Origin of the sequence: Amorphus sp. 3PC139-8 (assembly GCF_040750475.1) — a bacterium.
Lineage (GTDB): Bacteria > Pseudomonadota > Alphaproteobacteria > Rhizobiales > Amorphaceae > Amorphus.
Window position 1 is genome coordinate 1 of sequence record NZ_JABJVY010000009.1, and the last position, 115343, is coordinate 115343.

General features: G+C 65.4%; 101 protein-coding genes, 2 tRNA genes and 1 pseudogene. 45 read left to right on the forward strand and 59 right to left on the reverse strand.

Annotated elements, in window-relative coordinates:
• Window positions 1–350: 350 nt before the first annotated feature.
• The 3 genes from HNS03_RS10260 (at window position 351) to HNS03_RS10270 (ending at window position 2377) form a co-directional block, all read left to right on the forward strand.
• Window positions 351–920: a helix-turn-helix domain-containing protein gene (locus HNS03_RS10260; protein WP_367195073.1), complete on the forward strand. Its 570-nt coding sequence runs from the start codon at window positions 351–353 to the stop codon at window positions 918–920.
• Window positions 921–929: 9 nt separating this feature from the next.
• Window positions 930–1463, forward strand: a complete 534-nt coding sequence (locus HNS03_RS10265) for an N-acetyltransferase family protein (RefSeq protein WP_367195075.1) — start codon at window positions 930–932, stop codon at window positions 1461–1463.
• A 209-nt stretch (window positions 1464–1672) separates the two neighbouring features.
• Window positions 1673–2377: a glutathione S-transferase N-terminal domain-containing protein gene (locus HNS03_RS10270; RefSeq protein WP_367195077.1), complete on the forward strand. Its 705-nt coding sequence runs from the start codon at window positions 1673–1675 to the stop codon at window positions 2375–2377.
• 99 nt (window positions 2378–2476) lie between these two features.
• Here HNS03_RS10270 and HNS03_RS10275 read toward each other — a convergent pair whose 3' ends face one another.
• The 3 genes from HNS03_RS10275 to HNS03_RS10285 all read right to left on the reverse strand — a co-directional run bounded on the left by HNS03_RS10275 (window position 2477) and on the right by HNS03_RS10285 (window position 4772).
• Window positions 2477–3229 (reverse strand): carbonic anhydrase, encoded by a 753-nt coding sequence (locus tag HNS03_RS10275; protein WP_367195078.1) that lies wholly within the window; start codon window positions 3227–3229, stop codon window positions 2477–2479.
• 74 nt (window positions 3230–3303) lie between these two features.
• Window positions 3304–3924, reverse strand: coding sequence for a glutathione S-transferase family protein (locus HNS03_RS10280; protein ID WP_367195080.1), 621 nt, complete (start codon window positions 3922–3924; stop codon window positions 3304–3306).
• Between the two features lie 68 nt (window positions 3925–3992).
• Entirely contained in the window at window positions 3993–4772 is a 780-nt protein-coding gene (locus HNS03_RS10285) for a glucose 1-dehydrogenase (protein WP_367195082.1), read from the reverse strand.
• A gap of 166 nt (window positions 4773–4938) precedes the next feature.
• On the opposite strand from HNS03_RS10285, the gene HNS03_RS10290 reads away from it, so the two are divergent.
• Complete coding sequence (locus HNS03_RS10290) at window positions 4939–5775, forward strand: DUF3108 domain-containing protein (RefSeq protein ID WP_367195084.1); 837 nt, start codon at window positions 4939–4941, stop codon at window positions 5773–5775.
• Window positions 5776–5790: 15 nt separating this feature from the next.
• On the opposite strand, the gene HNS03_RS10295 is transcribed toward HNS03_RS10290, so the two are convergent.
• Window positions 5791–6561: a TSUP family transporter gene (locus HNS03_RS10295; RefSeq protein ID WP_367195086.1), complete on the reverse strand. Its 771-nt coding sequence runs from the start codon at window positions 6559–6561 to the stop codon at window positions 5791–5793.
• Between the two features lie 277 nt (window positions 6562–6838).
• On the opposite strand from HNS03_RS10295, the gene pheT reads away from it, so the two are divergent.
• From pheT to folD, 4 genes are all read left to right on the forward strand, one after another.
• Window positions 6839–9253, forward strand: a complete 2415-nt coding sequence (gene pheT, locus HNS03_RS10300; protein ID WP_367195088.1) for a phenylalanine--tRNA ligase subunit beta — start codon at window positions 6839–6841, stop codon at window positions 9251–9253.
• Between the two features lie 116 nt (window positions 9254–9369).
• A complete protein-coding gene (locus tag HNS03_RS10305) occupies window positions 9370–9660 on the forward strand; it encodes a YggT family protein (RefSeq protein ID WP_367195089.1) in 291 nt (96 codons plus the stop codon).
• On the forward strand, window positions 9657–10022 hold the full coding sequence (locus HNS03_RS10310; protein ID WP_367195090.1) for a DUF167 family protein: 366 nt from the start codon (window positions 9657–9659) through the stop codon (window positions 10020–10022). Before HNS03_RS10305 ends, HNS03_RS10310 begins: the two co-directional genes overlap by 4 nt.
• A gap of 91 nt (window positions 10023–10113) precedes the next feature.
• Window positions 10114–11013, forward strand: coding sequence for a bifunctional methylenetetrahydrofolate dehydrogenase/methenyltetrahydrofolate cyclohydrolase FolD (folD, locus tag HNS03_RS10315; protein ID WP_367195092.1), 900 nt, complete (start codon window positions 10114–10116; stop codon window positions 11011–11013).
• 363 nt (window positions 11014–11376) lie between these two features.
• Here folD and egtD read toward each other — a convergent pair whose 3' ends face one another.
• The 6 genes from egtD to HNS03_RS10345 all read right to left on the reverse strand — a co-directional run bounded on the left by egtD (window position 11377) and on the right by HNS03_RS10345 (window position 16557).
• Complete coding sequence (gene egtD, locus HNS03_RS10320; RefSeq protein ID WP_367195094.1) at window positions 11377–12360, reverse strand: L-histidine N(alpha)-methyltransferase; 984 nt, start codon at window positions 12358–12360, stop codon at window positions 11377–11379.
• A gap of 63 nt (window positions 12361–12423) precedes the next feature.
• Window positions 12424–13704, reverse strand: coding sequence for an ergothioneine biosynthesis protein EgtB (gene egtB, locus HNS03_RS10325; RefSeq protein WP_367195096.1), 1281 nt, complete (start codon window positions 13702–13704; stop codon window positions 12424–12426).
• Between the two features lie 171 nt (window positions 13705–13875).
• Window positions 13876–14064 (reverse strand): Trm112 family protein, encoded by a 189-nt coding sequence (locus HNS03_RS10330; protein ID WP_367195097.1) that lies wholly within the window; start codon window positions 14062–14064, stop codon window positions 13876–13878.
• A 41-nt stretch (window positions 14065–14105) separates the two neighbouring features.
• Window positions 14106–14783 (reverse strand): LON peptidase substrate-binding domain-containing protein, encoded by a 678-nt coding sequence (locus HNS03_RS10335; protein WP_367195099.1) that lies wholly within the window; start codon window positions 14781–14783, stop codon window positions 14106–14108.
• A gap of 138 nt (window positions 14784–14921) precedes the next feature.
• The gene (gene trxA, locus HNS03_RS10340) at window positions 14922–15878 is read right to left on the reverse strand and encodes a thioredoxin (protein WP_367195101.1); all 957 of its coding nucleotides are present in this window, start codon (window positions 15876–15878) and stop codon (window positions 14922–14924) included.
• A 160-nt stretch (window positions 15879–16038) separates the two neighbouring features.
• On the reverse strand, window positions 16039–16557 hold the full coding sequence (locus tag HNS03_RS10345; RefSeq protein WP_367195102.1) for a prolyl-tRNA synthetase associated domain-containing protein: 519 nt from the start codon (window positions 16555–16557) through the stop codon (window positions 16039–16041).
• A 431-nt stretch (window positions 16558–16988) separates the two neighbouring features.
• Between HNS03_RS10345 and HNS03_RS10350 the strand changes: the two genes are divergently transcribed.
• From HNS03_RS10350 to HNS03_RS10360, 3 genes are all read left to right on the forward strand, one after another.
• On the forward strand, window positions 16989–17870 hold the full coding sequence (locus tag HNS03_RS10350; RefSeq protein WP_367195103.1) for a hypothetical protein: 882 nt from the start codon (window positions 16989–16991) through the stop codon (window positions 17868–17870).
• Window positions 17870–18286, forward strand: a complete 417-nt coding sequence (locus tag HNS03_RS10355) for a hypothetical protein (RefSeq protein ID WP_367195105.1) — start codon at window positions 17870–17872, stop codon at window positions 18284–18286. Before HNS03_RS10350 ends, HNS03_RS10355 begins: the two co-directional genes overlap by 1 nt.
• Before the next feature lie 75 nt (window positions 18287–18361).
• Entirely contained in the window at window positions 18362–19243 is an 882-nt protein-coding gene (locus tag HNS03_RS10360; RefSeq protein ID WP_367195107.1) for a hypothetical protein, read from the forward strand.
• A 406-nt stretch (window positions 19244–19649) separates the two neighbouring features.
• Here HNS03_RS10360 and HNS03_RS10365 read toward each other — a convergent pair whose 3' ends face one another.
• From HNS03_RS10365 to HNS03_RS10375, 3 genes are all read right to left on the reverse strand, one after another.
• Complete coding sequence (locus tag HNS03_RS10365) at window positions 19650–20078, reverse strand: (deoxy)nucleoside triphosphate pyrophosphohydrolase (RefSeq protein WP_367195314.1); 429 nt, start codon at window positions 20076–20078, stop codon at window positions 19650–19652.
• Between the two features lie 278 nt (window positions 20079–20356).
• A complete protein-coding gene (argJ, locus tag HNS03_RS10370) occupies window positions 20357–21589 on the reverse strand; it encodes a bifunctional glutamate N-acetyltransferase/amino-acid acetyltransferase ArgJ (RefSeq protein ID WP_367195108.1) in 1233 nt (410 codons plus the stop codon).
• A 14-nt stretch (window positions 21590–21603) separates the two neighbouring features.
• Window positions 21604–22482 (reverse strand): peptidylprolyl isomerase, encoded by an 879-nt coding sequence (locus tag HNS03_RS10375; protein WP_367195110.1) that lies wholly within the window; start codon window positions 22480–22482, stop codon window positions 21604–21606.
• Window positions 22483–22753: 271 nt separating this feature from the next.
• On the opposite strand from HNS03_RS10375, the gene secA reads away from it, so the two are divergent.
• The 3 genes from secA to HNS03_RS10390 all read left to right on the forward strand — a co-directional run bounded on the left by secA (window position 22754) and on the right by HNS03_RS10390 (window position 28200).
• Entirely contained in the window at window positions 22754–25573 is a 2820-nt protein-coding gene (gene secA, locus HNS03_RS10380) for a preprotein translocase subunit SecA (RefSeq protein ID WP_367195111.1), read from the forward strand.
• Between the two features lie 102 nt (window positions 25574–25675).
• Entirely contained in the window at window positions 25676–26365 is a 690-nt protein-coding gene (locus HNS03_RS10385; protein ID WP_367195112.1) for a sulfotransferase family 2 domain-containing protein, read from the forward strand.
• Between the two features lie 65 nt (window positions 26366–26430).
• Window positions 26431–28200 carry an SLC13 family permease gene (locus tag HNS03_RS10390; RefSeq protein WP_367195114.1) on the forward strand — a complete coding sequence of 590 codons (1770 nt, stop codon included), beginning with the start codon at window positions 26431–26433 and terminating at the stop codon, window positions 28198–28200.
• 108 nt (window positions 28201–28308) lie between these two features.
• Here the strand turns inward: HNS03_RS10390 and HNS03_RS10395 are convergent, their stop codons facing one another.
• The 3 genes from HNS03_RS10395 to gloB form a co-directional block, all read right to left on the reverse strand.
• Complete coding sequence (locus tag HNS03_RS10395) at window positions 28309–29271, reverse strand: calcium/sodium antiporter (protein ID WP_367195116.1); 963 nt, start codon at window positions 29269–29271, stop codon at window positions 28309–28311.
• Between the two features lie 143 nt (window positions 29272–29414).
• Complete coding sequence (locus tag HNS03_RS10400) at window positions 29415–29855, reverse strand: cupin domain-containing protein (RefSeq protein WP_367195117.1); 441 nt, start codon at window positions 29853–29855, stop codon at window positions 29415–29417.
• 63 nt (window positions 29856–29918) lie between these two features.
• Complete coding sequence (gloB, locus tag HNS03_RS10405; protein ID WP_367195119.1) at window positions 29919–30692, reverse strand: hydroxyacylglutathione hydrolase; 774 nt, start codon at window positions 30690–30692, stop codon at window positions 29919–29921.
• Window positions 30693–30784: 92 nt separating this feature from the next.
• Here gloB and HNS03_RS10410 point away from each other — a divergent pair, with 92 nt between their 5' ends.
• Complete coding sequence (locus HNS03_RS10410) at window positions 30785–31540, forward strand: class I SAM-dependent methyltransferase (protein WP_367195120.1); 756 nt, start codon at window positions 30785–30787, stop codon at window positions 31538–31540.
• A gap of 33 nt (window positions 31541–31573) precedes the next feature.
• On the opposite strand, the gene metW is transcribed toward HNS03_RS10410, so the two are convergent.
• A complete protein-coding gene (gene metW, locus HNS03_RS10415) occupies window positions 31574–32194 on the reverse strand; it encodes a methionine biosynthesis protein MetW (protein WP_367195122.1) in 621 nt (206 codons plus the stop codon).
• Complete coding sequence (locus HNS03_RS10420; RefSeq protein WP_367195123.1) at window positions 32191–33399, reverse strand: homoserine O-acetyltransferase; 1209 nt, start codon at window positions 33397–33399, stop codon at window positions 32191–32193. Before HNS03_RS10420 ends, metW begins: the two co-directional genes overlap by 4 nt.
• A gap of 328 nt (window positions 33400–33727) precedes the next feature.
• Here HNS03_RS10420 and HNS03_RS10425 point away from each other — a divergent pair, with 328 nt between their 5' ends.
• From HNS03_RS10425 to HNS03_RS10435, 3 genes are read left to right on the forward strand one after another with little or no spacing between them, the layout of a single operon-like run.
• Window positions 33728–34564 carry a chorismate mutase gene (locus HNS03_RS10425; protein WP_367195125.1) on the forward strand — a complete coding sequence of 279 codons (837 nt, stop codon included), beginning with the start codon at window positions 33728–33730 and terminating at the stop codon, window positions 34562–34564.
• A 5-nt stretch (window positions 34565–34569) separates the two neighbouring features.
• Entirely contained in the window at window positions 34570–35703 is a 1134-nt protein-coding gene (hisC, locus tag HNS03_RS10430; protein WP_367195127.1) for a histidinol-phosphate transaminase, read from the forward strand.
• Window positions 35696–36628, forward strand: a complete 933-nt coding sequence (locus HNS03_RS10435) for a prephenate/arogenate dehydrogenase family protein (RefSeq protein ID WP_367195129.1) — start codon at window positions 35696–35698, stop codon at window positions 36626–36628. The genes hisC and HNS03_RS10435 overlap by 8 nt, the downstream gene beginning before the upstream one ends.
• A gap of 54 nt (window positions 36629–36682) precedes the next feature.
• Here HNS03_RS10435 and HNS03_RS10440 read toward each other — a convergent pair whose 3' ends face one another.
• Window positions 36683–37732, reverse strand: coding sequence for a DUF2125 domain-containing protein (locus HNS03_RS10440; protein ID WP_367195131.1), 1050 nt, complete (start codon window positions 37730–37732; stop codon window positions 36683–36685).
• A 175-nt stretch (window positions 37733–37907) separates the two neighbouring features.
• On the opposite strand from HNS03_RS10440, the gene HNS03_RS10445 reads away from it, so the two are divergent.
• On the forward strand, window positions 37908–38459 hold the full coding sequence (locus HNS03_RS10445; RefSeq protein WP_367195315.1) for a gamma-glutamylcyclotransferase: 552 nt from the start codon (window positions 37908–37910) through the stop codon (window positions 38457–38459).
• 7 nt (window positions 38460–38466) lie between these two features.
• Here the strand turns inward: HNS03_RS10445 and HNS03_RS10450 are convergent, their stop codons facing one another.
• On the reverse strand, window positions 38467–39237 hold the full coding sequence (locus tag HNS03_RS10450; RefSeq protein WP_367195132.1) for a lysophospholipid acyltransferase family protein: 771 nt from the start codon (window positions 39235–39237) through the stop codon (window positions 38467–38469).
• Between the two features lie 144 nt (window positions 39238–39381).
• On the reverse strand, window positions 39382–40086 hold the full coding sequence (locus HNS03_RS10455; protein WP_367195134.1) for a YdcF family protein: 705 nt from the start codon (window positions 40084–40086) through the stop codon (window positions 39382–39384).
• Window positions 40087–40431: 345 nt separating this feature from the next.
• On the opposite strand from HNS03_RS10455, the gene HNS03_RS10460 reads away from it, so the two are divergent.
• Complete coding sequence (locus HNS03_RS10460) at window positions 40432–42375, forward strand: multiheme c-type cytochrome (RefSeq protein ID WP_367195136.1); 1944 nt, start codon at window positions 40432–40434, stop codon at window positions 42373–42375.
• A gap of 112 nt (window positions 42376–42487) precedes the next feature.
• On the opposite strand, the gene HNS03_RS10465 is transcribed toward HNS03_RS10460, so the two are convergent.
• Window positions 42488–43504, reverse strand: a complete 1017-nt coding sequence (locus HNS03_RS10465; RefSeq protein WP_367195137.1) for a helix-turn-helix domain-containing protein — start codon at window positions 43502–43504, stop codon at window positions 42488–42490.
• 552 nt (window positions 43505–44056) lie between these two features.
• Between HNS03_RS10465 and HNS03_RS10470 the strand changes: the two genes are divergently transcribed.
• Together HNS03_RS10470 and HNS03_RS10475 are read left to right on the forward strand one after the other, a co-directional pair.
• The gene (locus HNS03_RS10470) at window positions 44057–45802 is read left to right on the forward strand and encodes a sulfatase-like hydrolase/transferase (RefSeq protein WP_367195139.1); all 1746 of its coding nucleotides are present in this window, start codon (window positions 44057–44059) and stop codon (window positions 45800–45802) included.
• A 246-nt stretch (window positions 45803–46048) separates the two neighbouring features.
• Window positions 46049–47422: an MFS transporter gene (locus HNS03_RS10475; protein ID WP_367195140.1), complete on the forward strand. Its 1374-nt coding sequence runs from the start codon at window positions 46049–46051 to the stop codon at window positions 47420–47422.
• 174 nt (window positions 47423–47596) lie between these two features.
• Here HNS03_RS10475 and HNS03_RS10480 read toward each other — a convergent pair whose 3' ends face one another.
• The 3 genes from HNS03_RS10480 to HNS03_RS10490 form a co-directional block, all read right to left on the reverse strand.
• Window positions 47597–48154: a superoxide dismutase family protein gene (locus HNS03_RS10480; protein ID WP_367195141.1), complete on the reverse strand. Its 558-nt coding sequence runs from the start codon at window positions 48152–48154 to the stop codon at window positions 47597–47599.
• A gap of 238 nt (window positions 48155–48392) precedes the next feature.
• A complete protein-coding gene (locus HNS03_RS10485) occupies window positions 48393–48638 on the reverse strand; it encodes a hypothetical protein (RefSeq protein ID WP_367195143.1) in 246 nt (81 codons plus the stop codon).
• Window positions 48639–48720: 82 nt separating this feature from the next.
• Window positions 48721–49311 (reverse strand): hypothetical protein, encoded by a 591-nt coding sequence (locus tag HNS03_RS10490; RefSeq protein ID WP_367195144.1) that lies wholly within the window; start codon window positions 49309–49311, stop codon window positions 48721–48723.
• 185 nt (window positions 49312–49496) lie between these two features.
• Here HNS03_RS10490 and HNS03_RS10495 point away from each other — a divergent pair, with 185 nt between their 5' ends.
• Both HNS03_RS10495 and HNS03_RS10500 read left to right on the forward strand, forming a co-directional pair.
• Entirely contained in the window at window positions 49497–50060 is a 564-nt protein-coding gene (locus tag HNS03_RS10495; protein WP_367195145.1) for a response regulator transcription factor, read from the forward strand.
• Between the two features lie 106 nt (window positions 50061–50166).
• Window positions 50167–50952, forward strand: coding sequence for a LuxR C-terminal-related transcriptional regulator (locus HNS03_RS10500; RefSeq protein ID WP_367195147.1), 786 nt, complete (start codon window positions 50167–50169; stop codon window positions 50950–50952).
• 120 nt (window positions 50953–51072) lie between these two features.
• Here the strand turns inward: HNS03_RS10500 and HNS03_RS10505 are convergent, their stop codons facing one another.
• Window positions 51073–51648 carry a hypothetical protein gene (locus HNS03_RS10505; protein WP_367195148.1) on the reverse strand — a complete coding sequence of 192 codons (576 nt, stop codon included), beginning with the start codon at window positions 51646–51648 and terminating at the stop codon, window positions 51073–51075.
• A 2-nt stretch (window positions 51649–51650) separates the two neighbouring features.
• Complete coding sequence (locus HNS03_RS10510; protein WP_367195150.1) at window positions 51651–52139, reverse strand: hypothetical protein; 489 nt, start codon at window positions 52137–52139, stop codon at window positions 51651–51653.
• A 92-nt stretch (window positions 52140–52231) separates the two neighbouring features.
• Here HNS03_RS10510 and HNS03_RS10515 point away from each other — a divergent pair, with 92 nt between their 5' ends.
• The gene (locus HNS03_RS10515) at window positions 52232–53008 is read left to right on the forward strand and encodes a hypothetical protein (RefSeq protein WP_367195151.1); all 777 of its coding nucleotides are present in this window, start codon (window positions 52232–52234) and stop codon (window positions 53006–53008) included.
• Window positions 53009–53051: 43 nt separating this feature from the next.
• Here HNS03_RS10515 and HNS03_RS10520 read toward each other — a convergent pair whose 3' ends face one another.
• The 12 genes from HNS03_RS10520 to HNS03_RS10575 form a co-directional block, all read right to left on the reverse strand.
• Complete coding sequence (locus HNS03_RS10520; RefSeq protein WP_367195153.1) at window positions 53052–54218, reverse strand: hypothetical protein; 1167 nt, start codon at window positions 54216–54218, stop codon at window positions 53052–53054.
• On the reverse strand, window positions 54211–54714 hold the full coding sequence (locus tag HNS03_RS10525; protein WP_367195154.1) for a hypothetical protein: 504 nt from the start codon (window positions 54712–54714) through the stop codon (window positions 54211–54213). Before HNS03_RS10525 ends, HNS03_RS10520 begins: the two co-directional genes overlap by 8 nt.
• Window positions 54715–54790: 76 nt before the next feature.
• Window positions 54791–55285 (reverse strand): hypothetical protein, encoded by a 495-nt coding sequence (locus HNS03_RS10530; RefSeq protein WP_367195156.1) that lies wholly within the window; start codon window positions 55283–55285, stop codon window positions 54791–54793.
• Window positions 55282–55740 carry a hypothetical protein gene (locus tag HNS03_RS10535; RefSeq protein ID WP_367195158.1) on the reverse strand — a complete coding sequence of 153 codons (459 nt, stop codon included), beginning with the start codon at window positions 55738–55740 and terminating at the stop codon, window positions 55282–55284. Before HNS03_RS10535 ends, HNS03_RS10530 begins: the two co-directional genes overlap by 4 nt.
• A 652-nt stretch (window positions 55741–56392) precedes the next feature.
• Window positions 56393–57139: a siderophore-iron reductase FhuF gene (gene fhuF, locus HNS03_RS10540; RefSeq protein WP_367195160.1), complete on the reverse strand. Its 747-nt coding sequence runs from the start codon at window positions 57137–57139 to the stop codon at window positions 56393–56395.
• A complete protein-coding gene (fhuB, locus tag HNS03_RS10545; RefSeq protein ID WP_367195161.1) occupies window positions 57136–59148 on the reverse strand; it encodes a Fe(3+)-hydroxamate ABC transporter permease FhuB in 2013 nt (670 codons plus the stop codon). Before fhuB ends, fhuF begins: the two co-directional genes overlap by 4 nt.
• Window positions 59141–59950, reverse strand: coding sequence for an ABC transporter substrate-binding protein (locus tag HNS03_RS10550; RefSeq protein WP_367195163.1), 810 nt, complete (start codon window positions 59948–59950; stop codon window positions 59141–59143). The genes fhuB and HNS03_RS10550 overlap by 8 nt, the downstream gene beginning before the upstream one ends.
• 86 nt (window positions 59951–60036) lie before the next feature.
• Window positions 60037–62457: a TonB-dependent siderophore receptor gene (locus HNS03_RS10555; protein WP_367195165.1), complete on the reverse strand. Its 2421-nt coding sequence runs from the start codon at window positions 62455–62457 to the stop codon at window positions 60037–60039.
• Window positions 62458–62755: 298 nt separating this feature from the next.
• Window positions 62756–63715 (reverse strand): FecR domain-containing protein, encoded by a 960-nt coding sequence (locus HNS03_RS10560; RefSeq protein ID WP_367195167.1) that lies wholly within the window; start codon window positions 63713–63715, stop codon window positions 62756–62758.
• Window positions 63716–63839: 124 nt separating this feature from the next.
• The gene (locus tag HNS03_RS10565) at window positions 63840–64373 is read right to left on the reverse strand and encodes an RNA polymerase sigma factor (protein WP_367195168.1); all 534 of its coding nucleotides are present in this window, start codon (window positions 64371–64373) and stop codon (window positions 63840–63842) included.
• Between the two features lie 430 nt (window positions 64374–64803).
• Window positions 64804–64894: transfer RNA gene (locus tag HNS03_RS10570), tRNA-Ser, on the reverse strand.
• A gap of 238 nt (window positions 64895–65132) precedes the next feature.
• Window positions 65133–65255: a hypothetical protein gene (locus tag HNS03_RS10575; RefSeq protein ID WP_367195170.1), complete on the reverse strand. Its 123-nt coding sequence runs from the start codon at window positions 65253–65255 to the stop codon at window positions 65133–65135.
• A gap of 43 nt (window positions 65256–65298) precedes the next feature.
• Between HNS03_RS10575 and HNS03_RS10580 the strand changes: the two genes are divergently transcribed.
• Window positions 65299–65373, forward strand: a tRNA-Gly gene (locus HNS03_RS10580).
• A 339-nt stretch (window positions 65374–65712) separates the two neighbouring features.
• On the opposite strand, the gene HNS03_RS10585 is transcribed toward HNS03_RS10580, so the two are convergent.
• From HNS03_RS10585 to argH, 7 genes are all read right to left on the reverse strand, one after another.
• Entirely contained in the window at window positions 65713–66714 is a 1002-nt protein-coding gene (locus tag HNS03_RS10585; RefSeq protein WP_367195172.1) for a cell division protein FtsX, read from the reverse strand.
• 2 nt (window positions 66715–66716) lie between these two features.
• Window positions 66717–67376, reverse strand: coding sequence for a cell division ATP-binding protein FtsE (gene ftsE, locus HNS03_RS10590; protein ID WP_367195173.1), 660 nt, complete (start codon window positions 67374–67376; stop codon window positions 66717–66719).
• Window positions 67377–67608: 232 nt separating this feature from the next.
• Window positions 67609–70155, reverse strand: a complete 2547-nt coding sequence (locus tag HNS03_RS10595; protein ID WP_367195174.1) for a TIGR02302 family protein — start codon at window positions 70153–70155, stop codon at window positions 67609–67611.
• 184 nt (window positions 70156–70339) lie between these two features.
• Window positions 70340–71608 carry a diaminopimelate decarboxylase gene (lysA, locus tag HNS03_RS10600; RefSeq protein WP_367195176.1) on the reverse strand — a complete coding sequence of 423 codons (1269 nt, stop codon included), beginning with the start codon at window positions 71606–71608 and terminating at the stop codon, window positions 70340–70342.
• A gap of 148 nt (window positions 71609–71756) precedes the next feature.
• Window positions 71757–72191: a type II toxin-antitoxin system HicB family antitoxin gene (locus HNS03_RS10605; protein ID WP_367195178.1), complete on the reverse strand. Its 435-nt coding sequence runs from the start codon at window positions 72189–72191 to the stop codon at window positions 71757–71759.
• A 259-nt stretch (window positions 72192–72450) separates the two neighbouring features.
• Window positions 72451–72636 carry a hypothetical protein gene (locus tag HNS03_RS10610; RefSeq protein ID WP_367195180.1) on the reverse strand — a complete coding sequence of 62 codons (186 nt, stop codon included), beginning with the start codon at window positions 72634–72636 and terminating at the stop codon, window positions 72451–72453.
• A 52-nt stretch (window positions 72637–72688) separates the two neighbouring features.
• Entirely contained in the window at window positions 72689–74086 is a 1398-nt protein-coding gene (gene argH / locus HNS03_RS10615) for an argininosuccinate lyase (protein WP_367195181.1), read from the reverse strand.
• Between the two features lie 57 nt (window positions 74087–74143).
• Between argH and HNS03_RS10620 the strand changes: the two genes are divergently transcribed.
• Both HNS03_RS10620 and HNS03_RS10625 read left to right on the forward strand, forming a co-directional pair.
• Window positions 74144–74803, forward strand: a complete 660-nt coding sequence (locus tag HNS03_RS10620; RefSeq protein WP_367195182.1) for a redoxin family protein — start codon at window positions 74144–74146, stop codon at window positions 74801–74803.
• A gap of 107 nt (window positions 74804–74910) precedes the next feature.
• Window positions 74911–75141, forward strand: a complete 231-nt coding sequence (locus HNS03_RS10625) for a hypothetical protein (protein WP_367195184.1) — start codon at window positions 74911–74913, stop codon at window positions 75139–75141.
• A 38-nt stretch (window positions 75142–75179) separates the two neighbouring features.
• On the opposite strand, the gene HNS03_RS10630 is transcribed toward HNS03_RS10625, so the two are convergent.
• The gene (locus HNS03_RS10630; protein WP_367195185.1) at window positions 75180–76025 is read right to left on the reverse strand and encodes an ion channel; all 846 of its coding nucleotides are present in this window, start codon (window positions 76023–76025) and stop codon (window positions 75180–75182) included.
• A gap of 205 nt (window positions 76026–76230) precedes the next feature.
• Between HNS03_RS10630 and HNS03_RS10635 the strand changes: the two genes are divergently transcribed.
• Together HNS03_RS10635 and pbpC are read left to right on the forward strand one after the other, a co-directional pair.
• Complete coding sequence (locus HNS03_RS10635; protein ID WP_367195186.1) at window positions 76231–81663, forward strand: alpha-2-macroglobulin family protein; 5433 nt, start codon at window positions 76231–76233, stop codon at window positions 81661–81663.
• Complete coding sequence (gene pbpC / locus HNS03_RS10640; protein ID WP_367195188.1) at window positions 81660–83792, forward strand: penicillin-binding protein 1C; 2133 nt, start codon at window positions 81660–81662, stop codon at window positions 83790–83792. Before HNS03_RS10635 ends, pbpC begins: the two co-directional genes overlap by 4 nt.
• 84 nt (window positions 83793–83876) lie before the next feature.
• Here the strand turns inward: pbpC and recA are convergent, their stop codons facing one another.
• Entirely contained in the window at window positions 83877–84959 is a 1083-nt protein-coding gene (recA, locus tag HNS03_RS10645; RefSeq protein WP_367195189.1) for a recombinase RecA, read from the reverse strand.
• Between the two features lie 314 nt (window positions 84960–85273).
• Between recA and HNS03_RS10650 the strand changes: the two genes are divergently transcribed.
• On the forward strand, window positions 85274–86524 hold the full coding sequence (locus HNS03_RS10650; RefSeq protein ID WP_367195191.1) for a DUF2254 domain-containing protein: 1251 nt from the start codon (window positions 85274–85276) through the stop codon (window positions 86522–86524).
• Window positions 86525–86642: 118 nt separating this feature from the next.
• Here the strand turns inward: HNS03_RS10650 and HNS03_RS10655 are convergent.
• Window positions 86643–88274, reverse strand: a pseudogene (locus HNS03_RS10655) (ATP-binding protein); the annotation flags it as partial.
• 951 nt (window positions 88275–89225) lie between these two features.
• Here HNS03_RS10655 and HNS03_RS10660 point away from each other — a divergent pair.
• Window positions 89226–90398, forward strand: coding sequence for a hypothetical protein (locus tag HNS03_RS10660; protein ID WP_367195192.1), 1173 nt, complete (start codon window positions 89226–89228; stop codon window positions 90396–90398).
• A gap of 204 nt (window positions 90399–90602) precedes the next feature.
• Here the strand turns inward: HNS03_RS10660 and dksA are convergent, their stop codons facing one another.
• Window positions 90603–91019: an RNA polymerase-binding protein DksA gene (gene dksA, locus HNS03_RS10665; RefSeq protein ID WP_367195193.1), complete on the reverse strand. Its 417-nt coding sequence runs from the start codon at window positions 91017–91019 to the stop codon at window positions 90603–90605.
• A gap of 203 nt (window positions 91020–91222) precedes the next feature.
• Here dksA and HNS03_RS10670 point away from each other — a divergent pair, with 203 nt between their 5' ends.
• The 7 genes from HNS03_RS10670 to HNS03_RS10700 all read left to right on the forward strand — a co-directional run bounded on the left by HNS03_RS10670 (window position 91223) and on the right by HNS03_RS10700 (window position 97927).
• Window positions 91223–92068 (forward strand): AAA family ATPase, encoded by an 846-nt coding sequence (locus HNS03_RS10670; RefSeq protein ID WP_367195194.1) that lies wholly within the window; start codon window positions 91223–91225, stop codon window positions 92066–92068.
• Window positions 92069–92123: 55 nt separating this feature from the next.
• The gene (locus HNS03_RS10675) at window positions 92124–92804 is read left to right on the forward strand and encodes a YiiX/YebB-like N1pC/P60 family cysteine hydrolase (RefSeq protein ID WP_367195196.1); all 681 of its coding nucleotides are present in this window, start codon (window positions 92124–92126) and stop codon (window positions 92802–92804) included.
• A 191-nt stretch (window positions 92805–92995) separates the two neighbouring features.
• On the forward strand, window positions 92996–93520 hold the full coding sequence (locus HNS03_RS10680) for a histidine phosphatase family protein (RefSeq protein WP_367195197.1): 525 nt from the start codon (window positions 92996–92998) through the stop codon (window positions 93518–93520).
• A 100-nt stretch (window positions 93521–93620) separates the two neighbouring features.
• Complete coding sequence (locus HNS03_RS10685) at window positions 93621–95075, forward strand: YcjX family protein (RefSeq protein WP_367195198.1); 1455 nt, start codon at window positions 93621–93623, stop codon at window positions 95073–95075.
• Window positions 95072–96091 carry a YcjF family protein gene (locus tag HNS03_RS10690; RefSeq protein WP_367195199.1) on the forward strand — a complete coding sequence of 340 codons (1020 nt, stop codon included), beginning with the start codon at window positions 95072–95074 and terminating at the stop codon, window positions 96089–96091. Before HNS03_RS10685 ends, HNS03_RS10690 begins: the two co-directional genes overlap by 4 nt.
• A 135-nt stretch (window positions 96092–96226) precedes the next feature.
• Window positions 96227–96688 carry an N-acetyltransferase family protein gene (locus HNS03_RS10695; protein WP_367195201.1) on the forward strand — a complete coding sequence of 154 codons (462 nt, stop codon included), beginning with the start codon at window positions 96227–96229 and terminating at the stop codon, window positions 96686–96688.
• Between the two features lie 63 nt (window positions 96689–96751).
• A complete protein-coding gene (locus HNS03_RS10700) occupies window positions 96752–97927 on the forward strand; it encodes a VWA domain-containing protein (protein ID WP_367195203.1) in 1176 nt (391 codons plus the stop codon).
• A gap of 412 nt (window positions 97928–98339) precedes the next feature.
• On the opposite strand, the gene HNS03_RS10705 is transcribed toward HNS03_RS10700, so the two are convergent.
• Together HNS03_RS10705 and HNS03_RS10710 are read right to left on the reverse strand one after the other, a co-directional pair.
• On the reverse strand, window positions 98340–99230 hold the full coding sequence (locus HNS03_RS10705) for a hypothetical protein (protein ID WP_367195204.1): 891 nt from the start codon (window positions 99228–99230) through the stop codon (window positions 98340–98342).
• Window positions 99231–99235: 5 nt separating this feature from the next.
• Window positions 99236–100546 (reverse strand): hypothetical protein, encoded by a 1311-nt coding sequence (locus HNS03_RS10710; RefSeq protein WP_367195205.1) that lies wholly within the window; start codon window positions 100544–100546, stop codon window positions 99236–99238.
• 334 nt (window positions 100547–100880) lie between these two features.
• Here HNS03_RS10710 and HNS03_RS10715 point away from each other — a divergent pair, with 334 nt between their 5' ends.
• Both HNS03_RS10715 and HNS03_RS10720 read left to right on the forward strand, forming a co-directional pair.
• Window positions 100881–101324, forward strand: coding sequence for an ATP-binding protein (locus HNS03_RS10715; protein WP_367195206.1), 444 nt, complete (start codon window positions 100881–100883; stop codon window positions 101322–101324).
• Window positions 101321–101668, forward strand: coding sequence for an STAS domain-containing protein (locus HNS03_RS10720; protein WP_367195207.1), 348 nt, complete (start codon window positions 101321–101323; stop codon window positions 101666–101668). Before HNS03_RS10715 ends, HNS03_RS10720 begins: the two co-directional genes overlap by 4 nt.
• Window positions 101669–101870: 202 nt before the next feature.
• Here the strand turns inward: HNS03_RS10720 and HNS03_RS10725 are convergent, their stop codons facing one another.
• The 4 genes from HNS03_RS10725 to HNS03_RS10740 form a co-directional block, all read right to left on the reverse strand.
• Window positions 101871–102548: an N-acetyltransferase family protein gene (locus HNS03_RS10725; RefSeq protein ID WP_367195209.1), complete on the reverse strand. Its 678-nt coding sequence runs from the start codon at window positions 102546–102548 to the stop codon at window positions 101871–101873.
• Between the two features lie 11 nt (window positions 102549–102559).
• The gene (locus tag HNS03_RS10730) at window positions 102560–103582 is read right to left on the reverse strand and encodes an ABC transporter substrate-binding protein (protein ID WP_367195211.1); all 1023 of its coding nucleotides are present in this window, start codon (window positions 103580–103582) and stop codon (window positions 102560–102562) included.
• Window positions 103583–103646: 64 nt separating this feature from the next.
• Window positions 103647–105641, reverse strand: a complete 1995-nt coding sequence (locus HNS03_RS10735; RefSeq protein ID WP_367195212.1) for an MFS transporter — start codon at window positions 105639–105641, stop codon at window positions 103647–103649.
• A gap of 2 nt (window positions 105642–105643) precedes the next feature.
• Complete coding sequence (locus tag HNS03_RS10740) at window positions 105644–106315, reverse strand: hypothetical protein (RefSeq protein WP_367195214.1); 672 nt, start codon at window positions 106313–106315, stop codon at window positions 105644–105646.
• A gap of 257 nt (window positions 106316–106572) precedes the next feature.
• On the opposite strand from HNS03_RS10740, the gene HNS03_RS10745 reads away from it, so the two are divergent.
• Genes HNS03_RS10745 through HNS03_RS10755 form a run of 3 tightly spaced genes read left to right on the forward strand, consistent with a single transcriptional unit; the run spans window position 106573 to window position 111317 of the window.
• Window positions 106573–107328: a hypothetical protein gene (locus HNS03_RS10745; protein WP_367195216.1), complete on the forward strand. Its 756-nt coding sequence runs from the start codon at window positions 106573–106575 to the stop codon at window positions 107326–107328.
• 35 nt (window positions 107329–107363) lie between these two features.
• A complete protein-coding gene (locus HNS03_RS10750) occupies window positions 107364–109190 on the forward strand; it encodes a hypothetical protein (protein ID WP_367195218.1) in 1827 nt (608 codons plus the stop codon).
• 6 nt (window positions 109191–109196) lie between these two features.
• Entirely contained in the window at window positions 109197–111317 is a 2121-nt protein-coding gene (locus tag HNS03_RS10755) for a SpoIIE family protein phosphatase (protein WP_367195219.1), read from the forward strand.
• On the opposite strand, the gene HNS03_RS10760 is transcribed toward HNS03_RS10755, so the two are convergent.
• Window positions 111245–112546, reverse strand: a complete 1302-nt coding sequence (locus HNS03_RS10760; RefSeq protein ID WP_367195221.1) for an adenylate/guanylate cyclase domain-containing protein — start codon at window positions 112544–112546, stop codon at window positions 111245–111247. The genes HNS03_RS10755 and HNS03_RS10760 overlap by 73 nt on opposite strands.
• Window positions 112547–112660: 114 nt before the next feature.
• Between HNS03_RS10760 and HNS03_RS10765 the strand changes: the two genes are divergently transcribed.
• Complete coding sequence (locus tag HNS03_RS10765; protein WP_367195223.1) at window positions 112661–113716, forward strand: hypothetical protein; 1056 nt, start codon at window positions 112661–112663, stop codon at window positions 113714–113716.
• 12 nt (window positions 113717–113728) lie between these two features.
• On the opposite strand, the gene HNS03_RS10770 is transcribed toward HNS03_RS10765, so the two are convergent.
• Together HNS03_RS10770 and HNS03_RS10775 are read right to left on the reverse strand one after the other, a co-directional pair.
• Window positions 113729–114130, reverse strand: coding sequence for a hypothetical protein (locus tag HNS03_RS10770; protein WP_367195224.1), 402 nt, complete (start codon window positions 114128–114130; stop codon window positions 113729–113731).
• Between the two features lie 96 nt (window positions 114131–114226).
• Entirely contained in the window at window positions 114227–115228 is a 1002-nt protein-coding gene (locus tag HNS03_RS10775; protein WP_367195226.1) for a GlxA family transcriptional regulator, read from the reverse strand.
• Window positions 115229–115343: the final 115 nt, after the last annotated feature.

Consider the following 115343-nt stretch of genomic DNA (forward strand, 5'->3'; position numbering starts at 1 on the left):
CAGACGGAAAACCGGTTCCCACTTTTCCTGAAATTCGCGAAGCCAGCGCGCGACCGCGCGCCGGCCGGAGGCCGCCCAGTCCGGAGCGAAGCGGCGAAGCCGCGACAGCGTGAGGACATATCTTTCAACGCAATTTAAGACGGAAAACCGGTTCCCACTTTTCCTGAAATTCGCGAAGCCAGCGCGCGACCGCGCGCCGGCCGGAGGCCGCCCAGTCCGGAGCGAAGCGGCGGAGCCGCGACAGCGTGAGGACATATCTTTCAACGCAATTTAAGACGGAAAACCGGTTCCCACTTTTCCTGAAATTGCTCTTATTGACAGCGCCCGCCAATTGCCCGAATTTCCCATATATGGGAAATTCTCTCGAGATTGAACCCACTGATCGCCGGATTGCCGACAGCCTGCGGACACTGCGCGCCGAGCGCGGCTGGTCGCTGGACGCGCTCGCCCGGCAAACCGGCGTCAGCCGAGCCACGCTGTCCCGCCTGGAAAACGCGGAAGTGAGTCCGACAGCGGCGGTGCTCGGCAAGCTCTGCGCTGCCTACGGCCTCACGCTGTCCCGGCTGATGCTTCTGGCCGAGGGCGATTTCACCCCACTGATTGCGCGCGACGAGCAGACCGTCTGGCTGGATCCGGAAACCGGCTTTCGCCGCCGCCTGGTTTCCCCACCAGCGCAGATGCTCGCCGGCGAGGCGATCGAAGGCGAAATCCCGCCGGCGACCCGACTTAGCTACGACGCGCCACCGCGACCGAGCCTGGAACACCATCTGGTGATGCTGGACGGCCGGCTGACTCTGACCGTGGACGGCGCGACCTACGCCCTCAGCCCGGGCGACTGCCTGCGCTATCGGCTTCTCGGTCCGAGCAGCTTCGAAACGCCCGCCGAGACCGGCGCCCGCTATCTCCTTTTCCTGGTGTGAGATCGTGCGATGACCGAACCTGCCACTGTCTTGTCCATCGTCTCGCCGGAGCTGTTCGACGCCAAGCTCCCCGGCCTTGCCGCGCTGTTGCATGCTTGCGTGATGGCGGGCGCCAGCGTGAACTTCGTGCTGCCGTTCTCCGAAATCGAGGCGGAGACCTTTTTTGAAAACAAGGTGCGCGGCCCGGTCGTCACCGGCACCCGAATCCTCTGGATCGCCGAGCTTGAGGGCCGGATCGTCGGCACCGTGCAACTGGACACCGACACGCCGCCGAACCAGCCACACCGGGCGGAGGTCACCAAGCTGCTGGTTCATCCCGATGTGCGCCGGCGCGGCATCGCCCGCGAATTGATGGCCGCGCTGATAGACCATGCGAGCCCTCTCGGGCGCACGCTCCTCACTCTGGACACGCGCACCGGGGACGCCGCCGAACCGCTCTACACCTCGTTAGGTTTCGTGACCGTCGGCACCATTCCCGGCTATTGCCGCGATCCATTCGAAAACCGCCTGGACGCGACGACGCTGATGTACAAACAGCTTTGACGGATCGCGACCGGGCCGGGACGAAACCAATTCCCCCGCAAATTCGTGGCGAAAGCCGCCTTCCACTTTTCCCGGATTTGCACGGACCCGGGATCTCGCCTCGCGCCGCGATCTCTGATCTAACGGAACCAAGCCCGCGACGGTCCCGTTTCGCGTCGTCCCCTCCCCGGCGACCGCGGGCCGACCTTCACGCGATTGGAGCCTCCCCCATGACCGATCTTTCCGCCTTTCCGATCACCGGCCGCTGGCCAGCCGCGCATCCCGATCGCCTGCAGCTTTATTCCTTCCCGACACCGAACGGCGTGAAAGTCTCGATCGCGCTGGAAGAAACCGGTGTTCCCTACGAGGCGCACACCGTCGCGATCACCAAGAACGAGACCTGGACGCCGGAATTCCTCGCGCTCAATCCGAACGGCAAGATCCCCGCGATTATCGATCCGGACGGACCCGGCGGAAAGCCGCTCGCTTTGTTCGAGTCCGGTGCGATCCTGGTCTATCTCGCCGACAAGACCGGCAAGCTGGTGCCGAGCGATCCGGCCTTGCGCTACGAGACCATCCAGTGGGTGTTCTTCCAGATGGGCCACATCGGACCGATGTTCGGCCAGCTCGGCTTCTTCTACAAATTCGCCGGCAAGGACATTGAGGACAAGCGACCGCTGGAGCGCTACGTCAACGAGGTGAAGCGGCTTCTCGGCGTGCTGGAAACCCGTCTGGACGGCCGGGACTGGATCATGGGCGACGACTACACCATCGCCGACATCTCGATGATGGGCTGGGTCCGCGGCCTGGTGCAGTTCTATGAGGCCGGCGACATCGTCGGCTACGACGAGCTCAGCAGAGTGCCGGCCTGGCTGGAGCGCTGCCTCGCACGCCCGGCGGTCGAGCGTGGGTTGCAGATCCCGCCGCGCGGATAGCGGCCTGAAAAGCTGCCAGCCAATCCGGAAAAGGATCGATCACGGTGATTTCGGCACAATCCAATCCGCGCTCACCGTGATCCCATCTTCATAGGCCGCTCAGATCAGCTCGACCTTGCCGGTCGCGATGTCGTAGATGCCGCCGACGACCTTGACCTTGCCGGTCGAGACCGCCTCTTCCACGATCGGCGTTGCCTTCTCCAGCTTTTGCACATTGTAGACGACGTTCGCCTTTGTCGCCGCCGCCAGCGGATCGGCGGGCTTTTCGGCAAGCGCCTTCTGCACGCCCGGCTTCAGGTTGGCGATCAGCTCCGGCAGATGACCCGGCAGTTCAGTGCCGTCCTGGACGACCTTGATGGTGGCATCGACCGCGCCGCAGCCGGAGTGGCCGAGCACCATCAAAAGCGGGATGCCGAGCACGGCCACACCATATTCGATGCTGGCGAGGCCGCTGACATCCACGAAATTGCCCGCGACCCGGACCACGAACAGCTCCCCCGGCCCCTGATCGAAGGCGAGTTCCGGCGCCACACGGGAATCGGCGCAGGAGATCAGGCCCGCGAACGGATACTGAGCCTGGGCCCGCGCGGCCCGGCCGGCGGAAAGGTCGCGGTTCATGGCGGTGTTGGCCACGTAGCGGCCGTTTCCATCCATGAGCTGCTTCAGCGCCTCGTCGGGGCTGATATCGTTCGGACGGGCCGCAGGCGCCTCGGTGGAGGACTGGGCGGCCGCCGGGATCACCTGCCCGGCAAGAAACGCAGTCGATGCGGCGCCGAGGCCGAGACCAAACAACCCGCGCCGCGTATAAGCCAGTTCGTGATCGTTGCACATAATGGCGATGTCCTCCTGCATCGCCCCGGTTCGGGGCGAGAGAAAGATACACCATTAAATGTGACGGGTTGCCGAGATTCGGAGGCGGACGCCCGTCAACCCTGCTGGCCGGCAAGCGCCCGTTGCACGGCCGGACGTTCGCCCATCCGCCGGAAATGATCGGCGACCTTTGGATAGTCGGCGATGTCGACGTTGTCGTCCCCGAGCCAACTTGAAATCGTATACAGATAAGGATCGCAGATCGAATAGCGCTCGCCCATGACCCACGGGCCCTGCAGGAAGCTCTCCTCGATCAGCGCATAACAGGCAGCCATGGTCTCCGGCACCTTCGCCTGCAGAGCCTCGATCGCCGCCGGATCGTCGGTCCAGCGGATCGCGCGGCGACCGTGCGCGTGCGCCACATGCACCGTGGAGCACAGATAGCTGTTGAAGGACTGCGCGCGGGCAAAGGCGGACGGATCGTCGAGCGGCGCCAGCTCGGCTTCGGGATGGGTCTGGGCCACCCAGGCAAGCAGCGCCGGCGTTTCGGTCAATACGGCGTCTTCGGTGACGAGCGAAGGAACCCGGCCCTTGGGATTGATCGCGAGATAGTCCGGCGAGCGCTGCTCGGTGTTGGCAAAATCCACCCGCCGCAACGTGTAGTCGGCGCCCGCTTCCTCCAGCGCGATGTGGGTCGCCAGCGCACACGTACCCGGCGAATAAAACAGCGTCACCATTTGATCGAAGCTCCTTGCGCAAGCGGGGGCGACGGGCCGATCCCGCCGCCACCGGATCTCGCGGGAGACTATTGCGCGGTGTAGCCGCCGTCGATGACGAGTTCCGCGCCAGTGACGAATTTCGACTCGTCGGAGGCGAGATAGAGCACCCCGTAGGCGATGTCGTTGGGCTCGCCGACATGGCCGATCGGATGCAGCGCGTCGAGCGCCTTGCGGCCTTCCTCCACGCCGCCGTTGTCGCGCAGATAGTTCTCCACCATCGGCGTCCAGATATAGCCCGGATGCACCGAGTTGACCCGGATGCCGAGCCGGTTGTTGGCGCAATAGAGCGCGACTGACTTAGTATAGATCCGCACGCCGCCCTTGGAGGCGTTGTAGGCGCCGAGATTGGGATCGCCGACCAGACCTTCGATCGAAGACAGGTTGACGATCGAGCCCATGGTCTGCGGCTTGTTGGCCTTCATGGCGCGAATGGCGTGCTTGGTGCCGAGGAAAACGCCGTCGAGGTTGATGGACATCAGCCGGCGCCAGTCCTCAAGCGTCTGTTCCTCCGGCGCGCAGCCAACGCCGATGCCGGCATTGTTGACCACCACGTCGAGCCGGCCGAAGCGGTCCACGGCCTTGGCGACCACGTTTTCCCACTGAGCCTCGTCGGCGACGTCGTGGTGCAGATAGATCGCCTCGCCGCCGGCGTCGGTGATCGCCTTGGCGACGGCCTCGCCCGGCTGGTCCTGGATGTCGGTGATGACGATCTTGGCGCCTTCGGCCGCCATCAGGCGCACCATCGCCTCCCCCAGGCCGACCGAGCCGCCCGTCACCAGCGCCACCTTGTCCTGCACGCGTCCCATACCGATTCTCCTATCTGCCTTCGGCGCCCTCGAAGCGCCCATCCCTGTTGGCGAACGATCCCAAAGCCGGCGCCGTTCCACCTTGAAACGGATCAATCACGCCCTCGATTTGGCCAAGTTGAGACATTTACTCCGCTTCGTGCACCTGAAAGGATTTCCGCTGACGATGACGCCCCTTTCTCGCCGGCTGCGCGCGCCGCGTACCCTGGCCAACGCCGCCGTCCTGCTCCTTGTCTGCGGGCTGGCGCATCCAGCCGCAGCCGCGACCTTCGACAGCCATTTCGACATTTCCATCGCCGGCTTCCTGATCGGCGAATCGCGTGTCCATGCCGAAATCACCGACGGCACCTACAAGTTGACCGGCGAGGGCAAGGCGAGCGGGCTGAGCCGCATCATCACCGATGCGCGCGGCACCGCCCGCGGGTCCGGCCGTCTTGCCGGCGAGCGTGTCGTCCCGGCCTCCTACGGCTACGTTTGGGAGGAGAGCGACGACCGCCAGACCCTTGCCATGGAGCTCAACGGCAACAGGGTGACCAAGCTGACCGTCGATCCGCCGGAGGAGGACAAGCCGCCGGAACCCGATCGGGTGGTGCTGACGGACGCCGACAAGCGCGGCATCACCGATCCCGTCTCCGCGTTGGTCTGGAAGGCGCAAGCCCCTGTCGACAACGCGGTCTGCGATCGCACCGTGCCGATCTTCGACGGCGAGCAGCGCTACGACGTCAAGCTCTCTTTCAAGCGCCGAGACAGCTACGACGGCGGTCGCAAGGCCTATGACGGTGTCGTGTTCGTCTGCCGGATCGACTACACGCCGATCGCCGGCCACCGAAAGAACAAGCGCGAAATTCGCGAACTCCGGGACAATGACGGCATGGAGGTCTGGCTCGCGCCGCTTCCCGAGCCGGGTGGCGACGCCGTCTACATGGTGCCTGTGCGCATCAAGATCCCGACGCGGTTCGGGCTCCTGGACATCGCAATGGACCGCCTCGCCGTTGCGCCGTGACGGCCGGCGAAGGTCTCAGACGAGGCCGGCCTCCAACGCTCGCAGGACCAGGGAGATCCCGACCGCCGCGAGCACGACGTTGATCACCAACCGAAGCCGGGCGACCGACAGCCGGTTGCGCAGCCGCACCCCGATCTGCTGGCCCAGGAGCGACGGCAGGCAGCACAAAATGCCGACCAAAAGCTCGCCGCGCCCGAACAGGCCGAGCAGGAACAGGCCGCCGCTGATCAGCGACATGGTGATGAAGAACATCACCGATGTGATCAGCGCGAACGCCGCCCGCTCGACGCGGTAGGCGATCAGCACCGGCAGCGAGGGAAAGCCGACGAAGGAGGTGGTTCCGGCCGCAAGGCCCGACACCAGCCCCGTGAGCGCCAGCACGCTCTGGTGCGGCGGCGGCTTCAACGGCGGATGAAAGCCGGCGATCTGGGTGACGGCGAACACCGCTAGGAAGACGCCGATCACCGCCTGCAGAGTGTCCTGATCGAGCGCGGCAAAGACGTTCAAGCCCGCCACGAGCCCGAGCGCCAATAGCAGATAGAACAGCCGGTAGGTCTTCAGCTCGCCAACCGCCTGCCGGCTCGTCCAAGCCTGGAAGATGTTGGAGGCGAACGCCGGGATCGTCGCGACCGCGATGGCGCTCGGTACCGGGAGCAGCAAGGCGCCGAGCGAGACCGTGACCATCGGCTGGCCGAACGAGGCGGCCCCTTTCACGAAGCCTCCCGCCACGTAGAGGACGCAGAGCACGGCTACGACCGTGAGCGTGTAGGGGCTGTCGGTGGGCATGAGACGCTTGACCTGGAAACGGTCGTGGCCGGCGACCGGGAAACACTGTCGCAACCGGCGACCTGAAACGGCACTGAAGGAGAATTGAGCCGCAGTGTCCTTGTCGCGCGTCGCCAGGTCCGGATCAATGCCACACACACAATCCAGCAATGCGCGAGGTGCGTGGCACCGCGATTGACGACGGCAATTCCGATCGTCGGGTGACAGAGGGAACGAAAATGATCTAGATCAGGCTCGCGTACGCACTGCTCCGCCCTCACGCTCAAGTGTTTCCACGATGAAGTTCACTCTGTCCTGGCTGAAGGACCACCTCGAAACCGACGCCTCGCTCGAGACGATCGTGTCCACGCTGACCATGATCGGCCTGGAGGTCGAAGAGGTCACCGACACGGCGACGGCGCTCGCCCCGTTCGTGATCGCCAAGGTGATCTCCGCCGACCAGCATCCGAACGCCGACCGGCTTCGGGTCTGCATGGTCGACACCGGCGCCGGCGATCCGGTCCAGGTGGTCTGCGGCGCCCCCAACGCACGCGCCGGCATGACCGGCGTGTTCGCCGCGCCGGGCACCCACGTGCCGGGCACCGGCGTCGACCTGAAGATCGGCGCGATCCGCGGCGTGGAAAGCCGGGGCATGCTCCTGTCGGAGCGCGAGCTCGGGCTGTCGGACGAACACTCTGGCATCATCGACCTTCCCGATGACGCCCCCAAGGGCACGCCTTACGCAGCCTGGGCCGGGCTCGACGATCCGGTGATCGAAATCGCGATCACGCCGAATCGCGCCGACTGCCTGGGGGTATCCGGCGTCGCGCGCGATCTCGCCGCCGCCGGTCTCGGCACCTTCAAGGACGCGCCCGTACCGGCCGTTCCCGGCACCGGCCCCTGCCCGGTCGGCGTGACGCTGTCCTTCCCCGAGGGCGATCCGCTCTGCCCGGCGTTCGCGCTGCGCAAGGTCACGGGCGTGAAGAACGGCCCCTCCCCGGAATGGCTGCGCAACCGGCTGACGGCGATCGGGCTTCGGCCGATCAACGCCCTGGTCGATATCACCAACCTGTTGACCTACGACCGCAACCGACCGCTGCACGTGTTCGACGCCGCCAAGGTAAAGGGCGACCTCACCGTGCGCCGCGCCAAGGCCGGAGAGACCGTGCTCGCGCTAGACGGGCGCACTTACACCCTCGACGAGACCATGTGCGTCATCGCCGACGAACAGGGCGTGGAATCGGTTGCCGGCGTGATGGGCGGCGAAGAGACCGGCTGTTCGGAAGACACCACCGAGGTGCTGATCGAATCGGCGCTGTGGGATCCGCTGTCGATTGCCCGCACCGGACGGGCGCTGAACCTGGTCTCAGATGCCCGCTTCCGGTTCGAGCGCGGCATCGACCCGGCCTTCACGCTGCCGGGGATCGAGCTTGCCACGGCGCTGGTCATGGAGCTGTGCGGCGGCACGCCGTCGGAGGTGGTGCTCGCTGGTGAGGTCCCGGTCGCGCAACACACCGTCGCCTTCCCCGTCGCCGAGGTCGAGCGGCTGTCCGGGCTTGCCGTGCCCAGCGAGCGTATCGTTGCGATCCTGACCGCGCTCGGTTTCGAGGTCGCCGGCTCGGGCGATACGCTCGATGTGACGGTGCCAAGCTGGCGTGCCGACGTCGAAGGCAAGGCCGACCTGGTGGAAGAGGTTGTCCGCATCGTGGGCGTCGACGAGATCCCGACCCAGCCGATGCCGCGGCTCTATCCCGTTGCCCGGAAAGTGCTGACGCCGCTTCAAGTGCGCACCCGCCAGGCCCGGCGCACGCTTGCTGCGCGCGGCTTCGTGGAGGCGATCACGTGGTCGTTCGTCTCCAAGCCGGAAGCGGACGCCTTCGGCGGCGGCGCGGCGGAGCTCGCGCTGGCCAATCCGATCGCCAGCGATCTCTCCGATATGCGGCCGAGCCAGGTGCCCGGCCTGGTGCGCGCGCTGCAGAAGAATGCCGATCGCGGCATGGCCGATCAGCCGCTGTTCGAGGTGGGCCAGGTGTTCCTGGGCGATCGACCGGAGGACCAGAAGACCGCGGCAACCGGTGTGCGCCGGGGCACCACGCGTCCCGGCGGAACCGGCCGCCACTGGTCGGGCAATTCCGGCCCCGTCGACGCCTTCGACGCCAAGGCCGATGCGCTGGCCGTGCTGGCTGCCGCCGGCGCCCCGGTGGAGCGGGTGCAGGTGACTCGCGACGCGCCGGACTGGATGCATCCCGGACGTTCCGGCACGCTGCGCCTCGGTCCGATCGTACTCGGCCACTTCGGCGAGCTGCACCCGACCGCGCTCGGCGTGCTGGACGCGGACGGGCCTGTGGTTGCCTTCGAGATCCATCTGGAGGCGGTGCCGGCGGCCAAGGCCAAGCCTACCAAGGCGAAACCGGCCCTCACCGTCAGCGACTTGATGCCCGTGCGACGCGATTTCGCGTTCGTGGTCGACGAGACGGCGGAGGCAGCCGACCTCCTGCGGGCGGCCCGCGGGGCGGAGAAAAACCTGATCACCGACGTGGACGTGTTCGACGTCTATCGCGGTACGGGAATCGAGAACGGCAAGAAATCGGTCGCCATCGAGATCACGCTGCAGCCGCGCGACCACACGCTGACCGACGAGGAGATCGACGCCGTCGGCGAGAAGGTGGTTGCGGCCGTCTCCAAGGCCACCGGCGGCATTTTGCGCGGCTAACCTCAAGTGGGCTAGCCTTGCGGCCGGCCCATACGACCGCTATGTGACGCCTGTTCAACCCGGCGCCGCCTCAAGCCGTGGCGGCGCTTCAGACTGATCCCGGTCGTGGAGCCCCCATGCTGTCGCTCATTCAGGTCCTTCTGCTCGCTATCAAGCTCTACACCTGGGTGATCATCGCAGCCGCGATCTTCTCCTGGCTCTACGCCTTCAACGTCGTCAATCCGCGCAACCAGTTCATCTCCATGATCGGCGATGCGCTCTATCGGATGACGGAGCCGGCGTTGCGACCGATCCGCTCGCTACTGCCGGATCTCGGCGGCATCGACATTTCGCCCATCATCCTGCTTCTGATCCTGTTCTTCCTGCAGCAGCTGATCGTGAACAACCTGGTGCCGCTGGTGCTGTGAGCCAGTCAGGCACTGGAGATCAGACCGACACGCAAGGGACCTGCTACGAGGCGAGCGCGGACGCCGTTACCGTTCGCGTGCGGCTGACGCCGAAGGCGGGCCGCGACGACATCGACGGCATCAAGTCACTCTCCGACGGATCGGTGGTCATGGCCGCGCGCGTGCGCGCCGTACCGGACAAGAACGCCGCCAACAAGGCGCTCGAAGCGTTGCTCGCCAAGCGGTTCGGTCTGGCGAAGACGGCGGTCGAGATACGCTCCGGCCACACCGCCCGGCTGAAGATCGTCCGTTTGTCCGGCGATCCGAGCGCCATCGTCGCGGCCATCGAACGGTTCGATTGCGAGACTTCCGGGTCGAAATGACCCGTCGTCATTGCGATCCGGCGATTCCCTACGAGGGGAAAACGGTCTAGGAAGATTGTATCCAATCTGTATCCATGGGAGAACGTCCGGCATGAGCGCCATGATCATCGACGGCAAGAGTCGCGCTGCCGCCCTCGACGCCAAGGTGGCTGAGGTGGTCGCAGGCCTGAAATCCGCGCACGGCCTCACCCCCGGCCTCGCGGTCGTCCTCGTCGGCGACGATCCGGCGAGCGACATCTATGTGACCAACAAGGTGAAACGCACGGAAGCCGCCGGAATGCGGTCGATCGAGCATCGGCTGCCGGCCGAGACCGGCGAGGCCGATCTGATCGCGCTGGTGGAGAGCCTGAACGCCGATCCGGAGGTCGACGGCATCCTGGTGCAGATGCCGCTTCCCAAGCACATCGATTCCGACCGGGTGGTGATGACCATTGATCCCGCCAAGGATGTCGACGGATTGCATCCAATGAACGCCGGTCTCCTGGTCCTTGGCCAGCCGGCGCTCGTCGCGTGCACGCCCCAGGGCTGCGTCGACCTCGCCAAGCAGGCGCGCGACGGCGATCTCTCCGGTCTCGACGCGGTGGTGATCGGCCGCTCGATCCTGGTCGGAAAGCCGGTGTCGCTGCTCTTGCAGAACGCCAACGCCACCGTGACGATGGCGCATTCACGCACCCGCAACCTGCCCGAGATCTGCCGGCGCGCCGACATCCTGGTCGCCGCCATCGGCCGACCGCACTACGTCAAGGGTGATTGGGTGAAGCCCGGCGCCACCGTCATCGACGTCGGCATCAACCGCATCCCGGCGCCCGAGCGCGGCGAAGGCAAGACCCGGATCGTCGGCGATGTGGACACCGAGGCCGCCAAGGCGGTCGCCGGCGCCATCACACCAGTGCCGGGCGGTGTCGGCCCGATGACCATCGGCTTCCTTTTGGTGAATACGGTCGTCGCCGCCTGCCGCCGGCGCGGCATCCCGGAGCCGAAAATCGCCTGATCGCCTGATCGAAGGGTGGGTTTTTGGTCCTGCGTGCGCACATGGAAAGAGCGGGGAATTGAGCTCCACAGCTCCCTCATCCTCCGCTCATTCCCGCGAAAGCGGGAATCCATAGGGCCTTTCGATTGCGCGCGGACTTGAGGGATAGGACGATTGTTTGACGGTGCCGAAGGCGTTCTAGAGCCTGTCAGCGTTTCACGGAAACGCTGACAGGCTCTAACCCTTTGTTTTGACGCATGTCCGGACGGCCAACCGGTTTCCACTTGGCGTGGACGTGCTCCAACGCGCCGCAGCCGAAGACTTCGGACTCACCACGGATGCCCGCTTTCGCGGGAATGAGCGGAGTGAAAAGCGAATTACGCCTCAGTCCGCCCGCAACAAATGCAGGCTGAACAGGCCGTCGGTGTCGCTCCAGACGGCCTCGCCCCGCCACCCGGCCCCGGCGGCGAGCGCCCGGAATTCCTCCGGCGCGTATTTGTGCGAACTCTCGGTGTGGATCGTCTCGCCCTTGGCAAAGGCGAACGGAACGCCGGCGACCTCGACGGTCTGCTCGCGGTCGGACACCAGATGCATCTCCACCCGGCTCTTTTCCGGCACGACGCGTGCCTCATGGTGGAAGGCGGACAGGTCGAACGTGCCGCCAAGTTCGCGGTTGATGCGGTTGAGGATGTTCTTGTCGAACGCAGCCGTCACACCGACCGGATCGTCATAGGCGGCGACCAGCCGGTTCGCATCCTTGCAGGAATCGACCCCAATCAAGAGCGCCTCCGCCCGGCTTTCCACCCGGAGGCGGGCCAGCAGCTCCTGGGCGGTCTGCGGATCGAAATTGCCGACGGTGGACCCAGGAAAGAACAGGACGCGCGGGCCGTCCGGCAGGTCCGACGGCATGGTGAAGGCGCCGGTGAAGTCAGCCACGACCGGCGCGACCAGGATCTCCGGATAGGCCGCACTGATGGTTTGGCCCAGGAAGATGAGCTGATCGGCGGCGATATCGACCGGCACATAGACCGCAACCCGCTCGCCGAGAGCGTCGAGGAGGAGGCGCACCTTGACCCCTTCCCCGCTTCCCGGCTCCACCAGGATCAAATTGTCGCCGAGACTGGCCGCGATCTCGTCGGCGCGGTTGGCCAGGACCTGCATCTCCATCCGGGTCGGATAGTAGGTGTCGACCTCGCAGATCGCCTCAAACAGCTTGGCGCCCAACGCGTCATAGAGCCATTTCGGCTCAAGCTGCTTCTGCGGCACCGAAAGACCGGCGATCACGGAGCGGGCGAAGTCGGCGTCGATATCAACATCGACGACGGCCTCCGCATCGCCTCCGAAGTCCTGGCTCGTGGCAAGCGTCATCGGCGTTTCCCTTGAAATCGATTGTGGTGTGGAGCGAGGGCCCTCGGTCGGTCGGAGGCCCGCTCAGGCATCCTTCGCCAGGCGCAGGCCGGAGAACTGCCAGCGCTGCTGGGGATGGAAGAAGTTGCGATAGCTTGCGCGCGCATGCGCACGCGGCGTTGCGCACGAGGCCCCGCGCAGGACCCACTGGTTCACCATGAATTTGCCGTTGTACTCGCCGATCGCCCCTTCCGGCGGCTTGAAGCCGGGATAGGGGCTGTAGGCGCTCTCGGTCCACTGCCAGACGTCGCCGAACATCTGGGTCAGTCCGTTCGCAAGCGCCGGCCGCGGTCGGAAATGGCCCCCCTCGACGAAGTTGCCATCGATCGGAACGGTGCTTGCGGCATGCTCCCATTCCGCCTCGCGCGGCAACCGCGCACCGGCCCAGCGCGCAAACGCGTCGGCCTCATAGTAGCTGATGTGCGCAACCGGTGCGTCAGGATCGACAGGCTGCGCACCGCGCAGGCCGAAACTCCACCAGGTGCCGTCCCGCTCGAACCAGTAAAGCGGCGCGGTCCAGCCTTCCCGCTCCCGGCAGGCCCAGCCATCCGAAAGCCACAGCGTCTGGGTGGCGTAACCGCCATCGTCCATGAAGGCGGACCATTCGCGGTTCGTCACCAGACGATCAGCAAGCGCGTAGGGCTCCAGATAGACCTTGTGGCGTGGACCTTCGTTGTCGAAGGCGAAACCGTCCCCGTCGTGGCCGATTTCGCACAGCCCGCCGTCAAAGCCGATCCATTCCGCCTCCGTCGCCGCGGCGGCCACCGGCAACGGCTCCGGCGCGTGGTAGGCGGGCTGCGTCGGATTGAACGAAAAGGCGTGCAGCAGGTCCGTCAGCAACAGTTCCTGGTGCTGCATCTCATGATGGCAGCCAAGCTCGACACGTGCAGAGATCGTGCCGGCGTGCTCGGCCGGCGGCGCGGCGAGAAGATCCGCGATCGCGCGATCGACGGCCTGGCGATAATCCCAGACGTCACCGACGGTCGGTCGCGAGATCAGGCCGCGATGCGGCCGGGAAAACCGCGATCCGGCCTGCACGTAGTAGGAATTGAAAAGATAAAGATAGCGCTCGTCGAAGAAGCGATAGCCGGGCACGAACGGTGCCAGCACGAACTGCTCGAAGAACCAGGTCGTGTGAGCAAGGTGCCATTTCGCCGGACTGGCGTCCTCCATGGATTGGAGAACCAGGTCTTCCGGGCCGAGCCCTTCGACCAGGAAAAGCGAACGCTCGCGGGTGCGCGAAAACAGCGCCGCAGCGTCCGAAACGGTCGCAACGGCGACGGGATGGGCTCTCGATCCGGCCACGATGGGTCTCCGTTGCCGTTGGTGCGTCTCAACCGTCGTCCCCTACATGGGGTCGAAGACCGATGTGTCGAGAGTGCAGATACGGGAAAAAAGTTCCCTGCTTTGCCGAATTATACGTCGCGCCCCGAAAATGCAGGCGGAAATTCGGCACATTTTTTTCGGACGTCGCCCTCAATCTTCCAGCGCACGGGCCTCGTCGGGGAGCATGATCGGAATGCCGTCGCGGATCGGATAGGCAAGTTTCGCCGCCCGCGAAATCAGCTCCTGATGCTCCGCATCATATTCCAGCGTGGTCTTGGTGAGCGGGCAGACCAGCATCTCTAGGAGCTTGGGATCCACTTTCCGCATTTCGCTGTTCATCGTCGTCTCCGAACCAATCCCCCCATGCAGGGGGCATATCGCTAGTTAAATGTGGGCACGTCGTCGCCGCCGCCGCGAGCAAGCTCGATCTCGGTCAGCGCGACCAGGGTCTCCGCGCGCGCCTTCAGATCGCTCGCCTCCAAAAGCGCCTGCTTCTCCGCCGGGCCGAAAGGGCTCATGGTGGCGAGCGTGTTCACCAACGCTTCGTTGGAGGCCTCGCGCACGCTGCTCCAGTCCGCCTCAAGGTCGTGCGCGGTGAGATAGTCCTGAAACGCCTTTAACACCGCATCGCGATCGACCTCGCCGTCCCCGCTCTCGGCAACGAGATCGGATGCAAACGGATCAATCGCAATCCGGCACATGCGGTAGGGCGTCGCCGTCTCCATCTCCTCCTCGATCCGGAAACGGGCGATGCCGGAAAGGGTGATCAGGTAGCGTCCGTCGCCGCTTTCCTGGAACGCCGTCAGACGCCCCAGGCAGCCGACCTCGCACAAGTCGGGATTCTCGTCGGATTCCTCGCTCGTATCGAAACGCGGCTGCACCATGCCGATCACCCGATCGGTCCTGAGCGCCGCGTCCACCATCGCGACATAGCGCGGCTCGAAGATGTTCAGCGGCAGCTGTACCCGTGGAAGCAACAGCGCTCCCGACAGCGGAAACACCGGCACGACGCTCGGCACGTCCGCCGCTCGCTCGTAGAGATGATTGCCGACTTGCATCGAAAAGAACCTTTTTCTGACGTCTTGCCGCCCCGACGGTCTTGCCGCCAAAGGCAGTACGACCGTCGTCGGATACCCGATCACCTACGGCGATTTCGGCCCGTTTCGAGCGATATCGCCAAGGTCGACCCGATCCGTTCAAGCGAACAAAATCGACGACATGCGCCGGCGGCCGGCAATGGTGGCCGGATCCTTCGGGCCCCAGGCCTCGAAGAAGGACAGAAGCCGCTGTTGGGCCGCCCCCTCGTTCCACTCCCGATCTGCCCGCATGATGGCGATGAGCTCGTTGACCGCCTCTTCGCGACGGCCGCGCCCGGCGAGCGCGACGGCAAGATCAAGCCTGGCCTGGTGGTTCGACGGATCCGCCGCGACGGCGGCTTCCAGGCTCGCCACGTCACCGGCTTCCTCCGCCTCGTCGATCAGCGCAAGGGCAGAATGGACCGGCGCCAACGCCGGATCGTCCACCAGCTCCGGCGGAATCATGCCCAAGGTTTCCCGCGCGCCGTCGATCTCGCCGGCATCGATCTGGCAAAGGGCGAGCCCGGCAACGGCGGCAATGGAATCCTGCTCGGCCTGCAGTGCAGCCATGTAAAGCTGGGCCGCGCCGCCCGGATCGCCGCTGGCGCGCAGCGCGTCGGCCTCGGCGATCATGTCGGCGGCCCCGGAACCCCCGCCGACCGGACCGGCGATCTGCTCGATGAACTGCTTGATCTGACCTTCCGGCAACGCGCCCATGAAGCCGTCCACCGGCTGGCCGTCCTTGAAGGCGATCACCGCCGGAATCGAGCGAATGCCGAGCTGCTGGGCGATCTGCGGCTCGTTGTCGATGTTCATCTTGACGAGCTTGACCGCGCCGCCAGCCTCCTGGACCACCTTCTCCAGCACCGGCGTGAGCTGCTTGCAGGGGCCGCACCACGGCGCCCAGAAATCGACCAGGACGGGGACCTGCTGCGAGGCTTCCAAAACCTCGGCGGCAAACGTGCTGGTGGTGGCGTCCACGATGGCGGCACTCATCGCGCCGCCGGCAGGTGCCGTCGTCCCCTTGTTCGCGATCTGCTGCCCGTCGCTTCCCAGAATGATCGGCGTGTCGCTCATGTGTCGATCCTATGTGTCGGCCGTTCGACGTCGCGTACTCATATATCGAAGACGGGGTTAGATCATGTTCGCGCCATGAATGCCATGGCGGCGTCCGACACGGTGGTCGACGCCCGCTACCCCCTCCGTTTCCTGGTCAGATAAGGGGTAGCCGCCCGCTTTACAAACCCGCGGCCAGGGCTTCCTGGGTCACAGCGATGATCTGAGGTGGGTGGCCGGCGTCGGTGAGGACCCGCACGAGGTCGTCGCGTTTGATGGACGTGGTGGCGGTATTTTCGAGCGGGTGGAAGTTCAGCACCTCATGAGCCATCAGCCCGGCGTCCAGCACCACCGTTACCCGGCCCTCAGCGTCGTTCACGATCCCGAACGGGGTCACGGAGCCCGGCGCGACACCCAAGAGCTCCATCAAGAGTTCCGGTTTGCCGAAGCTGACCCGGCCCTGGGCACCGATCCGGGTGTGGATGGTCTTCAGGTCGACGGTGGCGTCGGCGAGCACGGAGACCAGGAACACCCGATCCTTCTTGTCTTTCAAGAACAAGTTCTTGGAGTGCGCACCCGGAATGCGCTGGTGCAGGTCCTCTGATTCCTCGACGGTAAAGACGGCCTGATGGTCGAAGGTGGGCGCTTCGATACCGAAGGCGGACAGACGCGCGAGTAGGTCGGCGCGGGTAAGCGGCATAGCAATCCTCTAAGGCAGACCACGATCGTCAGCAGTCCTTCTTAGACCCGCACGGATGGGCTTCGCCAGAGACGCCATCTGTCATATTTGCGAGTGTTTCGCCGCATTGACCGACCTTCTCTCGCGCCGACCCTTCTGGCCGGACGGCCCGGCCCTGTCCGGAGTCCGGAACAGCCGCTAGCGCGACAGTCCCGACAAAGACAACGCCCCCCAGGACTGCGTCTCCGAGGGGCGTCACGATAGCAATGTCTCGTTGCATCTTAATAAGGGCGGAAGCAGACGCGCCGCTTGGTCCAGACCCGGCGGCCGATGTACGGATCGTAGACCTTGACCCGCTCGACCCGGCAGCGACGCGGCGGGTAGAAGCCGACATAGCCGGGGCCGAAACCGTAGTAGCCCGGGCCATGGCGGTGGCGGCCAGGGTACTTGCCATGACCATGGCCATGACCGCGATGCTTCTTCTTGACCTGGACGATCCGGCTCTCCGCCGAGCTTTCCAGGCTGGCGGCGCCGCTGAACGCGGGCGCGGCGTTGGCGGTGAGCGATCCCCCGCCCACGGCCAGGGCGTGGCCCCGTTCACGCCTGGCGCGCTCTTTGGTCCTTCCGATCCCGGCGGGTGGTACGACCCATCGGACATATCGACCCTTTGGCGCGACACATCCGGCACGGTCCCGGTGACGGCTGCGGGGCATACGGTGGGGCTGTATCTCGACAAACGGCTGTACGCGGGTCGCAGCACGGCCGAGATGACCGCGTTGTATGGCAGCGTCGCGTCCATCCCCGGCAACCATCGAACGCAAGCAACGTCTGGCTTCCGGCCTGCGTATGACACTACCTCGCTGCCCACGCCGACCCTCAACCACGACGGGACGGACGACTATATGTACGGCCCCTTGCCTATACCTCCGTCCATTGCGATGACCCACTTTTGGGTGGTGAACGTGCGGACGGGACGGGTTGCGTGGAACAACGCCAGGAGTCTCGTAACTCATGTGGGAAATTCCGGTGACGGGAGCGCGTCAATCGTCGGCTACTCGTCGGGCTCCATTTACCGAAACAACAACGGCGTGCCGCTCGCCACGCGGGGCGACGTTTACACTGCCATGATCGGCACCAACTACGGGATCGTAGAAGCGCGCGGATTGGTGCATGCCTCTGCCGCGACAACGATGGACTTCGGCTATCGGGCCAGCTTTTTGACTGGCATTGCCGCCAATATCGCCGAGGAAATCTACTGCCGCGAAGACGTAGCAGCCGCCTACCGCGCCAAAATCTATGCCTACCTGGCCGAGAAATGGGGAGTTACCATCTGATGCCGAATGCACTCATCATGTTTGTGTCCGCCGCCAACCGTGACACGGCGAACGCCGCCCTGGAGAATGTTGGCCTAGGGCCGAACAACATCAGCACGCCATATGCCTTGGCGGTCGCCCCGACTGTCGCGACCCACTACGCCAGTCACTGGGGCTCCATCTCGGCGGAGCAACAGGCCCTCATGGCAACGATGCTGAGTGGCGTGATGCCGACCGAGTATCTCGATGAGTTCGGGCGGCCAGCGGAGGCGACCTGGGACAACCCTACGGCGTCGGAAGCTTCCGCAGCCATGCTGTCGATTGTCAGCGACATGGTGACCTATCCCGACATCAACGCGTACTCGGCTCAGGTGCAGATGGTGGCGCTCGCGGAAGGCCAAGGCCTGGTCGCGATCGAACCCGACCAGATGACCTAGACGTTGTGGCCTGAACTTTGCCCTGCGAGCAATATTGCGTATATCGTGCGAATTGAACGAGAGGGGGAGTGCACAGTGGCTCGAGATATCAGGCTGGTCGCTCACAAAAAGAGCCTGCCCTTTGTGCGCAACGCGCTGAAGTTCATAGAGCGGCAGGCCGTCGAGTTGGTAGGCGATGCAGCATCGATACAGGAGCTGGAGCAGATAGACCAGATGCAGAGCGATGTCGGGTCAGCTGTCATTGTAGTGGGAGACCCATTCGGGCCGCCTCAGCGGCTGCCAGGGCGGAGGTACCTCTTCCTAAACCTTTCGGTGGTGAGTTTCGCTGGCGCTCCGTGGGACTACAGTTTGTCCGGAGCTAGAGTGATTGCTGCGAAACGGCGCGCATACATCCGGAAAATGGCAAGCTATGACATGCTCTTGGATTACCTGCCGCACCAAGCTGCATCCTTAGCTAGGAAGTTGCGCCGGAACGTCTCAGCGCTGCCCATTGCTGTGGACACCATCGAGACATTCCCACCTGAGTTCGATGTGTGTTTCGTCGGCTCGCGCAGCCCCAGACGAGAGCGAGTGCTATCTCGTCTGGGCAACATGGGGGTGCAAATGTCGCCAAGGAGCGGCGTGACTCTCGAGGATGTAACGCGGCGCTCGCGCTTGACGCTCAACGTTCATGCCCATCGCTCGAACCATCTCGAGACCCCTAGGATTGTAGGAGCGATTTCGTCCGGATCGGTGGTCGCGACAGAGCCGTGTTACGGCATGGCCGAAGCGTTTCCGCGGGAGATGTACCTAGAGGCCAGCATTGCCGACCTCCCAGCGACGGTCGCAAGTGCGCTCTCCACAGGTACGTATGACGAAATAGCTAACCGGGCCTCTGACTGGTACAGGTCGACCTACTATCCGGAGGCAGTGGCGGCTTGGCGGTCCGTGCTCTCCGGCTTGCTATCTAGTGCGTAGAAGACCAGGCGTCCCCACACCCGCACACAGAATGGGGGCGGCCTGCGCGCGCCTAAGTGACCGCCGTCACGACCCGCTTCAGATGGACAGGAAAACCTGTCCGGAGGTGATCGAGATCACTCCGGACAGGCCTTTTGTCCATTTTCGAAGCGAACACCGCTCGGTTTTGGCGCAAATTCGAAATGCCTCAAGTCTTTAGAGCGGGCCGCGGGCGGAAAACCGGTGCCCACTTTTCCTCATCCCGCTCAAGATCAACCCCTTCGGGCTCTTGTCCGAAGGGACGAGTTGATCGCTCTTTATGCGAGAGCGGGATGCGGGCGGAAAACCGGTGCCCACTTTTCCTCATCCCGCTCTAGCGACAAATCCGGCGCTCGCTCCAGACCCGCCGGCCGAGCGGCGGCGCGGATCACCCCAGAAGATCGATCAGGTGAGAGACCAGCGGCTCGTCCGCCGGCGGCATCGCCACGTCGCGCAGGGCCTTGGGGCGTACCCACCGCAAGGGCTGGCCCTCCATGCTCTGGGGCACACCTTCCCAGCGCCGGCACACATAGAGCGGCATCAAGAGATGGAAGTCGTCATAAGCGTGGCTGGCAAAGGTGAGCGGAGCCAGGCAGGGCTGGCGCACGGTAATGCCAAGTTCCTCGGCAAGCTCGCGCACCAGCGTCTCTTCCGGACGCTCTCCCGCCTCGACCTTGCCGCCGGGAAACTCCCAGAGGCCGGCGAGCGCTTTGCCCTCCGGACGCTGAGCGATCAGGATGCGCCCGTCGACATCGACGAGCGCACAGGCGACGACGAGCACCAGGCGAACCGGATCAGCGGCGCCATCCAAGTTCATCGGCACCGCATTTTTCTCCGAAGCGGGATGCGGGCGGAAAACCGGTGCCCACTTTTCCTCATCCCGCTCAAGATCAACCCCTTCGGACCCGATCCGAAGGGACAAGTTGATCGCTCTTTAAGCGGGAGCGGGATGCGGGCGGAAAACCGGTGCCCACTTTTCCTCATCCCGCTCAAGATCAACCCCTTCGGACCCGATCCGAAGGGACAAGTTGATCGCTCTTTAAGCGGGAGCGGGATGCGGGCGGAAAACCGGTGCCCACTTTTCCTCATCCCGCTCTAGCTCCGGTAATCGCCATTGATGGCGACATATTCCTTGGTGAGATCGCAAGTCCACACCGTCGCTTTCCCACGCCCAAGGCCGAGATCCACACGGACCGCGATTTCCGGCTCTTTCATCACGGCAGAGGCCGCCGCTTCGGAATAGTCCGGATCGCGTTCGCCCTCGACGGCCACGCGCACATCGCCGAACCAGATCGCCAGCCGGTCGCGCTCCGCCGGCTCGCCGGCCTTGCCGACCGCCATCACGATGCGGCCCCAGTTGGCGTCCTCTCCGGCGATCGCCGTCTTGACCAGCGGAGAGTCGGCAATGGAGCGAGCGATCACGCGGGCCGAGCCATCGGATTCCGCCCCCTCGACGGTGATGGAGACGAACTTGCGCGCGCCTTCCCCGTCCTTGACCACCTGATGGGCCAGATCGAGCAGCAGCTCGTCCAGGACGGTCCGAAAGTGCTTGGCGTCCTCGCTCGCATCCGCCTCGATCGGCGGATTGCCGGCCTTGCCGGTCGCAAACAGGAGCACCGTGTCGGAGGTGGAAGTATCGGAATCGATGGTGATGGCGTTGAAGCTGTGGTTCACGCCCTCCTTCAACATCCGTTCCAGCACCTGCGGCGCGATCGCCGCATCCGTCGCGATGAAGGAAAGCATGGTCGCCATGTCCGGGGCGATCATGCCGGCCCCTTTGGCAATGCCGTTGATGGTCACCGAGACGCCGCCGATCTCCACCCTGCGAGTGGCGACCTTCGGATAGGTGTCGGTGGTCATAATGGCACGACCGGCATCCAGCCAGGCGTCGCCGGTGAACCGCTCCACACAGCCGCCCAGCACCGCTTCGAACTTGGAAGGATCGAGCGGCTCGCCGATCACGCCCGTGGAGGCGAGGAAGACCGATCCGGTCGGCACGCCGAGCGCCTGGGAGACCAGGTCGGCGGAGATGGAAACGGCGTGCTCGCCCTTCTTGCCGGTGAACGCATTGGCGTTGCCGGAATTGACCAGAAGCGCGCGCGCGCGCGCGCCAGGAAGCTGGGCACGGCACCAATCGACAGCGGCCGACGGGCAGCGGGACCGCGTGAGGACACCGGCGACCGCCGTCCCCTCATCAAAGGCCATCAGGAGAACGTCGGTGCGGCCGGCATATTTGATGCCGGCCTCCGCCGTCGCCATGCGTACGCCCGCGATCGCGGGCATCGCGGGATAGGTCGCCGGTGCGAACGGCGAAACGGCGTCGCTCATCCGCCTCTCCGTCGCTACTGCTGATCGGCGCCGGACGCCGGCGCATCGGCGGACGTGTCTGACGCAGGCGCTTCCGCAGCCGCATCCTCGCCCAGCATTTCGATCTGAGTGTCGGCCTTGAGCGCCTCGAGCTCTTCCGTCAGCCGCTCGCGCACCATCGCCTGGCGGAGCTGGGGAGCAACCTCCTCATAGGCCGGCGGCTCCTGCTGGCGGCGGTCTTCCACCTCGATCACATGATAGCCGAACTGGGTCTTGACCGGATCTTCGGTGTAGGAGCCCGGCTCCAGGGCGAATGCGGCCTCTTCGAATTCAGGCACCATCTGGCCTTCGGAGAAATAGCCGAGATCGCCACCCTTGGGCGCGGACGGGCCGGTCGAATGCTCTTTCGCGAGCTCCTGGAAGTCGGCGCCGTTGTCAAGCTCCTTGATCAGCTCCTTCGCCTCGTCCTCACTTTCGACCAGGATGTGACGAGCGTGGATCTCTTCCTGAGGCTCCAGCTTGCCGACTTCCTCGTCGTAGCGCGCGCGGACGTCGGCATCGGTGATCGCCGCGTCGATCTTCTGTTCGAAATAGGCATCGCGCAGCGCCTGAGCCTCGAGGAAGGCGAGCTCCGTCTTGTAGGCTTCGGTCTGATCGAGACCGGCCTCACGCGCCGCATTCGCCACCACCTGCAGGTCGATCAGCGCCTGAATCAGAACCTGCTTGCGCTGGCTCTGCGGCACCTGGGCGAGGCGGTCGCCGAGCATCTCGCCGGCGCGGTCGATGTCGGCCTGCGTGATGACGGTGTCACCGACCTTCGCGACGGCGTCGTCCTGGGCCAGGCTGGGGCTTGCCGCCGGAAGGGCGAGCGCCGCGGCCAGCGCGAGCGCGCGCATGAGAGAGCATTGCTGCATGGATCTGCCTTTCCATTCTCGGATGGTGCCACCCGAAGCGGGGCGCACACTGTCGGAAAGCGGTCACGTTGACAACCACCAGGGGCCCTCTTATGTCTCGGCTGCCGCCTCGGATCCGCGCGCTGTCGCGCCCGGTCCGCCCCGTCCGGCGGGACCCTTTCTTTGATCGGTCGTCCTTTTCGAGATCGGTCTCAGAGATCGAGCCCGGGTCTACCGGTGGGGCACCCGACCGGCACAGTTATCAGAAGACCCCTCGGAGGTTAGAGCGGCCATGATCGGGCTCGGCGGACTCACCCGCAAGATCTTCGGCACCGCGAACGACCGCAAGCTCAAGGGCTATAGCGGCCAGGTCCAGGCGATCGGCGCCCTCGAAGACGAACTGAAAGCGCTCGACGACGCGGCGCTGAAGGCGAAGACCGAAGAATTCCGCAGCAAGATCGAGGCCGGCACATCGGTCGATGATCTCCTGGTTCCAGCATTCGCCACCGTCCGCGAAGCGGCGCGGCGCGTGCTCGGCCAGCGGCATTTCGATGTTCAGCTCATCGGCGGCATGGTGCTGCACGACGGCAACATCGCCGAAATGAAGACCGGCGAAGGCAAGACCCTGGTGGCCACGCTGCCGGTCTACCTGAACGCCCTCACCGGCAAGGGCGTCCACGTCGTCACCGTGAACGACTATCTGGCTTCGCGCGACGCCGACTGGATGGGCCAGGTCTATCGCTTCCTCGGCCTCTCGGTCGGCAAGATCGTGCACGGCCTCGACGATGCCGAACGCCGGGCCGCCTATGCCTGCGACATCACCTACGGCACCAACAACGAATTCGGCTTCGATTATCTGCGCGACAATCTGAAGTACGACATTTCGACCATGACCCAGCGCGGCCATGCCTTCGCGATCGTGGACGAGGTCGATTCGATCCTGATCGACGAGGCGCGCACGCCGCTGATCATCTCCGGTCCGCTAGAGGACCGGTCTGAATTCTACAACTCGATCGACACCTTCATTCCGCAGATCTCCGAGGAGGACTACGAGCTCGACGAGAAGCTGCGCTCGGCGACCTTCACCGAAGCGGGCAACGAGAAGCTGGAGCAGCTCCTCGGCCAGGCCGGGCTTTTGAAGGGCGATTCGCTCTACGACGTGGAGAATGTCTCGGTCGTTCACCATCTGCAGCAGGCTCTGCGCGCCCACAAGCTGTTCCAGCGCGACCGCGACTACATCGTGAAGTCGGACGAGGTGATCATCATCGACGAGTTCACCGGCCGCATGATGCCGGGCCGGCGCTACGGCGACGGACTGCATCAAGCGCTGGAGGCCAAGGAGCAGGTGCCGATCCAGCCGGAAAACCAGACGATCGCGTCGATCACCTTCCAGAACTATTTCCGCATGTACGACAAGCTCGCCGGCATGACCGGCACGGCGTCGACCGAGGCGGAAGAGTTCCTCGACATCTACGGGCTGGAAGTCGCCGAGATCCCGACCAACGTGCCGGTCGCCCGCATCGACGACGACGACGAGGTCTACCGCACGGCGGACGAGAAATATCAGGCGATCATCGCGCTGGTGAACGACTGCCACGAGCGGAACCAGCCGATCCTGGTCGGCACCACGTCGATCGAGAAGTCGGAAATCCTGGCCGACAAGCTGAAGAAGGCCGGCTATCGCCAGAAGGACTTCTCCGCCCTTTACGATCCCGAGCGCGGCAAAAACGCCAAGGTGTTCCAGGTCCTGAACGCCCGCTACCACGAGCAGGAAGCCCACATCATCGCCCAGGCCGGTATCCCCGGCGCGGTGACGATCGCGACCAACATGGCCGGCCGCGGCACCGACATCCAGCTCGGCGGCAACGCCGATCTCAGGATCGCCCAGGAGCTCGCCGACATGCCGGAAGGGCCGGAGCGCGAGGAGCGCGAGGCGCAGATCCGGGCCGATATCGCGACCCTGAAGGAGCGCGCGCTCGCCGCCGGCGGTCTCTACGTGGTCGGTACCGAGCGCCACGAGAGCCGGCGCATCGACAACCAGCTGCGCGGCCGCTCCGGCCGTCAGGGCGACCCGGGTCATTCCCGCTTCTATCTGTCGCTGCAGGACGATCTGATGCGGATCTTCGGGTCGGACCGGATGGAGGGCATGCTGACCCGCCTCGGCCTGCAGGAAGGCGAGGCGATCGTCCATCCCTGGATCAACAAGGCGCTGGAAAAGGCCCAGTCCAAGGTCGAGGCGCGCAACTTCGACCAGCGCAAGAACGTCCTCAAATACGACGACGTCATGAACGACCAGCGCAAGGTCGTGTTCGAGCAGCGCCTGGAGCTGATGGCCGGCGAGACCGTTCAGGAGACGGTCTCCGACATGCGCTTCGACGTGGTCGAGCAGCTGGTCGCCAAGCACATTCCGGAAAAAGCCTATCCGGAGCAGTGGGACAGCGCCGGCCTGAAAGAGGCCGTCCTGAACGTCCTGAACCTCGACCTGCCCGTCGACGAGTGGGCCAAGGAAGAGGGCATCGCCGACCAGGAGGTGAAGGAGCGCCTGCTCGCCGCCGCCGATGAGGCTGCCGCCCGCAAGGTCGCCAAATACGGCGCCAACATCTGGCGTCAGGTCGAGAAGTCGGTGATCCTGCAGACGCTCGATCATCTCTGGCGGGAGCATCTGGCGACGCTCGACCATCTGCGCTCCGTGATCGGCTTCCGCGGCTACGCCCAGCGCGACCCGCTGAACGAGTACAAGACCGAGGCGTTCTCACTGTTCGAGGCGATGCTCCAGAGCCTGCGCGAGATGACGACGGCTCAACTCGCCCGCATCGAGCTGCAGCAGGCCCCGCCGACGCCCACCGACGCCGACCTGCCGGAAATGCACGCCCATCACGCCGACCCCACGACCGGGGAAGACGAGATGGAGCTGGCGGATGCTGAGCTCGCCTATGCCGGCGGCAATGGCGCCGCGGCTCCGGCCGCTGCACGGCGCCCGGCCTCAGCCGAGGCCACCCCGGAGGCCCGCAACCCGGGCGATCCGCGCAGCTGGGGCAAAGTCGGCCGCAACGAGCCCTGCCCCTGCGGCTCCGGCAAGAAGTTCAAGCACTGCCACGGCAAATACGGGTGAGCGAGGCTATGGATTGCAGGCGTCCAGCAAGCTGGCTCCGATAACAATATTTTTATTAGCACTATCTTTTCCTATAAATCCTTCCTTAAGAGAAATTAGAGAATGCCGTTCGTAAAAATTGGAAGTAAGTTAATATATTTTGCCCACGTACCAAAATGCGGAGGAACCACCATCGAATCTGCCATTCGCTCCGCCGGACATAATCTGAATTTTTACGACAAAAGCTGGTGGTCTGAAGAAAGAAAATGGAGCAGATCCTCTCCTCAGCATATAACCACGAAAGATCTTACCCGAATAATTGATATTGATATATTTGACTACACCTTTACCGTCATCAGAGACCCTGTAGATAGATTCATTAGTGCATTCAACCACAACAGATTAGACCGAAGAATCGCCTGGTATGAGAGCCTTCCGAAATTCCTCAATAAGCTCGAAAAGTCAGGCGATTATTTTTTATACCGATTTGATAATCATTTCCTACCCGCAAGCTATTTCATACCCGAAAAGTGTGAAATATTTTATCTAGAGGATGGAATGGAGCCAATTCGCGCAAGGTTATCGAACATCACAGGAGGAACACTGAATTCTTCAGAGTACGAAAGAAAAAATGTTAGACAATACAATAATACTAAATCAAAAAACATTATAAAATCATTCATTAAAAATAATTTTCAACCAATAATCCCAAAAAAATCTGAGTTAAATCAAGAAATAGAGCTTAGAATTAGGGAGGCTTACAAGGTCGACTATGATTTATTTTATGCCACACGCTATCTGAGCGAAAAATAGGTCTGCGCGCCGAGTCATTGTTCAAAATTAACCAAAAATGAAATAAATTCAGAAAGGCGCAGAACATGACCTACCAGCAGGGCGCGCTGTTTGCGCTGTTCGGCGTCGTGTTCGCCCTCCTGATCTGGGGGCGGTTCCGCTACGATCTCGTCGCCTTCGCCGCGCTGGTCGTCGGTGTGATCATCGGCGCCGTCCCTTACGATCTTGCTTTCACCGGGTTCGGACATCCGGCGACCCTCATCGTGGCGCTGGTGCTGGTGGTTTCCCGCGGCCTGGTCAATGCCGGCGCCGTCGCGGTGATCGCGCGTGCCGTGCGGAAGACCGGTGACAACGTTCCGCGCCATGTGACGGTCATCGGCGGCATCGGAGCGGTGCTCTCCGCTTTCATCAACAATGTCGCCGCGCTTGCCCTCCTGATGCCCGTGGACATCGAGGCGGCGAAGCGCGCAGGCCGGTCGGCCAGCGACACCCTGATGGCTCTCGCCTTCGCTACCATCCTCGGCGGCATGGTGACCATGATCGGAACGCCGCCGAACATCATCGTCGCCCAATATCGGGCGAGCGTCGCCGGCGCCCCCTTCTCCATGTTCGATTTCACACCCGTAGGGCTTGTTTGCGCAAGCGCCGGACTCGTCTTCATCGCGTTCGTGGGATGGCGGCTGATCCCACGCCGGGAAGGCGCAAGCTCCGACCCGCTGTCGGCGATCAACGACTATGTCGGCGAACTGGAAGTTCCGGAAAAATCCAAATCGATCGGCCGCCAGGTCGCCGAGGTCGGCCGCGAGGCGCGCGAAGGCGACGTGGCGATCCTCGGGCTGGTGCGCGACGGCAAGCATCTGCCCGGCCGCGCGGAGGCGGCGGTGATCCGGGAAGGCGACCTCCTGGTCGTGGAGGGCGCGCCGGAGTCCCTCGACCGCATCCGCAGCGAGCATGAGCTCTCCGTGGTCGGCAGTAACGTGATCGAGGATTTGGGCGGCAGCGACATGTCGCTTACGGAAGCCGTCGTCACCCGGGAAGGCCGTGCCGACGGACGCTCGGTCGGCCAGATCGGCCTGCTGCATTACCACGGCGTGAGCCTGTTGGGCGTCTCGCGCCAGGGCAAGCGGATCTACGGCCGCGTGCCCGGCCTCACCTTGCGTGCCGGCGATATTCTGCTGCTCTACGGTCCGGCGGAACGCATGGACGACGTGGTTGCGTGGCTGGGCGCGCTGCCGCTTGCCGCTCGGGGCCTCACCGTCACCCAAGGTCACCGCACCTGGCTCGCCGCCGGCTTGTTCGCGATTGCCGTCGGGGTGGCGAGCTTCGGCGTCATCGAGCTCGCAATCGCGCTCGCCGCGGTGGCCGCGCTCTATGTCGCTCTCGACATCGTGCCGATCCGCGAAGTCTACGACCACATCGAATGGCCGGTCGTCGTGCTGTTGGGCTCGATGATCCCGCTCGGCGGTGCACTGGAGGAGGCCGGCGGGACCGCGCTCATCGCCTCCTGGATCGTGTCTGCGACCGAAGGGCTTCCCGCAGCGGCAATCCTGGCGGTCGTCATGATCGTGACGATGACGCTGTCGGACGTCTTGAACAACACCGCGACTGCCGTCGTCGCCGCGCCGACAGGCTACGAGATCGCCTCCAAACTCGGCGTCTCGCCCGATCCGTTCCTGATGGCGGTGGCCGTGGCGGCGTCCTGCGCCTTCCTCACCCCGATCGGCCACAAGAACAACACGCTGGTGCTCGGCCCCGGCGGCTATCGCTTCGGCGACTACTGGCGGATGGGACTGCCGCTGGAAATTCTGATCGTCGCGGTAGGAGTACCCGCAATCCTAGTATTCTGGCCGTTGTAGAGCAAACCCAGGAAATGTGGGAACCAGTTTTCCGTCAGGATTTGCGTCAAAAATAGGAGACAGACAGGCCCTGCAATTCCGCGGAAGGCGAAGCAACCGACCCTATGGCTACGCAGCGCCAACGCCATAATAAAGAAGGCCGATATAGCCGGCATAGGCGGCCAACAGCACGCCGCCTTCGACCCGCGACAGCCGGGCGCCGCTGCGCACCATCAGCACCATGGCGACCGACACGCCCACCATCACCGGGAAGTCGAAGGCGAGCATCGAGGCCGAGACCGGAATCGGATGCACCAATGCCGTGATACCGCCAATGCCCAAGACGTTGTAGACGTTCGAGCCGAGCACGTTGCCGAGCGCGATTTCCGATTGCTTGCGGACAGCGGCGACGATCGAGGTCGCGAGTTCCGGCAGCGAAGTGCCCACCGCCACCAGCGACAGGCCGATCACGTCCTCGGAAACGTGGAACATCCGGGCGAGCTCGACGGCACCATCCACCAGGAAATTCGCCCCGAGCACGACCAGCGCACAACCGCCGACAACCAGAACGAGATCGAGAAGCCAGGAGCCCGTCAGTTCCGACGGGGTGGGAACCGGCTCGCCCTCGACCGGGATCTTCTCCCCGGAGGGCTGCTTTTCGCTGAAGTAAAGCCAGACCAGATAGGCACACAGCCCGGCCACGAAGACCGCGCCCATCCAGCGCTCCAGCATGCCGGTAAGCGCGGCGAAGGTGAAGGCGAGGCTCGTCGCGATTACAAGGCCGCCGTCACGGACCACTGCCTGGCGCGAGACCGCGAACGGCCGCATCAAGGCCGCCACGCCCAGAATGAGCATGATGTTGGCGATGTTGGAGCCGACGATATTGCCGATCGCAATCCCAGGAGCGCCGCGCCACGCCGCTTCCAGACACGTAACCAGTTCCGGCACCGACGTTCCGAACCCGACCACCGTCACCCCGACCACCAGGGGTGACATCCCAAGCCGCACCGCGAGCTTCGATGCGCCACGCACGAGGATCTCCCCGCCGGCAAGAAGTCCAACCACGCCGACGAGAATCTCAAGAGCGATCATTCAGGGGTCCAGGGACGACACGGATCAGGGCGGGAGGCGCGGCCGCCTGCACGGAAAGCAGACGTCCGACGCTGTCCTCCTAGATCGGTGTCGCCGACCCGATTCGCTAGACTGCGAGCAGGAAAAAGACGGCTGAATTGGCCTTAACCGGACCGGAGACCCGGCCGCCAATCCGGCGGCGCGAGCTCGAACCCCTCGAACACGAAGCCCGGAGAGACGGTGCAACCGATTAGCGTCCACGCTCCGAGGCTTTCCGCCGCCTGCCAGGCATGGGCAGGCACGATGGCCTGAGGCCGCTCGCCCGCCAACAGGTTCGGGCCGAGACGATAATTCTCTGCGTCGTGCCCGTTGGGCGAGATCGAGAGGGTCAGCGGGGCACCGGCATACCAGTGCCAAACCTCGACGGCGTCCACCTTGTGCCAGTGAGACACCTCGCCGGCGGCGAGCAGAAAATAGATCGCAGTGGAATGGTCGCGGCCACCGTCGGGATGCGGATCGCGGAAGGTCTCGCGGAAGTGCCCGCCTTCCGGATGCGGCATCAGTCCGAGTTCGCGAATGATCGCGGCTGCGGTGGTCTGCTCCATTCCGATCTCACTCCCGTGTGGTTTTGGCAGCGTTCGAGATGACTCGCGCCGGCAGGCCCAGGTTCAGGCCACGTCGCGACGAGCGCGCAGCTCGGCAAACACCTCTTCGGGCGCGGCCCCCTCGAGCCCGATCGCGGCTGCGAGCGCCGGATCGTCGGCCCGCAGGAACGGATTGGTCGCCTTTTCCTCCGCCATGGTGGAGGGTACCGTCGGCTCGCCGCGGGCACGCTTGGCTTTCACGTCCGCGACCCGCGCCTTCAGCACCTCGTTTTCCGGATCCACCCCGATGGAGAACTCGGCGTTCTTCAAGGTGTACTCATGGCCGCAATAGATTCGCGTGTCGTCGGGAAGCACCTGGCGCAGCGTCTTCAAGGACGCCCACATGGTTGCCGCGTCCCCCTCAAACAGCCGACCGCAGCCCATGGCGAACAGGGTGTCGCCGGTAAATGCTATGCCGAGATCGGGGAACCAGTAGGACAGCGGCCCCGCCGTGTGACCCGGAGTCGCAATCGCGCGCACCGCCCACGGCCCCATCGTCGCCGATGCGCCGTCGTCCAAGAGCTCGTCGAGCCCATCGATGCGGCTCGCCTCCTGCTTGGGCCCGGTCACGACGGCGCCGTTGCGCGCCTTGAGTTCGCCGATACCGGCGACATGATCGGGATGGTGATGGGTGATCAGAATGTGATCGAGCGACCAACCGGTCTCGTCGAGCACGGCGGCGATCGGGGCCACTTCGGGCGCATCGACCAAAAGGGTGGTGCCGGTCTCGGAATCGTGAACGAGCACGGCGTAGTTGTCCGAGCGGCACGGAACGAGCCGAATGTCGGCGGTTGCCATAGCGGCCTCCCCAAAGTCCTGTTGCGGAATTGTCCTATCATCCCGACCTGTCCCACGCCACAGTGGCGCCGGAGCGACGGAGCGTTTCGACAATGCATCTCGACGCCATCGAGATCCGCAATTTCTATCTTTCGCCGCGCGGGCGCATCGTGCGCCAGCTCTTGTCCGCGCGCATCCGCGAGATCTGGCCCAACGTCACCGGCGAGCAGGTGGTCGGGCTCGGCCACGCCACCCCGTTCCTGCGGCTCTTCCAGCCGGAGGCCGAGCGGGTGATGGGCTTTATGCCGGCGCAGCAGGGTGTGGTCGCCTGGCCGATGGAAGGCCGCGTCGCGACCTGTCTCGTCCAGGACGACTGTCTCCCGCTCCCCGATGCGTCGGTGACGCGCGTGCTTCTGGTGCATGCGCTCGAAGGCAGCCGGTCGCCCCAGGCGGTGCTGCGCGAGGTCTGGCGGGTGCTTGCGCCGGGCGGGCGCGTGATGGTGGTGGTCTCCAACCGGACCGGCCTTTGGGCGAGGGTGGAGACGACCCCGTTCGGCGTCGGCCGTCCCTACAGTCGCGGACAGATCGCCCGGCTGATGGAGGAGCTGTCGTTCACCCCGTCCCACATCGAAAGCGCGCTGTTCGTGCCGCCGTCGACCACCCGATTCGTGCTCGGCTCGGCCCGCGGCTGGGACAGGGCCGGCCGGCGTCTGTGGACCGGCGCGGCGGGCGTCGTCATCGTGGAGGCGGAAAAGCGCATGGTGCAGCCGATCGGCGGGCGAAAGCGCCGGGTGCCCGCGTTCGTGCCGACGCTCAACCCCGCGCCCAGGCCGAGCGGCGCCGTCGGGGCGCGCGTCCGATCGTACTGATCCAGCGACGCCTGGACGCGCAAGCCATGTCGGTCAGCGCCGCAGGAGGAACACCGCCTGCTCGCCGAACAGGTTCCAGAACCACCACGGCGCATTGATCGGCATCCGTCCGCCGGTGGCGTTGAGCGCGATCGCCTCCATCACCGTGGCATCGAGCTCGGCGCACAGCAGCATGAAGTCGCGGATCGTGCAGAAATGGATGTTCGCCGTGGCGTACCAGGGCTCCGGCAAATGCGGCGTCACCGGCATGCGCCCCTGGAACAGAAGCTGCAGCCGCATCCGCCAATGCCCGAAATTCGGAAACGAGACGATCGCGTAGCGGCCGATCCGCAGCAGGTTCTGGAGCACCGTTTTCGGGTCGCGGGTGGCCTGCAGGGTCTGGCTCAGGATCACATAGTCGAAAGAATCGTCCAGATAGCCGGAGAGATCGGCATCGGCGTCGCCCTGGATCACCGACAGCCCGCGTGCCACGCACTCGTTCACTCCAGCCTGGGAGAGCTCGATACCGCGCGCATCGGCGGACTTGCGGCTCGCCAGGAGCTCCAACAAGGCGCCATCGCCGCAGCCCACGTCGAGCACGCGCGAACCCGGCTCCACCAGGCTCGCCACCACATCGAGGTCGAACCGGCTGCGATTGGGAGAAATGTCACTCATGCGTTGGGATCCGGCGCGGGTGGCTCGATCCCGCGAACGTGGGCGGCTCCGGTCAAAAAGCCGCGGGTGACGCGGAACAGCTCCGGCTCATTGAGCAGGAAGGAATCGTGACCGCGATCGCTCTCGATCTCCACGAACGAGACGTTGGCGCCGGCGGCGTTGAGCGCATGCACCACGGCCCGGCTCTCCTTGGTCGGAAACAGCCAGTCGCTGGTGAACGAAATCACGCAGAAGCGCGTCGGCGAGCCCCGGAAGGCGTTGGCGAGAACGCCGCCATGGTCGATGGCGAGGTCGAAATAGTCCATCGCCCGGGTGACGTAGAGATAGGAGTTCGCGTCGAACCGGTCGACGAAGGTCGAGCCTTGGTGGCGCAGATAGCTCTCGATCTGGAAGTCGGCGTCGAAGCCGAAGGTCACCTGCTCGCGGTCCTGAAGCGCGCGGCCGAACTTGCGATGCAGCGCTTCCTCCGAAACGTAGGTGATGTGGGCCGCCATGCGAGCGACCGAGAGCCCCTTTTTGGGGATCACGCCCTCTTCCAGATAGCGCCCGCCGCGCCAGTTCGGATCGGCCATGATCGCCTGGCGACCGACCTCATGGAAGGCAATGTTCTGGGAAGAGTGGCGCGCGCCGCCGGCGATCGGAAGCGCCGCGAACACCCGGTCGGGATAGCTTGCCGCCCACTCCAACACCTGCATGCCGCCCATCGATCCGCCGGCGACGGCGAACAGCGTGTCGATCCCAAGGCGATCGACCAGCATGGCCTGAGCCCGGACGATATCGGCGATCGTCACGATCGGAAGCTTCAGACCGTAGCGGCCGCCCTCGTTCGGATCCAGTGAGGCGGGACCGGTCGTACCTGCGCAGCCGCCAACCACGTTGGCGCAAATCACGAAGAAGCGATCGGTGTCGATGGGGCGGCCCGGCCCGACCATCAGGCTCCACCAGCCCGGCTTCCCGGTGATCGGATGGGTGGAGGCGACATACTGGTCGCCGGTCAGCGCATGGCACACCAGGATCGCGTTGGAGCGATCGGCGTTCAGCGTGCCGTGGGTCGTGTAGGCGATCTGCCAGGGCGCAAGCGCACGGCCGGAATCGAGCGCGAGCGGCTCGTCCGGGCCGAAGCGTTCCACCAGGCTCGAAGGAGAATCGACCTCTCTGAGCCGCGCCTGGGCCACGGCGTCGTCATGGTCGGGAAGTTGGGTCATCGAGGTTCCGGACACGTTTCAGCGTACCGCGCCGACGTCCCGATTCCAAAGCTCGCCAGACCTCTCAGCAGGTTCTGCACGAGTGTCGAAATCGTTGCGGGCACCGGCAAGTCAACGGTTTCAAGCCGGTTTTCGAACAAGACGGGGGCGTGCGAACGCGTCGCGGGCACTCGCGCAGCCGTCGAAATCCGAAAGCCGGACCAAGGCGCGTAGCTAGGAACCGGCACCGATGGGTGTCAATGTTTTCTTTGATTTTGCCGCGCTGCTCTTCTAAGGGTGTCGGCTCGCGTGCCGGCCCGTTCGCTGCCGGTGGCCAATGGTGCCCTTCATGTCCAAGACCGTTTCCCGAGGGTCGTCGGCCCCGCCCCCGGCGACGCTTGACGCTCTCCGGAGCCGGATCGACACGCTCGATCAAGAGATCCACGCCCTCTTGATGGAGCGCGCGCGCACGGTCTCCGAGATCGCGCGGGCCAAAGGCCCGACGGCGGGCGCCACGATCATTCATCCAGGACGGGAGGTGCGCGTGCTCATGCGGCGCCTCGAAGCGCACGAGGGCCCGCTTCCCGCCTCTCTGGTCGCGCACATCTGGCGCGCGGTGATCGCCGCGGCCTGCCACCTGCAGCGGCCGTTCGATGTTCACGCCGTCGGGCTTGCCGCACCGGACGGTGCGCTGCGCGATCTCGCCCGGTTCTGGTTCGGCTTCGAGGTCGGCCTGATTGACAGCGCCGATGGCGCCGCGGCCATCGCCGCCCTCGAAGCCGCGCCCGGCGATCTCGCGCTGGTGCCAGTTTCGGCACCCGGCGACTGGTGGTCCGCACTGTCGGAAGACGGCGTGCACGTCATCGGCCGGTTTGGCGCAAACGATGAGCCACTCGGCGACATCCTGCTTCTCGGTGGCGCGCTGGTCGGTCCCGGCCCCGAAGCCGTCAATGTCTATCGCCTGATCTTCGACGGCGATGCTCTGCTGCCGGAAGACGTTGAGCCGATCGCCCGCCGGACGAACCCAGCGGGTTCGGCGATCCTCGCCGTCTCGCCCCTTTCGCCCGATGCGCTCGCCGCAGCATGGGGACCGGCGGACGGCCCCGTATCGATTGCGCACGCGGGGCGCTACGACCCGGATTTGATGTCGGCCGTCGGCAATCCGCCAGCGGTCTGCAAGGAGTGAGTGATATGAGCAACGACACCCAGGCCTCCCGTCCCGCCGCCCGGTCCGGCGTCATGACGATTGCCCCATACGTTCCGGGCAAGTCCAAGGGAAGCCGCGTCCGCGCCTATCATAAGCTCTCGTCCAACGAGACGCCGCTGGGCCCGAGCCCGAAGGCGATCGAAGCCTATCAGGCGGTGGGCGCCTCGCTCGAACTCTATCCCGACGGGGCGGCGACCGCGCTGCGCGAGGCGATCGGCGACTCCATCGGAATCAATCCCGCCCAGATCCTATGCGGCAATGGCTCCGACGACCTGCTCGGCATGATCGCCCACGCCTATATCGATCCCGGCGACGAGGCGATCTTCACCGAACACGGTTTCCTGGTGTACCGGATCGTCACATTGGCCGCCGGCGGCGTGCCCGTGGTAATCGCGGAGACCAATAAGACCGCCGATGTGGACGCCATCCTGGCCGCCGTCACCGAGCGCACCAAGGTCGTATTCCTGGCCAACCCGAACAACCCGACCGGCACCTACCTGCCCCAGTCCGAAGTGCGCCGCCTGCACGCCGGCCTGCCGCCGCACGTGCTCCTGGTGCTGGACGCGGCCTATGCCGAATATGTCCGCCGCAACGACTACGAAGCGGGGATCGAGCTCGTCGGCGGATCGCAGAACGTCGTGATGACACGCACCTTCTCCAAGGTGCACGGCCTTGCCGCCCTGCGCGTGGGCTGGCTCTACGGGCCGGATCACGTGATCGATGCGCTCAATCGCATTCGCGGACCGTTCAACGTCAACGCGCCGGGGCTCGCCGCCGCGGCGGCATCGATCCGCGATCGCGCCTTCATCGAAGCGTCCATCGACCACAACGCGACCTGGCTACCGTGGCTGACGGCGGCCTTCACCGACCTCGGGATCGACGTCACCCCGAGCGTGGCCAACTTCCTGCTCCTCAACTTCCCCGATCGTCCGGGTGTCTCGGCGGAAGCGGCCGACCAATATCTGCTCGACGAGGGGATCGTGCTGCGCCGGCTGGAGCCCTACGGGCTACCGAATGCGCTGCGCATGTCGGTGGGATCGGAAGAGGCCAACAAGGCCACGGTGGACGCGCTTGCCCGCTTCATGGCGGAGCGCGGAGGACAGGCCCCCCATGGATGAACCGCTGTTTCGTCGACTGACGATCATCGGCATCGGTCTGATCGGCTCCTCCATCGCGCGCAAAGTGCGCGCAGAAAGGCTCGCGCAGGAAATCGCGATTGCGGACCGCAACCCGGCCGCCCTTTCCGAGGCGGCCGAGCTCGGGCTCGGCGACTTCTACAGCGAGCATGCCTCGGAAGCGGCGACGGGCGCCGACATCGTGGTCTCCTGCGTCCCGGTCGGGGCGGCGGGCAATGTCGCGCAGGAAATCGCGCCGGTTCTGCTACCCGATACGCTCGTCTCCGACACCGGTTCGGTGAAGGCCAGCGTGATCCGGCAGATGCAGCCGCTGCTGCCCTATCCGGCGCGGCTGGTGCCGGCTCATCCGATCGCGGGCACGGAAAATTCCGGTCCGTCGGCGGGCTTTGCGGATCTGTTCGAAAACCGGTGGTGCATCCTCACGCCCACCCGGGAAACGGACCTTCGCGCGCTCGACCGGGTAGCGGAGCTCTGGCGCGGGCTCGGCGCCGACATCGAGACCATGACGGCGGAGCATCACGACCTGGTGCTCGCGATCACGAGCCACCTGCCGCACCTGATCGCGTACAATATCGTGGGCACCGCCGACGATCTGGAGGAGGTCACCCAGTCGGAGGTGATCAAGTTCTCCGCCGGCGGTTTTCGCGACTTCACCCGCCTGGCGGCCTCCGACCCGACCATGTGGCGCGACGTGTTCCTGCACAATCGCGATGCGGTGATCGAGGCCCTCGGCCGCTTCTCGGAGGACTTGGCGGCACTCCAGCGGGCGATCCGCTGGGGCGACGGTGACATGCTCTATGAGACCTTCACCCGGACCCGGGCGATCCGTCGCAACATCATCGATGCCGGCCAGGAAATCGCTGCTCCCGACTTTGGTCGTCGAGGGCCGGGTTCCGGCTCCAACTAGATCCGGTTGCGGGCGGAGAGCGGTTTCTCCTTCTCCGCCCCCATCTCTTTCCAGTTAGCCGCCCACGGCAAGCAAGCCGATCGGCAGCGGTGGGAGCTTGCCGAGCGGAATGATCCCGGCGGAAACTCGCCCGCTCGAGATCTTCAGCGGAAAGGCGCGCGCCGCTTCGCCATCGATTTGGGTCGCCTGACCGAAGGACAGCACGGTCGTCACGATATTGCGCAGGGTGTCGGCCTGGCTCGGGGCAAGCTCGTCCAGATAGGGTAGGCTCGCGCCATCGCCGCTGACGGCGACGTTCAACTGGCCGTCGAGCATTCCGTTCGGCCGCACGACCAGATTTCCCGCCGCCGACACCGCAGCCTGTCCGGCCTTGACCGACACTCGCGTCAGTTTGATCGGCACGCCTTCGCTGGTCAGAAGACGGCGGACCGCCGACGCGGTGTCTCCCGACATCAAGGAGCGCGCGCCGTCGACGGTGGCGACGAGCATCAGGTCCGCCTTGGGCGCGGCGGCGATCGGCTCCAATCCATCCAGCCGGACCGCGACATTCACCGCCTCGTTGCTGTTGGGGTCTGAGCGCAGATGGATCTCGGCCAGATCCGCCACCAAGGGCGGCAGCTCCGACGGCTCGGCGCGCGGCTGCTCGATGGAGATGGACAGCCGCTCCAGCGCCCCGTCCGAGATCGCCACGCTCGCGTGGGCGAGCGACCAGGTAATCGTGGTGGGGTCGAACGGCCCTTCGCTCACCACCGCCGGCGCGCTCAGTTCGGTGATGGCGTGCCAGGGATCGTAGATCAGCGCGACGGCGGTCAATCCGCCGAGCTCGATCGTGGCATCCGGCGTGGTCAGGCTGGTCCCCTCGCCACAGCGCAGCTCGATGCGAAAGGGATAGCCTTCGATGCGCCGATCGACACAGTCGAACGCCACGTCCTGTTCGATGCCCTGGTCGACGATTTGAAGATAGAGCCGCTCGCTATAGGCGGCCGCGACGAACCAGAACACCGACCAGGCAACCGCAATGACCAACACCACGGCGAGCATGATGAGCATCCGGCGCCGCATCCGGGACGGTTTGCGCTGAACGGTCTGCTCGTCAGTTGCCACGTACGGCACTCCCTGTTTGCGCGCACCCTCCCATGAGACAGGGGCAGTGCTGCTTGGTTCTCTGTTTTCCTATCGGCGCCCGGAGGTTCGCCAGAGCCGGTTCCGGAAAGACCAAAACATGTTAGGGCTCCTCCCGGCGAGAGAGAGGCCAGAAAGGTGCGACCGATTGACCGAGATCAATGACTTGTGGGTTTTCGGGTACGGATCGCTGATGTGGCGACCCGGCTTTCCCTTTCTCGAAGCCGCGCCCGCGCGAATCAAGGGCCGACATCGCCGCCTGTGCGTCTATTCCTGGGTGCACCGGGGAACCGAGGCGGAGCCCGGCCTCGTGCTGGGGCTCGACCGTGGCGGATCGTGCCTCGGACGCGTCTTCCGGGTCGCGGCGGAGGAGCGCGAGGCGACCATCGACTACCTGCGCGCCCGCGAGCAGGTGACCATGGTCTACCTGGAGCGCACCGTGCGCGCCGCCCTCGCCGACGGCAGCGATCGGGAGGTCTCCGCCCTCACCTACGTGGTCGACCGCAGCCACGCCCAATATGCCGGGCCGTTGCCCCGCGAGCGCCAGCTTGAGATCGTCCGCACGGCCTCGGGCCAATCGGGGCCGAACCCCGATTACGTGCTGGCCACCGCCGATCACCTGGAAGAGCTCGGGGTGCACGACGACAACCTGCACTGGATCGCCGACGCTTTACGCGGGCGCGTCAAAGCCGACGCCACGTCGGCTTGACCTCAGGTCATTCTTCTTCGGCCGCTTGAACCCTATCGCCGGCCGGCAGCGGCCGCTTCAGCTCCGCCAACCCCTCCCGGTAAAGCCGGTCGGATGCGGTCTCGATCTCGTCCTTCAGGCGTTCGCGAAAGACTTTCAGCGGCAGGCCGGGCGGGATTTCCGGCAGGAACTCCACCACGATCGTTCCGGGATAACGCACCAGCGAATCGCGCGGCCAGTAGAGGCCGGAATTCAGCGCGACCGGCACCACGGATCGCTTCATGCGGTGGTAAAGATGGGCCGTACCGTTCTTGTAGTCCGGCGGCGCGCCCGGCCGGGTTCGGGTGCCCTCAGGAAAGATGATCACCTGGCGACCCTTGTCGATCGCCGCGCGTGCCTTGTCGGCGATCTCGTTGAGCGCCTTCACCCCCGAACTGCGATCGATCCCGATCATGCCGAACTTGCGCGCGTACCAGCCGAAAAAGGGCAGCAGGAACAATTCGCGCTTCAGCACATAGATCGGGTCCGGCAGGATCGGCATGAGCGCGAACGTCTCCCACGCCGCCTGGTGCTTGGCCGCGATCAGCGCGCCATCGCGCGGCAGGTGCTCCAGGCCTCGAAAAGCCACCTTCACCCCGCAGATCCAGCGCAGCAGAACCAGCACACCCCGCGCCCAGAATTTCATCGGCCAGACGCCCACCTTGTGCGGCAGCACAAAGCACGGCAACGCGAGGAGCGAGACCACCGCGAGGAACAGATAGAAAGCGATGAGAAAGACGATCGAGCGGACGTAGAGCATGGCGCACGGCTGAGGGAGGGATCTTGACCGGCCGACGAAAGCGACGACGCCCGAGACATGCCGCACCGAGCGCCAAAAGAGAAGCCCGGGAGTCTCGATCCCCCGAGAGAGGGAAAACCGGCGCCCTTTTTCTCGAAAAGCGCTTTAGAAATCACGCCGGAGCTGAGCGATGCGCACGAGTTCGCGCCCCGGCTCGTTTTCCTCCAGACTGAGGCGAAGCCGCGCCAGCGCATATTTGACATATTCGCGCAACACCACGTGCAGCGCCGCCCGGTCGCGGTACCAGTGGTTCAGCTCCAGCTCCTCGTGGAACACCGGAAACGGAACGAGCTCCCGGTCCGGCACTTCCCGCTTCAGCTCCGCAAGCGTGCGCGGCATGTGATAGGCGCTGGTGACGACGATCAGGCGTTTGAAGTCGTTCGCCGCGGCCCATTCGCGCGTCTGGCGTGCGTTCTCGATGGTGTCGAGCGCCTTGCGGTCGATATCGATGCAGCAATCGAAGATGTCCCGCCCGGCGGAAATCGCCGAAGCGATCTGGCTTTCCGTCGTCTCCGGATTGACCCCGGTGATGAGAAGCCGCTGGGCCCGCCCCTCCTCCAACAGCGCAACGGCACCGTTGATGCGCATGGCCCCGCCGGTCAGGACAACGATCCCGTCGGCATGGGGATCGAGCGGCGCTTTGGCGGCAGCGACCTGATCGGCGAACCACAAAAAGCCGGCGACCAGGAAGGCGGCGAGACACCCGACGGCGAACACGACAAAACGCGGCACGGTCGCGGCGGACCCGTGCCGGCGGCTTTCGATCACATCTGCGGGACCCGCGCTGATCTGTCCGACGTCGTTCATCATCGCGGACAAGAGTATCGCCGAATACGGCGAGCGAAAGGCAAATCTTTTCCGAGGCCTACCAGCTTTCCACGGCCGATTTTCGCGGCGCGGAGATCCGAGATCCGCAGCTCCCATCTCGCCCTGCGCCGCCCACGGATAATCCAGCGAACTGCCATGTTATGATAAGCGGGCCAACGCGTCGCTCGCGTAGGATGCACTGTCGCGTTGGTGGCCGAGGCCGGCTGCGCGGAGACAATATGTCGCCTCTTCCTGCTCAGCCTGCCCTGCCTCTCGCGAGGCGAAGCGAGGTCGTATCCGTCGTGCGCGGCGACTGGATCAGAGGAGCGGCCCAAAAATAGAGGGTCCATGTTCCGTTCGGTCGTCGGTCTGCTTCTCGCCCTATTGGCGCTCACGAGCCCAGTACGCGGAGAGGAAGCCACCCCCCTGCAAAGCCCGGACTATGTGGGCTCGGCCACCTGCGCCGGTTGCCACCAGGATGTGACGGCGCGTTGGCAGACCTCCGATCACGCCAAGGCGTGGACCGAAGCGACTGCGGAGAACATCGTCGCCGACTTCAACGATACGACCTTCGCTCATGATGGTATGACGGCAGCCTTCCACATCGATGGCGACGGAACCTACCGGATCACGGTCACCGAGAAAGACGGAACCACGCGCGACTATCCGGTCCACTCCGTCGCGGGAATCGAACCGCTGCAGCAATATTTGCTGGAGACCGAGCCCGGCCGGCTGCAAAGCTTCGACGTGGTCTGGGACACGAAGAAGCAGCGCTGGTTCCACCTCTACCCCGACCAGGACCTGCCGCCAAACGATGGGCTGCACTGGACCGGTCCCTACAAGAATTGGAACGGTCGCTGCGCGGTCTGCCATTCCACCGGCTACGAAAAGAACTACGACCCGCAGACGAAGCGCTACGCTTCCACCGAAGTGGAGATCGGGGTGGGCTGCGAAGCCTGCCACGGCCCCGGCAGTGCCCATGTCGCGTCGGCAAAGGAGTGGGACGCGAAAGGCTCAGCCCCTCTGCCGAACGCCGGCTTCGCCGTCGACTTCTCAGATCCTGAAACGACCATTCAGCAGTGTGCCGGCTGCCATTCCAGGCGGGAGCCGCTTCAAGCCGGCAGCCCGGCGCCCGGCACGCCCTACCACGACGCCTACAATCTCTCCCTGCTCATGCCCGGCCTCTACCATGCCGATGGGCAGGTGCAGGACGAGGTCTATGTCTACGGCTCGTTCCTGCAGTCGAAGATGTATGAAAAGGGCGTGAGCTGTACCGACTGTCACGAACCTCACACGATGCAGCTGGTGGCCGAGGGCAACGCGGTCTGCACCCAGTGCCACAGCCCTGCCGGCAATCCGGCCTTCCCAAGCTTGCGGCAGGCCGAGTACGACAGTCCCGACCACCATTTCCATGAGCCCGGCAACAGTGGCGCAGCGTGCAAGAATTGCCACATGGTCGAGCACGTCTACATGGGCAACGATTGGCGCGCGGACCATTCGTTCCGGATCCCGCGGCCCGACCTCTCGGCAAAGACCGGCTCGCCCGACGCCTGCACCACCTGCCACAGCGATCGCCCGCCCGCGTGGGCGGCATCGGTGATCGCCGAGCACTACCCCGACAGCGACCATCGCGGCCCGCACTACGGCGAGATCTTTGCGGAAAGCCGCTCGGACCCCGCTGGTACGACGAGCGATCTCAGCGCGCTCGCTGCCGATCCGAAAACGGCGGGCATCGTCCGCGCGACGGCTCTTGCCTATTTGGGACAGTCCGGAAATCCGGCCCTTGCGGACCAAGCTTCACCGCTTCTCGCCGATGAGGATCCGCTGGTGCGGGCCTCTGCGGTTGACCTACAGCGACTGCTCCCCCCGCAAGAGCGGGCCGACCGGCTTGTGCCCCTCCTTTCCGACCCGGCGCGCACCGTGCGTATTGCGGCGGCGCGCGCCATGCTCGACGTACCGATGCAGGCGCTGGCGAGCGATGCCTCGGACGACCTCAGGCGCGCCATGGACGACTGGCAGACCTCCATGGCAAGTCGTCTGGACTATCCTGAAACCCACCTTCAACTCGCCGGTATAGCGTTGACCCGGCGCGACTGGCCGGCCGCAACGGCGGCGTTCCGGGAGGTGGTCGATATGGACCCGCAACGCGTGGAGGCTTGGGTGATGCTGACGCGGATCGCCGCCGCGCTTCAGGGCCCGACGAACGCTCGCACCGTGCTCGACGAAGCGCTCCAGGCCAACCCGACCGACCCGACCTTGAACGCCCTCAAGCACCAGATGGGGCCGCGTTAGAGCATTTCCGGGCGAAGTGGGAACCGGTTCTCCGCCCGGAAATGCGTCAAAATAAAGGGTTAGAGCCCGTCGTCGATTCCGTGAAAAGCTGACCGGCTTCAGGTCATGGACCCTAAGTGAGATCCACCCTACTCAGCTCCCGATATCGGGCGGGGGAGAGCCCCGTCCATCGATTGAAGGCGCGCGTGAAGTTGGAGTGCTCTTCGTAGCCGAGGGCCATGGCAATCTCCGAGATGGAAAGCGGCGTCTTGAGCAGAAGCGACATCGCCCTCGCCCGACGTGCGGCGTCGAGGACCTCCCGATAGGTATAACCGTCCTGCCGAAGCCGGCGCTGCAATCCCTGCAGGCTCAGCCCGGCCAGTTGCGCCGCTCCGTCGAGGTCGCTCTCGCCGTCGAGAAGGCGAAGCGCGACGATCGCGGAGACCGAGCGCACCGATTCCGGAGCCTCGCGAAGGGCCGTCTCGGACAAAAGATCCCGGAGTTCGACGCTGCCCCCACCGGCGTTCAGAGGCATCGGCGAGGCGCGCAAGGTGTCTTCGGGGAGGATGGCGAGTGCCACCCCCTGCCCGTCGAAGCGCATGGGCGCCTGGATCCGATCCTCCACCTGGGCGGCCCCCGGATCGCGCGGATAATTCACCTCGACCCAAACCGGTCGCCAGCTTCTGCCGAGATAATGCTGGACGAACGTCATCATCGGGGGAATCAGGTGGTCGATATATTGCGCCTGTTTCCCCTCATTGAAGAGCGGCGTGGCGCGCCAGACCCAGACCGGCCCGGAGCGCCCAAAGCCGAACTCGAACCCGCGCTGATGCGCCCAGCTCGTCGCGCAAAGCCGGACGATGCCGTCCCTCACGCTCGGCGCCCGGAGGCTGAACCGCATCCAGTCACCGTAGCCGAGGTGCGTCATCCGCTCCCCGATTTCGAGACCCAGCGTGCGCGATCCCAACTCCCGCTGGCTGCGAGCGAATAGATCGACCATCGCGCGCAAAGGGATCGGCATGTCCAGTTCGGTCTCGAGCGCCAGCGGAAGTCTGGCTGAGCGAAACACCTTGAGGAGCGCCGCTTCGCCGGCCCGTTCCTCCAAAAACGACGGCAACGGCCCGAACCCACGCGCGCGTGCCAGAGGCACCAATCCCGATTTCTTCACCATCGTGCCGGCGAATGACGGGAAATGACAAACTGAAACGCGGAAAGCTGGGTCATAAAGCGATGATCTGTTGCTTGGAATTGGAGCGGCGATCTCGGGGACAGCTAAGAGGGAAACGTATCTCGGAATACCATCTCATATCTCCTTTCAGTATTTAATATGAGAAACGGCGTTTCCAAAAACGTTTCGACGCGAATTGAGGTGAATTCATCTTGAGGCAACGTCCCATTCCCTCTTTTGACGCCTGAATTCGAAGAAAACCGTGCACTTCGCACGGCCTCCGTAAATCCGACAACGGACGGACGAACGCGGAAGGGGCCACGTGCCCGTTTCGTGTCGTGCGAGCCGCGAAAATTCGGACGCCGGGGCGCCAACCACATCCCCCCAATCCAATCCCGGACCCGAGCGACAGACTTTTGGAACGACAACCTGAGACTGAGAAAACGGGGAGTTGGTATGGTATTGCAAAATGCTCGGAAAGACCGGGCAACGGGTGGGCTGTCCTTGTCTGCCGCAACCCGGCGGGCGGGTGCGATGGCCGTCGCACTTGCGTTTGCCGCGCTGGTGCCCGGCGTCGCGCACGCCCAGGAGTCGTCCAATCCGCGTGGCTCGACCACCGGACCGACCTCGGCGAAAGGCTACGACTATCCCGGCTTCTCGCTCCACATGAAGGACGTGAAGCCGGCCGACAACATGTACCCGGCCCTCCAGCGGCCGGAACAGGACAAGGCGGCCGAGGAAAAGCTCGCTGCCCTGGAAGCCAAGACCGGCAAGAAGCCGAACGTCCTCATCTTCCTGCTCGATGACGTGGGCTGGATGGATCCCGGCTTCAACGGCGGCGGTGTCGCCGTCGGCAACGCCACGCCGAACATGGACGAGCTCGCCCAGGACGGCCTGCTTTTGACGTCGGCCTACTCCACGCCGTCGTGTTCGCCGAGCCGCGCGACCATCCACACCGGCCAGAACCCGCTCCATCACGGCATCCTGCGCCCCCCGATGTACGGCGAACCCGGCGGCCTGGACGGCGCGCTCACACTGCCGAAGCTCCTGAAGGAGAAGGGCTACGTTACCCAGGGTGTCGGCAAGTGGCACATGGGCGAGAACAAGGGCTCGCTGCCGCAGAACGTCGGCTACGACGACTATGTCGGCTTCCTCGGCGTGTCGGACATGTACACCGAGTGGCGCGACATCTACCTGAACCCGGAATTTGCGCTCTCGCCCTCCCGCTTCAAGATGATGCAGGAAGACGAATTCAACCACACCGAGGTGCATTGCACGCCCACTGACACGGACAAGTGCGAAAGCGGCAAGCTGATTGATCTGGACTACATCAAGGATCTCGACCAGCACTGGAAGGACGTGAGCCTCGATTTCATCGAGAAGCAGAAGGACAGCGACAAGCCGTTCTTCCTGTATCACGCCACGCGCGGCTGCCATTTCGACAACTACCCGAACGACGACTATTCGGGTAAGTCGGCGGCGCACACCGTGTACAGCGACTGCATGGTGGAGATGGACGACATCTTCGGCTCGCTGGTCCAGAAGCTGAAAGAGACGGACCAGCTCGACAACACGCTGATCCTGCTCACCTCCGACAACGGCCCGGAATGCGAGATCCCGCCGCATGGCCGCACGCCGTTCCGCGGCTGCAAAGGCACGAACTGGGAAGGCGGCGTGCGGGTCCCGACGTTTGCCTACTGGAAGGGCATGATCCCGGCCCGGCGCTCCGACGGCCTGTTCGACTTCGCCGACATCCTTCCGACGCTGATGTCGATGACCGGCGTCAAGGGTGCCGACATCGGCAAGTTGTTCGACGACAAGACCTACATCGACGGCGTCGACCAGCTGTCGTTCCTGCTAGCCGACAACGGCGAATCCAACCGCCGCAGCCGGCCCTACACCATCAACCAGTACTTCGGTGCCATGCGCATCGACGAGTTCAAGTACATGTTCACCGGCGAGATCGAGAACTCGATCGTTCAGAAGGGAAGCTGGGGCGGGTTCTCCGGCAGCCTGTTCCACGACACCGGCGGCGTGGTCCTGTTCAACCTCTATGAGAATCCACAGGAAGACGTGAATGTCGGCGTTCGCCATATCCCGGCCACCGTGCCGCTGATCGGCGCGACCGGCGACTACATGACCGAGCTGATGAAGTATCCGCCGGAGTTCAAGATCGGCTTCGTGGGCAACAACCCGGCCCTTTACAATCTTGCGCCTCAAGTGCGCGAGGGCGTGCAGCAGATGCTGGAACAGAACGGCGTTGGGCGTCCGACCCCGTAGCGAGACAGGTCCGGATCGCTAAAAGGATCTCCGTTCCCGAGGCAAAGCCCTGGCGAACGCTCCGAAAGATCCGCGATCGCGACCCTGGTCGAATATCTGAAGACCTGAGGCTGCACCAAACCACGGAGAAGGGCGACGGCAACACCGTCGCCCTTTTCATTGCGGGTCGACCGTATTGCCGAAGCCATTTTGATCTGAAACCGTCTGTCGGGTCGTCAATCCGCAACAGGCTCTCGGTTTCCGACAATGCTTCAGGTCCTGGCACACCGCACCTATCGACACCTCTTTGCCGCCCAGGCGCTGTCTCTTATCGGCACGGGGCTGACGACGGTCGCGCTCGGCCTGCTCGCCTATGACATCGCCGGACCGGATGCCGGCGCCGTGCTGGGCACCGCTCTGGCGCTCAAGATGATCGCCTATGTCGGGATCGCGCCGATCGCGGGCGCCTTCGCCGACCGCCTGCCCCGACGGACATTTCTCGTCACGCTGGACCTTTGTCGAGCGGCTCTGGTGCTGCTGCTGCCGTTCGTGACGGAGGTCTGGCAGATCTACGTCCTCGTCTTCGCCTTCCAATCCTTTTCGGCCGCCTTCACGCCGACCTTCCAGGCGACGATCCCCGACGTCCTTCCCGACGAGCGCGACTACACCAACGCGCTCTCGCTGTCCCGGCTCGCCTACGATCTGGAATCGTTGATCAGCCCGATGCTGGCCGGCCTGTTGTTGAGCCTCATCAGCTTTCATTGGCTGTTCGCCGGAACGACCCTCGGGTTCCTCGCATCGGCCGCGCTGGTGGTCTCAGTCGCGCTGCCGGCGGCGAAGGCGCTCGCGCACGAAGGCGGTATCTACACGCGGATCACGCGCGGCATGCGCATCTATCTGAAGACGCCCCGGCTGCGCGGGCTCCTGGCACTCAGCTTCGCCGTCTCGTCCGCCGGCGCGATGGTGATCGTCAACACCGTCGTCTATGTCCGCGAGGTGCTCGGCGGCAGCGACCAAGACGTGGCGCTCTATCTCGCCGCCTACGGGCTCGGCTCGATGGTGGTGGCGCTGGCACTGCCGCAACTCCTGGATCGGCTCGTGCCGCGCACGGTGATGCTCGTTGGCGGCGGCCTGCTCGGCGCCACGCTGCTGTTCGCGACAGCCAATCCCTATCCGGGCGTGGCCTACGGCCTCTGGGCCGTACTCGGGGCCGGAGCCTCGCTGGTGCTGACCCCGTCGGGCCTGCTCCTACGCCGTTCCTCCCACGCCGAGGACCGGCCGGCGATCTTCTCCGCCCAGTTCGCCCTGTCCCATGCCGGCTGGCTTGTCGCCTATCCGGCTGCGGGCTGGATCGGCGCCCGGCTCGGTCTAGAGACGGCGTTCATCGTCATGGCAATCGGCGCGCTGGCTGGAACGATGGTCGCAACGCTGGTCTGGCCGCAGCACGACCCGGAAGTGATCGAGCACGAACACCCGGAACTCTGGCACACGCATCCCCATGTGCACGACGATCACCACCAACACGCGCACGAGACGACGGAAGATGCCGAACCGCACCGCCATGCCCACCGCCACGGCCCCTTGCGCCATGCTCATCCGTTCGTGATCGACGATCACCACCCGCACTGGCCGAGGGCCTGAAATAGGTGCGCATTGGGCTTTGCCGTAAATCGCCGACTTTTTGAAGCAGAATGAGGATCAGCGAACACCGCTTTCCTCATCCCGCTCCGAATGGCCCTCGGCATCCATGGTCAACAGGTTGAGCCATTTCTTTTCGTTCGGACTGGCTCAATCCGAACGGGAAAGGCTCTCCGGTCAGGTTTCGCCTTCGATCACCGCACAGGCGACCCGGTCTCCGGCATCGCCCGACGGCTGGCTCTTATAGTCGTCCCGACCGCCATGGATCACCAGGGCGAGCCCCATGACGTTGCTATCGCCCTGACCGAGGCTGACGGCCGGGTTCAGGACCTCCGCCCGCAAAATGCCGTCCTGGGCGACATATTGGTTCGGCATATCGCCCGCGTGCGGACCGTTTTCCGAGAGATAGCCGTGCTTGCGCTCGGTAGGATTGAAGTGGCCGCCGGCCGATTTGAACCCGCTTTCCGGATCGCATGTGCCGGTCTCGTGGATATGGAAAGCTACCCAGCTCCCGGCCGGGAGCGTTTCGACCTCGGCACGGATCAAAACGCCGTCTGCGGTCTGAAGAAGATCGGCGGAGCCAATATCGTTGCCGTCGGTGTCGACGAACGTCGCCGTCGCGCTCGGGACGGACGAGGCCGGCCCGTTGCCCGATCCGGTTTGCGCGGCAACCGGCAACGGAAGGGCGAGCGCACCCGCCAGCGAGAGCGCCATCGCGGTGGTGTTCGAGATCATCACAGTCCACCTTTGGGTTTCTTTCGGTCCTTGCCGAACCCGCAGTGCCCCGTGAATGTTCCGCTCTTTCCGCACAGAAAGATGGCCGTCTTTCAGGGGCGCTGTGTACCATAGTCGACCATCCCCTTCCCGCTCCTCGGCCGTATCGCGACGATTCTTTCGGCGATGATCGCAATCCTCATCACCATTGCTTGCTGCCCCAATCCGCGCGGTGGCGCCGGTTCCGGAAACCTTCAAACTAGTCCAGGGTCACGCGGTCATCCTCCTCGCTAACATGGACCTGATAGCCGGATAGGCCCGGACACCTCAGATGCACCCAAGACCCCGGTTCGCCGGCCGGCGTGGCGTCGAGAACCGGGCAAGCCTGAAAATCCAACCGGGAGTAGACGCTGTCGCCGCCAGGATTGTCGGCCTCGTCGGGCTCGCCCGAAAGAGCGGCGGCAGGCGCGAGCATCAACACCCCAAAGACGAGATGACGGATCACGGTCGCTCCTCCAATCATCGAGCCTCATCGGGTCGTCGGGTGAGCTCCGGACTTGGAGCTCCTACCTCCCGCCCCGACCGGACTATTCGGCCGCCCGGATCTCGATCCGGTCGAACTCCACGACGGTCTGCTTGTCGCCCCATGTGCCGCCGAACAGCGCCGGATGGCCGGACGCGCGTAGCACCTGGACCGGCTCCGTCTCGATCACCTCCGGTCCATCTTTCGTCATCGCCCATCCGTTCATCTCCAGCCGGGCGCGGTACTCACGGCCCTGCTTCGACAGCACCAGTCGAGCGCCCTTCTCCTCGAAGTCGGTCAGGATCTGCGCGAGGTCGTAGCCCCGGATGTCCCCGGCGATCTCCACGGAATCGCTCGTCGCATTTCCGCCGGTGGTGCTGGTCACCTGCAGATGCATGTCGTCGTTGGAATTGCCCTGCCGGTAGATCCGCGCGACCACGTTGTTCTCCGGGTCGGAAAACAGCGCCACCTCGACCACCGCCTTGCGGCCGCCAAGCGTCTGCACCGTGCCCAGTTCGGCGGTGAAGTCGGCCGCGATCTCCCAGTCTCTTTCGGGGAGCTCGACCTCGCGCCACAGGAAGACGTTGGGCTGCTCCGGATCGTCGATGTTGCCGGACTGGGCCGTCAGCGTGACGAGCTTGCCCCCATCGAGCACATAGCTCTGCGACCACGGCGGGCGTCGACCGCGAAGGCAACCTGCGCTCCCATGATCCGGACCTGGACAAGCTCAACCGAATCCGTCGCGGTCTCGGAACCGGCGTCTTTCACGAGCAGGCCTTTGCTTCGCGCGATGTAATCGCCAATGCGGCCTACCACCGCGAGGCGTTCGCACCAGCGGGCATGAACCACGTCATGGGCATGACGAGCCGGCTTTCGGTCGGCGAAGCCATCTTCGCTTTCGGTTACGACGAAGAGGACGCGTCGGCTTTGGTCGGCGGACGCGCCGAAACGATCCTGACCCTCCTCCTTCCTGCGTTCGAACACTGCTTCCAGACCCTCGACCGGCGCTATCGCCATCGGGAACGGCTGGCGAAAGCCATTTCCGAGGCCAGTCTGCCGGCAACCATCCTGGACGCGGATGCGGATGTACCGCCGTCCAGCCTGCTTCAGCTCCCCTTGCCCGAGTTGGCCCCGGGGAGCGAAAACCCACCCTATCTTTCCGTGTCGGCGCCCGAGACTTCATCCTTGGCCGCGCGGCTGGCGCACACCTACGAGCTGACGGAGAGGCAGCGCCTGACGGCCGAACTCCTGCTGTCCGGGCTGTCGACCACCGAGATCGCCGAGGAACTCGGTGTCCGATACAACACCGCCCGGCGCCACTGCGAGGCGGTGTTGCAGAAGACCGGCGCCGGCCAGCGCCACCGGCTGGCCCGCATGGCGACCGCCGGAGACCCGTCGACGTAGCGCCCGCATCAACGTCGGCTCCAACGGCACTTTACAGTCTCCCTCTTATGCATTCTCCTTACTGAGATCCGCACCAGGTCGAAGAGCTGAACGACAGGGGGATCCGGTGTTTGACGTAACCGATCTCGCCGATGCCGTTGTGCAAGCAGCAAGGCCGGACGAGGCTTGGCTTGCCTTGTCGCGCCAGCTCGAAGGGCACGGTCTGAAGCGAACGGCGCTGCACACGCGGCTGCCACTCTCTGCTGCCAATCCGTTTGGACATGCCGACACGGGACCCGTGTTCGGCGAAGCCTGGGATGCAGCCTACGATCGACGTTTGCGCGGATATGACGGGGACCTCCGCCGCGCTCAGGAGGCGGATCTGAGACATATGCGCCCGACCCTGATGTTCCTGTCGGTGTCGCGCGCGCCTCTCTTCATCGATCATCGCAAGGTCGTCGCCAACCGCAGAGAAACCGCGTTCAAACCACTTTGCCGCACCATGATCGAAGAGGTCGGTCAATATCAGGCGGCCGCCTTTCCTCTACTGGACCCGACGACAGGAGAAGCGGCCATCCTGTCCGCTTGGGGGGACGAGAACCGCAGCGACTTCAGCGATTTCGTGCTCGCCCACCTGCAGGTGCTGCATCTGGCCGGCCACTTTTTCATGGGCATGCTCGGCGTGAAATGGCCGAACTACGGAAACAAGGTGACCTCCGAGACGCTGTCGGACCGGGAACGCCAAGTGCTTTCGCATCTCGCCAAAGGCATGACGACCGCCACAGTCGCCGATCACTTGGAGATTTCCGACCGTTCGGTGACGGAGTACATTCTCCGCGCACGCCACAAGCTCGGCGCGCGTACCCGGGCGGAGGCGATCGCGCGGGCAACCATCCTGGGCCAGATCGACTAGAGCATTTCCAGGCGAAGTGGGAACCGGTTCGCCGTCCGGAAATGCGTCAAAACAATCAGTTAGAGCCGTTTGTCGATTCGATGAAAAGCGAAACGGCTCTAGGAGCAAAGGCTGGCCGGACTACTTGCCGGGCTCACGCAGATCGACATCACCTTCCAATTCGACCACCAGCGGTTTGCCGTCCGGTTCCGGCACCACCGGATCGCCATCCGCGGCCATCGAAGGAGGCGGTAGTCGAGCCGGGCGGACGGTGGCCCGGAGAAAGACATGCAAGCGATCGCCATCGCGCACGACCTCGGCCCGATCGATCGTTCCTCCGTGCTGGCCGCCCGTCCCCCAGGTCCGCTCGTCTTCGCCGGGCATCATGACGCTCACCCGCGTGACCTCGGCCCCGCCGGCCGGCCCCCTAACGGAAACCCCAACCGACGGCCGCTCCAGGTCCACCCCCGGCTCGCCGGAAACCGCGTCGATCCCGACATTGAGGAAGGTGTCGGTCACTTGCCGAACCAGGTAGCTCCGATCGTTTGCCACATCGTAGGGCACCCAAAGCGCCACCTGCTTCCCGCCGATCGTTCCGGAGAAACGGCCCAGGACCTCATAGTCGTCCGCGATCGCAGGCGTCGCGGCGACAAGTGAGAGAGCGTAGATCGCACCTGCCACGGCGAGACGCCCCTTCGGCGCGCGACGATCGGTCATCGTCACATCAGCACCGGCTGGACGTTGAACGAGCCTCTCACCCGCAGGTCGGATCCGCCGGCCGCCGGCTCCCAGGTCGTAGGATCAAGCTCTTTCAGCTCTGTCGAAAAAACGACGATCCAGCGCCCCTCTGTCAGGTGCGCCTCCACGGTCCCGGATTTGGCGACATAGTTGACCCCGTCTTCGTCTCGGTAGTGGACCGTGTCCAGTTTCGGCGTCCCGAGCGGATCGGCGACCGTGACCTGAAGCGACGGCTTGGGCATGTAGGGTTCGCCGGTGGGAGGCGGCACCGCCTCGAAGGACAGGACGGCGGCGCTGCCGCTGCCCTCGAGCCGGGCTTGCGGGCCCTGATCGGGATGGTCGGCGATCCACATCCGTTGCACTTCGCGTCCCATCGTGACGCTGCCGCGCCCGAGGACCTCCCAATCCTCCGCAACCGCCGGCGCCGCCAAAAGCGCGGTTGCGAGAGCAAGACCTGCGACCTGCCGCATCATTCTCCCCTGTCTCAAAGACGATGATCTGATGTCACGGGCGTAGGAGATCAGCAGGCGGGGCGCCCTCTCAAGTCGTCGATATTGACGACTTGAGACACGCCGATTGCGACCCCTACCTGTTCGGCTACGCCGGAGCCTCCCAAAGCTCCGTCTCGACATCCGAGCAGGAAGGACACGCCCCCATGGTCCGCTTCGCCGTCACCTCGTTTTTCGTGATCGCAACGAGCGCCTGCGTCATCGGCGCACCTGAGGATGCCAGAGCCCAGAACGCCGAAGGAAAGCTCTCCGACTGGTCCGGTGGGGCGGTTGATGTGATGAACTGGGCGCTGACCGGACCGCCGGCCGTCATCGGATCGATCGGCGAAGACGGCGCGATCCGGCTCCACCTGCCCGACACGGTGGATGCCAAGCAGCCGCTCAGCCAGCTTTTCAGCTGCAGCGACGGGAGCGTCACGTCGAACGATCCCGACGCGGAATATTTCATCACCTCCCCGGCCCTGATGGTCGGATCGGTCGCGAAGAAGCAGTTGCTGGGGACCCTCATCGCGGCGACGAACCGCGACGCGGCCGCCGCCCGGGCCGGCCGCGCGCCGATCGCGGCGGGGCGCTACTATCAGTGGCTCTACACGCCGGACACGGTGACGATCGAAGGCGACTGCCGGTCCGACGTCTTTCCCGACGGCACGACCCGCGTCGAGGTCACCACGACCTACGCGATGACGCTAGAGCCCGGCTGGACCATCCTGGAAGTCGAGATGGCCGAGGTGGAGACCTCATCGAAAGGCTTCGCCGTCGCCCGCGACCTCACCTTCCGCACGCTCGACGCCCTGCCTGCCGAGGCGCAATGGTTCTACTGGCCCGAATAAAGCGGCCTCGGGAGGCGTCCGGACCACTCCCCTCAAGGCGCCGTCACGGCATTCGGATCGACTCGATCATGGCATCGACCGCGCGCTGGATCTCCGGTTGGTCGAGGCGCGCCATGCCGACGATCTCCACGTGCATGTTCCCCCGGCCGAGCCAGGCCTGCCGCGTGGCGACCGGAGCGGCAACCTTGCCGAACGAGGCCAGATTGGCGCCGGCCGGCATCTGGCGCACCAGCGAGAACCCGTTCAGGCCGCCGATCTCCAGATCCGGCGTGCTCTTGAGAAGCTTGAGGTCGAACCGCTTCGCCCACGGGTCGTCGCGCACGCCTTCGAAGGTCTTGGTCAGCGGCTCGTCCAGGATCGTGACGCTCAGTCCGGCGTCGGGCGCGCCGCGCACGGTGAGCGAATTCCAGTCCGCGCCCTCGGCATAGGGGCGCTCCTTGCCGGGCCGGATGAACCGTTCCAGAAGCGTGACGCCGAACAGGCGGAGCGGGCCGATCCAGTCGAGACTGACGGTGACCGTCCAGTCCTCCGGCACGTCGATGGTCATCCCGGTATCGTCATGGCGGATACGGCGGATCCCGTCCGGCACGTCGTCCTGTGCGGCCGGAGCCTGGGCCCGCTCCACGAAGGCGGCGGAGCCTGCGCCGGCCCGGGTCGTGAACCGCTCGCGCCAGGCGACGAGCGTATCGACCATGCCGGCGGGATCTTCCAGTCCGTGAAAGCCGGGATAGCGCTTTTCGCGCTCACGTCCCTGGTCCCGGCTGAGCGTTCGGGAACTGAGATAGCGCCAATAGGCGATGTCCTGGTGAAACTCGAAGCTGCGGATTTCGCCCGGTTCCACGGAGCGCACCAGCGTCTCTCCGCGCGCCGACAAGAGGCGCCGGTCGGTGATCGCATAGGCCCAGTTCGCGCCGCGTCCCTTCCAGATCGACCGGAGAAGAACGCCCGCGCCGGCAACGAGGAACAACGAGATGGCGACGCGCGGGATCGGGCCCCATGGCTGGTCCGACGAAAACACATAGGGGTCGATGACCCCGCTCGCCTCGGCGAGCCCGCCGACGATGAAGGCCAGGCAGGCCCCGACCGCCAGCGGCGAAACGAAGGTGCTGGGCCGGGGTCCACCCTGCCAGAGCACCCGCTCGCCCGGCTGCAAGTGCCGCGCGATGCGGGGATCGAGCTCGCCTTCGTTGCGTTCCGTCAGCTCAGGCATGGGCATCGCGCCGCGCCGGCTGGTGCGACTTGTCTCCCCAGGCCTCGGCGATCCACGCCGTTAGCATCGCCTGCTCCTCGTCGTAGAATTTGGTGTAGAACACGTTGGAGAACGGCGTCCGTTCGCCGTCCGTGACGAGGGCCAGACGACGGCCCGGGCGGTTGTTGGTATCGAACTGGACGCGCTCGATCTCGATCCGGCTCTCGCCATTGAGGCGCGCCACGCGCCGCTGCGTCCCCAAAAGCTTGCGCTGCTCGAACCGGACCTCGCCGGCGTCCCGGTCGAACACGATGCGCTCGAGATAATTCTGGCGGACAAGCAAGGCTCCCATGATCGCGGCCATGAATAGGGCCATGAAGATGGCCGAGGGTTGTTCGATGACGATGATGACAAAGAACACGACCGGCAGCACCGCATACACGACGCCGAAGACGACCGCCCTGACGTTCCAGCCGCCGACCACGAGACGCGCCGGGCTGCGCTCGATGACCTTCATGAGAGTTCCCTGATCGATCCGGGCACCGGGACACCGCTCGGCGACCCTCCCGTTCCCACCTCGAGCCGTTCCCGCTTTACTGCCGGAGTTCGACGTCGACCTGCCCCGATACGCTGACCGGCGCCGCACCGTCCTTCGGCATGTAGCTCGTCCGATCGTAGGCGACGGCGGTCGCCTCGAAGGCGAACGAGACATGGTCGCCCGACATCTTGAAGTCGGTCACCTGCAGGCTGCCATTCCCCTCCTCGACCATGTAGAGGCCGTCCGAGGTCCAGAGCTCCAGCCCCGATCCGGTTGCGGATGGTCCGGGCCGAAACACGCTTAGAGCGAGCCGCGGCTGATAGAGGTCCCCGTCGCGGCAAGTGAATCCATCCACCGACAGGATCCCCATCGATTTGACGGGGCCGGTGATCTCCGCATGGGCGTCCCCCTCTTCGACCAGGTAGGGAACGCAGAATTCCATTTCGGTACCGTCGACGGTCGCCGTCACGGAGCCCATGGCCTCGTAGTCCAACGCGAAAGCGGGCGTCGAAAGAAGCAGGATCAGCGCTGCCGTTATCCGAGCGATCATCGAATTCCCCTCACCGTTACACCTTCTGGAAGCGACGCATCCGAGACCCGCATCGGAAGACACTGGCCCACCCGGCATGCACCGATCTCGATTTCCAGCGGAACCGGCCGGCACGGCGAATAGCCGCGCTGGAACACGCGGAACGTCGTCGTGCCGTCGCCATTGTCGACGGGGCGCGGATCGTCGGCCGGACGCGGCAGCGTGGCCCCGCCCATCGTTGCGCCGGACGATAGCGGGCTTGCCGCGTCGGAGACCCGCAAGTCCCGCGCCTGGGTGGACAGATCCGACGGATAGGTCTCGAAGACCTCCACATCGCAGCCGCCGGCGATCTCCGTCTTTTCGACGCTCAGAACGATCTTGTCGCCGTCGGGCGGGCCTCCGGTCGTCGTGCAGGCGGTGGCGGCAAACGGCGCCACCGCGAGGACGGCCAGGGCTTTCGGAGAACGATGTCGCATCCAGTCTCCCTGTGCCCGACGAAGCCTCGAAGAGCCGAATGGCCCGGTGCGTCTGACATAGGTTGAGGATGGGGACAGGCCTTGGTTGCCTCAAGTCGGCAAAATTGACGACACGCCCAATACGGAAAGGGCGGCCTCATGAGAGGCACTGCCCCGCACAACGAGCTTGAGGCTCGCGGAGATCCCGCGGCGACGGCATCTCGCTCGATGGGAAGGGCTGGGTCTCGTCGCGCCCGGCCCTCCTCCTCCCGATGACGATGCCCAGGACGAACCGGACGACTTCCACCCGTCATGCCCGTGCCGCGGCAAACGCATGATCGTCATTGAGGTGTTCGAACGATGGAGGGAGCCGCGCGCGCGAGACAAAGCGGTCCGTCCGCATCCATTCCGACGCTTCCAGATGGCAGTCCCTCCCTCCCCGGCAACGGCTAAATCCGAAATCCCCATAGCCCATCGCCGGGGGCCGCGGGTTCCTTCCCCGGGGACTTTCGTACACCTGCCAGCACCCGAAATTCTTCACGTGAGCGGACCGGCAGATTTCGACTCAACACAGAAAAAGCCGATACTACATACGGCTAACGCTATCCTGATCTGCACAGGGACCGCATCTGTTTCTCCCCTTCCGATGCGGCGAAAAGTTCAAGTCGAACCGCTACCGACCTGCCTTGTCGGCGGGACGAATCGGGCAAGTTTTGCAAAAAGCCAGTTCCGGGATGAGATAGCGCACACAACAAACTCGCCGCTGGCGCTGAATCGTTCCGTCGAGGTCGACGTGGCGGATCGGCTCGAAGAGCGGATTGGGGCGGCCGTCGGCGTGCCGGCGCGATTGCAGCAGGGTGCGCAGGGCGGCGACTTGAGACGTGTCGGCCCCAAGCTGCGCTTCGCCACGGACGAGGACCGTTTCTACCGCGGTGCCGGCATTGTTCCAAATCACCTTGGGGGAGAGGCCGCTATCCCGCGCCACCGCTTCGACGACACTCCTCACGTGGTCGTCGAACAGCTCCGCATAGCGCGACTGGCCGGGCGTCTCGTCGAAGGGCCCGCCTTGATGCGGAAGCCTGACCGCGACGACGCGACCATCATCGGCCAGCACCAGCGATGTCTCGCGCCCCGACACCGGCAACCGCCAGTCCAGCGCGAGGTTGGCAGCCAAAACCGGCGTGACAAGCCGCGAAAAGTACCACTTGCTCCATTGCGAGGCGACGGCGCGGAGATCGCGACCGACATTCCGCGCTGGATCCTGGCCGTATATCTGCGCAAATCGCGAGAGCAATTTCGGTAAGAGCTTCGGCGACAGCGCTTCTTCGACCGGAACGGCGGGACGGGGGTCGTCGACCACCAGCATCTCGCCCAGATGTTCGAGCGGTCCGGTGAAGATGGGCGCAAGAGCGGGGATCATCGCCGCACCGCGAGCCAGATGAAATAAAGCCCGCCCAAGACGGTGGCGATGTGGCCGGCGGGGACCTGCCACGGAAAGGCAAGGATCCGGCCCAGCCAATCGGCAAAGACGAGCAGTACGCCACCCAGAAGCCCGGCTCCGACCGTCTGTACGGCCGCACCCCGCAGCCCGCTCATCCGAACGATGTGCGGCGCCATCAAGCCAACGAAACTCAAGGGGCCGACGATCAGCGTGGCGGCGCCGGTCAGTCCGGCGGCCATCGCCATCACGGCGAGGCGAGCTCGTTCGATCGGAACGCCCACCGCCCGGGCGACCGGGTCTCCGAGCGGGAGGACTTCCAGCCAGCGGCCGACCAGCGGAACGGCGCAAATACCACTCACCGCGATCACCGCGATCCCGGCAACCTCCTGCGGCCTAACCGAGTAGGTCGAACCGGACATCCAGGCCAAAATCTGCGTGATCCGCCGGTCGCCGAAATAGACAGCGACCGCCATCAAGGATCCGGCCAAAGCGGTCAGAGCAAGCCCGGTGAGCAACATCCGATCCGGCGCATAGGCCGATCTCCGACCGATCCGCAACGCGACGGCGAGAAAGGCGAAGGCGCCGACGGCCGCGATCGCCATCATCGCACTTCGGCCGAGGGCCGGGAGAAAGACAGCGGCAGGAATCAGCATGAGAACGGCCCCGGAGGAGACCCCGAGAAGCTCGGGGCTGGCCATTGCATTTCCGGTCAGCCGCTGCATCTGGCTGCCGGCGATGCCAAGCATGATGCCCGCACCCATCGCCGCCACCAGCCGCGGCAGGCGCAAAGGCAGGAGATCGCCGAACGTCTTCCCCGTCGCAACCTGCCAGCCTTCCGGGATACGGCCAACGCAGAGGGCGAGCGCAATGACGGCGGCGGCGAGCGCTGCCACCAGCAGAAGCCAACGGCCGGCAGGAACGATGTGGCCGAGCCTGATTTCGATCGGATGCCGGTCGACCCGTCCGACCTGCCCGGTGCGCATCCGTCGGACCAGCCAGATCAGCAACGGAGCGCCGAGAAGCGCCGTGACTGCGCCGGCAGGAATCGAAAGTCCGGGCACGAGCGCAAGAAGGCCCTGGTCGGTGACGACGAGCAAGCCTGCCGCCAGCAACGGGGCGACCACCAGACGGTCCGTGACCCGCCGTGCGCCGAGAGAACCGGCAAGTGCTGCTCCGGCCAGTCCGATGAAGCCGACAATGCCGACCTGAGCGGCGACGAAAGCCGGAGGCCCCACCGCAACCGCCAGCGCGAGCCCCCGCGCCAGGCCGGGCGAGAGGCCGAGGCTCCGGGTCATGTCGCTGTCCAACCCCAGGATCGTCAGCAACCGTCCCAGAAGGGAGGCCAACACAAGAGTAGCAAGCGTGACCAGACAAAGCACCGTCGCCGGTCGCCAGGTGCTCTGTTCCAGTGAGCCGGCCTGCCAGACCAGCAGACTGCCGAGCTCTTCGAAATGGGCGAGGATCATCATGCTGGAGAAGGCTTCCAAGCACAGTGACAGCACGAGACCCGACAAGATCACGAAGAGTGGCGAGAAATCGTGTCGGCGGGCAAGCAGCAGAACGAATCCGAGAACACCGACGGCGCCCGCCATCGCCACCGGCGCGATCCCGGCGCCGAGCATTTCCGGCAGCCAAAGCATCGTGACGACGAGAGCTGCGCGGGAGCCGGAAAAGAGACCGAGCGTTGCCGGCTCGGCGAGCGGGTTACGCAGCACCTGCTGCAGGATCGTGCCCGAGAGCCCGAGTCCAGCCCCTGCTGCCAGCGCGACCACGAACCGCGGCAGCACGGAATAATGGGCGACGAGCTCGTCGATATTCTCAGGATCGGGCGCAAGGAAAACCGACCAGCTCAGCCCTCCCGGCGCCAGCCGCGACAGGTTCAAAAGCATGAGGGCCGATCCGGCGAGCACGAGCATACCCGCGACCACGACGGCGCGGCCAGCCGGCCAGCTTTCGACCCGCTCCCCTGTGCGCACGACGTCAGCCATCGTTTGGCGCGAGCTCCGAAAGCCGATCGCCGAGAAGCGCGGCGAACCGCATCGCGGTGCGCAGCCCGCCGTTCGGATAGACGACAGGTAGCCGGACGACGCGTCCGGCCCGGACCGCCGGCAGTGCGGTCCACACCGGATTGTCCGACAGGCGTTGCATCGCCCGCTCGGTCTCTGTGCCGCGATCGAAGTGGACGATCGCGGCCTCGGGAACGTCGGCGAGGCGGCGCAGCGGTGACGACGTCACACCGGATCCGTTCACCGATCCCTGCCATGCATTCACGAGACCGGTTCGAAACAGGACATCGCCCACAAGCCCCCGTCCCCCGAAAAGGGCCATGTGACGCCCGTCCTCCATGAAGCGGCAGACGTAGATCGGTGGAAGCGAGAAGGCTGCCAGACGTGCGCGGGTCTCCCGCAGAACCTCGCCGCAGGCTTCGGCTACGCCGTGCGCCAGGCTTTCCCGCCCGACGAGCTCGGCAATGGCGAGGAGAATCGCCGTGGCATGCTCGATCGCCGGCGTGCGGCCCGGAAAGGTCGGAAACGTTTGCACCGGCCCGGCCAGGGACAGATTGGCCTGGGTCGCCGCCTGCCAGTCGGCCGCCAGGATCAGATCGGGCGACAGGATGCGCAGATATTCGAGATTGGGTTCCTGAAGGGATCCGACGTCCCGCACGCTCGATGGAAGGTCGGGTTCGGCCACCAGCCGCCGGTAGAGCGGAATATTCGCGATCGCCTGAGGCGTCAGTTCGAGCGTGAGAACGAGCTCCGTCAGCAGGAGGTTCAGCGTCACGAGCCGCATCGAGGTGGCCGCCGAACCGGGCCGCACGAGGAGTGCCGGGGCGGCCAGAGCCGCCCCAACCAGGCTACGTCGAGTAAGCCCCCTTGCTACCATTGATAGCTTAGCCGAAGCGCGACTGATCGCGGTTCGCCATAGCGACAGCCATCGACGTAGGAACAGGTATAAAAGTCCTCGTCGAGGAGGTTGTGGACGTTGAGCTGAAGCGCGGCCCCGTCGAGTTCGGGCCGGAGATCGCCGAGATCCAGGCTCGCCATCGCATCGAGGAGAACATAGGACGGCACGTCTTCCTCAATGCCCTGGATGTTCGTCTCGCCCACATAGCGGACACCACCGCCAACAGTGAGACCGGGCAACTTGAGCCGATCCAGCCGATAATCGGCCCAGAGCGAGAACGTGTTGTAGGGCGTCAGCGGAATCTGCTGCCCCACTTCTGCGGGTCTCGCACTCTCGGCGACCTCAGCATCGGTATAGGCGTAGGCTGCGATGAGCCTCAGATCTCCCATATCGACGCGGGCCTCCAGCTCGACACCGCGAGAGCGCACCTTGCCGTACTGGTAGGTGAAGCCAAGGCTGTCGGTCGTCACCACGTTGTTCTGGGTAAGGTCGTAGGCGGCCGCGCTGAGCAGCAGGTTCGTCTCCGGCGGCTGATAGCGCACACCGGCTTCGTACTGGACGCCTTCACTCGGCTCGAGCGCGTCGCCGGACAGGGTTTCCGTTCCGACCTGAGGCTGGAACGACTGGCTAACGCTGACATAGGGTGCCACCCCGCTGTCGAAAAGATAGACGGCGCCCGCACGGCCGGTAAAAGCGGAATCGTCCTGTTTCGTCACAGACCCGGACCGGTAGCTCTCCGAGCGACTTTCGGACCAGTCGTGCCGGCCGCCTAGCGAGAGCACAAGCTTGTCGAAGATCGTGATCTGATCCTGCAGATAGACGCCGAACTGATCGCCTTTGCTGTCGCTGCCGCGGTTGTTCGAATAGTCGACGTTCGGTCCACCAAACTGCTGCCCTGTCTGAAGATCGAGGTAGCTGATGGTGGAGCCACGATAGCGGTCGGTCTTGTAGGTGCGGTGATAAAAGTCGGCTCCGGCCAAAAGCGTGTGCTCCGACGGACCCCAATCGAAATCGTACTGAAGGTTCGTGTCGGAGGTGATGCCGCTCGACCGGTCGGTGCGCGCGCTCGCGATGCGGCTGAGCAGTCCGCCGGTCGAGGCCGTCGGCGCCAGGGACCCCAGCATGTAGTCCCAGTCCACGTCGGCGGAGAAATAGCGCGCTTTCGTGCGAAACGTCAGGCCGCTGTCAAACGCGTGCTCGAACTCGCCGCCGACCGTGGTCATGTTGCCGATATATCTGTCGAATCCGTCCGTTCCGAGAAACATGTCGCGCGGGATCGTTCCAGCGCTGGCATCCGCGAACTGGATCGGCGTAACGAAGCGCGTGTTGACGTGCTGGTAGCTTCCAAGGAGCGTCAGCGACGTCGCTGCGTCCGGCGACCACGTCAGGGCCGGCGCGATATAGACTTTGTTGTCCGGAATGTCGTCGATCCAAGTATCGGCCTCGCGGCCGAGACCGGTCAACCGATAGGTCAATGTTCCGTCCTCGGTCAGCGGACCGCCGAAATCGCCGGAAATCACCTTCCGGTCGTTGCTGCCATATTCGACGTTGAGTTCCCGCAACGGCGCCGCCGTCGGCCGCTTGGAAACGGTATTGACCACACCGCCGGGAGCGAGCTGGCCGTAAAGTACCGAAGAGGGGCCGCGCAGCACTTCCACGCGCTCCAGCCCGTAGGGTTCCTGGCTGCCGTCATAGACATTCGACTGCAGCTTCATCCCGTCGCGCAAGAGCCCCAGATTGCCATTGGCAACGTTGAAGCCGCGGATCATGAAGTCGTCGGCCATGCGACTGAAGGCTTCCGACTGGGTGGTGACGCCAGGCGTATAAGTCAGAGATTCGGCGAGAGAGCTTGCGTCCTGCTGGCGGACCTGATCGGCGGTGACGACCGAGATGGACTGAGGCGTTTCGATGATGGGTGTGTCGGTCTTGGTGCCCGACGCGCTTCGCTGCGCGACAATGCCGTCGACGGGTCCCCAAGCGCTCTCGATCCGACCTTGGATATCGATCCGCTCGAGCGGGACCGTCCCATCCGAGGCGAACTGCCGGGTGTTGTTCGGCCTGGACGGATCCAGCACGGTCACCGAGTTGGCGCTTGTAAAGCGGTAGGTGAGACCGCTTCCGGCAAGCAACCGGCTCAATGCCTGATCGGTGGTCAGCGTGCCGGACACCCCCGGGCTGGTATGCCCAGCCACCAAGCTTGATGGGAACAGGAGCCGTAACGACGCGCGATCGGCGAAACGCGTTAGGGCCGACCCGAGATCCTGCGGCGGGATCGCGAAGGCGATCGTCTGCTGGCGATTGGCTTCCGGCGTCGCGCTCTGGGCCAGCGCCGGATTTCCCCCGGCGCCCAGGACGCCGCCGGTCAGGATAGCCGCGACGGCCGGCCCGAGCACCGCAGATTGGCCTGCGCGCCTGCCGTTTCCCTTTCGCCCTGTCGGAATCCCATCTTGCATGAAATGCCCCTGTCCTTGTCTGTTCGTCACGCGTATCCGACCGCAGCCCCGGACGGGCGCGTCGGCATCTCGGACTCAAGGACGAAGCGAACGGAGCGCGTTTGCAGCGCAAAATGAAAAAACCTGATAAAAAAAGTCCAATATCAACCATCCGCAGATGGAGACCATGCTTCGAAAGTTGCCACCTGCACGCCAGGCAAACGAAGAGATCATCTTAAGGCGTTGATATAATTATATTTTATCGAATAATCGTAACGAGAGGCAACCTAACGACGTGCACCGGCAAGGTCGCTTCGATTGTGCTCAGCACAGCTTCGGGGTCATCGAGATCGAACACGCCAGTAACTTCCAGCGCCCGAAGACGATCCCCCACGACGAGGATACGTCCGCCTCGGTAGCGTTCCAGTTCCGCAACCACGTCCCCCAGGCGGCGGCGGTTGAAGATTAATTTGCCGCGTCGCCATGCGGTCGCGACCTCGGCATCGACAGCCTCGGGACGCGACGGTGCCAAACCAGCCGCGTATTGAACGCTGTAGCCCGCCGACGCCATGACCGGGTCGAGCGGATCTGCCCGAGTGGATACAGAGACGATCCCTTCCACCACGGTGACGACCACATGGTCGGAGCGGATATCGACATCGAAGACCGTGCCGATCGCCCGTGACTGACCTCCGTCTGCATCGACGACGAAAGGCCGGCGGGCATCCGGGGCGACGGTGAAAGTCGCCTGGCCCTGCAGCAACCGCAGCCACCGTCTGTCGGCGGCGAAATCCAAAGACAGGGCAGACCCGGCGTTGAGCCGCACCGTCGACCCGTCGGATAGGGCAACGGTCCGCTGTTCGCCGATCCCAGTTGCGTAGTCGGCGAACGCACTTGGCGGGATCACGCCGGAGCGGTAGATCGCAACTCCCGCGACGACCAGGGCCCCACCTCCCAGCACGACGCGACGCGTGACCTTCGCGCGCTCGGCTTTACGCTCCGTCTCCCGCGCCTCATCGCCGACCAGGCCGATGCCGTGCCACAAGGCCTCAGCCTCCCGGGCCGCCCGGTCATGGCCGGCGCTCTGAGCGCGCCATTCGGCGAATGCGCTCTCGTCGTCCGCCGTCGCATGGCCGGAATGCAGCCGGACGAGCCACTCGATGGCTTCGTCGCTGAGTGTCACATCCGGGTCGTCTTCGCGATTTCCACCGCGATCCATCGGTTGCACCGTCCTCGTCGCAGCGCGTCACTGCCCCTGCACTGCGCAGCGGTGACACCAACCAGCCTCTCTTATCAATGACGAAACGAAAGGCCGGATTTTGTCCCTCTGACGCCGCGGACGCTTATCCCTGTGCGCGGAAATGGTCGCGGCAGTGCCTGAGCGCCTGAGCCAGATATTTGGCGACCATGCTCGGCGAGACGCCCAATCGCTCGGCGATCTCCGCGTGGGAAAGACCATCGCACCGATTCAGAAGCAGGGCCGTGCGCGGCTTTGGCGCCAACTGCGCGAGTGCGAGTGCCAGAAAGCGAAGCTGGTCCCTGTCGACTGCAAACGTTTCGGGGGACGGACGGCTGTCGGCCATCGCCTCCATCAGCATCTCGTCGCTGATGCACCGCGACGAATGCCGTTGCTCCTTGCGCGCGAGATCGACCGCGATGTTCCCGGCAACCCGGAGCAGAAAGGCTTGTTGGTCGTGGATGGCCGAGAGCGGGCGCTGCATGGTTGCCAGGCGCAGCCACGTTTCCTGCAGAGCTTCCTCGGCCAGATCTTGCGACCCCGTCCGCCGCCTCAGAAGGGTCCGCAGGACCTTCCACTGGCGCAGATAGACGGACATCAGCTCGTCGCGAGCGGTCGCGTTGGAGGTCGTTGCGATCATGGGAGTCGCGCGCAATTGGATGACTGCCTCGACAGGACGTGCCGAGCATGAATAGCGCTTCATACGACAGCCCCAAAACGCTCACAAGTTCAATGATTTATATCAAATCTAAGGAACAGGATTCAGGCGAGCGGGAATCGCACCAATTCTTCAGGCGGCTTATCTTTTTAATTTTCGAATTTCGGCAAGTAATACTGCCAAATCGTCTTTGGACGCACGCTTCTTCGAGATTTCCGAATCAAACTGGTCTTTGCAGCGCCATTGCCCTACGCCCGGAATAGGGGTTTTCGAACCGCGAAAACCACCAGTCTCTTCAAGGTGTTAGCTGCTTTGGGGAATGATGCAAATCAAATGGCGGAGAGGATCGAACAAAGTTCGAGCTCGGAGCCATGCGCGCAGGGTTGGTGTGGCGGCTGAGCGCAAATAAAGATGGCGGAGACGGAGGGATTCGAACCCTCGAGACGGTTTTGCCGCCTACTCCCTTAGCAGGGGAGCGCCTTCGACCACTCGGCCACGTCTCCGTGAATGGTGTGGGTAGACGGCAAGCCGCAGAGGGTCAAGGGTTCGCGCGATCCGAGCGGTGGATTTCGGGGCCGGCGCTTGCAGCCAGAGCCAGTCGAGCATCAAACGTGTCGGCTAAGCCGCCCGACGCTGGCGTCCGTCGTTCCCGCCGCATCCACTGCCGCGAAAAGCCGTATTCGCTTTCTCGCTTGGCACTCGCGGCCGTTCGAGCGTGCTGCAACGGCGCCGCCGCCACCTTCAACCAAACCAGATCGCATCCAGGCCAAGCGGCAACCGGCAAGCCCGGAAACGCATCAAAACAATGCGTTTTCCCACAGGCAATTGCGAAAGGGTGTTGCATTCGCCGGCATGATCCGCCATATCGACCTCCTCAATGGACGCCGCCGGTCAAACGGCTGCGAACGCGGGTGTAGCTCAGGGGTAGAGCACAACCTTGCCAAGGTTGGGGTCGTGGGTTCGAATCCCATCGCCCGCTCCAATTTCCTTCAGGCCGATCAGCCTGCGAGAAATTGGAGCGTCCGCTTTCTTGATTTTTGCGTCGGACATGGAATTTACGGTTCGCGATGCACTTTAGCGTGCTCGCGCGCGTTCGAGCATGTCCCGTTCAGCCTTTCACAGAATCGCAGAACGGCTCGAACTCTTTGCTTTAACGCGTGTCCGCGCGGCCAACCGATTTCCACTTCGCCTGGAAGCGCTCGCGGCCCCGCCGGTCGGCGCACGCGTCGAACGATCCCTCCGTCAATATATTCGAAGCCGGTATCTGCGCGCGAGCCGGTGCTCGTCTGCCCTCCATGTGTCGTCCAGAAGCGCTGAAACGTCAGCGTTGGTCGAGCCCGGAGAGATGGCGATGGACGGCCACGCGCGACGCCACGGCCGTCAGGATGGCGACGGCGAAGATGATGGCGACAGCCACCAAATAGCCTGGCAATCCGATCGACAACGGGCCTAGCAGCGCTTGGGCTTGGGTTACGACCGTGGAGCTGCGCGCACTGCCGGCGGCAACCTCGATCGCAAGAAAGGCCAGCAACGCCGCGCCACCGCCGATCAGCCCGCCGATCAGGCCTTTCAGCAGAAAGTGCTTCTGAAATTCCCTGGCGACGAAGCCATTTTCCGCCCCGACAAAATGCAGCACCTCGATCACCTGCGCGTTGGAGGCGATCGCCGCGCGGGTGGCAAAAACGATGGTAAGCACGAGCGCCGTCAGCATCAGCACGACGATCGTCATGCCGGACGCGATGACGGAGCGCGCAACCGTCGCCAATTGGCTCGTCCACATGGCGTGATCGTCCAGGCTCGCACCCGGCACATCCGCCTTCAGCGCCGTCCGCAAGCGCTCCACGTCGAGGCTTTCCGCATCGCCGAGCGTCACCACGACCAGACGCGGCACCGGCAGCGCATCCAGCGACAGGCCGGAGCCCAGCCATGGCTCCAGAAGCGCGTTGTTGTCGGCCTCCGACAGCGCACGCGCGCTGCGAACACCGGGCTGCCCCTCGGCAATCCGCACCGCCGCCTCCAGCCGCGGCATCATGTCCTGACCCTCGATCGGCCGAATCTGGATGGTGATTTCGCGGGCGATGTCGGCCTGCCAGTCACCGGCGGCCGTCGTCACCAGCATCACCAGCCCGACGGTGAGGCAGGACAGGAAGGTCATGATCGCCACCACCACGACCAGCGCCCGGCCGGCGACCGAGCGCGAAGGAACGATCGGGCTCGGCCCGGACCCGCCGAAGCCGACCTCCGATCCGCTGTCCGTATCGCGGTGGTCTTCGGCGGCAAACGGGTCGTTGGCGTCGGTCTTGCGGCGGCGCACGCGGATCATGCCTACTCCGAGACCTCCAGGTGACCATCCACGAGGATCAGCCGCCGGGCGTCGACCTGATCCATCAGACCGATGTCGTGGGTGGCAATGACGACCGAGGTTCCAAGCCGGTTGAGTTCCAAGAACAAACGCAGGAGCCGGCGCGCAAGCGGCGGATCGACGTTGCCGGTCGGCTCGTCGGCCAGCAGCAGTTCCGGCTGTGTGATGAGCGCCCGCGCGATCGCCGCACGCTGCTTTTCGCCACCCGAGAGGATCGGCGGATAGGCATGCATGCGCCGGCCGAGCCCCACCCAGCGCAGAAGCTCGATCACGTCGGTGCGGTAATCTGCCTCTTCCTTACCCGCAACGCGCAGCGGCAGAGCGACATTCTCGAAGGTCGTAAGGTGGTCCAGCAGCCGAAAGTCCTGGAACACCACGCCAATGCGACGGCGCAACGCCGGCAGATCCGTGGCCGACAGGCGGCTCACGTCCTTCCCGAAGGCGCTCATGAAGCCGCGGGTCGGCTTCAGCGACAGGAACATCAGCCGAATGAGCGACGTCTTGCCGGCACCGGACGGTCCCGTCAGGAATTGAAAAGAGCGCGGCGGAATATGGAAGCTGACATCGCGCAGCACCTCCGGTCCGACGCCATAGCGCAGCCCGACATTCTCAAAACGGATCACATCGGCTCCCCGGCCCGGGCCGCTCACGTCGGGCCTGTTGCGTGATTTCGGGACGGGTGCAAACCGGTTGTCCTCCCGAAATCGCAGCGAGACAAGAGGTCAAGTGGCGTCCGCACCGTCCGGCCCGAATCGGCGGCGGCGGCACACATCAATCCTGTTGATACGGCCGGCGCGAATCAAGGCGGAGAGATCCCGGACGGGGCGAACGCCCCGCCCAAAACCGTAACGGACGTCAGTTGCCCGGCAGCAGCCGCTCCAGATAGTCGAGCTCCAGTGAGGGGCGCTGGGGATCGCTCAACCGGTTGCGCAGCTCCTCCAGGATGCGCCGGGCGCGCTGCACGTCGATCTCGTCGGGGATGCGCACCCGGCTCGACATGTCGGAGCCTTCATTACGGCGGAAGCGGCCGAGCGGGTCGCGCTGCTGGCCCTGCGCGGTCTGGCCGCTCTGATTGCCGCCGGGCTGGGTGCCGTTGCCGGCCATCTGCTGGGCCAGCGACTGGGCGCCCTGGCGAAGCTGCTCCAGCGCTTGCCCCTGCTCGCCGACCGCATCATCCGGCCGCCCGCCGCCGAGATCGCCCTCGGCGCGCCCCATCGCTTCGCCGGCATCGCCGAGCTGCTGGTTCGGCTGCAGACCCTGGTCGAGCAGCCGCTCCATCAACTCCTGCAGGCTTTGGCCGAGCTGGCCCTGGCTTTCCTGCAGCCGGCGCAGCTCGTCGGCGCGCTCCTGCGGGCTCTGGCTCATGCCGTCATCCTGTCCCATCTCGCCCTGGCGCCCCTGCCCTTGCTGCTGGCGGTCCAGGCGATGGGTATCGTTCATCAGCTCCTGCTGACGCTGGATCATGTTGCCGAGCTCGTCGAGCATCTGCTCCATCTGGCCCATGCCGGTTTGCGGCATCATCTGGGGCTGGCCGGCTTGAAGGTTCTCCAGCATGCGCTGCATTTCTGAGAGAAGCTGCTGCGCCTGGTCCCGGGCGCCGGACTTCGCAAGCTCCTCGATCTGAGACAACATCCGGTCAAGATCCTGCTGCGAGAGCATCTGCGCGTTCGGATCCATCTGCTGCATCGACTGCGGCGAGCGCATGGCTTGCTGCGCAAGCTCGCGCATGTAGCGGTTCATCGCCTCGCGCAACTCTTGGGTAAGGCGCGCGATCTCCTGCTCCGAGGCACCGTTCTCGATCGCCTGGCGCAGCTTTTCCTGGGCCGCCTTGAGGGCCTTTTCGGCATCGGAGAGATCGCCGTCCTCCACCATCACCGCGACGTCCCAAAGCGCGTCGAGCACCTCTTTCAAGGCCTCGTCATCGTGGGCGGCGACGAGCTGGCGATAGGCAAAATCGACCGCGAGATAGTGGCCGTCGGTGGCGAAGATCGCCTGCGGGTAAAGCATCAGCGACGAGATCGCATCGATCACGCGCGGCTGGCTTTCCGCATCATAGGCCAGGATGCGGCGCTGCTCGATCATCGATTGGGCCAGCGGCTGATAGAATGGCCGGGCCGGCAGCACGAACTCTTTCGGTTCGCTGCGCCCGGTCTGCCCCATATCGTCGGTGGCGACCAGGGTCGCCTCAACCGTGGCGCCGGCCCAGGGATGATCGGAGAGGTCCTTGGTGGTGCGGGCTGCGCCAAGGCCGTCCCGACGCCCCGGAAGGCTGAGCGCGAACGACGGAGGATCGATCAGCGGCCGGCGGGCCTCGTCGTCCGACAAGCCGCCCGGCGGATCGACCAGCGTGAACTCCGCATGCGCCTCGGTCACGCCGTAGTCGTCTTCGGTTTCGTAGCGCAGCTCCAGCGCGCCCCGGGCGGTCGCCTGCGGTTCATCGATGAAGCGGATCGCCGGCGCCCCATCGGGTTTCACCGCAAAGGCCCAGCTATCGACCGTTTCGCCATCGCCGGTCACGCTGACGGTCGCATCGGTGTCGAGCAGCACGCTCGCCTCGCGCGGACCGCCGGCCGCTCCTTCTGCATTCTCCCCATTGACCGGCTCGGTCGCGACCGACTGCGATCCGCGATCGGTGGAAAGGTCGACGGCGGCATCGCCCACACCCTGGATCCGAAGCACCAGCTCGCTGCCGGCGGGAACGGATATCGGTCCGGCATCCGCCCGCGCCGTGCCGGTGAGGAAGATCGGCGGCAGGCTGGTATAGGCCGGCGGAGAAACCCAGGCATCCAGGCGAAGCGCCGGCTCCACCGCCGCCTTGGTCGGCATCACGAAGGCCGCACGCACGCGCTGCCAATATTCGCCGGACCCGGCGGCAAGCGCCACCACCAGAAGAAGCCCGACGACGGCCCGCAGCGCATAGGGATCGCGCCGATAGAGTTTCGGGGTCGGCAGCTTTGCGGAGACTCGGTCGAGGGCGGCCACCATGCGCGTCCGATGCGCCGTCCAAAGGGCCTGCGCGGCGGAATCGGCATCCGTATCGGAGAGCGTGTCGCGATAGGCCGTCAGCGGCCGGTGGGGAACGCCCGATTGCCGCTCCAGACGGCGGACCGCCTCTTCGGCCGAGGGAACCTGGATGCGTGCCAGCGGAACGAGGCTCGCCAGCAGCCCCACACCGAACACGACCAGCGCGGAGATCCGCAGCCAACCCGGAGTAACCAGCCAAGCACCGAGCCAGGACAGCGCAAGAAACAGCGCCACCACCCCGATCGGCAGCGCCAAAGCGGGCCACAACCGCTCCCACAAAAGCGAGAGCCGCGCTCGGCGCACCAGACGATCGATGCGCTGATCGATCGGATCTGCCTCGGGATCCATCGCCGTCGCCTTGCCGAATAGCCGGGCCATTGCCACTCCGAACTTCGCACGCCCCGACCCGAAATCTAGCACGGCTGTGGGTGCGGGGTCATCCGCACCGCCGGCGGCGCACTTCTTGCGCTTCCGGCTATTTGTCGCCAAACCGGGCGGTATCAAGGCCGGTAAGATCGGCAACCTGCTGAAATTTCAGGGCCACGGATTGCGAGATATGGCCTCAGGCGAGCCAGGGCGGGAGGCTGTCGAGCCCGATCAATTCTTCGTAAGACGGCCGCCGGCGGATGACGTGGAAGTCGCCTCCGTTGACCAGCACCTCCGGAACCAGCCGGCGCGTGTTGTAGGTTCCGGCCTGCACCGCCCCGTAGGCACCCGCCGTCATCACCGCCAACAGATCGCCGCGCTCCGCCGCCGGAACCAGCCGATCCAGGGCGAGATAGTCACCGGTTTCGCAGACCGGCCCGACCACATCGGTGCGCACGGCCTCACGCACCGCCACCCGCTCGTCGACCGCCATGATGCGATGATAGGCGTCGTAGAGCGTGGGCCGCACCAGATCGTTCATGCCGGCATCGACGATCAGGAAGTCCTTTTCCTCGCCGTGCTTGCGGAAGATGACTTGGGTGACCAGGATGCCGGCATTGCCTGCGATCATCCGGCCCGGCTCCAGGATGATGGAGCAGCCGAAGCGGTTGCCGTGGCGCCGGATCACCTCTGCATAGGCCTCCGGACGCGGCGGATCGGACACGGCCTCGTCGTAGGGAATGCCGAGACCGCCGCCGAGATCGACATGTTCGATGGTGTGGCCGTCGGAGCGCAGCTCCTCCACCAGCGAGCCCATCACCGCGAATGCCTGATCGAAGGGATCGAGCTCCGTGATCTGGGAGCCGATGTGCATGTCGACGCCAATCACCCGCAGGCCGGGCAACCGTGCGGCTTGGGCATAGACCCCCCGTGCGCGGTCGAACGGAATTCCGAACTTGGTTTCGCGGTGACCGGTGGCGATCTTCTTATGGGTCTTGGGGTCGACGTCCGGATTGATGCGCAGCGACACCGGCGCCACGCGCCCCATGTCGACCGAGATCTCCGACAGGCGCTTGAGCTCGGGCTCCGATTCCACGTTGAAGCAGAGGATGCCGGCTTCCAGCGCCGCGGCGATCTCGCGATCGGTCTTGCCGACGCCAGAGAAGACGATGCGCTCGGCGCGCACACCCGCGGCCAGCGCCCGGCGCAGCTCGCCTTCGGACACCACGTCCATGCCGCAGCCATGGCGGGCAAGCGTTGCGATCACCGCCTGGTTGGAGTTCGCCTTCATCGCGTAGCAGACCAGAGCCGGCATGCCCGCCACCGCTTCGGTGAAGACGGTTAGGTGGCGGGTCAGGGTCGCCGTCGAATAGACGTAAAACGGCGTGCCGACCGCCGCCGCGATCTTCGGCAGCGGCACATCCTCGGCGTGCAGGACGCCGTCGCGATAGTCGAAATGATGCACCCGTTCGCTCCGGGTTCGGGGAAGTCGACTGGCGCCATTCCTGGCGCGCTCGAATTTGATGGAGAACTCGCGAAGTCGGCTCGCGAGCGCTCTTGCTCTACATGCTTCGCTCAGCTTGGCCAAGCGCAGCCGTTGTCACTTGAGGTATTCACGCAGCATCTTCGATGCCGATGACGATCCGTCGGCCCAGGATCCCCAACACTTCGTCGATCGTTCCGATTTTCGTCCGATGCATAGGGTCCAGAATGCGGCGTGCCTCGGTTTCCCCCTTCCCGATCCGGCGGGCGAACTCCGATTTGGTAAAACCTGAAGCGCGGAAGGCATCAAGAACGGCGATCTTGAGGCTGTCGGTCGCGTCCGGTGCGACCAGATGCTCATCCTCCTCAGCCGGCGAAGCTGGCGGGATGGGCCGGCCAAGTCCCGGATATTGAAGAAGGGCAAGACCCAGCGCGTCGCTCGCCTCCGCAAGCGCCTCTTCGCGCGTCTCCCCGTCTGAGACCACTTCGGGCACATCGCGAAAGGTGACGACGAAGCCACTCTCGTCGCCGCTTTCGATGGTGGCCGGATAGCTCAGGACCAGCATGTCTTCGCCCTCAACCGAGACCCAGGGCCTTTCGAATCTTGCGGGCCGGTTTCGGGTCGATATCGCGACTTGGAATCGTTGAGAAACGATCTCCGACCCAAACCAGCGCATGTCCTCCCTTGCCGCGCCGCTTTTCAAGGCGAAAGGACAGCCCGTTTTCTCGAGCTTCTTCCTTCAATTCGCCCGGAAACCGCTAGCGCTTGTTCACGTCCCGCCCCTCTCGGCAAATCTCGCACAAAAATGTGCGAGACTCAAACGATCAAAGCAGCGGATCGAGGATGAAGTGGCGGGTGCCGTCGGGATTGAGCTTCGGCTCCTGCTTCGGGGCGGAGGGATCCGGGGTCGGCGCATAGGGGCCGGCCTTGCGCCCGCAGGCGGACAATGTCAGCGCCAGACACACGGCCAATGCCGCACCCACGACGATAGGACGGTGTTTCAAACTCAAGGGTTCGCCTCCCAGCGTACGCGGCAGCCGCAACGGTCGTCGACCGTCTTGATCATCCGGACCGACCCTCCCGGTCAAGCCGTCGCCGCCAGCGCTTCGCCTGCGCGCGCACATTCTTCGGCGCGGTTCCGCCGTAACTGATCCTGCTCGCCACCGATTTGGCCACCGACAAAACGCCCTTCACGCGCTCGTCGATGCGGTCGTCGACGACCTTCATCTCCTCCACGGTGAGCTGGTCAAGCCCGCGCCCGCTCTCCGAGGCGAGCGCCACGATCCGACCGGTGACGTGGTGCGCCTCGCGGAAGGGAAGCCCCGCCTCGCGCACCAGCCAGTCGGCGAGATCCGTCGCGGTGGAATAGCCGCCGCCGGCCGCCCGGCGCATGGCTTTTTCGTTGGGCACCAGGTCGCGGACCATGCCAGTGGTCGCCGCCACGCAGAGCGTCAGGGTCGGCAGCGCATCGAACACCGGCTCCTTGTCCTCCTGCATGTCCTTCGAATAGGCGAGCGGAAGCCCCTTCATCACCGTGACCAAGGTGGTCAGCGCACCCAGGATGCGGCCGGTTTTTGCCCGCACCAGCTCGGCGGCGTCCGGGTTGCGTTTTTGCGGCATGATCGACGACCCGGTCGTGAACTTGTCGGAAAGCGTCACGAACGAGAACGGTGCGGAACACCAGATCACGATTTCTTCGGCGAGCCGGGAAAGATGCAGCGCGCAGATCGTCGCGTCCGAAAGCGCTTCCAGCGCGAAGTCGCGGTCTGAGACTGAGTCCATGGAGTTCGCCGTTGGTCGATCGAAGCCGAGCGCTTTGGCCGTCGCCTCGCGATCGATCGGAAAGGCCGTGCCGGCAAGGGCCGCCGCCCCGAGCGGACATTCGTTGAGCCGGGCGCGGGCATCGGCAAAGCGGCCACGGTCCCGTCCGATCATCTCCACATAGGCCATCAGATGATGACCGAAGGTTACCGGCTGGGCGGTCTGCAGGTGAGTGAAGCCCGGCATGATCGTCGCCGCATGAGCCTCCGCCTGGTCCAGGAAGGCGGCCTGCAGCTCCGCCAAGGCCTGATCGACGGCATCGACGGCATCGCGGACCCAGAGCCGGAAATCGGTCGCCACCTGATCGTTGCGCGAGCGGGCGGTGTGCAGCCGACCGGCCGCCGGCCCGATCTTCTCGGCAAGCCGCGCCTCGATATTCATGTGGATGTCTTCGAGCGCGCGCGAAAATGTGAACGCCCCGTCGCGGATCTCCGTCTCGATCGCGTCGAGCCCGGCAAGAATCGCCTCGCCGTCCTCCTTTGTGAGGATCGATTGGGCCACCAACATCCGAGCGTGAGCCCTCGAGCCGGCGATGTCCTGGCCAGCCAGCGTCTTGTCAAAATCGATCGAGGCGTTGATTTCCTCCATGATGGCATCGGGCGCGCTCTCAAACCGTCCGCCCCACATCCGATTGCTCATCTCACCATCACCTTCGTCGCCGCTTCCGATTCTGCGCATCGCAACCATTTAGAGGCCATGTCCGATCCAACGTCCAAACGCCCCTTGCTCCGTCATCCGCGCTGGTTCGCCGGGGCCGCTCTCGTCGGCATCGTGGCCGGAGTCGGCGCGGTATACGTGAGCGGCGGGTTTGCTGGCAACGCCGATGCTGCGGAATGCCGGGCCGCCGTCGATGACGGCAAGCGTATTGCGGCCGGCGCAACGGCGACGGTGGCCGGTTTCATGGCGGCGGAGACCCCCACCGATCTTTCCGCTCTCGCCTTTCGCAATGCCGATGGCAGCGACGTGACGCTCGCCGACTATGCCGGCAAGACCGTACTTCTCAATCTCTGGGCCACCTGGTGCGCGCCCTGCCGGGCGGAGATGCCCTCCCTCGACGCCCTGGAGAAAAAGCGTGGTACGGACGATTTTCAGGTAGTCGCCGTTTCCGTCGACACCAAGGATGACGGGCGCGCGGGTCGCTTCTTCGACGAAACCGGGATCGACACCCTGGAACTCCACACCGAACCCACCCTGCAGCTTTTCAACACGCTGAAATCGGCGGAGCTGGTGGAGGGCCTGCCGACCACCTTGCTGATCGACAAGGCCGGCTGCCATGTCGGTAGCCTGGCCGGCGCGGCGGAATGGGATTCCCCTGAAGCGATCGCACTGATCGATGCCGCGACGAAACCGCAATAGCTGCGGTCTTCGGTTTCCAGCGATACCGAAATTATCTAGTCTCCGGCCTCCACGGGGACGCCGGCCCGCGGCCGCGCTCCGGAAACACCTTAAAGGAGAAACGGGCAATGTGGGTTATCACCGCGCTGGTCGTACAGCTTGCCGCAGGTCCGACCACCTGGGTCGTCAGCGAGGCCGGCACTTTCGAGACCAAGGACGCCTGCCAGGCCCAGATCGAATCCGCCGTTCCCAACAAGCTCGAGGATGACGATCGCGAGCGCTGGGAAGGCGGATATCAGGTCTACCAGTGCGTGAAGGTGCTCACGCCGGACAGCAACGAGCCCCCCGTTCAGGAATAGAGCGTTTCCAGGCGAAGCGGGAACCGCGGACGCGGCCCTTACCACTCCCCTTCGGTGGGGATGTTGAGGGTCGTGCCGCAATGCTTGCAGTGCACCGCATCCGGGTCGTGCCGGTTCAGGCCGCATTCCGGGCAGCGATAGTGCACCTTCGGCGGTCGAAAGATCACCTGGACCAGACGCAGGAACAGGCCGACGCCGGCGACCATAATGACCACCGCAAGCACCCGGCCGAGCGTGTCGGTTAAGGTGATGTCGCCGAAACCGGTGGTCGTCAGCGTGGTCACGGTGAAGTAGAGCGCATCGAAATAGGTGCGGATCTGCGGATTTCGGTTGTCCTCCAGGACGAACACCACCGCCGTCACCACGAACACGAAGACGGCGAGATTGAGCGTCGACTGGATCACCTCCTCGTTGCGCAGGAACCAGGAGGAGTAGCGCCTGAGGTCCTTGACCACGTGGTAGGAGCGCAACAGGCGCAGCATCCGCGCGACGCGCAGGAAACCCAGATTGTCGATAAAAGCGCTGGCGAACAGGCTGACGATCACGATAGCGTCCATGATCGCGGTGAACCTCAGCGCGAAGCGCCACGGACGGTTCGCGATCGCCATGCGCGCCGCATAGTCGGCCACGAGAGCCAGGCCGATCACATAGTCGACCGCATGCCAGGCGTCGGAAATCTCGAAGGTCGCCGTCACCAGGAAATAGACGATCAGCACCACGTCCAGGCACACCAGCGCCACTCGGAAACGCCGAGCGCCGGCGCTGTCGCCGTAGTAAAGGGCGCGGAGCTTGGCGCGAAGCGGCCCGACGTCCTCGTCACCGGATCTCTCCGGCGGTTGGTCTTGCGCGTCCTCGGTGTCCAATTTGCCCGCGTCGGACGCCATCTTCACCCCGCTTGCTGCCGCTCCTGCGTCCCGGCCAACCCCGGCACGACACCTTCTCATAATCGCGTCGGTCCCGACCGATCAAATCCGCGGAAGAGACCACCGTCGTTCATGAAATTTCCCGCGCAAGCGGTTATGGTCGCGTCCGCGGGACACAAACCGGCGGGCGCAGCCGTCGGACGACACCGGAACGGGAGTGAAAACAATGGCTGGGCTTATTTTCCGCCGGCTGCTGACGCAGGGCGCACTCGTCGGAGCGCTGGCTCTCATGGCCCTCCCGGCGGCCGCCCAGAATCGCGATGTGACCACCTATCGCGACACCGACCTGCCCGGCTACGATTATCAGACGCTGAAGGAAGTTCCGCTTTCGGTCTGCGAATCGGCCTGCTTCGCCGATAGCCAGTGCAAGGCCTTCACCTACAACGAGAAAGCCCAGTGGTGCTTTCTGAAGTCCGATGTCGGTCCGCGCGAGCGCTATGTGGGCGCGATCTCCGGCGAGATTCGCGAAAGCGCTCGCCAGGCTGCTACGGCCGAACCGCTGCCGCTGCCCGACGTCGCCTTCCTGCCCGAAGACACGGTGCGTAACGCGACGCGTTTGCGCGCGCAGGCCCTCGCTGCCGTGCGCACCGGCCAGACCATCGGCCGCTTCAACCCATCCTCGGCCGGCGGGCTCACCGAAGGCACGGGCTGGGGCTGGATCGAGATGGCCCGCGATCTCCTGGCGGTGAAGACCGACGACTGGCGCGAAAGCCAACAGCTTCCGCAAGATGCCGCCGCCGCCGCCTATCTCGGCCTGACCCGCGCCACAACGCCGGGCGAGCAAGCGACGGCGCTTCGGGTCGCCGGCGATGCCCTGGAGCGCCAGTCGCTCTGGCGCCCCGCGATCGAAGCCCTGAAGGCGAGCCTGGCAATCCAGGAGACCGCCGATGTGCGCGAGGCTTACGAGGCGCTGCGCGCCGAGCACGGCTTCCGCATCCTCGACTATTCCGTCGATTCCGATGCCGCCAGCCCGCGCATGTGCGTGCAGTTCTCCGAAATGCTTCAGGGCGCGCCGGCGGACCTCGCCAAATATGTGAGCGTGGAGGAAATCCGCGATCCGATCGTCTCCGCCGACGACCGGCAGATGTGCGTCGACGGGCTCGCCCACGGCAACCGCTATCATGTGACCGTGCGCGCCGGCGTGCCTTCGACCGTCGGCGAGACCCTGGAGCGCTCCGCGTCCTTCTCCATCTATGTCCGCGACCAGTCGCCGACGGCACGCTTTTCCGGCCGCGCCTACGTGCTGCCAAAGACCGGTGCCGCCGGCGTTCCGGTGACCACGATCAACACCCGCAAACTCGATATCGAGATCCTACGGATCGGCGACCGCGGCCTGGTCGGCACCGTGCGCGACGGCGACTTCCGCCGCCAGCTCTCCCCCTGGGAGGCGGAGCGCATTGCCAACGAGACCGGCGCGCGGGTCTGGTCCGGCGCGATGGACGTGGAGATGCGCCTCAACGAGGAGATCACCACCGCCTTTCCGGTCGACGAGGCGATCAAGACCCTGGAGCCCGGCGTCTACGTGATGACCGCGAAACCGGTGGAAAGCGACGACCCCTATTCCGGTCTCGCCACCCAGTGGTTCGTGGTCTCCGATCTCGGGCTCGCCGCCATGTCCGGTGATACCGGCGTCAACGTGTTCGTGCGCTCGCTGGCCAGCGCCGACTCCCTGGAAAACGTCACGGTCCGCTTGATCGCCCGCAACGACCAGGTGCTTGCGGAAGGAACGACCGGCGCCGATGGCCACGTCTTCCTGGAAAATCGCGCGACACCGGCAGCCGGCGATGGCGTGACCCCTGCGTTGATCGTTGCGGAAACCGTGGCAGGCGACTACGCCTTCCTGGATGTGACCACCGCCGGGTTCGAGCTGACCGATCGTGGAGACGAGGGCCGTCCGGCGCCCGGCCCGCTCGATGCCTTCGTGGTGCCCGAACGCGGCGTCTATCGCGGCGGGGAGACCGTCTATCTGACAGCGCTGCTGCGCACCGACACGGCCGATGCCGTCTCCGACGTGCCTCTGACGCTGGTGGTCCGCCGCCCCGACGGCATGGAGGACCGGCGCTTGGTGCTCGCCTCCGATCATGCCGGCGGCTCCACCGCCGAGATCGACCTCCTCTCCACCGCCATGACCGGCACCTGGCGGATCGCCGCCTACGGCGATCCCGACGCCGCCCCGATCGGCGAGGCGAGCTTCCTGGTGGAAGACTTCGTGCCGGAGCGCATCGAGGCCACGCTGTCGGCGCCGGAAGGTCCGGTGCAGGAAGGCGGCGAGCTCGCGATCGATCTCGACGCCCGCTATCTCTATGGAGCTCCGGCCGCGGATCTGGCGCTGGAGGGCGAGACCGTGGTCAAGCCGGCGGAGACGGTTCCCGGCTTCTCCGGCTACCGTTTCGGGCTTACCGACGATCCGGTGACGCCGCTGCGCGCACCGCTGGTGGAGCTGCCGCAGACCGGGCCGGACGGCCGGGCCGCGATCAGCGCGCGCATTCCAGAGCTTCCGGCCACCACGCGGGCGCTCGCCGCCGAGATCACCGTCCGCGTGCGCGAACCCTCCGGCCGTGCCGTGGAAGAGACCCTCTTCCGCCCGGTGGCACCGGCCGAGCCGATGATCGGCGTGAAGCCGCTCTTTGCCGACGACCAGGTGAGCGAAGGCGGCACTGCCGGCTTCGAGGTGATCGCCATCGATCCCGACCTTTCCCGCACCAACCTCTCCAACGTCGCCTGGGAGCTGGTGAAGGTAAACCGCCGCTTCCAGTGGTACCGCGACGGCTCCGGTTGGAACTACGAGCCAATCACCTCCACCGAACGCATCGACAACGGCAGCATCGATCTTTCCAGCGGCACGCCGGCCCGAATCGCGGTTCCGGTCGACTGGGGCAACTACCGGCTGGAGCTGCACGACCCGGCAAGCGCTGCCACGGCGACCAGCGTGGCCTTCACCGCCGGCTGGGTTAGTCTCACCGGCCAGGCCGACACGCCGGACATGTTGGAGATCGGGCTGGACAAGGCCGATTACGCTCCGGGCGAGACCGCCAAGGTCCGTCTCGATCCGCGCTTTGCCGGCACGGCCGTGATCTCCGTCGTCTCCGACGAGCTCTTGCACATGGAGACCGTCGAGGTGCCCGCCGAGGGAACCTCCATCGACCTGACCGTGGAGGAAAGCTGGGGCCCCGGCGCCTACGTGACGGCGATGCTCTACCGGCCGATGGACGTGGAGGCCGGCCGGATGCCGGCGCGCGCGATCGGCCTCGACTGGCTCTCGCTCGACAAGACCGCCCGCACCCTGGACGTTGCCATCGACGTGCCGGAGGTGGCCGAGCCCCGCACCACCACGACGATCCCGGTTTCCGTCGACGGCATTGCCGCCGGCGAAACCGCCTACCTGACGGTCGCCGCCGTGGATGTCGGAATCCTGAACCTGACTGGTTACGAGCCGCCGGACCCGGTCGGCTGGTTCCTCGGCCAGCGCCAGCTCGCCGTCGCCGTGCGCGATCTCTATGGCGACCTGATCGATTCGCTGGGTGCCGTGCGCGGCCGGATCCGCTCCGGCGGTGGTTCGGGAGGTGCCGATCTCGCCGCCGCTCCGCCGACCCAGGAACCGGTCTCGCTGTTTTCCGGCTTGGTCACCGTCGGCGCCGATGGCGCGGCGGAGATCCCGTTCGACCTTCCCGCCTTCAATGGCACACTGCGCGTGATGGCGATTGCCTGGAGCGCCGACAAGGTCGGCTCCGGCACCGCCGATCTTCTCGTCCGCGACCCGGTGGTGATGACGGGCAGCCTGCCCCGCTTCCTGGCGCCGGGCGACGCCACCCGCGCCCGCTTCGACTTCGACAATGTCGATGGCCCGGCGGGCGAGTACACGCTGTCGCTCGATCCGACCGGCCCGGTGGTGCTGGACCAGCGCACCGCTGCGCTGCAGCTCGACGAGAAGCAAACCGCCTCGATCGAATTCGGGCTCTCCGCCGATGCGCCCGGCACCGGCACGATTTCGGCGACGCTGACCGGACCCGACGGGCGCTCCTATGACCAGAGCTTTACCCTGCCGGTGCGCTCGCCCTCTCCGCCGGTGACGGAACGCCGGCTGATCGCGCTTGCAACCGGTGACCGCGCCACCATCGATGCCGGGTTCGCCGCCGATGTGCTGCCGGACGACGCCAGGGTGACGCTTTCCGTCACCACGGGGGCGCCGATCGATGTGCCGGGTCTGCTCACCGCGCTGGACACCTACCCCTATGGCTGCGCGGAACAGACCACCAGCCGGGCCATGCCGCTGCTTTATCTCGCCGAGGTGGCCGACACCGTCGGGATTGCCAGCGATCCCGCGATCCGCCGACGCGTGGACGAAGCGATTCGCCGCGTCCTGTCGCTGCAGGATTCCTCCGGCGCGTTCGGGCTGTGGTCGCCAACAGGGGGCGATCTCTGGCTCAACGCCTATGTGGTCGACTTTTTAACCCGGGCGAAAGAGGCGGGCTACCAGGTGCCGGCGTTGGCCATGACACTCGCGCTCGACAACATCCAGAACACGCTCGCCTATCGTTCAGACTTCGAAAACGGCGAAGGCGCGGATGTCGCCTACGGGCTCTACGTGCTTGCCCGCAACGGCCGCGCCTCGATCGGCGATCTGCGCTACTTCATCGACGAACGGCTGGACGATTTCGGCACCCCGCTCGCCCGCGCACAGGTAGGTGCCGCGGTCGCCTTCTCCGGCGATCGAACCCGCGCGAACCGGGCCTTCCAGGCCGCCGCGAACGCGCTTCCGCCGACTTCGCCCGACGAGATCCCCGATCGCGCCGACTTCGGCTCGCCGCTACGCGACGCCGCCGCCTCGCTGACCCTCGTCGCCGAATCCGCCGTCGACACCGGTGGGCTTTCCCGCTTCTCCAACGCGGTGGCGGCTGCCGGCGAAGCGGACCAGGACGGCCGGACCACCCAGGAGATGGCCTGGCTTTTGATGGCCGCCCATGCGCTCAACGACGGCAATGCCGGCCTCGACCTTTCCGTGGACGGACTCCCGCACACCGGCGCGCTCTATCGGCGGATGTCGGTGGCCGCGCTGCAGCGAGAGGCGATGTCGATCGAAAATCGCGGCGACGCGACTGCGGAGCTTGCCGTCACGGTACGCGGAACGCCGCGCCTGCCCCTGCCGGCGGCCGCCAACGGGCTCTCGATCGACCGGCGCTACTACAGCCTCGACGGCGAGCCGGTTGATCCGCGCCAGGTTGCCCAGAACGATCGCCTGGTCGTGGTTCTGACGGCGACCGAGGCCGAACAGCGGCCGGCCGAGCTTTTGATCACCGACCTGTTGCCGGCCGGGTTCGAAATCGAGAACCCGTCCTTGGTGACAAGTGCCGACCTTGCCGCCTTTCCCTGGCTTCAGACCGATCAGATGCCGGCCCATGTCGGTTTCCGCGACGACCGCTTCGTGGCGGCCTATTCGCGCACGATGAACACCGACGATCCCATGATCGTGGCCTATATGGTGCGCGCGGTCTCGCCGGGAACGTTCGCCCACCCGGCCGCAGCCATCGAGGACATGTATCGCGCCGGCCGCTTCGCCCGCACGGCACCCGGCTCCGTCACCGTCCGCCCGGTCCGATGAGCGCAGGCGCATCCGGCACCGAGGAGCGGCCGCAGCGCCGGCGATGGCGTCGACGCCTGTTGGTCACGGTCGCCACGCTGGCCGTTCTGGCCGGCGTCGGCGCGGGCGCGCTCGACAGGTTCGATAAGCGCCATCCGCCAACGCTGGAGCCGGCCGGCCGGCCCTCGGTCATGGTCGTCGACCGCAACGACGCGCTGTTGCGCCCCTTTACCACCGAGGCCGGGCGATGGCGGCTTCCGGTCGCTGTCGAGGATGTCGATCCGCGCTACCTCAAGCTCTTGATGGCCTACGAGGACGGCCGTTTTCGCGACCATATCGGTGTCGACCCTCTGGCAATGGTGCGCGCGGCCTGGCAGGCGCTCACAACTGGCGGGATCGTTTCCGGGGGCTCTACCCTCACCATGCAGACCGCACGGCTGCTGGACGACCGCCACGAACGCACGCTGTCGCGCAAACTCACCGAGATGATCCATGCGGTTCAGCTCGAGCGACGGCTCAACAAAGACGAAATCCTTGAGCGCTACCTGGCACTCGCGCCGTTCGGCGGCAATCTGGAAGGTGTGCGGGCGGCAAGCCTTGCCTATTTCGGGCGCGAACCGAACCGACTGACGCTGGGGCAAGCCGCGCTTTTGGTCGCGCTGCCCCAGGCACCGGAAAGCCGGCGACCCGATCGCCATCCCGAGGCTGCGCGCGCCGCCCGCGACCGGGTGCTGGACCGTGTCGCAGGCACCGGCGCGATCACCCAGGAGGAGGCCGAGGCAGCCAAGCACGAGCGCATGCCAACGGCCCGCCGACCCGTGCCGATGCACGCTCCGCATCTCGCTCGGCGATTGCTTGCCGCCGACCCCGATACCCTCGTCCATCGCACCACGATCGACGTCCGCCTACAGTCTCAATTGGAAGAGCTCGCGCGGGATTGGACCCGCCAGCTCGGGCCGTACCTGTCGGCCGCGATCCTGGTCGTCGATCACGAAACCGGCGAGATCCTGGCCGATGTGGGGTCCGCCGATTTCCTGTCGGTGCCACGCCAGGGCCATATCGACATGACCCGCGCGGTGCGCTCGCCGGGCTCGACGCTGAAGCCCTTCATCTACGGGCTCGCCTTCGAAGCCGGGCTCGCCAATCCGGAAACCCTGATTGAGGATCGGCCGACCCGGTTCGGCGACTATCGGCCGGAAAATTTCGACGACATTTTCCACGGCACCGTCACCATCCGCGAGGCGCTTGCCCGCTCGCTCAACGTGCCGGCCGTCGCCGTGCTCGACGCGATCGGCGCCAACCGGCTCGCCGTCCGCCTGCGCGACGCCGGCGTCACCTTGAAGCTGCCGCGCATCGAGGCGCCGTCGCTGGCGATCGGTCTTGGCGGTGTCGGGCTCACGCTGGAAGGCCTCGCGCACCTCTATGTGGCGCTTGCCCGCGGTGGTGAGCCGATCGCAATCTCGGCCGGACAAAGCCCCGGCGGGGCCGGCGATGCGGAACCGACGGCAGGTGCCGCCCTGTTCGACGCCCGGGCGGCGTGGCAGGTCGCCGACATCCTCGCCGAGACCGCCCCCCCGGAAAATGCGCGCGGCGGCCGCATCGCCTATAAGACCGGCACCTCTTACGGCTACCGGGACGCCTGGTCCGTGGGGTTCGACGGTCGCTATGTCGTCGCCGTCTGGGTCGGCCGGCCCGATTCCGCGCCGGTTCCCGGCCTGACGGGGCTCAGCGCGGCCGCCCCGTTGCTGTTCGACAGCTTCGCCCGGATCGCGCCCTGGCCGACGCCACTACCGGGTGCGCCGGCGGGCACCCTGATCGCCTCGACCGGCGATCTGCCGGAGCCGCTGCGCCGTTTCCGCAACCCGCGCGCACCGGACGTCGAACCGGGACGCACGCCGCTGTCGATTTCCTATCCGCCCGACGGCGCCACCGTGGCAATCTCCGCGCCCGGCGGCGAACGCCAGCCACTCTCCGTGAAGGTCGACGGGTCCGCCGATCGACTGGTCTGGCTGGTTGACGGGCGCCCCGTTTCCGTCCCGCCCTATCGTCGCAGCACGGCGATCCCTGTCGCCCACAGCGGCGCGGTCCGCATCACCGTTCTCGACGGCACAGGTGGCGCCTCCGATTCGGTGACCGTGTTCGTGGAGTAGAGACGGTCGGTATTCCGTCGGGCTTTGCTTTCTTCCCGCAAATCCCAGCCAGAACACCGGCGCCCGCCTGTTTCAGGCTTCGCGTTACCCTTCCGCCGCCAAATCGTCGTCGCCGTCATCCTTTTCCTGACCCACGATCTGTTCGGCGATCAGGCCAGCATTCTGGCGGATCGACGCCTCGATGGTGGCGGCAACTTCCGGATTGTCGCGCAGGAACTGCTTGGAATTCTCCCGGCCCTGGCCGAGCCGCTGGCTGTCATAGGAGAACCAGGCACCGGACTTCTCCACGATGCCGGCCTTCACGCCGAGATCGAGCAACTCACCGACCTTGGAGACGCCCTCGCCGTACATGATGTCGAATTCGACCTCGCGGAATGGCGGCGCGAGCTTGTTCTTGACCACCTTCACCCGGGTCTGGTTACCCACCACCTCGTCGCGATCCTTGATGGCGCCGATACGGCGGATGTCGAGGCGAACCGAGGCATAGAATTTCAGCGCGTTACCGCCGGTGGTCGTTTCGGGCGAGCCGAACATCACGCCGATCTTCATGCGGATCTGGTTGATGAAGATCACCATGCAGTGAGAGCGCGAGATCGAGCCCGTCAGCTTGCGCAGCGCCTGGCTCATAAGCCGCGCCTGCAGGCCGGGGAGCTGATCGCCCATCTCGCCTTCCAGCTCGGCGCGCGGCGTAAGGGCCGCCACCGAATCGATCACGAGAACGTCGATCGCGCCGGAGCGCACCAGCGTGTCGGCAATCTCCAGCGCCTGCTCGCCCGCATCGGGCTGGGAAATCAGGAGATCTTCGATGTTCACGCCCAGCTTGCGCGCATAGATCGGGTCGAGCGCGTGCTCGGCGTCCACGAAGGCGCAGATGCCGCCCTTCTTCTGGGCCTCCGCGACCGTATGCAGGGCAAGCGTCGTCTTGCCCGAGGATTCCGGGCCATAGATCTCCACGATCCGCCCCTTCGGCAATCCGCCGATGCCGAGCGCGATGTCGAGACCGAGCGAGCCGGTCGGCACCGCCTCGACCTCCACGGCCGAGCCCTGGCCGAGCTTCATGATCGAACCCTTGCCGAACGACCGCTCGATCTGGGAGATCGCGGCGTCCAGAGCTTTGCTTTTGTCCATGGAGGATCCCTCGACCAACCTCAGATTCGCCTGCGCCATCGTCGTCTCCTATGTCTCACGACGTCCGGAACCTTTTCAACGCCGCGATTGTACTTGTTTTGTTCCTGTTCGCAATATGTTCTTTTCAATCGCAGCGTCTCCGACCCGGTGATAGCCGCTAAATCGGGGGCGCCAACCCCATAACCGGCCCGTCCAGGTGCGGTGTTCCCGATCGGCGACACGCTTGGAACCGAAGCGCAAACCGGCCGTTTCTTGACAGCGCACACGACACGCCGCTTCAAAAGGGCGCAGCCGTCGCGATCGTGACAGGGACGGTTCGGCGCGCGACGGGGCTGACGACGGATTGGATTTTTATGCTTTCGAAGTGGCAGTGGACGCTGCGCCAATTCGGAAAAAAGCTGTGGGTTCGCGCGAGCCTGTTCGCCGTCCTGGCGATCGCGTCGGCGCTGATGTCGCCGATTCTGGCCAGATTGATCCCGGCCGATCTGCCGGCCTCCATCGGCGCCCAGGCGGTGGACAGCATCCTGCAGATCCTCGCCTCCTCGATGCTCGCGGTCACCACCTTCTCGCTCACCGTCATGGTGACGCACTACAACACCGTCACCAGCAACGTGACGCCGCGCGCCACCCGGCTCCTGTTGGAGGACACCACCGCTCAGAACGCGCTCGGCACCTTCATCGGCTCGTTCCTGTTCAGCCTGGTCGGCATCGTAACCCTCTCCACGAATGTCTACGGCGAGCGCGGCCGGGTCGTCCTGTTCGCTATGACGATCGTGGTGATCGGGTTGATCGTGCTGACCCTGCTGCGCTGGATCGACCATCTCTCCAGCCTCGGCCGGATCGAGGAGCCCACCGAGCGGGTCGAAACGGCCACCGCGACGGCGCTTGCCCATTTCGGAGATGCGCCCAGCCTCGGCGGGCATCCGCTACCGGATCCGGACAACATCCCGGCGTCGGCGGTTTCGGTGATCACCGAGAAGATCGGCTACGTCCAACATGTCGACATTCCAGCGCTCTCCGGGATCGCAAACGATACCGAAACGGACATCTACCTGACCGCGCCCGCCGGTACATTCGTGCATTCGACCCAGCCAGTTGCGCAGATTTCCGGTTCGCCCGACGACGACACCCTGCAGCGGGTGCGTGCGGCCTTCTCCATCGGCGATATCCGGACCTTCGACAGCGATCCGCGCTTCGGCTTGTCCGTTCTTGCCGAGATCGCCTCGCGCGCCCTCTCGCCCGGCATCAACGATCCCGGCACCGCGATCGACGTGATCGGACGCGGCGTCCGGGTTCTGTGCGATTGGCAGGCGCGCTTGGACAAGGCGGACTACAGCGTCTGCTATGAGCGATTGTGGATTCCGCCGCTCGATCCCGACGATCTGCTGGAGCATGTGTTCCTGCCGATCGGTCGTGACGGGGCGGGTGTCTTCGAAGTGCAGATCCAGCTCCAGTCCGCGCTCTGCGCGCTTGCCGAAAGAGGCGGGCCCCAGCTTGCCGCCGCGGCCCGCCGCCAATCCGCGTTGGCGCTTGCGCGAAGCGACGAAGCCTTGGCGCTCCAGATCGAGCGGGAACGGGTCCGCGCGGCCGCACCGACAGGATGAGTTCCTACCCCCCCCGGACGAAACACGCTTCGGGCCGCCCTCGCGCAGCCACGAGCCCGGTGGGTCGGCGTGAGCGAAAAGAATCAAGAACCGGTTCCCACGTGTCCGCGGATTTACCCTACCCCGCCGGCGTCGCTTCGAGCGCCTCCTTCACCGCCGTGGCGAGCGCCTTCAGCGTGAAGGGCTTGGGCAGGAAGGCGAACTCCAGCTCGCCCGGGAGCGTGCGCGCGAACACGTCTTCCGCGTAGCCCGACATGAGAATGATCGGCATCTCAGGCGCCAGCTTGCGCAGCTCCACCGCCAGTGTCGGCCCGTCCATTTCCGGCATTACCACGTCGGAGACCAGAAGATCGATCCGCCCGCCAAGCTCGCGCGCAATGGCAAGGGCGTCCTCGCCGGTTGGCGCGGCATGCACCTGATACCCGCGCGTGGTCAGCGCACGGGCTGCAAACGCGCGGATGGTGTCCTCGTCCTCCACCAGGAGAATGGTCGCGCTGCCGGTCAGATCCTGGGCGGCGGGTGGCGAATCCGCCTGGCCCCGGTCGCCGGACGAAGCGCGTCCCTCACCGGCCGAGGCGGCTGCGTCCGGCGCTTTCGCATCGGCTGCGTCCGCCGGCGGCAGGTTCTCCGCCGCGTCGGCAGCGGCAGGTTCGGCGGTGGGCAGATCCACGGCGCGCGGCAGGAGCACCCGGAACACGGTGCCCTCCCCCACGCGGCTGTCGACCAGGATGGTGCCGCCGGTCTGCTTGACGATGCCGTAAACGGTGGAAAGGCCAAGCCCCGTGCCGCGCCCCACCTCCTTGGTGGAGAAGAAGGGCTCGAAGATCTTTTCCACCACCTCCGGCGGGATGCCGGTGCCGGTATCGGCCACCTCGACCAAAACGTGGTCCGCGACCGCGATCCCGTCGGCGGAGAGGCCCGCCACTTCGGCAGCGGGAACGTTGGCAGTCCGGATCGTCAGCTCGCCGCCGTCGGGCATGGCGTCGCGGGCGTTGACCGACAGGTTGATGATGACCTGTTCGAGCTGGCTCACGTCGGCGAGTACGGGCCAGAGATCGCGCCCATGCACGACTTTCAGCGTGACCTTCTCGCCAAGCAACCGGTCCAGCATCACCGGCAGATCGGCCAAAACATCGGTCAGGTGCAGCCGGCTCGGCCGCAACGTCTGGCGCCTGGAATAGGCCAGGAGCTGCTTGACCAGACCCGCCGCCCGATTGGCGTTCTGCTTGATGTTCATGATGTCCTGGAAGGACGGGTCGGTCGGACGGTGGTTCATCAGGAGCAGGTCGGAGAAGCCGATGATCGCCGTCAGGATGTTGTTGAAGTCGTGAGCGACACCACCGGCGAGCTGGCCGACGGCCTGCATCTTCTGGCTCTGGGCGAACTGCATCTCCAGCGCGCGCTGCTCCGTCGTATCGACGGCATAGAGGATGGCGCGCTCGCCGGCACCGCCCTCTTCGGAGAACGGAGCCACATAAAGCCGCACCGCGCGCGGCGGCTCGCCGGAGAGCGCCACGTCGATCGGGCGCGCCAGGCTTTCGCCGGCGGTCGCCCTCGATATCGCATCGGCCACGGTCGGCCGATCCGGCTCTGCGAAGACATCGGTCAGATTGCGCGGCGTCTCCTCGGACCCGGCCTCCTCCCAGCCGGTCAGCCGGCCGAAACGCGGCGTCGCAAGCGAGACCTCTCCGTCACGCGAGACCAGCGCAACCGCCACAGGCATGCGCTGAAACAGCCGAGCATAGAGCACGGCCTCGTCGGCATCCTGCAGGTCATCGGCCTCGCTTGCCGGTGCCGCCACCGGCAACACCGTAAAGAGCAGGAGCGAGGATCCGTTGCCATCCAGCGGCGCGACATGCACGTCAAAGATACGCCCGCCCGCCGCCTGCGGCGCAGTCAGCCGCGCCACCGCCGCCTCGCCGGCGTGAGCGGACTTCACCGCCCGGTAGAGAGCCGCCGCAGCATCCGGGTCGGATGCCGCCCATCTCAGCGGGGTGACGAGCCGCGTCGCCCCGAATGTCCGATTCAGCTCCGCATAGGCTGCGTTGCCGTGGCGCACCAAGCCCGCGGCGGTCGCCGATAGCGCCGCCACCGGCAAGGCCTCCACCACCGCGATCGCTCGTGCATCGGCATCGCCGGATGTCCGCGCCAACGACCAGGCGATCGCAACCGCCGCCATCACAGCCGCGCCGAGCAACCCCGCGACGACGACCGCGGCCGGCTCGCCGCCGAGCATCGCCACGCTCCCGCCACTTGCCAGGGCGATAAGCAGAATGGCCCCGGCGACCCCGAGCCCTCCGGCATGCGAGGCCAGCTTCAACTTGCGGGTATCCACGTGTCCGCCGTTATTCACGCTGTCCGGCTCCTTCCGAGCTCGCCGACCAACGCCGTGGCCGGAGCAGATGAGCACCTTCTGGGACCGCGGAAACGTCCGTCAGGCGCGGCCGAATCACTTGATTCGCATCGACCTTTGCCAGAATGCGCCAGAATGTGGCAGAGCCGCGGAGCTACCCACAGGAATCAGGGTTTGCAAAATGAGCGCGACGACTATTGTACGGCGCAAGGGGCATACGATCAGCAGGGTGCGGGCCGCGCAAGACGGATCGCCGGCCTCGCCGATGGCGGGGCAGCCTTGTATACAGCGTGACGGTCTTCGCCTCCTGGAGACCGGGCACCCAGTAGATGCGCGGGGGAGTATTTCATGAGCAGTTGGCTCGCCGGATCGTTCGGCCTCGATCCGGGGTTTGCGCGTGGCGTTCTTTTCGTTCTGACATTGGCTTTGCTGGTGGCCGTGATTTGGGCGGTCATGGCGGTGGCACGGGCTTACGGGTCCGGCGCGTTGGGCCGGCAACGGCGCAATCGGCAACCGCGACTGGCGGTCATGGATTCCGCCGACATCGATCATCGCCATCGCCTGGTTCTGGTGCGGCGCGATCATGTCGAGCACCTGATCCTGATCGGCGGCCCCGTCGACGTGGTCGTCGAGGAAGGCATCATCCGCAACGCAACCGCCGCCTCGACGGACACTCTGGTCCGCTCCAACGCAGGCGCCCGAACAACATCCTCGTCCTCACGCGGGACCTTCGCGGAAGATGGGGAGGCGGAGGCCGATCTTGCCGCCGCCGCAGACCCCGTGCCGGCGCCCAAGCCCGCGCCCCGCACTGAGGCCGCCCGCCCGACGGAACCACCCGCGGCAAGCGAACCGCCTGCGCGACCGGTCGTGACGCCGCCGCAGGCGGACGCCGCACCCGCGGAGGCCCCACGGCGCCCCCAGCGCCCCGCCGACGCAGGTGACGAGCCGCGCCGACGGCCCGCCCCGAAAGCTACCCGCAGCGACGATACGCCGCGCCCGGCGACCATGCGTCCGGCCCCCACAGGCGAGCGACCGGCGGCCGGTCAGGGCGGATCACAACGTCCGAACTCGGCCTCCGCATTTCGCCGTCCGCAAACGCCGCGTGCTCCGCTCGCCACACCGACGGCTCCAGCGGGAGCGCGCCAGGCGCCGACCGCCGAACGCCCTGCGGCCAGCGAGCAGACACAGCCACGCCGACCGGAGCCCGCAGCGGCAGACGCCTCGACGCCGTCGCCTCCCGAACAACGGAAGCGGCCGAACGAAGCTCCCGATGACGAATTGATGGCCGCCCTGCCGACCGCGGCGGCGATTTCGCCGTCGCATGTCGGGCGCATCTCCCCATCGCCGGAGCCAGCGGCAGCTCAGGACGAACCAGACCAGCAGCCTCAGGATACGACGGCTCATCCCGCTCCTGCCGACGAAGCCGACAGCAACGCCACCTCCAAGCCGGACGAGAGCAACGACGATCTCGATCTCGACGACGAGATGGCGCGGCTCCTGCGCGGCGTGGGCGGGCGCTGATCGCAGCCGTTTCGGCGTCCGAAGGAGCGGGGTCGATCGGTGCATTCAACCAAATCGCCTCCACCCGGAACGTCCGGATTTATGAGTTCATGACCTAGAGGCAAAGGCAGAAAAAAGGCCGGCTCTTAAGAGCCGGCCAAAATCCTAAAGCGGGATCAGGAAGCTGGAACCGGTCCGGTTCCAGACAGCAAGCCCGGATAGAGCTCAATCGTCCCGGTAAATTCGTTCCCGGCGTTCGTGCTGCTCCTGCGCCTCAATCGACAAGGTCGCGATCGGGCGGGCGTCGAGGCGTTTCAGCGAGATGGGCTCGCCGGTCTCCTCGCAATAGCCATAGCTGCCGTCTTCGATCCGCTGCAGCGCGGCGTCGATCTTTGCGATCAACTTGCGCTGCCGGTCCCGGGCTCTCAACTCGATTGCCCGGTCTGTTTCCGACGAGGCGCGATCGGCCAGGTCGGGATGGTTGCTGGAATCCTCTTGGAGCTGTTCGAGCGTCTCCTTCGCCTCCCGGAGGATCTCGTCCTTCCATGCGAGAAGCTTGTTGCGGAAATACGCCCGCTGCCGTTCGTTCATGAACGGCTCATCCTCCGAGGGTCGATAGTCTTCGTCGATCTCTACCGCCATGAAGCGTCCTCGGCACGCGCTGTAAAGCGGCGCCTTTATAGCGATGGCCTGCGGTCATCACAACGCCGTTCACCACCTGATTGCAGAAAGCCCACGCTCGGACGAAACGGCGGGCGCTTTGCGGATGCGGCGTCATCGTATAAGCGTGGCATCTGCGCCACGTCGAAAAATCGCTTTCCTCCCCAGCGACCGCGAGGTTCTGCATGCGTTTTGAAGGCTCCGCCGACTATGTCGCCACCGAGGACCTGCGTGTCGCGGTGAACGCCGCCATCACGCTCGAGCGCCCGCTTCTGGTGAAGGGCGAGCCCGGAACCGGCAAGACGGTGCTGGCGCACGAGATCGCCCGTGGGCTCGGCCTGCCGCTGATCGAGTGGCACATCAAGTCCACCACCAAGGCGCATCAAGGCCTCTACGAATACGACGCGGTCTCCCGCCTGCGCGACAGCCAGCTCGGCGATCCCCGCGTCTCCGACATCGCGAACTACATCAAGCGCGGCAAGCTGTGGGAATCGTTCGCCGCCGACACGCGACCGGTGTTGTTGATCGACGAAATCGACAAGGCGGACATCGAATTTCCGAACGACCTCCTGCAGGAGCTCGATCGGATGGAGTTCTTCGTCTACGAGACCGGCGAGACGGTGCGGGCCAATCAGCGCCCCATCGTCATCATCTCGTCCAACAACGAGAAGGACCTGCCCGACGCGTTCCTGCGTCGGTGCTTCTTCCACTATATCCGCTTCCCCGATCCCGACACGATGGCGGAGATCGTCGAGGTGCATTTCCCCGGGATCAAAAAGCGTCTGCTTTCCGAAGCCCTTTCCATCTTCTTCCAAGTCCGTGACGTGCCGGGGCTGAAGAAGAAGCCGTCGACATCGGAACTCCTCGACTGGCTCAAGCTGCTCCTCAACGAGGACATCGACGAGACGGTCCTGAAGGAGCGCGACGCCAAGAAGCTCATCCCGCCCCTGCACGGTGCGCTTTTGAAGAACGAGCAGGACGTCCACCTGTTCGAGCGGCTGGCCTTCATGACCCGCCGAGACGGGCGCTGATCGCTCGCAAGTCGTAATTTCAAGGAGCCGCGCCTTAGTGAAACGGGACCGTCGGATGGGCAACCGATCGCTCAAAGTCGCGACACTTCTGGGATTGACCGGCGCGACCTTCGCGACGGGGGCCCAAGCGACGGACATCTGGGACGGCTTCCGCGAAGGCGACATCATCTTCCAAGCGGCCGGGCAAGGATTGACCGAGCCCCCGGCCGGCGAGGAGGAGAACCCGTACACCCATGTCGGGATTGTGAGGCAAACCGGCGGCGGGCCCTACGTCATCGACGCGACGCCCGAAGACGGCGTGTTCGAAGTGCCGATCGACGACTTCGTCCGGCGCGGAGCCGGCAATCGCTATATCGTCTACCGTCTGGCGGGCGTCGAGGGCGCTGCGGAGATCAGCGCCCGAGCCATCGAGATCGCGTTCGAGAAATATTACCTCCTGCCCTTCGATCCCTTCTACCGGCGGGACCGATCCGCCTTCTACGACAGCGAACTGGTGCAGACCGCTTTCGCGGAGGCGGGCGCCGAGTTGGGAGCGGTCGCGACGGTGCGCGAGCTCGGTATCGAGACACCCGGCAGCGGGTCCCCCGTGTTCGACGATTGGCAGGCCCACCCGGACTGCGCGGCGGCCGAGCTCGAAGCCGAAGCGTGCTGGACCCTGATCCGAAATCAGCGCGTTCTCACGCCGGCCAGCCTTGCGAGCGACCCGAAATTGTCGCGCGTCTACTCCAATTTCTGAAGCACGGGCCGAGCGAGCGGTATCCGGTTTCTCCCAGAAACCGGCGCGGCATCGCGAATGGACGAGGGGATCCGACGATGGAGAAGGCAAGACTCGGTAGCAGCCGCGGCTCGTCCGCAGGTATACCGATCCCGTTTCAGGTTTTGCGGCGATACGCCCCGAAGCCTTCGTGATCCGATTGGGAGACTAAGATGCGCCGGCTGATGCTCCTGCGCCACGCCAAATCGTCCTGGGACGATCCGGAACTGTCCGATTTCGATCGTCCGCTCAACAAGCGGGGCCGGAAGGCCGCACCGGCCATGGCCCGGGAGATGGCGGCCAGAGGGCTCGTTCCCGACCTCGTTCTGTGCTCCAACGCCCAGCGCACGCGGGAAACGCTCGCCGCGCTCCTACAGCATCTTGCCGGCCCGTTCACGATCCGGCTCTCCGAAGAGCTTTACGAGGCCGGCGCCAACCGGATCGTCGACGTGATCCGAACGCACGGTGGGAACGCCAAAGCGGTCCTGGTTATCGGCCACAATCCCGGCCTGCAGGACTGTGCCGCCGCACTTGCCGACCCCGCCGATGGAGGCAACGCCGCCGCGGTCGGCGGAGGCTTTCCGACCGGCGCGCTCGTGGTGCTCGATTTCGACATTCCCGCCTGGACCGACGTCACCACCGACAGCGGCCGGGTCGCCGCCTTCCTCCGTCCCAAGGACCTTTCCAACAAAGGCTGATCCTCGTATTCGAGGCGAAGGGCTTCCGCCCCGCGCCGGCAATGCCCATTTCCGGAACCAGACCATTTTTTGAGGCTGTTAGGGGCGGCCCGCACCGCGCATGAAACTCACCACGTTTACCGACGACGCACGCCTCGCGCTCGGCACTTTGGCAAGCCGCACCGGCGGGCTGGTCTCGCCCAGCCTGCGGCTCGGCGTTACCGGTCTCGCCCGCTCCGGCAAGACCGTGTTCCTGACCGCGCTGGTGCACAACCTCCTGCACGGCGGACGGCTGCCGCTGTTCGCGCCCTATTCGGAAGGGCGGCTCACCCGCGCCCGACTGGAGCCCCAGCCCGACGACGCGGTGCCGCGCTTTGCCTACGAAGATCATGTCCGCGCACTGGTGGAGGATCGGATCTGGCCGGAATCCACCCGCCGGATCGCCGAACTCCGGGTCACGATCTCCTATGAATCGGCGACCCTTCTGGGTCGCAATCTCGGGCCCGGCCGGCTCCATCTCGATCTGGTCGACTATCCCGGCGAGTGGCTGCTCGACCTGCCGCTTTTGAGCAAGGACTACCGCACCTGGTCGCGGGAATCGCTGGCGGAGGCGCGCAAGACGACCCATCGCGACAGCGCAGTCGCCTGGCTTGCCGCGCTCGCCGAGGCCGATCCGAGCGCATCGGCGAGCGAAGGGACCGCCGCCCGGCTGGCCGAAGCCTTCACCGGCTATCTGCGCGCCGTGCGCGAAGAAGACACCACGCCGCTCGCCTTTCCGCCGGGCCGTTTTTTGATGCCCGGCGATCTTGAAGGCTCGCCCGCGCTCACCTTCGCGCCGCTCGAACCGCCATCGGGGAATCCAGGCCGCGACAGCCTGTTCGCCATGATGGAGCGACGCTACGAGGCCTATAAAGCGCACGTGGTCCGCCCCTTCTTCCGCGATCACTTCGCCCGGCTCGACCGGCAGATCGTATTGGTCGATGTGCTGGCCGCCCTCAATGCCGGGCCGGAGGCCGTGCGGGCATTGCAAGGCTCGCTGGAAGAAATCCTGGGCTGCTTCCGGCCCGGCCGGCTCTCCTGGCTCACCCGCCTCGTCGACCGGCGCGTCGACCGGCTGCTGTTTGCCGCCACCAAGGCCGACCACGTTCATCATACCGACCACGATCGGCTGGAAGCGATCCTCTCCACCCTGGTGGAGGCGGCCCGAACCCGCGCCGGCTCGGCGGGCGCCGAGGTCGACGTCGCGGCGATCGCCGCCGTGCGGGCGACCCGGGAGGGCAAGGTGCGCTCGGGCCTGGAGACGCTGCCGGCGATCATCGGCACGCCGCTTCCCGGCGAGCGGGTGAACGGAACCGTCTATGATGGCGCCAGCGAGATAGCGCTCTTTCCCGGCGACCTGCCGGAAGACCCGCGCGCCGTCTTCGCCGATCGGACGGCCGGCGACGCCGCCCCCCTCGCCTTTCTGCGTTTCCGGCCGCCACATCTGGAGACCTCGTCCGCCGGCGCCACCCTGTCGCTACCCCATATCCGCCTGGACCGGGTGCTGCAGTTCCTGATCGGAGACCGTCTGGCATGAGCAGCCCCCGTCGTCCCACCGCCTTCCGCGTCGACGAGGCGGAGATCTCCGCGACCCCGCCGCCGTTCGAGGCCGAGCCGGACCCGACCGCCGACGAAATCGATAGCGCGGGCGATCTCGTCCCGCGCGACGATCCGGCCGCGAACCGCAAAGGCTGGTCGCTGGGCACGATCTTCACCATCGGGCTCGGCGGTCTGGTCAGCCTTGGTATCGGCTTCGCCGTCGACCGACTAATTGCCGATCTTTTCGCCCGTGCCCCCTGGCTCGGCTGGGTAGCGCTTGCGCTTGCCGCCATGGCGCTCGTCGGCGCGATCGGCCTCGCCCTCAAGGAGGCCCTGGCGCTCCGCAAGATCGCCAAGATCGAGCATCTCCGGCTGGAGGGCCGGGCAGCGGCCGATGCCGACGACCGCGAGGCGGCATTGAAGGTCTGCCGCTCGCTGATCGCACTCTATGGATCGCGCCCAACCACCGCGCGCGGACGCGCCGCCCTCTCCGCCCACATGGAAGAGATCATCGACGGGCGCGATCTGATCGGCCTTGCCGAGCGCGAGATCCTGTCGCCGATCGACGCGGAGGCCCGCGCGATGGTGATCGCTTCGGCGAAGCGCGTATCGGTCGTCACCGCGCTGTCGCCGCGCGCGCTAGTCGACATCCTTTATGTCGCAGTCGAGGCGTTCCGCCTGATGCGCCGGCTTGCCGCGCTCTATGCCGGCCGACCGGGCACGCTGGGCTTTCTGCGGCTTGCCCGCCATACCATCCAGCACCTCGCCGTTACCGGCGGCATGGCGGCGGGCGATTCGCTGCTGCACGAGGTGGTGGGCGGTTCGGTGGTATCCCGGCTCTCCACCCGGCTCGGCGAGGGCGTGGTCAACGGGCTGATGACGGCGCGGCTCGGGCTTGCCGCCATCGACGTTTGCCGTCCGCTGCCCTTCGTCACCACCCGCCGTCCGCGCGTCAGCGACGTCGTGTCGGAGCTCGGCTCCTTCGCTGGCGACGAGGCGAAAGGGAAAAAATAAGTCGACCGCCGAGAGTTTTAGGAAACAGTGCCTTCATACGCCGCTCATTCCCGCGAAAGCGGGAATGAGCGGAGAATTGGGGGACGACTCAGGTCCCACGCAGCCTTCTTGTTTGAGCCGGAGACCATACACCTCATGACCGACCTGATTTTCCGCCCTGCCACAAGCGACGATCTTCCCCCCCTTGTCGCGATGCTCGCCGACGACGCGCTCGGGCAGAGCCGGGAGAAGCCGGAGCTGCCCCTGGATGCGCGCTACGTCGCGGCCTTTGAAGCGCTGGACCGCGACCCGAACCAGCTCCTGGTGGTCGCCGAACGCGACGGCGCCGTCGTCGGCACGTTGCAGCTCACCTTTCTGGTCGGTCTGTCGCGGCTCGGTATGTGGCGCGGCCAGATCGAGGCGGTACGGATTTCGGGCTCGGAGCGCGGCAGCGGGCTCGGCCGGCAAATGGTGGAATGGGCGATCGCGGAATGCCGCAACCGCGGATGCGGGCTGGTGCAGCTCACCACCGACAAGTCCCGCGCCGACGCCCACCGCTTCTATGAGCGGCTCGGCTTCGTCGCGAGCCATGAAGGCATGAAGCTGTCGCTCAGCTGAGCGGTGTGCATCCCGGGCCCCGGTGATATAGGCTCCGAGCAAACGGACGCGGAGCTCGACCCCATGTTCCTGACCTTCTTCCACGATCTGAAGCGCGCCGGCGTACCGGTGACGCTGCGCGAATATCTGACCCTGATGGAGGCGTTGGAGGCCGACCTCGCCGACAAGAAGGTGGAAGACTTCTACTATCTTTCGCGCGCCATCCTGGTGAAGGACGAGACCAACATCGACCGGTTCGATCGCGTGTTCGGTCACACCTTCAAGGGGCTGGAGAGCGTCGGCGAGAGCATCGAAGCGGAAATCCCGGAAGAGTGGCTCAGGAAGCTCGCCGAAAAATATCTGACCGAGGACGAGAAGGCGGAGATCGAAGCGCTCGGCGGCTTCGAGAAGCTGATGGAGACGCTGAAGCAGCGTCTGGAGGAACAGAAGGAGCGCCACCAGGGCGGCTCCAAATGGATCGGCACCGCCGGCACCTCGCCGTTCGGCGCCTATGGCTACAACCCGGAAGGCGTGCGCATCGGCCAGAACGAGAGCCGGCATCGCCGCGCGGTGAAGGTCTGGGACCGGCGCGACTTCAAGGACTACGACCACACCGTCGAGATCGGCACGCGGACCATCAAGATCGCGCTGCGTCGGCTGCGCCGCTTCGCCCGCACCGGGGCGGCGGAAGAGCTGGCGCTGGACGATACCATCAAGGCGACCGCCGAGAAGGGCTATCTCGACATCCAGATGCGCCCGGAGCGGCGCAACGCGGTCAAGGTGCTGCTGTTCCTGGACGCCGGCGGCTCCATGGACGACCACGTCAAGGTCTGCGAGGAGCTGTTCTCGGCCGCGCGCATGGAGTTCAAGTCGCTGGAGCATTTCTACTTCCACAACTGCCTCTACGAAGGCGTGTGGAAGGAAAACCGCAGGCGCCATTCCGATCGGATTCCGACCTGGGACGTGCTGCACACCTACCCGGCGGACTCCAAGGTCGTGATCGTGGGTGACGCCTCCATGAGCCCCTACGAAATCGCCATGCCGGGCGGCTCTGTGGAGCACTGGAACGAGGAGGCCGGCCAAGTCTGGCTGCAGCGGCTGGTCGGCACCTATCCGGGGCTCGCCTGGATCAACCCGGTGCCGCAAGGCCACTGGCGCTACACCGCGTCCATCCAGATGATCCAGGAACTGATCGGCAATCGGATGTACCCGCTGACCCTGGATGGGCTCGACGAAGCGATGCGGGCATTAGCAAGGTAGAGCCGACCCGTTCGGATCCAATCCTATTCAATCTCCCGTCGCGTGTAAGGCTTGAGCCCTAGGTCATGAACTCATAAATCCGGACGGTCCGGGCGGAGGCGATTTGGTCGAATGCCAGGAGCAAGAGCGCAGGAAACCCGGCCGGTTTTCAAGATTTTGCGACGCAGCAGTCGGGCAAATCGACTCGCTCCTTCGGACGCCGAAACATTCGCATTTATGAGTCCATCACCTAGCGGCTCGATATTCTTCGCGGAAGATCTCGCCGGGATGAACCGGCGGCGTGATCGTCAACATATGAGCCTCCTGCTCACATCTTTAGGCCGCATAAAATAGCAAATCCCTCCGCTTATTCCCGACTTAATGGGAATGAGCGGACTGTGAGGCGGCCGCTGCCGCGCTTCGGCACGCAGCTCTATTGCGATTCGACCGCCGTCTCCTGCGACGCCTCTTCCGCGGCAATCTCCTCTTCCGTCGCGACCCACCTAAACTCCGTCAGCTCCTCCCGAGTGAAGACGTAGAGCGCATCGGCGGGGGTGCGCATGGCGGGAATCCAGGCCGCGGGATCGACATTCATCTCCACCAGGAGATCCAGGACCTCGGCGCTGATGGCCTGGCCGTTGGCCATGCCGTCGGCAATTGTGCCGTCCTCGTCCGTTGCCGCGAACGCCTGATGCACGCCGAGCCAGGCCGGATCGCCGATCGTGCGGCCCGCTCCGCCGGCGAACACCAGCGGGCAGGACGACGCGCAATAGCCGTTTTCCGGCACCTCCGTCGCAAGGCCCTTGTCGCGGATCGCGCGCGCCATGGCGATGGCATCGCGCACCGAGCCGCCCGGCGAATGCAGCACCAGGGTGGTCAGCTCATCGCCCTGGCTTTCCAAAAAGTCGTCGAAGGTCTTCGCCATGCCCGGATCGATGCGGCCCACGGCGCTGGCCCGCCCGTCCGTGCCCCGGTGGAAGGTCATCGTACCGACCAGCGCCTCCGCTCCCGGCGCACGTACATAGCCGGGCAGCGCCGCCGGCCCGTCTTCCGGCAACTCCGGAACCCCGGAGGGCGAATAGCGCCGGACCTGATCGCCCGGCATCGGCGGCGGCATCGGAATCGAATGCGGGTCCGTCTCCGGCTCGCCGCCAAGCCCCGGGATCGCTTTGCGCGCCGCTTCGAGGCCGGGCCAGGCATCAGCGCCCAGAACCACGATCGTGCCGGAAAGGAGCAGCGCGAACACCAACCGAAGCACACCGTCCTCGATCGCCTGGGCGCGTGGAGGCCGCTTAAGCGCGGCGTCGGTGGTCGGGTCCGCCACCGCGTCTACTCCGCCGGTGGGCCGGAACGCCGGGAGCCGGGCTCCAGCCGGGTGATATGAACCGCGGGATCCGGATCGTCGCCGGGCGTCGCCGGCGCTCCGGGCGCCTCCTCCACAGGACGGCCGGCGTCGATGTCGCGGTCCTCCTCGCGCAAGCGGTGATAGATCCGCATGGCACGCATCAACTCGCCCGCCGTCATGCCGTGCTCTTCCAGCTCCTCGCCCTCCTCCCGTCGGATCGCCGCCTGCACGCCGGCCAGGATCAGGATCATCACCGCCGGCAGGAGATCGATGGAAATGGCGCCGGCCCAGCTCGGCAGGAAGTCTCGGGCATAGCGCAGCACCGCCTCCGGGGTGGAGAGCGCGGTGAAGCGCAGCGGCTGCACCGGCTCGCGAGCCAGGATGGTGTCGGCCGCCGACGAGAGCGCGCTCGCCTGGGCCTCCACGGCCCCTTGCACCCGCTCCACTACCTCGCTCTGGCGAGCGGCGAGGTCCGCGCTGCGCCCGCCCGCGGCCGGCGCGACGAAGGTGGCGGAGAGGTCGTCCGCAGCCCGCTTCACGGCGGGCGCGATCGAGGTCTGCTGCAGGCTGGCAATCACGCCAGCAAGCGCGACCGCCTCCTTGCCGAATTCGTTGGAGCGCTCCTCAACAGGCCCGCTCGCCGAGACGATCGCGCGCATCGCGGCCAGGTTCTCGCCACCCTCGGCATAGAGCTGATCGACGATTTCGCGTGAGGCCCGGACTTCGTTGGCAAGGTTCTGCAGGTCCGCCGCCATTTGGCGCAAAAGCTGCACCACCGTGCCGGAGCCCGAGGTGCCGGTGAGCGCGCCGCCGGCCTCCTCCTCGTCGGCGAGCCGCTGGAAGCGCGAAGCGGCAAGCTCGATGTCCGGCAAAAGCCCCTGAGCGGCGAGCGCGTTGGAATAGGCCGCGTCGAGCCGATGCTGATATTCCTCCGCCGTGGTCGCCAGATGCTGTTCCAGCGCCGCACCGCCGGCGAGCGCGGCCGCGTTGAGCCACGATGACATCGCCACGATCATGGCGGAGCCCAGAACCAGCGCCACCGACAAGGTCCGCCGATCCTTCCAGCTCCGTACATGGGGCAGGAAAAACAGAAGATAGGACCAGAACGCATAGATCCCGACAGAGACCGCGCTGGAGTAAACGATCGCCGCGAAGAAGACCGGCAGCCCCTCGCCCTCCAGCAGGTCGCGCACGCCGAGATAGGTGTAGACGCCCGAAGCCAGCGCCAGGACGGCCAGCGTGATGCGGGTGGTGGTGTCGAGCCGGGCAAGGCCGGCGCGAAGGGCTTGCGACATGGAACTCACCAGATTTGAACCGACCTTGAGCGTGATCGCAGTTGCGCCCGCTTGTCGAGATCGAACTTGCGCCAAGGGACAACAGCTCGAGCATCGAGCGAAAAAGTGGGCATCGGTTTTTCGCGAGAACCGGCGCGAGCGGGAAAGAACGAGACCGTCCGGCGATGCGAACGCGTAGCCCCATGATCTCTTCACATTGCAGCGAGCGCGTCGCAGGCGCCTTGCGAACCAACGGGTTGGTGTCGGAGCGCCAATGCTGCTACCGTCGCCGGAAACAAGATTGTCGCGGCGCGGGCTCAGGCCCGACGCCGATGCTCTCGTCGAGTGAAGACGGATGCCGCATGCGATCGATGTGAGTCTGGAAGCGTCGATCGACGCTGTCATGTCGGTGCAGCCGGACGTGGACGCCTTTTGCGAAACCCACGGCCTCTCGCCGCGGGCAAGCTATGTGCTCACTCTCGTCCTGGAAGAGCTTCTTACCAATGTCGTGAACCATGGCTATCGCGACAGCGTCGGCGGACCGATCATCCTACGCCTTTCCAAGGAGGGGCCGAACGTCGTAGGAGAGATCGTCGATGCCGGTCACGCCTTCGATCCCACCACGTTGCCCGAACCCGATACCGAAGCTTCGCTGGACGACCGTGAGATCGGTGGACTTGGCGTGCACCTGTCGAAAACCATGACTGCGGGCCTCACCTATGCCCGCATCGGAGACCAGAACGTGACCCGTTTCATCCTCGCCGACGAGGACCCGCCGCGAATGGAGGACGCATCGTGACGACGTTGAGCGTAGCTGCGGACGACATCGAGGAGATCACGATCCTTATGCCGGCCGGCCGGGTGGACAGCTCCAACGCCAAGGCTTTCGAATCCCAGGTGCTGCAGAAGATCCAAGAGGGCCGAACCCGCCTGGTGATGGACTTCGCCGAACTCGACTACATCTCCAGCGCCGGCCTGAGGGTGGTGCTGATCGCCGGCAAAAAGGTGAAAGCCGGGGGCGGCGTGCTCGCGCTGTGCGGCCTCAGCCCGACCATTCGAGACGTGTTCGAAATCTCCGGCTTCATCTCGCTGTTTCCCGTCAGCGAGACCCGAGACGAGGCGATCCGCTCGGCGGGTGCTTAGAGCGTTTCCTGGCCGAGTGGAAACCGGTTGGCCGTCCGGAAACGCGTCGGAACAAAAACTTAGACCCGCTCAGCAATTCCGGATAGAGCGGAACGGGTCTCGCGCACGTCCCGTTCAAATTGACTCAGTTTGAACCAAAAGGACTTGCTCAAACTATTGAATCCGGAGCCTTTTCCGCTGCGCCTGAAATCGCTTCCGTGCCTTACCGCTCCACGAAGCCGAGTTCCGGCACTGCGTCCTCGCCAAAGCGAAACCGGGTGGCACACCGCCCCGCTTCGAACTCCGCCGTGACCGCGTCGATATCCGCCGCCGCCCGCCAGATGTCCGGCATCCGATCGGCCTCCGGCGGCGGGGCAAGCGCCGACCGGTGGTGGATGTAGCGCCAGCCATACGGTTTCCGCACCCGCCCGACGATCCGGAACCCCTCTTTCAACAGGTTGCGCGTGCTCGGCAGATTGTTCGGCGAGACCTTGGCAATCACGGTTTCCGCACCCTGGTTCACCGCCCGCTCGATGCGGGCGCGGATCAGCACCCGCTGCAAGGCCCGGGCCCAATAGTCGGGGTGCACGGCGGAGCCGTCGACCACGAACAGGACGGAGTCCGCCGGCGCCACACCGTCGAGCGCCTTGCGGTCGTGCTCGCTCGCAAGCTCCGGCCGCAGCACGCCATAGGCAATCAGCCGGCCCTCGCAGGTAAGCCCCAGGATCTCGCCGCCGACATCGAACACCTGCTCGAAAAAGCTGGGCTCGTCCGGCCGCACCGCATCGGGCCGAGCCACCGCATGAATCACCGCATCGAACAGCCGACAGATGTCCCCGACGTCCTGGCGCGCGAGATCGACGATCTCGACCGGTTCGTCGAGGCTGGTCATGACGACCATGGCCTTCCCCCTCAGCCGGTGATGACTTCCGCATAGTTGAGCATCGCAAGCGGTGGATAGAGCTTCAGCTTGCGTGCCAACGGCATGTTGATGATGAGCGAGAAACGCTTCAGCGTCTCGATCGGGATATCCTCCGGCCCCACGCCCTCCACCAGAATCTGCTCGGCCTTGTAGGCGGTGAGCTGGCCCAGCGAATAGTAGCGGCTGATCAGGCTCACCAATGCGTCGCCTTTCAGAAGCTCGGTCGCGGAGAAGCCCGGAATCCCGAGCTCCGTCGCCACCGGCGCCACCTTGTCGATATTGGTGGAGAGGAAGGTATCGGGCAGATAGTAGAGCCACTCCGCACCATCCTGATGAAGCTGGTGTACCAGGTCTGCCGCCGTTTCGACGCTCGGCTTTCCGTCCACGACCGGGAACGTCCGCTCAGCGAGCGTGAAGTCCATCTGCTTGGCGATCTCCCGCAAGCGAGCAACGATCACAACGGAGTTCTGCTCGGTCGGCGTGTAGAGCACGCCCAGCGTCTTGAACGGACGGTAGGACTGCATCGCGCGGATCTGCGGCTCCGGCGGCACCACATGGGATGTGCCGGTGATGTTGCGACCGGACGAGGCAAGGCTCGGCACCACACCGGCGGCCACAGGTGCCGACACCATGGTGAAGACGCCGGGGATCTGAGTGATGTTCTTGGCGGGGTCGACGTCGGTATCCTTGCCGTAGGTCGCGATCGTCACCGGCGTGCCCCAGGTGTAGACCAGATCCGGCTTCAGCTTGTGGATTTCCTCCACGAAGCCGGCGACCTTGGAGGGATCGAGTTCGGCGCTGCGCTGGGTGATCTCCACCGGAATGCCGCGCTGACGCATATAGTCGGCGAAGCCGCGCTCCACATCGGTCTCGCCGCGATAGGTGATCTGGTAGATCGTGTAGGGCTTCTGGCTCCCATCCTGGGCCCAGGCCAAGCGCGCCGAGGCCAGGCCGGACAGCGTCGCCCCGGCCCCGACCAGGACGCTTCGCCGCGTCACGTTTCGAATAGACATCGACCGAACCCCTGATCTCAGCCCGGAGCGCTGGCGAGCGGCCAAAGCTCCGTCTCCCTTTATTTTACCGGGTCGCAACCGGCGTCGGCTTCGGCTCGCTTCCACCGATCGCGGCAAGCGCAAACAGCGCCCCGCCCAAAGCCACCATGCCGGCGATCGCCATCACCGCGACCTCACCACCATAGGCGCCCCAGAGGAATGCAACGATTGCCGGACCGATCGCCGTCCCCGAACGCTCGATAAACCGAAACACGCCGTAAAGACTGCCCTGTGACAGCGACGGGACGTAGCGCGCGCCAAGTTCGCCCACCAGCGCCGACTGCGGCGTCGTGGAAAGCCCCTGGGCAATGCCGACCTGCAGCACCGCGAGTGCGGCCCCCCAAGGCGCTGGCCACAGATAGAGATGGGCTATCGCAAGCCCGCTCAACAGCGCTCCCACCACCACGAACGACACGCGTCGCCCGCCGTCGTCGCTCAGGCGCGACACCAGCGGAATCACCACCACCATCGCCAGCCCGTAGAGCATCAGCACGCGCCCGATCGTCGCCGGATCGAAACCCGCGGACGAGAGTGACAATGGCAGATAATAGAAACAGAAGCCGATCAGCAGCATCTTCGCCGGCAGCGCACACCCGACCAGAAGCGTCAGCATCTGCGGACGTTTCAGAACCGAGCCGATCTGGCGGATGCTGACACCGCCGATCGCCGCCGTCGGGTTTGGCCGGTCGCCGGAAAGCGCGACCAGCGCGCACAGATAGGCGGCCAGGCACATGGCGGCGGAGACAAGGAAAGCGGCTGCGATACCGAGCCGGTCCGCCAGGATGCCGCCGATCGGCGGGCCGCACAGCATCGCGACCATGATACCGGAGACGAACAGGCCGATGCCCCGCGCACGGTTCTGCGCGCCAGTGCGATCGACGATGTAGCCCTGGGCCGAGACGAACACCGTGGCAAGCCCGATCGCGGTCACGGATCGGAACACGATCAGCGGCACCATCCCCCAGGCATAGGCGGTGCCCACATAGCCAATGAGCGCGAGCAGCGCTCCCGTGCGCAAAGACCGGCCTCGGCCGGCGCGCTCGGTGATGCCGTTCAAGGTGGGCTGGGCGAGCGCCACGATCGCCATGAAGATCACGATCGGCAGCGAGATCACCATCTCGATGGAAAGGCCCGCGATCGGCTTGGCGAACGACTGGATGTAGCTCGGCAGGAACGGCCTGGCCATTTCCTCCGCGAAGAAGAACAGGAACACCGGCGCGCGCACGGCGACCAGGTTGATCGGCGGATCGGTGCGCTCGCGGGTCAGCCGGAAACGGCGGTCGATGGCCTGAAGCTCGCGGAGCGCGTCGGTATCGCCAGCGGCTTCGGCCTGCGCCATGAGCTCGGCATGTTCGCGCCGGACCCGGGCGATTTCGCGGTCGACGGTCGCCACTTCGCCCGCTAGCGGGCCGGCCCCGCCCAGCGGATCGTGGGGGCGGAAATCGTGTCGCCCCAGCGCCTCGAGCCGGCGGGCAAGACCGCGCAGAAGCGACGCCGTCGGCATCGTGAAGGCGAAGGAAAGCAGTTCCAACGTCACCAGCAAGGAGACCAGGAGCAGAACGGCGATATCGATCCACAAGCGCCTGAGCAAGGTTTCCGCGACCGCATTCGGGATCCCCACGACGATCGAGCCGACGGTCGCACCGTTGACGACGACTGGCTGGGTCACCGTCCGCATCTGGCGCTCCAGCGGCGCCACGCCGCCTTCGCGGTCCGTCTGCGCGCTCGCCACGATCCGCCCGGCGGCGTTGGTGATGGCGGCGAACCCGAACTCCGGATTCTCCGAGAGCACCGTCCTCAGCACCTGGTCGCCCCCGACGATCTCGTCGAGCGCGATGCCGTAGCCAACCGCCTCCCCCACCAGGCTCGCCAGCGAGCGCGCGACCACATCGGCCTTGCGGTCCAGCGCCGGCATCAAGGTGTTCTCGGCACTGCGGATCGATTGCCAGGAGATCACGGCAAGCGCCGCCGCCAGGATGACCGTGACGAAACCAAGGATAATGAGATCGAACCTGCGCATCGTCACACCGCCCGGGAGCCAGCAAGGCGGTCGGCGATGGCCCGATGGGCCGCGTCGACTTCCACGATCGCGGCCCGGCTGCCGCGCGGCACGAGCCCGTCGGCCGCCGCTTCCGTTTGGGTGACCCGGGCGCGCAGCAGGCGCAGGCCGAGGATCACGGCGAGCGCCGACAGGATCAGCGCCACGACAATCGCCACGATCGCGGTCTGCCAGATCGGTCGGGCCATTTCGGCGAGCGTGCGGTCGAGGCCTGGCTTAGAGGCCCGAACCACGACCTGACCTTCGACCGTCTCGAAGGCATTGCGGATCGCCACGGAATGATCCTCCGAGACGGAAGCGTCCGGCGTTTCCGTCGTGCCGATGCGGTCGGGGTCACTGGAATGCAGGATCTTGTTCGCCGGATCCACGACGTCGATCGACAAGATCAAGGAATCGGCGGCGCGTTCGCGCTCCAGAAGCCGCGCCAAGGTCTGCTGTCCCGCCAGCGGCAGGCCCAGCGACAGCGCCGTCTCGGCATCCGAGGCGACCCGCCGGGCCACGGTGTCCAGCCTCGAGCCGACCATATCCAGATAGCTTTGGCGGATGCTTCCGTAATTGAGGTAGGCCCCGAGCGCGAGCGCTGCGACCACAACTGGAGCCAAAGCCAAGATCAGCACGAGAGCAAGCCGCTGCATGCACGCTCCAATCACCTCGATCGCGACCCCAGGCTCGCACCCTTCAAGACACGGCCGGAGAGCCTCTCGGGTACCATAGAATTGGGAAGCCGGCCACTTTTCGGAGCCCCGTTACCCTGCGTCCGATCCCCGGCAGAGGCCGAACCACAATTCGTCGCCACTGGCCCCTCGGGGTTCGACGGAGATTGTGCTATCGAACCGGAGCAATTCGGGAACCTCCCCGCATCGGCGTCAGCAAACGAGCGATCGTCAGCCCCATGACCGCGTCCCGTCAGATCAGCGTCATCTTGACCGTGACGGCCGCCGTGGCCCTGTTCCTGCTCGTGATCGCGATGACGCGGGTGCTGGAGCGCGGAGAGGTGGCACTGACGGAAGCGCGGATCGGCTTCGTGCTGTCCGATCTCGATCAAACCATCGAGCGCAATCTCAGTCTCGGCCTTCCCTTGAGCGAATTGCAGCCGATCGAGCGGATCCTGGAGCGCGCCGTCGCCAGCAATGAAGAGGTGCTCGCGCTGGAGGTGCTGAACCCGGCCGGGGTGGCGATTTATTCCACCGATCGCGGCGCCGTGGGCGAACCGATCCCGCTGGAATGGCAAAACGCCATCGACAACCGCGAAGGGGGCCGGCCCTGGCGGGTGTTCTACATGAGCACCCTCGTCGTCGGCACGGAGATCCGCAACGACTTCAACCAGACCGCCGGTTGGCTGGTTCTGATCCTCGATCCCCGCGTGCTGCCCACCCCCGGCGTTCGCCTCCCGGAGACGCTGGTCCAGTCCCTGCCTTATGTGATGGCCGGCTTGCTGGCCACGCTGGTGCTCTCCGTCCTGATCGGCATCTTCGTGGCCCGGCGTTTCGAGCGGATCGCCGCCGACTTCGCCAATGGCGGCGATCGAGGCGCCAAGACGGAGCCCGCCACGCTGGGCCTCGGCCCGGCCCGAACCACGACGGCCTCGGCGCTCGCACGGATCGACACGGCCGTCGAGACGTTGCGCCGCATCGATAGCGAGTTCTAAGCCAGATGCGAGCGAGCGGATCCCGTCAATCGGACGTGGCGGCCACCCTTCTCGGCCTGCTTCTGGCGCTCGTTATCGGCGCCACCTCGGCTCTGGTGTTCGCAACCGGCGACATGAACGAGAAGGGACGCCTGGTCCGGGAATCCGACACCGTTGCGAAATCGATCGGCCGCTCGATTGCCGAGGTGGTCGCGCGTGCGGTCAAACTCGGGATTCCGCTGGCCGACCTCAACGGCGTCGATGGCTATTTCTCCGACGTGATGGCCGCCAACGCTGAGATCGACGGGCTGGCGATCGCCGACATGAGCGGTACCTTCCTGTTCGAGAAGGGCCGGTCCGATGACACCGACTTCCGCGACGCGGTCCTGGTCGTCATTCCCGTCGACCAGAAAGACGTGGGGCGCGTGCTGGTGGTGCCGTCCTATCAGCTTGCGCACGACATCCACCGCCGGGCGATCATGATCGCGATCGCCGTCACGCTGCTGTCGGGCCTTATCGCCGGCGTCTGGGTTCGGCTCTACCGCATCGAGCTGATCGACCTGCCCCGCGCCCGGCTCGTCGCCTCCTGCCGAGCGGTCGGCCGCGGTGGGTTCGACGACTACTCTCCCGTTCCCGAAGAGAGCCCGCTGCGTCCGCTCGGGCGCGCCGCCGCCCGCCTGATCGCGCCGGTGCGCCGCCATGCGCGCGAGGCCCGTGCGCTGGCGGAGGAAATCCGGGCGATCGACGTGACCGGCTCGTTCGCCTCCCGCGTCCAGGAGGCGATGGCGCCGCTTGCGCCGTTCCGCTTCGATCGGCTGGAACAGCCAACCCGTCGGATCGGGTGGAGCGGTTGGTTGGCCTTGCCGATCCTCGCCGTCGGCGGGGCCACGCTGCCGCTGATCGCCGGCTTTGCCGCCGACCGCATCGGCAACGATCCGCTGGCATCGGCGGCCATGGGCGGCGGGATCGCCGCCTCCGCTCTGGGGGCGCTGATCGGACTGGCGCTCGCCCGCCTGATCGCGGTTCGCGTGCCACGCCTGGCCGCCGTTGCCGGCTTGCTTCTGGCCGCAGGCGCCACCGGCGTGACGTTCACGATCCACGAGATCGTTCCCTTCGCGCTGGCCCAGCTTGGCGCCGGCATCGGCCTCTGGCTTGCCGTCTGGGGTGTGCTGGTGCGGGAAGGCGCCATGGCACGCCGGCCCTGGAGCGGCGCGCTAATCCTCCTGTGCGCGCTCGGGATCGGCCCCATCCTCGGTGGGATCACCGCGGAGATCGTCGGGCGCCGCTACGCCTTTTTGACCTGCGCGATTGCGCTTGCCGCACTTGCCCTCTTCGCGCTCCTACAAGCCGATCGCGGCTCGTCTCGGGCGGGTTTCGGGCCACGACGCACCGGCAATCTTGCCGACCTCGCCGCGCCGATGGGGATCGCGATCGCCCTCACCGCCTGGTTCCAGATCGATCTCGCCGGATATCAGTACCGCACCGACTATGCGACGCTGGCCTTTCATTTCGCCGTGGCGGGAACCGGAATGGCGATCGCGCTGCTTTCGAGCCTTCGCCTTTCCGCTGCGATCGGAACCGCCCTTACCGGCCTTGCCGTCCTGATCGGCGTGACCGGTGTGGCGCCGGGCTGGGCGATCTCGCTCGCCGTTGGCGTCGGCATCGGCCTTGTCGGGGCGCGGCTCGCCTCTCGGGTCTTTTCCCTTTCCGTCGTCGCGGCATTCGCGGTTGGGGTGGTCGCAGCCGGCATCGTGGAAGGGCTGAGCTACCTGGTCGCCTATCCGGCCCTCCTCGTCTGCGGCGTCGCGGCACTGGTTCTGACGGGCGTTGCCGGTATTGGCGACCTTCAGTCCGCGCGCGACCCGGCCCGGCGGAGGGGATAGACGGCGATGTTGCTGCGCACCCGGATCACGCTGCTTCTCTCCATCGCCTTCCTCCTGGTGATCGCAGGCCTGGTCGCGATCGGCTTTTCCCGCATCCAGATCGAACGCGAACGCCTCTCCCAGATCGCCATCAACGGGCAGGATTCGGTGTGGCGCAGCGTCGTGGAGGAACAGACCCGCGAGCTGCACGCCATCGCCTTTGAGCTCTCCTCGCGGATCGATGGCTCCGCGAGCGGCCTGAGCCGCGACGCGATCGGCAAGGTGGTCGCCGCTTCCCACGAAGTCGTCGCCGACGCCCACGACATCCAGGTGGTCGATCCGTCCGGCAATATCCTGTTTTCCAGCTCGCCGGAACTCGGATCGCTCCCGCTGCTGTCCTCAGCCGCGATCGACCAGATCGCCACCACACGCAAGCCGATCGGCGGCCTGCGCCAGGACGGCCCGCGCAGCTACGTGATCGCGTCCGCCGTCCCCGTCATCGCCGATACGGCCGTGGCGGCGATCGTAACGGTCACGCGCGATGCCGAGGATGCGCTCGATCGGTTCTCCCAGGCGATCCACGAGCCGAGTTTCCTGGTCTCGCTGCGCGGGCGAATGGTGGAAGGCACCGCGCCGATGTTGTGGGATAAGGTACAGCCGGAAGTCTCGCCGCGCGAAGCGGGCGTGCAGGTCCTGCGTGCCGACGACCGGCTACTATTTGCCACCGGCATGCCCGTCGTGGATATGATCGGCGGCTTCGCCGGCACCCTCGTCACGCTGCGCGATGCCACGGACAGCCTGACCAGCGCCAACCAGCTCCAAGGCGTGGGCCTCGTCGGCATTGCGATTTTCGCCGTCGTCGTGCTGATCCTGCTCTATCTTTATATGCGGCACGCCTTCCGCCCGCTGGAGCACGCGATTTCGGTGCTGGAGGCACTCTCCAAGGGCAATCTGCATCAGACCCTGGACGAGACCGGCAGCGGCGAAATTCGCAAGATTTCCGAGGCCGTGGCCGTATTTCGACGCAACGCCATCGCGCTGGAAGAAAATCGCAGCCAGGTCGAACGCCAGCGCCGGCGCCAAGAGCGCATCATCCGCCGCCAGCTCGAACGGCTCGCCGACACGCTGGAAACGGACGGCCGCGCGGAGATCGTCGACGATCTGCAAGCAGCCGTTCGCCGGCGCCAGGACGAGGCGGCAGGCGGGCGCGGTGGCGCCCAGGACGACCAGCTCAACGTGCTGGCCACGGTTTTGCAGCGCATGTCGGCGCGGATTTCCGATCAGCACACCCGGCTAACCGCGCTGGTCAAAGAGCTGCAGGAAGCGATCATCACCCGCGCCAAGCTCGCCGGCCTGGAGCAGGAGCTGGAAATCGCGCGCGAGCTGCAACTCTCCTTCCTGCCCCATCCGCTGCCGCCGCACTCCACGTTTGCCATCCACGGCGTGATGGAGACCGCGAAAGAGGTTGGCGGCGACTTCTTCGACTATTTCATGATCGACGAACGCCATCTGGCCGTTGCCGCCGCCGACGTCTCCGGCAAGGGCGTTCCGGCCGCGATGTTCATGGCGATCACGCGCACGCTGGTAAAGGCGACGGCCGTGTTCACCAATTCGCCGGCGGATTCCATCAGCCAGGTCAACCAGTTCATGGCCGCCGACAACGAGCAGATGATGTTCGTGACGCTGTTCTACGGCGTTCTGGACCTGGAGACCGGGATCCTCACCTACACGAACGCCGGCCACAACCCGCCCTACATCATCAAACCGTCCGGTGGCACCGCGCGACCGCTGGAGCGCACCGGCGACCCCGCCCTCGCCATCGTGGAAGACCACGACTATCGCGAGCTCACCGTGACACTTGCACCGGGCGACACGCTGTTTGCCTTCACCGACGGTGTGACCGAAGCGTTCGACGCCGATGGCGAAGCCTATGGCGAAGGCCGGCTGGAAGCCCTGCTGGCGGAACGCGCCGCGGCGACCGATGTGAACGCGCTTGGTGGGGTGGTCACCGCCGCGCTTTTGGAATTCGAACGCGGCGCAGACCGCGCCGATGACGTCACCTGTCTGACGCTGCGCTATTTCGGTCCCGAAACCATCGGCTCCGACCAGACGCCATCCCAATCGTCTGGCGGCGGGTTGTCCGCATAGGCCGCGACGCGAGCCTTCATCCGCGCCGCCGATCGATCGGCCGGGTCGAGGGCAAGGCACGCGGAGAAGCGCTTGTCCGCTGTCGCCCAGTCTCGGGAAAGCATGGAGGAAAGCCCCTCGCCGTGGAGTGCGGCAATCTGGACATCCGCGTTCGCCACCTCGCCGGCGCGGCCGATAAGGGCGAACACGCTTTCCGGCTTGCGGCTACCGCGCGGCACGATCCGCTCCAATTCGCGGAACACGAAGCCGTCGCCCGCCCCCGCGGCCGTTTCCTCCGACACGATGATCGGATGGCCCAGCGTCTTCGCCGCCTCCTGCAGCCGGGCGGCGAGATTCACGGTCTGCCCGATCACGGTGTAGTTGCGGCTCGAGACGGGCCCGACATCGCCGGCGATCACTTCGCCGGTGGCAACGCCGACCACGGCATCCATCCGCTCCGCACCCGGGATCTCGATCTCGGCGAGTTCGCGGCGCAGGTCGGTAAGCGCCTCATATTGGCCGAGCGCGGCGGCGCAGGCATCGGCCGCCTGGGTGTCGGCCTCGGTGAAGGGGGGGCCCCAGCAGGCCATGACCGCATCGCCGATATATTTGTCGGTGATCCCGCCGGCGGCGCCGATCGGCAGCGCCATCGCCGCCAGGAAACGGTTCAGAACATCGATCAGGCGATCCGGCGGAAGCCGCTCCGACCAGCCGGTGAAATCGCGCATGTCGACGAACGAGATGGTCATGGTTTCGCGCCGGCTGGTCTGCGCATCGACCGCACCGCGCGCCAGAATCCGGTCGACGATGCGCGGGTCGACATATTCGCCGAACAGCCGCTTGATCTTGCGCCGTTTGCGCTCCTCGGTGATGTCGGTGAACACCACGGTCACGCCAAGGCGCTCGTCCTCGCCGCTGTCGCTCTCAAGCGTCAGGAAAGAGGAGGAGACAAACAGGTTGACTTCGCGCCCATCCACGACGAGGGCGATTTCGATCGTGTGCGTCGTCTCCGCCTCGTAGACCGCCTTGAACACGACCTCGTTGAAATCGTCGAAGCTCTCTTCCATCAGGAACACTTGGCCAAAGGAGCATCCCACCACCTCCTCCGGCTTCTTGCCGAGGATGCGTCCCGCGGCCGCGTTGAACGTCATGATCCGACCGGTCAAATCGATCGTGATGACGCCGTCGCGCATGCTCTCCAGGATCCGCTCGGAAACCAGCGCTTCCCGACGTTGCTCGTCCAAACTCACGAATGCCCCGCTTGCGTGTCCATCGTCGTCAATTTCACACTCAAAGCCTTGACGAAGCGAGAAGAAGGTCACGCGTGGCGACAAATGTCCAGATCATGAAGGTCCCGGAGTTCCATGCGCCTTCTCGCTGACGTCTCCAGCCACGGCTTCGGCCATATGATGCAGACCTCCTGTGTGCTGGCGGCGCTTCATGACCGGACCGACCGGCTCGCGGTGCGTCTGCGCAGCGCACTTCCCGCCGCCGTAGTGGCGCGGTTCGCGCCGTTGCCGGTCGAGCTCGGGCCTCCTCCGTTCGATCCGGCGCTGACCATGTCCGCCCCGGACACGATCGACGTGGCGGCCACCGCGCAGAACTACCGCGATTTTGCCGAAGCATTCGAAACCGCCGTCGCAGAGGCGGAAAACGAGATCGCGGCGTTTCATCCGGACTTGGTGTTTTCCGATATCGCCGCGCCGGGCCTTGTGGCGGCACGCCGGGCCGGAGTACCCGCCGTGGCGCTCTGCTCGCTCAACTGGGCGGACATTCTGCGCGCGGTCATGCCCCCCGGCTCGGTCCCCACGCAAGCGCTGGCGCTGTTGGAGGACGCCTATGGCGGGGCGGACATCTTCCTGATGCCCGATCCGTCCATGGCGATGCCGAACCGCGGAAACCAGCGCCGGATCGGCCCGATCGGTCGGCACGGCACGCCCTGCCCCGATCGCATCCGCGCCATTCTCGGCCTGCCGGAGGATCGCCCGCTCGGGCTTCTGTCATGGGGAGGTTGGGACAACGCGGTCGGAGCCGGCTTTCTTGCCGCCCTTCCCCACGATATCGCCTGGATTTCAGATGCCGGCCCGCTTCTGGTTCAGGGCATCGATCATGTCGACCTCATCGCGTCCTGCGCGATCGTGGTCGCCAAGCCCGGCTACGGCACCTTCGTCGACACCATCGGAAACGGCGTCCGCCTGGTGTTCACCGACCGGCCGGGCTGGCCGGAAACGCCCGCACTCGCCGCCTGGGCGCTCCGACACGGCGCGGCACGCGAAATTCACAAGAAAACCGCCGACGCGGAAGCCGCCGAGGCGATCGCGGAATTGATGGCCGAGACGCCGCCCGCCCCACCGGCATTGACCGGCGCGGACGAGGCTGCGGAGATCATCTGCGACGAGATACTGCCGCACGTCCGATAAAGCGGACGTCCGTCAATTGACCTGTTCGCAGATCACGCGGGAGCCGCCGGTGTTGTAACAGCTCAGCGCCGGCGGACCAGCCGGTTCCGGCGGTGCATCGCAGGACACCCGCTGAAGCGTATAGTGAGCCGGTTCGACGATCTTGCGCGTCTCCACATAGACGGCCGGCAGGGTCACCAATTCCCACTGCTCCACGTCACCGACCTTCCGGACGACCCATTGTTGCTTTTGCGGCCGAACCAACTCGCCTTCGGTGTTCACATAGACCTTCGCGGGCACGAGAGTCTTAATGTAGCACTTGCTGGCCGGAAGCCGGCTGTCGTCGACATAGGTCTCCCGAGCATTCGCCGAGACCGCCGTCCCGAACACTGCGGCAGCCACTGCGGCCATTCCAATCCGCCAAGCTTTGTTCATGCTTCGCCTCCCAGCCTAACAACGCAACTTTAGCGTAGGGTTAACGAAACATTAACAACATTTTGCAGCGGGAAGCGACTCCGATCGGCTCGCTTTCTACTCCGCCGCCAATTGCGCCGCGTCGCGCTCCAGCCGGGCGGTGGCCGGCGACGTCCCGTACATCTCGCGGAAACACTTGGAGAAGTGAGACGCGGACACAAAGCCGCAGGCAATCGCCACGTCGACGATCGGCATGTTCGATTGCAGGAGAAGATGGCGCGCCCGGTCGAGCCGGATTTCCAGATAGTAGCGCGCGGGCGACATGCCGAGCCCGGTGCGGAACAAGCGCTCGATCTGGCGCCGCGAAAGGCCGACATAGCCGGCGATATCGATCAGCGACAATGGCTCGTCGATGTTCGCTTCCATCAGTTCGATGATGAACAGAAGCTTGGTGTTGTGAACGCCGAGGCGGGCGCGCAGCGGCAGGCGCTGGCGATCGTGCGGGTTGCGCACCCGATCCGCGAGACACTGTTCGCAGATCCGGTTGACGACGTTCTCGTCGTGGTCGGCCTGGATCAGCGAGAACATCATGTCCAGCGCCGCCGTACCGCCGGCACAGGTGTAGATGTTGTCGGCGACCTCGAAGAGGTCGGCAAACACGTTCGCCTCGGGAAACTTCTCCGAGAAGGCCGGCAGCGTCTCCCAGTGGATCGCGCAGCGCCGGCCTTCCAGAAGGCCCGCCTCGGCCAGCACCCACGCTCCGGTGCACAAGCCGCCGACCGTCACCCCGGCGGTATGGAGCTGGCGCAGCCATGGCCGCACGTTGCGCGTGTCCAGGCTCTCCACGCCGATACCCGAACACACCAGCACCATGTCCGGCCGCTCGGTACCGGTGAAATGGCGCTCGTCGGCGAGAGAGCCTTGCACCGCAATGGAACAGCCATTGCTCGCCGTCTCCGCCCCGCCATGCTCCGAGGCAAGACGCCAGCGATAATATTGGTAGCCGAGATGCCGATTGGCGAGCCGAAGGGGTTCGATCGCGGTGGCGAACGCGATCATCGAAAAGTTCGGGAGCAGCAGGAAGACGATCGTGCGAGACTGTCGCTGTTGAGTGACCATTGCGCCACCGCTTCGCTTTCGACGTCGCCCCCGAAAGCAGGCCTAGAATCCCTAACAATGAAGCAAGATTAATTATCAGGCATCCGACCCGCAATGCGAGAAATAGCGGGGCTGC

Excerpts from the sequence above, each read along its gene's own strand:
- HNS03_RS10260 (WP_367195073.1), top strand. The coding sequence starts at position 351 with ATGGGAAATTCTCTCGAGATTGAACCCACTGATCGCCGGATTGCCGAC.
- HNS03_RS10265 (WP_367195075.1), top strand. The coding sequence starts at position 930 with ATGACCGAACCTGCCACTGTCTTGTCCATCGTCTCGCCGGAGCTGTTC.
- HNS03_RS10270 (WP_367195077.1), top strand. The coding sequence starts at position 1,673 with ATGACCGATCTTTCCGCCTTTCCGATCACCGGCCGCTGGCCAGCCGCG.
- HNS03_RS10275 (WP_367195078.1), bottom strand. The coding sequence starts at position 3,229 with ATGCAGGAGGACATCGCCATTATGTGCAACGATCACGAACTGGCTTAT.
- HNS03_RS10280 (WP_367195080.1), bottom strand. The coding sequence starts at position 3,924 with ATGGTGACGCTGTTTTATTCGCCGGGTACGTGTGCGCTGGCGACCCAC.
- HNS03_RS10285 (WP_367195082.1), bottom strand. The coding sequence starts at position 4,772 with ATGGGACGCGTGCAGGACAAGGTGGCGCTGGTGACGGGCGGCTCGGTC.
- HNS03_RS10290 (WP_367195084.1), top strand. The coding sequence starts at position 4,939 with ATGACGCCCCTTTCTCGCCGGCTGCGCGCGCCGCGTACCCTGGCCAAC.
- HNS03_RS10295 (WP_367195086.1), bottom strand. The coding sequence starts at position 6,561 with ATGCCCACCGACAGCCCCTACACGCTCACGGTCGTAGCCGTGCTCTGC.
- pheT (WP_367195088.1), top strand. The coding sequence starts at position 6,839 with ATGAAGTTCACTCTGTCCTGGCTGAAGGACCACCTCGAAACCGACGCC.
- HNS03_RS10305 (WP_367195089.1), top strand. The coding sequence starts at position 9,370 with ATGCTGTCGCTCATTCAGGTCCTTCTGCTCGCTATCAAGCTCTACACC.
- folD (WP_367195092.1), top strand. The coding sequence starts at position 10,114 with ATGAGCGCCATGATCATCGACGGCAAGAGTCGCGCTGCCGCCCTCGAC.
- egtD (WP_367195094.1), bottom strand. The coding sequence starts at position 12,360 with ATGACGCTTGCCACGAGCCAGGACTTCGGAGGCGATGCGGAGGCCGTC.
- HNS03_RS10330 (WP_367195097.1), bottom strand. The coding sequence starts at position 14,064 with ATGAACAGCGAAATGCGGAAAGTGGATCCCAAGCTCCTAGAGATGCTG.
- HNS03_RS10335 (WP_367195099.1), bottom strand. The coding sequence starts at position 14,783 with ATGCAAGTCGGCAATCATCTCTACGAGCGAGCGGCGGACGTGCCGAGC.
- trxA (WP_367195101.1), bottom strand. The coding sequence starts at position 15,878 with ATGAGCGACACGCCGATCATTCTGGGAAGCGACGGGCAGCAGATCGCG.
- HNS03_RS10345 (WP_367195102.1), bottom strand. The coding sequence starts at position 16,557 with ATGCCGCTTACCCGCGCCGACCTACTCGCGCGTCTGTCCGCCTTCGGT.
- HNS03_RS10350 (WP_367195103.1), top strand. The coding sequence starts at position 16,989 with ATGACCATGGCCATGACCGCGATGCTTCTTCTTGACCTGGACGATCCG.
- HNS03_RS10355 (WP_367195105.1), top strand. The coding sequence starts at position 17,870 with ATGCCGAATGCACTCATCATGTTTGTGTCCGCCGCCAACCGTGACACG.
- HNS03_RS10365 (WP_367195314.1), bottom strand. The coding sequence starts at position 20,078 with ATGAACTTGGATGGCGCCGCTGATCCGGTTCGCCTGGTGCTCGTCGTC.
- argJ (WP_367195108.1), bottom strand. The coding sequence starts at position 21,589 with ATGAGCGACGCCGTTTCGCCGTTCGCACCGGCGACCTATCCCGCGATG.
- HNS03_RS10375 (WP_367195110.1), bottom strand. The coding sequence starts at position 22,482 with ATGCAGCAATGCTCTCTCATGCGCGCGCTCGCGCTGGCCGCGGCGCTC.
- secA (WP_367195111.1), top strand. The coding sequence starts at position 22,754 with ATGATCGGGCTCGGCGGACTCACCCGCAAGATCTTCGGCACCGCGAAC.
- HNS03_RS10385 (WP_367195112.1), top strand. The coding sequence starts at position 25,676 with ATGCCGTTCGTAAAAATTGGAAGTAAGTTAATATATTTTGCCCACGTA.
- HNS03_RS10390 (WP_367195114.1), top strand. The coding sequence starts at position 26,431 with ATGACCTACCAGCAGGGCGCGCTGTTTGCGCTGTTCGGCGTCGTGTTC.
- HNS03_RS10395 (WP_367195116.1), bottom strand. The coding sequence starts at position 29,271 with ATGATCGCTCTTGAGATTCTCGTCGGCGTGGTTGGACTTCTTGCCGGC.
- HNS03_RS10400 (WP_367195117.1), bottom strand. The coding sequence starts at position 29,855 with ATGGAGCAGACCACCGCAGCCGCGATCATTCGCGAACTCGGACTGATG.
- gloB (WP_367195119.1), bottom strand. The coding sequence starts at position 30,692 with ATGGCAACCGCCGACATTCGGCTCGTTCCGTGCCGCTCGGACAACTAC.
- HNS03_RS10410 (WP_367195120.1), top strand. The coding sequence starts at position 30,785 with ATGCATCTCGACGCCATCGAGATCCGCAATTTCTATCTTTCGCCGCGC.
- metW (WP_367195122.1), bottom strand. The coding sequence starts at position 32,194 with ATGAGTGACATTTCTCCCAATCGCAGCCGGTTCGACCTCGATGTGGTG.
- HNS03_RS10420 (WP_367195123.1), bottom strand. The coding sequence starts at position 33,399 with ATGACCCAACTTCCCGACCATGACGACGCCGTGGCCCAGGCGCGGCTC.
- HNS03_RS10425 (WP_367195125.1), top strand. The coding sequence starts at position 33,728 with ATGTCCAAGACCGTTTCCCGAGGGTCGTCGGCCCCGCCCCCGGCGACG.
- hisC (WP_367195127.1), top strand. The coding sequence starts at position 34,570 with ATGAGCAACGACACCCAGGCCTCCCGTCCCGCCGCCCGGTCCGGCGTC.
- HNS03_RS10435 (WP_367195129.1), top strand. The coding sequence starts at position 35,696 with ATGGATGAACCGCTGTTTCGTCGACTGACGATCATCGGCATCGGTCTG.
- HNS03_RS10450 (WP_367195132.1), bottom strand. The coding sequence starts at position 39,237 with ATGCTCTACGTCCGCTCGATCGTCTTTCTCATCGCTTTCTATCTGTTC.
- HNS03_RS10455 (WP_367195134.1), bottom strand. The coding sequence starts at position 40,086 with ATGATGAACGACGTCGGACAGATCAGCGCGGGTCCCGCAGATGTGATC.
- HNS03_RS10460 (WP_367195136.1), top strand. The coding sequence starts at position 40,432 with ATGTTCCGTTCGGTCGTCGGTCTGCTTCTCGCCCTATTGGCGCTCACG.
- HNS03_RS10470 (WP_367195139.1), top strand. The coding sequence starts at position 44,057 with ATGGCCGTCGCACTTGCGTTTGCCGCGCTGGTGCCCGGCGTCGCGCAC.
- HNS03_RS10475 (WP_367195140.1), top strand. The coding sequence starts at position 46,049 with ATGCTTCAGGTCCTGGCACACCGCACCTATCGACACCTCTTTGCCGCC.
- HNS03_RS10480 (WP_367195141.1), bottom strand. The coding sequence starts at position 48,154 with ATGATCTCGAACACCACCGCGATGGCGCTCTCGCTGGCGGGTGCGCTC.
- HNS03_RS10495 (WP_367195145.1), top strand. The coding sequence starts at position 49,497 with ATGAACCACGTCATGGGCATGACGAGCCGGCTTTCGGTCGGCGAAGCC.
- HNS03_RS10505 (WP_367195148.1), bottom strand. The coding sequence starts at position 51,648 with ATGACCGATCGTCGCGCGCCGAAGGGGCGTCTCGCCGTGGCAGGTGCG.
- HNS03_RS10510 (WP_367195150.1), bottom strand. The coding sequence starts at position 52,139 with ATGCGGCAGGTCGCAGGTCTTGCTCTCGCAACCGCGCTTTTGGCGGCG.
- HNS03_RS10520 (WP_367195153.1), bottom strand. The coding sequence starts at position 54,218 with ATGCCTGAGCTGACGGAACGCAACGAAGGCGAGCTCGATCCCCGCATC.
- HNS03_RS10525 (WP_367195154.1), bottom strand. The coding sequence starts at position 54,714 with ATGAAGGTCATCGAGCGCAGCCCGGCGCGTCTCGTGGTCGGCGGCTGG.
- HNS03_RS10530 (WP_367195156.1), bottom strand. The coding sequence starts at position 55,285 with ATGATCGCTCGGATAACGGCAGCGCTGATCCTGCTTCTTTCGACGCCC.
- HNS03_RS10535 (WP_367195158.1), bottom strand. The coding sequence starts at position 55,740 with ATGCGACATCGTTCTCCGAAAGCCCTGGCCGTCCTCGCGGTGGCGCCG.
- fhuF (WP_367195160.1), bottom strand. The coding sequence starts at position 57,139 with ATGATCCCCGCTCTTGCGCCCATCTTCACCGGACCGCTCGAACATCTG.
- fhuB (WP_367195161.1), bottom strand. The coding sequence starts at position 59,148 with ATGGCTGACGTCGTGCGCACAGGGGAGCGGGTCGAAAGCTGGCCGGCT.
- HNS03_RS10550 (WP_367195163.1), bottom strand. The coding sequence starts at position 59,950 with ATGCGGCTCGTGACGCTGAACCTCCTGCTGACGGAGCTCGTTCTCACG.
- HNS03_RS10560 (WP_367195167.1), bottom strand. The coding sequence starts at position 63,715 with ATGGATCGCGGTGGAAATCGCGAAGACGACCCGGATGTGACACTCAGC.
- HNS03_RS10565 (WP_367195168.1), bottom strand. The coding sequence starts at position 64,373 with ATGATCGCAACGACCTCCAACGCGACCGCTCGCGACGAGCTGATGTCC.
- HNS03_RS10575 (WP_367195170.1), bottom strand. The coding sequence starts at position 65,255 with ATGGCGGATCATGCCGGCGAATGCAACACCCTTTCGCAATTGCCTGTG.
- HNS03_RS10585 (WP_367195172.1), bottom strand. The coding sequence starts at position 66,714 with ATGATCCGCGTGCGCCGCCGCAAGACCGACGCCAACGACCCGTTTGCC.
- HNS03_RS10595 (WP_367195174.1), bottom strand. The coding sequence starts at position 70,155 with ATGGCCCGGCTATTCGGCAAGGCGACGGCGATGGATCCCGAGGCAGAT.
- HNS03_RS10605 (WP_367195178.1), bottom strand. The coding sequence starts at position 72,191 with ATGCTGGTCCTGAGCTATCCGGCCACCATCGAAAGCGGCGACGAGAGT.
- argH (WP_367195181.1), bottom strand. The coding sequence starts at position 74,086 with ATGAGCAATCGGATGTGGGGCGGACGGTTTGAGAGCGCGCCCGATGCC.
- HNS03_RS10620 (WP_367195182.1), top strand. The coding sequence starts at position 74,144 with ATGTCCGATCCAACGTCCAAACGCCCCTTGCTCCGTCATCCGCGCTGG.
- HNS03_RS10625 (WP_367195184.1), top strand. The coding sequence starts at position 74,911 with ATGTGGGTTATCACCGCGCTGGTCGTACAGCTTGCCGCAGGTCCGACC.
- HNS03_RS10630 (WP_367195185.1), bottom strand. The coding sequence starts at position 76,025 with ATGGCGTCCGACGCGGGCAAATTGGACACCGAGGACGCGCAAGACCAA.
- HNS03_RS10635 (WP_367195186.1), top strand. The coding sequence starts at position 76,231 with ATGGCTGGGCTTATTTTCCGCCGGCTGCTGACGCAGGGCGCACTCGTC.
- pbpC (WP_367195188.1), top strand. The coding sequence starts at position 81,660 with ATGAGCGCAGGCGCATCCGGCACCGAGGAGCGGCCGCAGCGCCGGCGA.
- recA (WP_367195189.1), bottom strand. The coding sequence starts at position 84,959 with ATGGCGCAGGCGAATCTGAGGTTGGTCGAGGGATCCTCCATGGACAAA.
- HNS03_RS10650 (WP_367195191.1), top strand. The coding sequence starts at position 85,274 with ATGCTTTCGAAGTGGCAGTGGACGCTGCGCCAATTCGGAAAAAAGCTG.
- HNS03_RS10660 (WP_367195192.1), top strand. The coding sequence starts at position 89,226 with ATGAGCAGTTGGCTCGCCGGATCGTTCGGCCTCGATCCGGGGTTTGCG.
- dksA (WP_367195193.1), bottom strand. The coding sequence starts at position 91,019 with ATGGCGGTAGAGATCGACGAAGACTATCGACCCTCGGAGGATGAGCCG.
- HNS03_RS10670 (WP_367195194.1), top strand. The coding sequence starts at position 91,223 with ATGCGTTTTGAAGGCTCCGCCGACTATGTCGCCACCGAGGACCTGCGT.
- HNS03_RS10675 (WP_367195196.1), top strand. The coding sequence starts at position 92,124 with ATGGGCAACCGATCGCTCAAAGTCGCGACACTTCTGGGATTGACCGGC.
- HNS03_RS10680 (WP_367195197.1), top strand. The coding sequence starts at position 92,996 with ATGCGCCGGCTGATGCTCCTGCGCCACGCCAAATCGTCCTGGGACGAT.
- HNS03_RS10685 (WP_367195198.1), top strand. The coding sequence starts at position 93,621 with ATGAAACTCACCACGTTTACCGACGACGCACGCCTCGCGCTCGGCACT.
- HNS03_RS10690 (WP_367195199.1), top strand. The coding sequence starts at position 95,072 with ATGAGCAGCCCCCGTCGTCCCACCGCCTTCCGCGTCGACGAGGCGGAG.
- HNS03_RS10695 (WP_367195201.1), top strand. The coding sequence starts at position 96,227 with ATGACCGACCTGATTTTCCGCCCTGCCACAAGCGACGATCTTCCCCCC.
- HNS03_RS10700 (WP_367195203.1), top strand. The coding sequence starts at position 96,752 with ATGTTCCTGACCTTCTTCCACGATCTGAAGCGCGCCGGCGTACCGGTG.
- HNS03_RS10710 (WP_367195205.1), bottom strand. The coding sequence starts at position 100,546 with ATGTCGCAAGCCCTTCGCGCCGGCCTTGCCCGGCTCGACACCACCACC.
- HNS03_RS10715 (WP_367195206.1), top strand. The coding sequence starts at position 100,881 with ATGCCGCATGCGATCGATGTGAGTCTGGAAGCGTCGATCGACGCTGTC.
- HNS03_RS10725 (WP_367195209.1), bottom strand. The coding sequence starts at position 102,548 with ATGGTCGTCATGACCAGCCTCGACGAACCGGTCGAGATCGTCGATCTC.
- HNS03_RS10730 (WP_367195211.1), bottom strand. The coding sequence starts at position 103,582 with ATGTCTATTCGAAACGTGACGCGGCGAAGCGTCCTGGTCGGGGCCGGG.
- HNS03_RS10735 (WP_367195212.1), bottom strand. The coding sequence starts at position 105,641 with ATGCGCAGGTTCGATCTCATTATCCTTGGTTTCGTCACGGTCATCCTG.
- HNS03_RS10740 (WP_367195214.1), bottom strand. The coding sequence starts at position 106,315 with ATGCAGCGGCTTGCTCTCGTGCTGATCTTGGCTTTGGCTCCAGTTGTG.
- HNS03_RS10745 (WP_367195216.1), top strand. The coding sequence starts at position 106,573 with ATGACCGCGTCCCGTCAGATCAGCGTCATCTTGACCGTGACGGCCGCC.
- HNS03_RS10755 (WP_367195219.1), top strand. The coding sequence starts at position 109,197 with ATGTTGCTGCGCACCCGGATCACGCTGCTTCTCTCCATCGCCTTCCTC.
- HNS03_RS10765 (WP_367195223.1), top strand. The coding sequence starts at position 112,661 with ATGCGCCTTCTCGCTGACGTCTCCAGCCACGGCTTCGGCCATATGATG.
- HNS03_RS10770 (WP_367195224.1), bottom strand. The coding sequence starts at position 114,130 with ATGAACAAAGCTTGGCGGATTGGAATGGCCGCAGTGGCTGCCGCAGTG.
- HNS03_RS10775 (WP_367195226.1), bottom strand. The coding sequence starts at position 115,228 with ATGGTCACTCAACAGCGACAGTCTCGCACGATCGTCTTCCTGCTGCTC.